Below are 115,343 nucleotides of genomic sequence, written 5' to 3'. Positions count from 1 at the left end.
AGCGAAAAGGTCAGCGGCAGCCGCATATCCAAAATGCCCTTCAAAATCCGGTCGCTCCCCGGCATCCGCTCCGCGTCAACATAGCGCCAACTGTCATAACGACTGGTAAATCCCGTCGGCTCCGCCCCGCCAAACCATTTCAGCTCAACGCCGCGCGCCGCACAACGCGCCAGAACCGCGCCGATCTTCTCCTCGCTCCAATCCAGCAGTAAAAACTGTATCGACGAACCAACGAAATACTCCGGTTCGGGCCGCTCAACCACGCGCAAGCCCGGCGTGCCGCGCAAGCCCGCCTCAACCACACCATAGCGCGCATTCCACGCCTCGCATTGCGCCTGCAACCGCGCCAACTGAGGCCGCAGGATCGCCGCGCGCAGGTTATCCATCCGCCCCGACACATTCGGCGTCACATATTTCACCCGCTCAAACACCTCCGGCCCCGGCGCCGCCAGATGCCGCCCGTAAAGCATATATGACCCCGAGAGCATGATCGCGCGCGCCGCAACCTCCGCATCATCGGTGATCAGAAACCCGCCCTCGCCGGAATTGAGATGCTTATACGTCTGCGTTGAATAACACCCGACCACCCCATCTGTCCCGGACAGTCGCCCGTTCCAACGCGCCCCCATCGTATGCGCACAATCCTCGATCACAACGATCCCGGCGGCGTCACAAATCGCCATCAAACGGTCCATATCCGCCAGATGCCCGCGCATATGACTCAGCATCAAAACCTTCGCGCGCCCTGTCGCCTTGGCCTCCAGATCGTCCAGATCAATGGTCAGCCCCTCATCCACCCCGACAAACACCGGCACCGCCCCGACACTGGCAATCGCCCCTGGCACCGGTGCCAGCGTAAACGCATTGGTCAGCACCTCGTCACCGGGCCGCACCTCTACCGCGCGCAAAGCACAGGCCAGCGCATAGCCTCCCGACGCCACCGCAAGGCAATATTTCGCCCCCATCGCCTCGGCGAATTCCTGCTCCAAAAGGGCAACCTCACCGGTCTCCCCCTCTGCCACGTTATAGCGGTGCAAACGTCCGCCCCTCATCACGTCCAAAGCCGCCTTGATCGCCTCATCGGGGATCGGTTCTTGCTGGGTGAAACTGCCGTTGAATTTTTCCATGAACATTTAATGCGCCGCCCAATCGCGCGCGTCAATGTCGCTCCCCACCCCACCGAATGACGCAAATGACAAAGGCACACGCCCCCGCACGGCCCAAACTGATCCCATGGACAACCCCGATCCCATCACCTTCATCCACACCCTGCAATGGCACGCCCTGCCGCCCCGCGCGCAATTGATGGCCCGCCTCTCGCTGCTTGATCTGATCGCCGTCGCCGCCGCCGCCCAAACCACCCGCGTGTCGCAGATAATCGCCGATCACGCCGCAACCCAGTTCGCAGGCTCCCACCCCATGCTGTTTGACGCGCGCACCGCCTCGCCCACCGGCGTCGCCCTCGCCGCTGGCATGCGCATCGACAGCCTTGATGGCCATGATGGCTTTAATCCGGCCAAGGGCCATATCGGTTGCCCTCTGCTCCCCGCGCTCCTCGCCCTTGCGCCCGAAAGCCTTGCGGGCAGCGAATTTCTCGCCACCCTCGCTATGGGATATGAGTTTGGCGCGCGCGCTTCGGTCGCCCAACACGCCACGACGCTTGAGTATCACACCTCCGGCTCATGGGGCGCTGTCACCGCCGCCGCCGCTGGCGCACGCCTTCTCAAACTCGATCATGAAACAACCCGCCACGCCCTCGGTATCGCCGAATACCACGGGCCCCGCAGCCAGATGATGCGCTGCATTGATCATCCCACAATGGTCAAAGACGGCTCTGGCTGGGGCGCGATGGCAGGCACCTCCGCCGCGCTGCTGGCCCGCTCCGGCTTCACCGGTGCGCCCTCAATCATCACTGAAAAATCCCCCGAGCACTGGGCCGACCTTGGCCAGACCTGGCAGGTCGCCGCGCAATATTACAAACCCTGGCCGGTCTGCCGCTGGGCCCAGGGCCCGGTCGAAGGCATCCTCGCCCTCAAAAAGGCCCACAACCTCGCCGCCGCCGATGTCGCCAAAATCGAGATTGAAACCTTCCACGAAGCCGTCCGCCTCGCCATGGCAGAGCCCAAACTCACAGACGAGGCACAATATTCCACATCCTTCCCCTGCGCCCTCGCCCTTGTGCACGGCGATATCCGCCCCGAACACCTGGCCGACGATGCCCTCAAAGACCCGGAAACCCTGCGCCTCTCGCGCGCCACAAAACTGCGCGAACACGACCACGCCAACACCCGTTTCCCGCATCAGCGTTTCGCGCGCACCACCCTCACCCTCACCAATGGCACAAGGTTCCAAACCGACTGGATAGAACCCCGCTGGGGCCCCAAAAACCCACCCACCGAATCCGATCTTCGCGCCAAATACCGCGCCTACGCCACGCCCATCCTCGGCCCCACCCGAACAGCCCAGATCGAAGACACCATCAACACACTCGAAACCCGCCCCTTTACCGACCTCGCAGCCCTGCTCATGGCCCCCGCCTGACGCGCCCGCCCCTTCATCTTGCCGAAAATATCCCGGGGTCCGGGGCAGCGCCCCGGTTCTTCGCGCCACTCACACCGCCATCAAACATCCGCCAAAAGGCGCGTCACCATCTCCGGCAAATCCTCGAACCGCTCAAGCAGCCCTTCTGGGTTAAGCGCCACCATATCCTCACCCGACGGCCCAAAGGTCACCAACACCGATGGCACTCCCGCCGCCGCCGCCGTATTGCGGTCGGTATCACTGTCGCCCACCAACAGGCACAGTGCCGGATCGCCCCCCGCGCGCCGCGCCGCTTCAAACAACGGCTCGGGATCCGGCTTGCGCACCGCCAGCGTATCGGCCCCAACTAGCGAGGCAAAAGCGTCACGAATACCCAAACTCACCAGCAACTGCTCGGCCAGCGCCTCGGGCTTGTTGGTGCAAATCCCCACGCCAAACCCCGCGCGCCCCAAAGCCTCCACAGCCTCCATCGCACCGGGATACAGCACCGTATGGCGGTCAATCCCTTGCGCATAAGCATCCAGCAAGAACGGATACCACCGCTCAATCGCGTCCTCCTCCACGTTGCCCAGCCGCGTCATCCCCAGCCGCAACATCGCCTTGCCGCCGCGCAGCGCCGTGCCCGCATCGCGCCCCATATCCAGCACATCGCCCGCGCCCATCTCGCGAAAACACGCATTCGCCGCCGCAATCAAATCGCCGCTGGTATCCGCCAACGTCCCGTCGAGATCGAAAATAACCGTTTTCATCTTTGCCCTTTCCGGCGCTCATTCTGGCGCATACCCACCCCACAAGTCACACAGGCCCGCCCTAAACAGTCACGCCCCTTGCCTCGCCCTGCCAACCGGATAAAACGGGGCACAGTCAAAATAACAAGAGAAACCTTGATGAGCACCGCATTGATCATCCTCGCCGCCGGACAAGGCACGCGAATGAACTCCGATCTTCCGAAGGTGCTGCATCAGATTGCAGGCGCCCCGCTTCTGGTCCACGCCATGAAATCAGGCGCGGGCTTTAGCCCCGAACGCACTGTTATCGTCGCCGGTCACGGCGCTGATGCGGTCACCGCCGCCGCCCGCGATTATGACGACACCGCCGAAGTGGTTCTTCAAGCCGAGCAAAACGGCACAGGCCACGCGGTCCAGATGGCGCAAGCCGCGCTCAAAGGCTTCACCGGCGATGTCATCGTGCTCTATGGCGACACCCCCTTTATTCGCCCTGAAACGCTCGAAACCATGGCCGAGGCACGCGCCACCCATGACGTCGTCGTGCTCGGCTTTACCGCTGCCGATCCGGGCCGCTATGGCCGCTTGGTGATGTCTGGCGATACCCTTGAAAAGATCGTCGAATTCAAGGATGCGTCACCCGAAGAACGCGCCATAAACCTATGTAACTCTGGCGTAATCATGGCCAACGCCGAAACGCTCTTCTCCCTTCTCTCTGACGTCACAAACGACAACGCCAGCGAAGAATACTACCTCACCGATATCGTCGGCCTCGCCAACGCGCGCGGCCTCTGTGCCACCGCTGTTACCTGTGACGAGGCCGAAACCATGGGCGTTAACTCCCGTGCCCAACTGGCCGAAGCCGAGGCCGCCTTCCAAGCGCGCGCCCGCGCCGAAGCGCTGGAAAACGGCGTCACGCTACACGCCCCCGAAACGGTCTTTTTTGCCCATGACACCATCATCGGGCGCGACACAATTGTTGAGCCAAACGTGGTCTTCGGCCCTGACGTGACCATCGAATCCGGCGCTCACATTCGCGCATTTTCGCATCTCGAAGGCTGCCACGTTTCGCGCGGCGCCATCGTCGGCCCCTACGCACGCCTGCGCCCCGGCGCTGAACTGGCCGAAGATGTGCATGTCGGCAATTTTGTCGAGATCAAGAACGCCACCCTCGAAGCGGGTGCCAAGGCCAATCACCTTAGCTATATCGGCGACGCCAGCGTCGGCGAAGGCACAAATATCGGCGCGGGCACCATCACCTGCAACTATGACGGCGTGATGAAACATCGCACGACTATCGGCGCGCGCGCCTTCATCGGCTCCAACACCATGTTCGTCGCCCCGGTCAGCGTGGGCGACGAGGCCATGACAGCCACCGCCACAACCGTCACCCAAAACGTGCCTGCGGGCGCTCTGGCCATCGGTCGCGCCGTGCAGGAAAACAAACCCGGCATGGCCCAAAAGCTGATGCAAGCCCTGCGCGCCAAGAAGGCCAAGCGCGACGCAGAGCCTGACGAAAACACGCCCTGATCGCGCGCCGCGCCACCTGCTCAACTCAGCCCAAACCATGACGGGGAACGAATGACCGATCTCTCGCTTGATGACGCCCTTGCCGCCCTCAAAACCCTCATAGAACCGGGCCGCGCGGAAGGTCAGGCAAAATATCACAAACAAAGCCGCGGGGTGTTGGGTATCCCCAACCCCGCCCTCAACGATCTGACCAAAGAATGGCGTCAGAGCCTCAGTGTCGAAAACCGCGTCACCCTCGCCGACCAACTCTGGCAGACCGATATATTCGAGGCGCGGCTCAGTGCTGCCAAACTGCTCACCCAATCGCGCATCCGCCCAGACGAAGCCGCGTGGGAGCTGATCCAATCCTGGGTTCCCGACTTTGATAGCTGGGCAATCGCAGATCACGCCTGCATGGCCGGTCAAAAGCGCCTTACCGCCGATCCCTCGCGTATCGACACTGTCGAGACCTGGACCACTTCGGATCACTTGTGGACCCGGCGCGCCGCGCTGGTCATCACCCTGCCCTGGACCAAACAGAACCATCCCAAACCCGATGATCTCGCCATCCGCGACCGCGTGCTCGGCTGGGCCGCCACTTATGTCGATGACCATGCATGGTTCATCCAGAAAGCCGTGGCATGGTGGCTGCGCGAGCTCTCAAAACACGACTCCGCCCGCACCATCGCATTCCTCGCCACCTATGGTGAGCGGATGAAGCCTTTCGCGCGCAAGGAAGCCGCGCGTCTCCTTCCCAAAGGTTAAAGCACTGTCGCGTCTCCGCGCGCCGCATTAACCCATTTCCTAACAAACCCTTTCGCATCCCCCGGCAGCCGGGCAGCAGCCACAAGTCAGACGCGAGTCACCCCCCCAAAGCCGGGGCAGCCCCGCAGTTAACCACACGGGGCGCTGCCTTCATTCGGAATAAACTTCTACTTCCGGCAGATCGGTCAACGGCGCCTCGATCGCGCGCAGCGCGGCCAGCGACATGCGGCTTCCACCCGTGGCCTCCCCCTCAATCGGGATAAGATCAAGCTGCACCGCCTTGCCATTCGCCGGATAGACCACACGCCCCTTGGAAGGCGTTGAAACCAAAGGCGTTTTAATCCAGATTCCCGGATCGGTCGGATCGCCAAGAGACGCCACCGTACGCCCCAAAAGCTTGCCCTTGCCGCTTTTTTGCGACTCCTCGGCGGCCTTCTTGGCGGCCGTTTTTTCCGCCGCAGAGGTCGTATCAAACTGATCCACGGTGCGCGCCGACGCGGGTGGCCTCATTGCGGCTCCACCCTCGGGGCGCGCCATCGGTCGAACCTGCCCTGATTCTGGCGTATCCATTTGATTTTGCGGCGAAAGCTGCGCACAGCCCACCACAAGAAAACCCGCAAGGAAAGCACTGATTATATGTTTCATGCCTTTACCCTATGCGCATCTGTGTCGCGCATCAATCTCTCCTGATCGCCCTTGCGCAGCCCTCCGCCCAGGCCTACCGTCGGCGTATGACAACGCCCCTGATTGACCCGTTTCAACGCCCGATCTCGTATCTTCGCCTGTCCGTGACAGACCGTTGCGATTTCCGTTGTACCTATTGCATGTCCGAAAACATGACCTTCCTGCCCAAGCGCGACCTGCTGACGCTGGAAGAGCTTGACCGGATCAGCACGGCGTTCATCCGCCTTGGGGTCGAAAAACTGCGCATCACCGGCGGTGAGCCTTTGGTGCGCCGCGATATCCTGACCTATTTCCGCGCCATGTCGCGCCACCTTGACTCCGGCGCTCTGAGAGAGCTGACGCTGACCACCAATGGCTCGCAATTACACCGCTTTGCCAAAGACTTGGCCGATGCGGGTGTGCGCCGCGTGAACATCTCGCTCGACACGCTCGATCCCAAGAAATTCGCCCAGATCACCCGCTGGGGCAAACTCGACAATGTCATTCGCGGTATCGACGCCGCACAAGAGGCAGGCTTGCGCGTCAAGATCAACGCCGTCGCGCTCAAGGGCTTTAATGAGAGCGAGTTGATTTCGCTGACCGAATGGTGCGCCTCGCGCGACATGGATCTCACCTGGATCGAGGTCATGCCGATGGGCGATATCGGCAACGAAGACCGGCTCGACCAATATTGGCCGCTCAAAGATCTGCGCGCCACGCTGGCGAATCACTACACCCTCCAAGACCTCGCCGAGAGCACGGGCGGCCCTGCCCGCTACGTTAAGATCGAGGAAACCGGCCAGAAGATAGGCTTCATCACGCCGCTGACGCATAATTTCTGCGAAAGCTGCAACCGCGTCCGCCTCACCTGCACCGGTGAGCTTTTCATGTGTCTTGGTCAAGAAGACCGGGCCGACCTGCGCGCGCCCTTGCGTGCCTCAACCGAAGATGCCGTTCTCGAAGATGCAATCCGCGCCGCCATCGCCCTCAAACCCAAGGGCCATGATTTCGACTATTCCCGCCAAGACGTGGCGGGAAGAATGACCCGCCACATGAGCCACACTGGCGGTTGACCAAAGGGCGGGCAAACTGCCCCCCCTTTTCTTTCAATCACTTACGCTGCAGGCATCCGCTTTTCGACAACCTCTGCGAACCACGAGCATCCCGCCGGAATCGCCTCATCGTTGAAGTTGTATTCCGGGTGATGCACCATCGCCGTATCGCCATTACCCATCAGGATGTAGGCCCCTGGCCGCTCTTCCAGCATAAAGGCGAAATCTTCGCCCCCCATGATCAATGGCGCCTCATCACACCCGCCAGAAACTGACTTGGCCACCTCAACGGCAAATTCCGTCTGTTCGCTGTGGTTCGCCATCACCGGATAGCCTCGATGATAATCAACCACAACGGTTCCTCCGAAGGTCGCCGCAACCCCCTGACAAATCTCATTTATCCGTTTTTCGGCCAGATCACGAACCGCACCGCTCAGGGTCCGCACAGTCCCCTTGAGATGCACCTTTTGCGGGATAACATTATACGCCTGAGACGAGGTCTCAAACGACGTGACCGAAACAACAATCTGTTCAACCGGGTCCGCGCTGCGACTGGCAATCGTCTGCAGCGCCAACACGGCCTGCGACGCCATCACAGTGGTGTCTATGGTCTCATTTGGCTTGGCGGCATGACCGCCCTTGCCCTCAAAATGGATGTCGAATTGATCTGCTGCTGCAAAAAACGCGCCCTCGCGGATTGAGAATGCACCCACCGGCATACCGGGCCAATTGTGCATCCCATAGACTTCGTGAATGCCGAATTGCTTCATCATTCCGTCGTCACACATTTCCTTGCCACCGCCGCCGCCTTCTTCCGCCGGCTGAAAGATCACGATCGCTGTGCCGTCAAAATTCCGCGTCTCTGCCAGATACTTGGCCGCCCCCAACAACATCGCGGTATGACCATCGTGGCCACAGGCATGCATCGCCCCCGGCGTCTTGCTGGCATAGTCTACTCCGGTCTGCTCATGAATAGGCAGCGCGTCCATATCCGCGCGCAAGCCCACAACCTTACCAGACTTATTCGTTGCGCCCTTGATCACCCCGACAACCCCGGTACGCCCAATGCCCGTCACCACCTCGTCACAGCCAAATTCCCGAAGCTTTTCAGCAACCAAGGCGCTGGTGCGATGCGTCTCAAACAGGATCTCGGGATTCTCGTGAATATCGCGCCGCCATGCAGTGATCTCGTCGTGCAACTCGGCCAAACGGTTTTTAACAGCCATAGTATGTCCTCTCGCTCAAGGGTTTCACGTGACGGTTTCCGCGTTCCGCCATAGGCCGGATCATGCAGAGCGACGCCATTTCCAAGTGCCACCAAACAGCGAAGCGCCCGGGCGTGCAACCCGCATTTCATCAAATGCCCAGCCCCAGAAAGCGCTGAGAGCAGTGCGCCCAATTATTCGCCTAACCTTCTCTAAGCCGCTCCAGCAAGCGCTGCATAAAGCGATGCCCGGCGTCGAATTGCGCGATGCTGATGAATTCGTCGGGCTGATGCGCCTGCTCAATATTGCCCGGCCCACAGATCACAGCGGAATAGCCCGCCTCCTGAAACTGCCCGGCCTCGGTGCCATAGCTGACGACGTGGCTGGCGTTGTCGCCGGTAATCGCGCGCACCAAGGCCTCGGCCTCGCCGTTTTCCTCGGGTTTCAGCCCCGGAACACTGAACAGGTCTTCTACCTCGATTTTTGCTTGCGGATGCACCGCCTGCATCTCGGCTTCGATCCGGCGCACCTCAGTCAAATAACGCGCGCGCCACATCTCGGCGCTTTCGCTCGGAACCATTCGGAATCCCATGACAAATTCGCACATCTTGGCGGTGATGTTGTTGGCCGTTCCACCATGCACTGTGCCGACATGGGCATTCGTCCAGGGTGGCTCGAACATTGCCGCCATCGCATCAGGCTTGGCCGCACGGTTCTCCGCGTTCACTCGGTTGCCCCAGTCAATCAGACGCGCGGCCTCCATCACGGCGCTCACCCCGGTATGGGCAAGGCTCGAATGAACCTCGAACCCGAACACACGTGTGGTCAGCCCGATTCCGCCCTTGTGGCCGGTCACCGCCTGCATCGTCGACGGTTCCCCCACGATCACGGCACTGGCGCGCGGCACGCGGCCTTGCATGGCTTCAATCATCGGCGGCGCACCGGTACAGCCAACCTCTTCATCATAACTCAGCGCGATTTGAAGCGGGCGCTTGATGTCCCCATGCTGCGCCTCAACAAGCGTCCACAGCGCCAGCGCATCGAACCCCTTCATGTCACAGGTGCCGCGCCCGAAATATTTGCCATCCCGCTCGACCACCTTAAAGGGGTCATCGGCCCAGGGTTGACCATCCACCGGCACAACATCGGTATGCCCCGAGAGAATCACCCCGCCATCCACCTCTGGTCCGACATGGGCGAAAAGCGCGGCCTGCTGGTTATCTTCCCGGTAATGTCTGTGGCATTTAATGCCGTGGCTGCTCAGATAATCCTCCACCCAATCCACCAGCGGCAAATTGCTGTCGCGCGAGACAGTCGGGAAAGACACCAGCTTCGTCATCAACTCCAATGGAGACAATCGTTTGGTCACACTCAATACCCGCTATCAGTTGTTAAAATGAAATGGCCCGGTGTGACCTCTCGGTAAGCCGACGCCTCTGGAACATAATCCGCCGAATGAATTGGAGACGGTATCGGTTTGAAATTCAAGTCTTTTTCCGACTTTCTCTTGTTCGGATCCGCAATCGGAACAGCCTTCATAAGTGCCTGCGTATAAGGGTGCTGCGGATCTTCGAAAACCGCGCGTCGCGGCCCAATTTCCACAATCCGCCCGAGATACATCACCCCCACGTCATGAGACACCCGCTCTACAACGGCCATGTCATGGCTGATAAAAAGATAGCTCAGCCCCAACTCTGCCTGCAATTCCATCATCAGGTTCAGGACCTGCGCCTGCACACTCACATCCAGCGCCGAAACCGCCTCATCCGCCACGATCAGCTTGGGGTTCAATGCCAGCGCCCGCGCAATCGCCACCCTTTGACGCTGCCCCCCCGAAAGCTCATGTGGAAAGCGCCGCAGGAATGAGCGCGGCAATTCCACCCGATCAAACAATTTGGTGACCCGTTCCGACAATTCCTTTGACGAAGTGATACCGAAATTGCGCAATGGCTCGGCCACCTGATCCATCAACTGCATCTGCGGGTTAAGGCTGGCAAACGGGTCTTGAAACACCATCTGCATATCGGCCCGCGCGCGCCGCAATTCCTGGTGGTCCAACGACATGATATCCACACCATCCAGGGTCACATGCCCTGACACCGGCTCGACCAGCCGCATCAGCGAACGGCCAACCGTAGATTTTCCACAGCCCGATTCCCCGACAAGACCCAGCGTCCTGCCCTTCTTGAGCGTGAAGGAAATATCCTCGACGGCATGCACATTCGCCACCGTGCGGCGGAGAAATCCGCCCTGCACCGGAAAGCGCGTGACCAGGTTCCTGACCTCCAGAAGGGTCTCTTCGCTGCCGGGAATCGGCTCACTCAGATGTCCTTCCACCCCCAAGAGCTTCATCGGCGCAGGCAGATCGGTTCCCGCCATCTCGCCCAGCCGCGGCACCGCCGAAAGAAGCGCCTTGGTATACTCATGCTGCGGGTTGGCGAAGATCTCCTGCACCGTCCCTTCTTCGACTTTCCTGCCGCGAAACATCACCACCACGCGGTCGGCCATCTGCGCCACCACCGCCATGTCATGCGTGATGAACATCACCGCCGTGCCGGTCTCGCGTTTCAGCCGGTCGATCAGCGCCAAAATCTCGGCCTGAATCGTCACATCCAGAGCGGTTGTCGGTTCATCCGCGATCAGCAGACGCGGCTCACAGGCCAACGCCATGGCGATCACCACCCGCTGACGCATACCGCCGGAAAGTTCGTGGGGATATTGGTTCAGCCGCCGCTCTGCCTCGGGAATGCGCACCTGCCTGAGCAGTTCCAGCGCGCGCGCCTCCGCCTGCTTTTTCGTCATGCCCAAATGTAGCCGCAGCCCCTCGGTCAATTGGCGACCGACAGTAAAGACCGGGTTCAAAGCCGTCATCGGCTCCTGAAAGATCATCCCGATTTCGTTGCCGCGAATCGTGCGCATCAGGCCCTGCTCGGTCTTGGCCAAGTCGATCTCATCGCCCCCGCCGCGATCAAACAACAGCTTCCCACCCGTAACTTCGCCGCCGCCATATTCCACTAGTCGCATCAGAGACAACGACGAAACCGACTTGCCAGAACCCGACTCGCCCACGACACAAACGGTTTCACCGGGGTTGATCGTAAACGACACATCCTCGACCCCGACGACCGGGCCATCTTTGGTCTGAAACTCGACACGCAGGTTTTCGATTCTCGCAATTGGCTGGTCGAGCATGCTTTCCCCCGGAACAACAGTAGGTAAGGTCAGACGCTAACGACAGCGGCCCGGAACTGTCAATTGAATGGTCGAGGTGTAAAAATTCCACATTCCTCGAAGGCAAAGCTTGCATTTTTTTTCCACTCGGACTGTGATGTTACGCAATCACTGGGGGGTCACAGTGGCCGGTTTCGCGTTCGACAACTCGGGCGCATGCGTTTTCCGAATATTGCAGGCCCCTCCCATGCCGTTTGGCATGGCAATAATGCAGGGCACAAAGCCCTGTCCAACAAGGAGCGAAAAATGAAGACGAAAACCCTGCTACTCGGCGCTGCCGCCTCGTTCGTTATGGCCCCGGCGGCCATGGCCGAGCGTGGCTCAGACGGACAAGTCAATGTCATCTACTGGCAAGCCCCATCGATCATGAACCCATATCTTTCCAGCGGAACCAAGGACATAGAAGCCGCAAGCCTGACAATTGAACCCCTCGGTCGCTATGATCAAGACGGCGCACTTGTTCCCTATCTGGCCGAGGAAATCCCGACCGTTGAAAACGGCGGTGTCAGCGAAGACCTGACGATGATCACGTGGAAACTGAAGCCCGGCCTCAAGTGGTCCGACGGTTCGCCCGTCACATCGGCAGACGTGAAATTCACCGGCGATTACTGCATGCACCCCGAAGGTGGCTGTGCCCAACTGGCGAAATTCGAAGGTGTCACCAACATCGAGGCGATCGATGATTTGACCGTCAAAGTGACTTTCGCCGAACCCAAGCCCAACCCCTATGGGCCATTCATGGGCGCGCAATCGCCTATTATTCAGGCAGCACAATTCGCCGATTGCCTCGGCTCCAAAGCCCCGGAATGCACCTCGGCCAACTTTAGCCCCATCGGCACCGGCCCGTTTGTCGTGGACGAGTTCAAGCCAAATGACGTGATTACCATGTCGGCTAACCCGAACTATCGCGATCCGGCCAAACCAGCCTTTGCCACACTGACCCTGAAAGGCGGCGGCGATGCCACGGCGGCGGGTCGTGCCGTTCTGGAAACCGGTGAATTCGACTATGCGTGGAACTTGCAACTCGCACCCGATGTTATCGCCAAGATGGCCGAAGGCGGCAAGGGCAAGACCGTGGCGGCCTTTGGTTCGCTGGTCGAGCGGATCGAAATGAACATGACCGATCCGTCGCCCGACCTTCCCGAAGGTGAGCGTGCGACTGCCAAACACCCCCACCCGATCCTCAGCGACATTCGTGTGCGCAAGGCGCTGTCAATGGCGATCGACCGTGATCTTCTGGTCGAAGTGGGCTATGGTCAGGCGGGACGCGCAACCTGTAATCTGGTGCCCGCACCGGCAATCTATGCCTCCGACAACACCGACTGCTTGACCCAGGACATCGAAGGCGCAAAGGCGCTTCTCGAAGAAGCGGGTTGGACCGACAGCGATGGCGATGGTGTCCGCGACAAGGACGGCAAAAAGCTCGCCCTGCTCTATCAAACCTCGACCAACGCCGTGCGTCAGGATTTTCAGGCCCTGATCAAGCAGTGGTGGCAAGAAATCGGTGTCGAAACCGAACTGCGTAATATCAACGCTTCAGTGTTCTTCGGTGGTGACCCGGGCTCGCCCGACACCTTCCAGAAGTTCTATGCCGACGTCGAAATGTATGCCAATAACTTCGATGGCACAGACCCGGAAAGCTATCTGTCTCAGCATACCTGCGACAAAGCCCCCAAGCCAGAAGCGCAATGGCAGGGCGAGAACATCAACCGTTTCTGCGATCCGGCCTATGATGAAATGGTCGCCGAACTCGGCCGCACCGGCTCGCTGGAAGAGCGTGGCAGAATCGCGCGTAAACTCAACGAGATGCTGACCAAAGACAGCTACGTCGTTGTGCCGCTGGTTGATCGTGGCCGTGTATCGGCCCATTCCAACTCGCTGGGTGGTGTTGTTCTCAACACATGGGACAGCGAATTGTGGAACGTTGCCGATTGGTATCGTGTCAAGTAAGCCACTACGGCGCAGCCCCGGACAGCTTCCGGGGCTGCGCCGCTTTCGGCCATAAACGCCCAAGAACCTTAATCAAAGGCGCCGCCATATGCTGACCTTCACGATCCGCCGGCTGGTTCTTGCCGTGCCGACGCTTCTATTTATCTCTCTGGTCATATTCCTTCTGCTGCAGCTCGCCCCCGGCGATCCGATGGCTCAGGTGCCGCTCACCGTGCCGCCGGAAGTGAAGCAGAAAATGCGCGAAGCGCTTGGCCTCGGGCAACCGATCCACATCCAATACCTCAAATGGCTGCAACAATTCTTCTGGGTCGAGCCACAGGTCTTCGTCGACTACCTGTTCGGCACTGATTTCTCTGAAGGCAAACTGCGCGCGATTTCCTGGCAAACCCGTTCGCCGGTGATGGACATCGTGGTTCAGCGCCTGCCCCAGACCCTCACCGTGGTCGGCCTCTCCTATATCGTCGGCATCCTGATCGCCATTCCGATCGGCATTTATTCCGCCTATCGCCAATATTCCGTGTTCGACCAGATGGGCACGTTCATCACTATGGTCGGCTTCTCCATCCCGCCGTTCTTCACCGGTCCCCTCCTGATCGTGGTGTTTTCCGTCGGCCTCGGCTGGTTTCCCTCGATTTATGACACCACCCACCGGGTGACAGATTGGGACAGCTTCCTTTACCAGGTGCGCCAGATGATCATGCCGGTGATGGTGCTGGCACTACAGACGACGGCGCAGATTTCGCGCTTCATGCGCGCCGCGATGCTCGACAACCTCAATCAGGATTACGTGCGCACCGCGCGGGCCAAAGGGCTTTCCGAGGCGGTCGTGGTCATGGTCCACGTCCTGCGCAATTCGATGATCCCGGTGGTCACCGTCATTGCGCTCGGCGTGCCCGGCATCTTCGGCGGCGCCATCATCACCGAGGTGGTGTTCAAGGTGAACGGCATCGGCGCTTATCTCATTGACGCGCTCTTTGCCAACGATCTGCCCACCGTACTGACGATCTCGTTCATCTTCGCCATCCTGATCGTGCTGTTCAACCTGATCGCCGATGTTCTCTACGGTGTGCTCGACCCGAGGATCCGCTATGACTAATCCGTCAAACGCTCCCTTGAACGCGCTGCAAGAGCCAGAAATCACCCGCCCGCCGCGCTCGCGCTGGCGCGATGTCTGGGATCAGTTCAGCCATCACAAGGGCGCTTTGATGGGCGGAGGCTTTCTGATCTTCATCACCCTCGGCGTGCTCTTTGGTGATCTGATCTGGCAGCTCGACCCGAAAAAGCTCGACATCCGCAACAAGGATATCCGCCCGATCGTCACCGCGATTTGGGACTCCTCGGCCAAGGTCAGCTGGGCGCACCCCCTCGGATCAGACAACCTCGGGCGTGATCATCTGGCCCAGATCATCGCGGGCGGACGCACTTCGATGGCAGTGGGCTGGGCCGCAATGATCCTGACAATGCTCATCGGCACCTCGATCGGGGTGCTGTCGGGCTATTTCAAACGCCTCGACGGCATCCTCATGCGCTTCACCGACTTGGTGCTTTCCCTTCCGATCCTGCCACTATTGCTGGTCGCCGTGACGCTGTTCCGCCAACCACTGCGCGCCAATTTCGGCCCTGAAACCGGCATGTTCATCCTCATCGTCGGGGTCATCGGCGTCACTTCCTGGATGCAGACCGCCCGCATCGTGCGCGGCGAAATCCTGGCCCTCAAGGAACGCGAATTCGTTCTCGCTGCCCGCGCCGCCGGCACCACCTCGCGCGGCATCATCCTGCGCCACCTTCTGCCCAACGTGCTCTCACCGATCATGGTTTCTGCCACGCTTGGTCTTGCCACCGCCATCATCACCGAAAGCGCTCTGTCCTTCCTCGGCGTCGGTTTCCCGTCCGACTTCCCCACTTGGGGCAAGATGCTGGCCGATGCCGTGCCGAGGATGCAGGAATTCCCCGAACGCGTGATGCTGCCCGGCATCGCGATCTCCTTGACGGTGCTGTCGGTGAATTATCTCGGTGACGGCCTGCGCGACGCACTCGATCCTCGCATCCGGGGGCGCTGATATGGGGTGGGCAATCTGCCCACCTTCTTTCTTTACACCTTCAATGCTTCTTGCGAATGCTGCGCACCACCCACCACACGATCAACAGCACCACGGGTGTCGCCGCTGCCGTCAGCATGGTCTTGTCGATCCCGGCGGCCTTGGCCAACGGATAAAACCCATAGCTCACAAGATTGATCGCGTAGTATGAGATCGCCACCACCGACAACCCCTCGACCGTGCGTTGCAACCTGAGTTGCAAATCGGCCCGCCGGTCCATGCTTTCCAACAGCGCCTGATTCTGCGCGCTACGCTCCACATCCACCCGCGTACGCAACAAGTCACCCGCCCGCACGGCGCGCTTTCCCATTTCCTTCAACCGCGCCTCGGTGGCGCGCACCGTGCGCACCGCCGGATCAAAGCGACGCGTCATGAATTCGGCAAAGGTCTGGCGCCCTTCAAATCTCGTCTCGCGCAACACCCTGACCCGCTCATGCACCAGCGTCTCATAGGCTGCCGTAGCGCTGAACCGAAACGAAGTCTGCGCCGCGAGATGTTCCAACTCACCGGAACTGCGCAACAACTGATCCAGCGTTTCTGCAGCCGGGCGCGCGCCCCCGCCCATCTCCTCGACCAACCGGCTCAGACGGCCATCCAGCGCCGACAACTCAGGCGACAGCGCCCTTGCCCGCACGAACCCGAGCAGAGACAGCGCCTTGTAAATCTCGATCTCACAGAGCCGTTGGGCAATCCGCCCCACCCGGCGCGGCCCCACCCCCTCGCGCACGAAGATCGCAAAGCGCAGATGTCCCGCCGGATCAATCCTGAAATCCCCGGCAATTATCGCCGCATCATCCAGCACCTGGCTCGCCGCCACGCTCTCTGGCACGAACCAGTCGGCAATATCGCGCGCCATCTCGCTGTTGCTACCCATCCGCTCTATTCTCAATAACGCCGACGTCAGCCGCTGTCCTGGCAGCGCGGCCAGCCATTCTTCGGGGAATACCTCGTAATCCACCGCATCAAAGGCCTGCTGCCCCCGCCCCTCAAGAAAAACGGTATAGGTCACGACCTCGGTGTGGCTTTCCCATTTCAACAGATGTTCACCGATGCGCCCGAAATAATGCGTCGCATCCGGCGCCGGGTGTGGCGCCCCGTGCCGGTCCAGCAGATCAACAAGTTGCGCCCAATCCGCCGCACGATCTCGTCGCGCCGAATCCTCGCCCGCCTTGATCGCCAGAAACACGGCCCTGCTCGGCACCTCCAGCGCCATGAAAGGACGCGCGTGCATCTCCCCTGCCAACTCATACCTCAGCGGATGGTCATCCATGACGCGCTACCCCTGCTTGCTCTGATCCACGATATCCCCCACAGAGCGTCCCGCAATTGCCAAATTCGCGCAAGCAATAGAAAAGGCGCCTCAAAGGACGCCTCTCCAACACCAGACAGAGCCGCTTTCAGCCGTAATCAGGCAGCCGCTTTTGCGCCATCGCTGCCACGCTCTCGGCAAACTCCGGAGCCTGAAGCTGGGCGGCAAACAGCTTGCCTTCGGCCGCCATATGCGCCGCAACCGCCTCGCGCTGATGGCGTATCAACCCCTTGGAAAGCTGCAACGATTGCGGCGCCGAACGGGCCACACCAATGGCAATCTTGCGCACTTCGCCCTGCAAATCCGCATCCGGGAAAACCCGCGCCACAAGGCCAAACCGCTCTGCTTCCGCCGCGCTCAAAATCCGCCCGGCGAGCAATATATCATTGGCCACGGCCATTCCCACACTGGCTGGCAGCAGCATCGACGATGCGGCCTCCGGCACCAGCCCCAGCTTCACAAACGGCGCCCCAAGCGACGCGCTTTCCCCGGCATAGACCAGGTCGCAATGCAACAACAGCGTCAGCCCGATTCCGATCCCCGGCCCGTTCACCGCAGCGATCACAGGTTTGGGACAGCTGGAAAGCGCCCCCAGAAAACGCCACACCGGCGGCACCTTTTCCTCGCGATCACCCTTGGCAAAATCGCCGAGGTCATTGCCCGCTGTAAACATCTCGCCCGCCCCGGTGATCACCAGCGCACGATCCTCGTCACTGGCACCGTAGGCCTCCAGCGCATCAGCCATCGCGCCATACATCTCCTGCGTCAGCGCGTTCTTCTTGTCCTGCCGATCAATGGTCAGGGTCACAACCCGCTCTTCCCGGGAAATCTTGATATGCTCACTCATGTCGCGGTCCTTCCTGTCGGTTCGCGTCAGTCCTACCCATAGGCCGCTCCAAGTCAAAGACAACGTCACGGAAATCCACCGGCGCCCCGGCTTCCTCTGACCAAGGTCTCCGCCCGTTTCCAGGAAGCCTGTTCACTCCCCGCCGGAGGCTCCCACATTGCCCCCGCACCACCCCACTAAAAGAAAAGGCGCCCCGAAAGGCGCCTTTTCCAATCCTCACACGATACACAGGTATTAGTCGATCATGGTCAGCAGGGTATCAAGGCTGGCCTTCGCATCGCCATAGAACATCCGTGTATTCTCCTTGTAAAACAGCGGATTCTCGATCCCGGAATACCCTGTGCCTTGCCCGCGTTTTGAAACAAACACCTGCTTGGCCTTCCAGCATTCCAGAACTGGCATCCCGGCAATCGGGCTGTTGGGGTCTTCCTGCGCTGCCGGATTCACGATGTCGTTGGAGCCGATTACGATGGCCACATCGGTGTTGGGGAAATCATCGTTGATCTCGTCCATTTCCATAACGATATCATATGGCACCTTGGCCTCGGCCAAAAGCACGTTCATATGCCCCGGCAAACGCCCCGCGACCGGGTGAATGGCAAACCGCACGTTCTTGCCCTTGGCGCGTAACCGCCGGGTCAACTCGGCAACGTTTTGCTGTGCCTGCGCCACGGCCATGCCATAGCCCGGAATGATGATGACGCTGTCGGCCTCTTCCAAGGCCGCCGCAACACCATCCGCTTCAATCGCGATCTGCTCGCCTTCGACCTCCATCGCCGGGCCGGACGTGCCGCCAAAGCCGCCAAGGATCACGCTGATGAACGACCGATTCATCGCTTTGCACATGATGTAAGACAGGATTGCACCGCTCGAGCCGACCAGCGCGCCAACAACGATCAACAGATCATTGCCGAGGCTGAAACCAATCGCCGCCGCAGCCCAACCCGAATAGGAGTTCAGCATCGACACAACCACTGGCATGTCGGCCCCGCCGATCCCCATGATCAGATGATAGCCAATAAACAATGCCGCCAGCGTCATCACGAACAGCGGGAAGAACCCACCGGTGTTGAAATACCAGATCAGGCAGATCGCAGACAAAGCCGCCGCACCCGCATTCAGCATATGACCACCCGGCAGCTTGATCGCCGCCGTGTTCATCTTGCCCGCCAGCTTGCCATAAGCCACGATTGAGCCGGTAAACGTCACCGCCCCGATAAACACGCCAAGGAACAGCTCAACCCTCAGGATATTCTGCTCGACCCCGGTTTTATGAGCCAGCAGCGCTCGGAAACCTTCCAGCGTCTCGCGTTGTTCCGGTCCCATGGCCAGAACATTGCCCAACGCGATATGCGCGTTATAGCCGACAAAGACCGCTGCCAGACCAACCAGCGAATGCATCGCGGCGACAAGCTGCGGCATCTCGGTCATCTGGACCTTCTGCGCCACGTAGGTGCCAATGATACCGCCACCCGCAATCAACAAGAGCGACAAAAGCCACAGCCCCGAGCCGGGCCCAATCAACGTCGCCACCACGGCCAAGGCCATGCCGACAATGCCATACCATACAGCGCGTTTTGCGCTTTCCTGGCCGCTCAGGCCACCAAGCGAAAGGATGAAAAGAACAGCGGCAACCACATAGGCCGCAGTTGTGAAACCGAATTCCATTATCGCGGCCCCCTTAAGATTTCTGGAACATGGCAAGCATGCGCCGTGTGACGAGGAAACCGCCGAAAATGTTGATTCCGGCCATGAAGATCGAGAGCGCCGCCAGCAGAACCACCAGCCAGCTGCCCGATCCGATCTGCATCAACGCGCCCAGAATGATGATCGACGAAATTGCGTTCGTCACCGCCATCAAAGGTGTGTGCAGGCTGTGGCTGACGTTCCATATCACCTGGAAGCCAACAAACACTGACAGCACAAAGACGATAAAGTGCTGCATGAAGCTCGCCGGTGCATAAAGCCCGACCAGCAGGATCAACGCCGCACCAATGCCCAGCATGGTGACTTGCTGTTTGGTCTGCACCTTGAATGCTGCCGCTTCCGCCGCAAGCTTTTCTTCGCGCGTCGGCACTTTGACTTCCGTCTTGGGCTTCGCCGCAATCGCCTGAATTTTCGGCGGTGGTGGCGGGAAGGTGATTTCGCCATCAAAGGTCACCGTCGCGCCCCGGATCACATCGTCTTCCATGTTGTGATTGACCTTGCCGTCCTTCTCGGGCGTCAGGTCCGTCAGCATGTGGCGGATGTTGGTCGCATAGAGCGTCGAGGCCTGGCTCGCCATCCGGCTGGGGAAATCGGTATAACCGATGATGGTCACGCCATTGTCGGTCACGATCTTTTCGTCCGGCACGGTGCCTTCGGCGTTGCCGCCCTTCTCCGCCGCAAGGTCCACGATTACCGAACCGCGTTTCATCGACTTGATCATGTCCTCAAGCCAAAGCTTGGGCGCCTCGCGGTTCGGAATCAGCGCGGTGGTGATGACAATATCCATCTCCGGCGCCAATTCGCGGAACTTGGCAAGCTGTGCTTCGCGGAATTCCGGTGAAGAGACTGAAGCATAGCCACCCGTGGCTGCCCCGTCTTGCTGTTCTTCCTTGAAATCAAGATAGACGAACTCAGCGCCCATCGATTCCACCTGTTCGGCCACTTCCGGGCGCACATCGAACGCATAGACAATCGCGCCCAATGACACTGCCGCGCCAACCGCAGCAAGGCCCGCAACACCGGCGCCGACCACCAGAACCTTCGCCGGGGGCACCTTGCCCGCCGCCGTGATCTGTCCGGTAAAGAATCGGCCATAATTGTTGCCCGCCTCGATCACCGCGCGATAGCCCGCGATATTGGCCATCGAGGAAAGCGCGTCCATCTTCTGCGCGCGGCTGATGCGTGGCACCATTTCCATAGCGATCACATTTGCGCCCTTGGCCTTGGCAGCCGCCATGCCTTCTTCATTCCCGCCGGGATTGAAGAAGGAAATCAACGTCTTGCCCTTGGCAAGCCGTTTTAACTCGGTGGCGTTGGGCTGGCGCACCTTGGCGATGATATCGGCCTCTTTCCAAAGGCTCGCCGCGCTCTTGATCACCTTGACCCCGGCGTCCTTATAGGCCGCATCCTCAAACCCGGCCAAAGCGCCGGCACCTGACTCAATCAGACATTCATAGCCCAGCTTCTGCAATTGCAGCGCCGAGTCCGGAGTCATCGCAACCCGCGCTTCCCCCTCGAAGATTTCCTTTGGCGTTCCGATTTTCACTTTGTCACATCCCTTTCAACATAGTTTCCCCGCGCCTGTGAAAAGGCCCGGACAGATCGCGATCCGCATTGTTGGCCGTCTCTATGCCACATCCCGGCCCCATCTTCTATTCCCAGAATGTTGCAATTCACCAATTTACACGCAACGGAAATCATACCCGAGACATCAGCGCAGGCATGGCGCGCCAGAAATCAAACCCAACGCCGTGTCTTTTCACAATAGCGGGCGAAATCGGCCCGGAACTTGCGGCGCAGCCGGTCCTCTTCGGCAATGATAAAATGCCGCTCGATCCACCACAGGAAAATCGGCACCAGAGGCAGGGCCAAGACAGCATCCCATTTCAGGATCAACCCGGCCAGAATCAGGACATCGCCTAGGTAGATCGGGTTGCGCGTGCGCGAAAAAATACCGCTCTGCACCATCCGGTCGGCGTCGCGGTGCGGAACGATCGTTGTGTGATGACGCCTCATCTCATAAACCGCCAGCGCCATCAGAACCAGCCCGGCGCCAACCAGCAAACCGCCCAGCAAATCCGCCACCGGCCATACCCCAAAGCTCAGGCCAAAGGTAAACAACGACGATTGCACCCAGGCAATCGCAAGGAAAAGCACCAGCCAGACGGGTGGTATATCTATCCATTTCAACATCTTGCTCGGCCTTTCCAGTCCATCACAAACAGGGTCGCTGCGGCGTGCATCAGCACGCGCGTCGCTATGGCACGTCACAAGGCAAATGTCGATCTGACGGAACGGCATAGCTTGCGCGTCACGTCACTTGGGCTAATCTGCCTGCAATCCAAAGTGTTTCGAGAAAAACTTGAGTTGCGAGTTTTTCTCGAAACGATCACGACATTGAATAATTGCGCAGCGTTTCCACCTAACCCTGTGTCAGGTTTAAGTAGAAACGCTTTAGGGAGGAACCACCAATGATGCTTTCAGGAAAACACGCGCTAGTCACAGGCGGCGGCACCGGGATCGGCCTCGCCATCGCGCGCGCGCTGGCCTCCGAGGGCGCACAGGTTACCATTACCGGGCGGCGCCTTGATGTGCTCGAAGACGTGGCGGAGGCGGGCATGTTCCCCGCTGCAATGAACGTGGCCAACGAAGACCTGACCGCCGCTGTGATCGACAAGGCCGTCGCCGAGCGTGGCCCGATCCAGATCTGCGTCGCCAATGCCGGCATCGCCGAAGGGCGCAAACTGCACAAGACCGACACGGAAATGTGGCGCCGGATCATGGCGATCAATCTCGACGGCTGTTTCTTCACAATCCGCGAATCCCTGCGTTCAATGCTGACAACCGATTGGGGGCGGGTGATCGCTGTGTCCTCGATCGCCGGTCTGCGCGGCGCGCCCGGCGCGGGCGCCTACGCCGCCTCCAAACATGGCGTAATCGGCATGATCCGAAGCTTTTCCGAAGATTTCATGGGCGAGCCCTATACCTTTAATTCGATCTGCCCCGGCTATGTCGACACCCCGATCGTGACCCGCAACACCGATGCTATCGCCGCGCGCACCGGCGCGTCAGCCGACGAGGCACGCGACATCATGGTTCAGCAAAACCGCCACAAAAAGCTGATCACCCCGAAAGAGGTTGCCGCCGCCGCGCTCTGGCTGTGCAACCCTCTGTCGGAAAGCACCAATGGCACAGAAGTGCGCATCGCTGGCGGTCAGGTGTAGGATGTCCCAACCCGACAGAGGTGGCTCATGACTCGCGATGAATTCAACATCTATTGCGCATCGCTGCCCGTCACTACCCACGTGGTGCAATGGGGCAATGCGGATGTCTGGAAAGTCGGCGGTAAGGTTTTTGCCATCGGCGGCTGGGAGGAGGAGGCCCCCGCCTTCACCTTCAAATGCTCCGAGATCGCTTTTGAGGTGCTGCAAGAGTCCCCCGGCATCCGCCCCGCGCCCTATCTGGCCTCGCGCGGTATGAAATGGCTGCAACATTACAAACCGCCCGGCCTGTCTGACAGCGAATTAAAGGCGCATATAAAAATGTCCTATGACATGATGGCCGCCGCCCTGCCGCGCAAGAAACGTGCCGAACTGGGCTTGCCGCCGCCCAAGGCGTCCTGATTGCGCTCCGTTCCGGCTTGTCTGGCGACCCATCTACGAGCCTCTTTCGGCATTAACACCGGACGCGCAAACGGCCCGTATCCTTTGGCACCCGTGCGCATCAATCCGGGCAGGCAGGTCAGGATTTCCAGCCGCTGAAACGGGCTCAGCACCGCCAACGCCATCGGCCCCGGATAGAGACTCTCAACGGCTGCGCCCTCAGCAAAAATGATTTCGTGCCGCTCAAACAGCAACGTCACGTAAGTGATCTCTCGCCTGCCGGACATCCGGCGCGCTCCCTTCAGGCCCTCAAGACAATGCGCCGCTGCCAGTTTCTGCCCCCCGCTGATCAGGATGCGATGCTGTGGCGACACCACCAGCCGCCGCCGCGGCTCGCCCGCTGCCAAGGTTCCGGGTTTGAATTCCACCGGCTTCTGTGTCTCGGGCGAAGCGGGAAAGCGCAATCGCCGCGCCCCGGTCCAGCGCAACGGCTGCGGCCCGTGATCCAGCGTCTCAACCAGATCTCCAACCTGCAGATCCTCCACCCGTGTCTCGCCCTGTGGCACCCTGATCCTTGTGCCGTTCGCAAAGCAAACAAACTGCACCGCGTCAAAGTCGGTCTGGTAGATGCCCGCATAGTTATCGCCATAAACACTGTGCAGCGTCAGGCTCTCGATCCCTTGCGTGCCAAGGATGGCGAACCCGTCCCAGGGAATCGCAAACACGTCGCCATCCGTGGTCTGGATGACATCAAGCTCCAGCGTGGTCGTGGTGCCATCCACAAAACTAACCGTGGTTTTGTAGAGCACGATGCAATCAAAGCCGCTGGTCACCGACCCTGCGCCGACATCATAGGTAAACGTGCCGTGGCCGCCATAATAGTGATCCACATCCATCGCATTCCTGCCGCTATCCGTATCAAGCGTGACAATATCCTTATAGAGCGGGTTTGATGCCGAACCGTACACGCCCAGTAAATTACTTGCATTTTCAACGCTGTAGTTGCTCTCATTGGTGTCCATATCGGCCATTTTGCCGAGATAGATCGCAGAGAAATTGACGTTGTAGGCCATAAACATCCCCTCCGCTTTGGCTGGCGCATCGCCACAAGGGTGCGCGCAACACACCACAGAAGGTTTTAAATCCGGTGAATCCGTCTTGCTCTGCCCCGGCATGAACGGCAGAGGCAAAAACACGGCACAAAAACGATCGAGCCTGCCGCCCCAGCCGCTGGCCCGATTCATGGCCAGATCAAGGCATCCGTTTAACTTGCACCTAATTCGGACAAAATCTGGCACGAATTCACCTAAAACGCCCCTCAATACTGCCGCATCGGCTTTGTATCCATTTGCGAAACAACCGCCCCAAATCCGGGGCTCAGGCCGACCGGCAGCAAGACTGGCAAGCCAATTCAAGGATGCGGAGCAGCACAATGGCAACGATGGTAACCGGGCTGGGGGGACCTGCGGGATACGGCGAGAATGTCTTCTCTACTTCGTCCAAGGACGCAGGCAGCAATGATGACGGCTCGATCGCTGTCGATATCACCTCTGTCTTTGGCGGCGACGGCATTGAATTTTACGGCAATTCCTACTCAGAAATCTACGTCAACTCCAACGGCAACATCTCGTTTGGCTCCTCCAACACCGCTTGGTCTCCCAACCTCGGCGGCACAACCACACCGGTGATCGCGCCCTTCTGGGCCGATGTGAACATCAACGCGGGTGGCGAAATCTACTGGGATCTTGACCCTGCCAATGGCACCGTGACCATCACGTGGGATGGCGTCGCCCCCTATGGCAGCTCCGGCGCCAACTCGTTCCAACTGGTGCTCACGTCGACGGGCGATGGCGGTTTTGAGGCCGAATTCATCTACGAAGACATTCAATGGACCTCAAGCACCGGTGGCGCGGCCAATACCGGCTTTACCGATGGTGGTGCCAACGACACCTTCTTCGAGGGTTCGGGCAACAATACCTCGCTGGCCAATTACGAAAATAATGATTTCGACAATGGCGACCCCAACGGCGCCTACTCGATCGGTTTCAGCGATGGCGCGCCGTTCAATGGCGACGATACGGTCAGCGGCACCGGCAGCGCCGACTCGATCGGCCCGGGCTATAGCGATGGCGATGGCGACGCCGTCGATGATGGCGTCGGCACCGGCACGCATGGCTATGGCGACAGCATCGAAGGCGGCGGCGGCAACGATACCATTACCGCAGGCACCGGCAACGACACCGTGCTGGGTGAGAATGGCAATGACCTGATTTATGGCGATTACAGCGGCGCCGACAGCGGACCGGGGGCAGAAGAACATCTCGATTGGAGCCTCCAAGGCAATGACGGCGCCAATATCGCTTCTGGCTTCACCCAGACCACGGGCGAACTTGATGTCAGCGTAGCTTTCAGCAACGATGGCAACAACAACCCCACCTTCAACGTCGAATCCAGCGACGCGATCTACACCGCCACGGGCGAGCCATTCGACCCCAACACCTCGGCCTATCTTTATGGCAATGGCGATGGTGCCACCTCGACCACCTCGATCTCCTTTGACTCAGCCTCCGGCAGCATCGGCACCGGCGAGGCCGAAAACGTCTCGTTTCGGATTAGTGATATCGACTGGGGCTCGGGCAATCACCGCGATATCGTGACGATCAACGCTTATGATTCCGATGGCAACCCGGTCACCGTCAACATCACACCAGGCTCCAACGACTCTGTCTCGGGCAATACCATCACCGCTGGCAATGTCGGCGAAAACCAGGATGCAGCGGGCGGTTCTGCGCTGATCGAAATTGCTGGCCCCGTTACGGAAATCGAAATCTCCTATTCCAACGGATTGGGCGGAACCCAGGCGATTTGGGTTTCCAACCTGCATTTCAACCCCACAATCGCCGCACCGGGTGACGATTCGCTTGATGGCGGCGAAGGCAATGACACCATTTATGGCGAAGCAGGCAACGATACGCTGCTCGGCGGGCTCGGCAATGACAGTCTGATTGGCGGCGAAGGCGACGACACGTTCTACCTTGCACAGGGCGACATCGCACAAGGCGGCGAAGGCGAAGACCTGTTCATCATCAACGACTTGGGAGAAGCAGGCAGCGCAAACATCACGATCGACGGCGGCACCACCGGAGAGCCGGGCGGTGACACACTTGATCTCAACGGCCTTGCTGACCGCTCCACCCTGACCTTTGCACCCTCTGTCGGAGACCCGGATGCCTTTGATGGCTCGGTCACGCTGCTCGATGGTTCTGTGGTCACATTCTCCAACATCGAAAACATCATCTGTTTCACCCCTGGCACGCAGATTGCCACGCCCTCGGGCCTGCGCACGGTCGAAAGCCTGCGCCCCGGCGATTTGGTTCTCACGCTTGATGATGGCCCCCAGCCGCTTGCCTGGATAGGCAACAGCACTGTGCCGGGTATCGGTGATCATGCTCCGATCCGAATCGCACCAGAACTGCTTGACGGCACCGAGCGCGCACTCACCGTTTCGCCCCAGCACCGTCTGCTGATAGACGACTGGCGCGCCGAGTTGCTGTTCGGCGACCCTCAGGTCTTCGTCACCGCCAAGCAAATGCTCGGCCTGCCCGGTGTTTCAACCTGCCCGCCTGCCCCGGTCACCTATATCCATCTGATGTTGGACAGCCACCAGATCATCTTCGCCAATGGCGCCGCCACGGAAAGCCTGCACGCCGCCGAGGAAAGCCTCAAGGCGCTCTGCCCTCAGGCTCGCGACGAATTGTTCATCTGTATGCCCGGTTTGCGCGCCGGTCTCGGCGAGCACGGCCCCACCGCCCGTCGCTGCCTCAAGACCTGGGAAGCTCAAGCGCTGCTGTCACGGCTCCACGTCCCTTACCGCCACGACACGCAACTCGCCGCATAAAGTGGGGCTTCAAGCCCCTCTTCCCTCATCTGGCAATTGTCACGCCGTGCGCAATACCGGTGTCTCCCGCCGCTTCCCAGCCCAATCATGCACCGCTCTGCCGAACGCCTCAAAAAGTGGCCTTGAAACGGGGTCACTGGCGGCATTCCATTCCGGGTGCCATTGCACCGACAGGGTAAAGCCCGGTGCATCCTTGATAAAGATCGCCTCGGGCGTGCCATCGGGCGCAAAACCGTCAATCACGATCCGCTCACCCGCATGTCGGATCCCCTGCCCATGCAGCGTGTTGGTCATCACCTCCTGCGCCCCCATCAGCCGATGGAACACGCCGTTTTCCGAGAATTTCACCGTATGGCGCAACGCGAATTTCTCCTCCAATGTGCCATCAGGAGGCATCCGGTGATTGTCACGCCCCGGCAGATCACGAATTTCCGGGTCCAGCGTCGAGCCAAACGCGACCGCCACCTCCTGAAACCCGCGGCAAATGCCAAAGAACGGCTGTCCGCTCTCAACGCAGGCCCGCACCAGCGGCAGCGTGATCGCATCGCGGCAGCGGTCAAAATCGCCATGCGCAGGGGTTGCGTGCTCGCCATATTCCTCGGGGTGCACATTGGGGCGTCCGCCGGTCAAAACGAAGCCGTCGCAGACCTCCAGTAACTCATCGACCCCAACAAGACGCGGGTCCGACGGAATCAACAGCGGCAGACAATTAGAGACATTCGCCACCGCATCGGAATTCATCGCGCCACCGGCATGCACCTCATAGGTGTCGTTAATCATGTGCTGATTGCCGATAATGCCAACAACTGGGCGAGTCATATGAACCTCATACGCGCGAAAATTATGCGCCTTTGATAGTATGACACCGCCCTTAAGGAAACACCAAAGCACGCGCGCACCCCCTGCATCAGCGCACACATCCCACAATCTGCACCATAAGCAGACGCCCGCTTCTATTCGTCCTCTGCGTCACGCACCACCACGATGACAAGTGCGCCTTCCGACCCCGCAGCACGATAACTATGCTCGAACCCGGCCTCAAAATAGATCGAATCTCCGGTCTCCAACCGCTCCTCTCGCCCATGAATATGCAGTTCCAGCGCCCCACAGATCACATAGATCAATTCAACGCCGTGATGCGCATGCGGCTTGCTTGCCTCTGCATCGCCCGCAAACTCGGCCAAATACGACTCAAGCTTGCGATCCGGCACCGGGAAATCGAGGCTTTCGAAGAAGAATACGGCGTCGCCCTTTGGCGGGTTGGGCAAGCGTAGCCTGTCGCGCGACCGCACCACCTCCAAAATCGGCTTTTGCGCCCCTCCCGCAAAGAAATGCTCAAGCCCGACCCCGAATACCAGTGCAATGCGCAAGAGCGTCGGAAGCGTCGGAAACACCTGCCCGCGTTCAAGCTTGGAAAGCATCCCCGCTGAAAGTCCGGTGTGTTCGCTCAATTGCGCCAGCCCAAGCCCCTTGGCGCGGCGCAACGTGCGAATCTTCTGGCCGATGCGATAGTTTTCCAGACCTTCACTCAATGTGTCCGACACCATGATCCGCGTCCTTTCGCCAAAACGTTTGCATATGAGGAAACATTTCACAGCAAGTTTTTCATGACAAGAACTTATCTGTAACATCACGCAAATGTGCATTGCATGACAATATATTGCACCACATTTAAAATCACGGGCACTGAGAAACAGCCCCGTAACACCTGAAGATAACCCAAGGAGACTGCACATGACCTTCCCCTCAAACAGCCTCAAACGCATTGCCCTGATCGCAGGCCTCGCGCTTGCCCCATTTGCTGCAATGGCCGGTGACAGGGCCGATATCGTCGACACCGCCGTAAACGCGGGCAATTTCAACACCCTCGCCGCAGCGCTAACCGCAGCCGATCTGGTCGACACGCTCAAAGGCGAAGGCCCCTTCACCGTTTTCGCGCCCACCGACGCCGCCTTTGCCGCATTGCCCGAAGGCACGGTTGAAACCCTACTAAAGCCCGAAAACAAGGATCAACTTGTCGCCGTGCTCACCTACCACGTGTTGCCGGGCAAAGTGATGGCCACCGATCTGGTTGACGACATGAAAGCCGCCACCGTTCAGGGCGGCGAGGTCACAATCGACCTCGACAATGGCGCGATGGTCAATGATGCCAAAGTAACAACGGCCGATATCGCTGCCTCTAACGGCGTGATCCATGTGATCGACAAGGTCATCTTGCCACCTGCAAGCTGATCACGCCCGGCGCGGCGTCGCTCCCCTCACGCCGCGCCACCCTATTTTCCAACCCCACTCAACAAACGGAGACTTCCAATGCCAGCTCTCAACATCCTCACCCTCGTTCTTCTCATCGTCGGCGGCCTAAACTGGGGTCTCCTCGGCGCGATGAACTTCGATCTCGTCGCAGCAATCTTTGGCGATGGCTCAGCCCTCGCGCGCATCGTTTACGGTCTTGTCGGCCTTTCAGCGATCTATCAGATCGTCACCGCGCGCCAGAACATGGCCGCCATCACCAACTAATCTGCGCACAAACCCATCAGAAAGCGGGCGGCGCGCCCGAATGCCGCCGCCGCCCGCTTGCCCCCATTGCGGCTGACCGCATGCCTCCCTAATGTCGCGCCAACCGTGCAACACATCTGGGGGCACCAAAATGACCGACGCCGCGCCGCAAACCATCTATCTCAAAGACTACACACCCTTCGGCTACACCGTCGAAAGCGTCTCGCTAACCTTCCGGCTCAACCCCACCGCCACGCGGGTGCTCTCAACCATCCGCTTTGTGCCCAACCCCGACACTGACAACCGCCGCTTTTTCCTGCACGGCGAAGACCTTAAACGCATTTCCACCAAGATCGACGACCAAGACATCACCCCCCGCGATGTCCCCGGCGGCATCGAAATTGAAGCCCCCGACGCCCCCTTCACCTTCGAGGCCGAAGTGGAAATCAGCCCCGCCACCAATACCGCCCTCGAAGGGCTCTATATGTCGAACGGCATGTATTGCACCCAATGCGAGGCCGAAGGTTTCCGCAAGATAACCTATTACCCCGACCGCCCTGATGTCATGGCCCCCTTCACCGTGCGCGTTGAGGGGGATGAACCGGTCAAGCTCTCCAACGGCAATCCCACTGGCGCGGGCGAAGGCTTTGCCGAATGGACCGATCCATGGCCCAAACCCGCCTATCTCTTTGCCCTCGTCGCAGGCGATCTCATCGCCCACCCCGACAGCTTCACTACGATGTCGGGCAAGGCCGTCACGCTCAACATCTGGGTGCGCCCCGGGGATGAAGACAAATGCGCCTTCGGTATGGAAGCGCTCAAAAAATCAATGACATGGGACGAAGACGTATACGGGCGCGAATATGATCTCGACATTTTCAACATCGTCGCGGTCGATGATTTCAACATGGGCGCAATGGAAAACAAAGGGCTGAACGTCTTCAACTCATCCTGCGTTCTGGCCTCGCCCGAAACCTCAACCGATATGAACTTCGAACGCATTGAGGCAATCATCGCGCATGAATATTTTCACAACTGGACCGGCAACCGGATCACCTGCCGCGACTGGTTCCAGCTTTGCTTGAAAGAAGGCCTGACAGTCTACCGCGACAGCCAGTTCACCTCCGACATGCGCTCGGCCCCCGTGAAACGTATTGAAGACGTGATTGCGCTGCGCGCGCGCCAGTTCCGCGAAGACAACGGCCCATTGGCCCACCCCGTGCGCCCCGAGAACTTTGTCGAGATCAACAATTTCTACACCGCCACCGTCTACGAGAAAGGCGCCGAGGTGATCGGCATGCTGAAATCCCTCGTCGGCGACGAAGATTACTACAAAGCGGTTGATCGTTATTTCGTGCGCCACGATGGCGACGCCGCCACCATCGAAGACTGGCTGCAAGTTTTCGAGGATACCACGGGGCGTGATCTCAAACGCTTCAAACGCTGGTATTCCGAGGCTGGAACCCCGCGCCTCAAGGTGAAGGAAAGCTTCAACAACGGCACCTACAAACTCACCTTCAAACAACAAACGCCGCCCACCCCCGGCCAGCCGCAAAAAAAACCGCGCGTCATCCCGATCAAAGTCGGCCTGCTCAATCCCAATGGTGACGAAGTCCTGCCAACCACCACGCTCGAGATGACGAAAAAGCAGCAGAGCTTCAAATTCGAGAACCTCGCGACAAAACCAATCCCCTCAATCCTGCGCGAATTCTCCGCGCCGGTGATCCTCGAACATGAAATCGACACCGATACTCGTGCCTTCCTGCTGGCCCATGACACCGATCCGTTCAATCGTTGGCAGGCCGGGCGCGATCTGGCCCGTGACACGGCGCTGGACATGATCCGCACCGGTGCCGCCCCGGATACCGCTTATCTCGACGCGCTGCACACGCTGCTGCGCGACGATGCCCAAGACCCGGCCTTTCGCGCCCTCGCCCTCGGCCTGCCCTCGCAAGACGACCTGGCCCAGGCCCTGTTTGATACGGGTGAAACACCCGATCCCCAAGCCATCTGGGAGGCATTGGAGACCCTCAGACAGACCCGCGCCGAAGCCTATCAAGACACGGCGACACGGCTTTACGCGCAGTATCAGGTGAGCGATCCCTACCAACCCAGCGCCGAACAATCCGGCGCCCGCAGCCTCGCCAACGCAGCCCTCGGCCTGATCAACCGCCTCGACGGCGGCGCGCTGGCCCAGCGCCAATATGACAGCTCCGATAACATGACCGGGCAGCTTGCCGCGCTCAGCGCGCTCTTGTCGGCGGGAAAAGGCGATGCTGCGACACAGGTATTTTATGAGCAATGGCGGCACGACCGCCTGGTGATCGACAAATGGTTCACGGTCCAGATCGTCAATGCCCGCCCCGAGGACACCGCCACCAAGGCCAAAGAACTCACGCAACACCCCGATTTCACAATGAAAAACCCCAACAGGTTCCGCGCTAGCCTAGGCGCGTTGACCATGAACCCCGCAGGCTTTCATCACGCCTCGGGCGCAGGCTACGATCTGCTGGCCGATTGGCTGATCCGGCTCGACCCGCTCAACCCCCAAACGACCGCCCGGATGAGCACGGCGTTTGAGACATGGCGACGCTACGACAGCACGCGCCAGGACAAGATCAAAGCCCAGCTCAAACGCATCCTCTCCACCGACGGGCTGTCACGCGACACGACCGAAATGCTGACGCGCATCCTGGGCTGAAAACCAACGGCGCGCCACACCCCCGCGGCCTCTCGCCCACCGGGAACTTGTCTAATGCCGTCCACTGCGACCAATCAATCCACAATGAAAGCTCCGGCATGAGTCTCAAATGAGCCCCTATCGCTTCGAAAACCGCGGCCGTTCACGACGCGCATGTGTTGCGCTCCTGCTGATCTGGGCGCTGCTTCTTGTGCTGATCAAATTCATCGCCCTATCCCACTGGATCGCCGCACCAATTGCACTCTTCACCCTGCCTGCCGCATGGGAGTTCCTCACCGACCCCCACTCGCAGTTGACCCTCGATGACTCCAAACTTGCCTGGCAAAGCACGCACAGCGCCGATCAACTCCCCCTTTCAATGATCCGAAAGGTGCGTTTTGATACCCGTCTCGACCTCTCAGTGCGCGTCACCCTGCAACTTGCAGATCATCGCAACATCCGCCTCCCCCATGCCTGCTCCCCGCCACATCGTCAGTTTGAAAAAGAGTTGAAATCCCGCGCAATCGCCACCGAAAGATACCACTTTTCACTGATCGGATAAGTCTTCAACACAGAGGTTGCGCAGCGCGTCACCCGTGGCCTCGCTTCGCTCGGCAGCTCCAAACCCTCAGTTCACCGCCCAATTTCAGAACGCGCGCGCCGCCCCGTTTGACGCGTGGGGTGGGCCAGCCTGACGCTTGCATTACACGGCAGCGGTTGAAAGGGTGGGAACGCGTCGAACGGGGCGGCGGTCTACACAGCCACCAGCTTGCCATTTTCCATCCGCAAGCCCCGGTCCATCCGATCCGCCAACGCCATGTTATGTGTGGCGATCAGAGCGGAAAGCCCGGTGTCTCGCGCCAGTTCGATCAAGGTTTCAAACACCCTGTCCGACGTGGCCGGGTCAAGATTCCCCGTTGGCTCATCAGCCAACAAGAGCCGCGGCTGGTTGGCCAGCGCCCGACAGAACGCCACCCTCTGCTGCTCGCCCCCCGACATCGCGGCAGGGCGATGGCCTGCCCGTTCGCTGACACCGACACGCGCCAGCAAGTCCTGCGCATGTCGCTCGGCCTCGGCCCGCCCGACACCATTGGCCAGTTGCGGCAGCACCACGTTTTCCAGCGCGGTGAACTCCGCCAGCAGATGGTGGAACTGATAGATGAAACCCACATCTTGTCGCCGCACTACCGTGCGCCGTCGATCACCGAGCCCTGCCATATCCTGCCCGCCGATGCGCACCGCGCCACCATCGGCGGTATCGAGCAGCCCGGCGATGTGCAACAACGTCGACTTGCCCGTTCCCGACGGTGCCACCAACGCAACGATCTCGCCTTCCGCCACCCGCAGATCAACCCCGGCCAACACTTCGACAGCAGTCGGCTTGCCCCGGTTATAGGTCTTGGTGACCCCGCTCAGCTCCAACACCGGATCACTCATAGCGCAACGCCTCCACCGGGTTCATCCGCGCCGCCCGGCGCGCCGGGAAAATCGTCACGATGAACGACAACCCAAGGCTCAACCCCACAGCCGACATCACATCATTCACCTGTAATTTCGCGGGCAGATAATAGATCCCACGGATCGACGGATCCCAGGCCTGCCCACCCGACATCCAGTTCACGAAGCCGAAAACCTGGTCGATATAGATCGCAAACAGACAGCCCAACCCCACGCCCAGCGCCGTACCAATGATCCCGGTAAACGCACCACAGATGAAGAACACCCGCAGCACCGACCCTTCGGTCAGCCCGACAGTGCGCAAAATCCCGATGTCGCGCCCCTTGTTCTTGACCAGCATGATCAGGCCCGACACGATGTTCATCGTTGCGATCAACACAAGTACGCTGAGGATCACGAACATCACGTTATCCTCGATATCAAGCGCCCGCAGGAACGACCCACTTGCGTCGCGCCAGGTCCACAAGAGCGCACGCTCTCCTCCCGCCCGCAGGATATCAAGCGACAGCGCGTCGACATTTTCGGGCGTCGCGACCATCACTTCCAACTCGTCGGCCACGCCTTCACGGTTAAAGAAAATTTGCGCCTCGCCAAACGGCATATAAACCCGTGTGCGATCAATGTCATAGCGCCCGGCAGTGAACACATAGACCACCTCATAGGCCTTCACCCGCGGCGAGGTACCAAAGGCGGTCTTCACGCCATTCGGGCTGATGATCTTGACCCTGTCGCCCACCGCCACGCCCAACTCGCGCGCCACGCCCGAGCCGATGGCAATCCCTTGGTCAAAACGCCCGATGTCGCCCTGCGCCTCCTTGGGGTCGGCGACTCGCGGAATGGTCCTGAGATCGTCAAGAGCGATGCCAAAGACCTCGATCCCGGCGTTGCGCCCCTGAGCATTCGCCATCACCTGGCCCTTGATAAGGGGGGCCGCCCGGACCACACCCGGCACGGCGCGTACCCGCTCGGCCATGCCTTCGTAATCGGCAATCGTGCGGTCGATCCGCCCGCTCACGGGGTCAGCTTCTCCTGCGTTATAGAGAGTCACATGCGCATTTGCGCCAAGGATCGTATCAACCAGTTCAGCGCGAAACCCGGCCCTGACCGAAAGCGTCGCGATCAATGCCGCTACTGCCAGGGTAATCCCGATCAGAGAGATCCAGGTCATCACGCTGACACCACCCTCGGCGCGCCGCGCGCGCAGGTAACGCCAGGCGATCATGAATTCGAACGCCGCGAAGGGGGGGGTCTTGCCTGCCATGCCTGCTCCGATGGTCTTGGTTGCGCGCAATCTGCGCCGGGGGGTGCCTCAGGTCAAGCCGATGGCGCTGCCATAGGCGATTTACGCCACCCGAACAGCCCACGCAGCAACGCCAGAATTGCACCGGTCGCTGTTATACCTGCAATCAGTCCAATTCCGGCAAAAACCGCCCCCTCAAATGTGATCGGCAAAGCCGGTTTGAAAGCCGCCCAAGCCTTCACCGCAATCTCTCTGTCATGCGAGCGTGCCGTCAGATAGGCCTGCGTAAATGGCCCCGCCGTTTCAAGCGTGGTCAAATTAGCATTCAGACGCTCATAGCGCGACAACGTCGCGCCCATGGTTTCAGCCCGTTTTTGTCCCATCGCCCCGCCTTGCGCCAAATCGTCAAGCGCCGCCGCCCGCGACAGGCCCACCTCGGCCGCATCGCCGTCAAACTCGGCGACGAAGCGGTTCAGCTCATCCACAGCCCCGCCCAATCGCTGCACATATTGTTGCGAATACTCGGGGAACTGCGACATCCCAACCGCCCCGGCAAACCCGCCGGCCAGTGTTATTGCTCTGAGAAGCATGTGCTCTGCCTCGTGCCTCTTTTGTTAGTGGCACAATATCAGAAGAGAGCGCTTCCGAATAGCGTCGGAGCGCTCCGCGGGGATATTTTTTAGCAAGATGAAGCGGAAACGCGGCTCAAATCCCGCGCACCATGTGCTCTTCATAGATCTTCACCAGCCGCGCCACAGCCTCTTGCGGCTCTATTTCTTCGCTTTCGCCCGTGCGCCGACTTGTCAATTCGACCACGCCGTTTTTCAAGCCGCGCGGCCCCACCGTGATGCGCCAGGGCAGCCCAATCAGATCCATCGTGGCGAATTTGCCCCCCGCGCGCTCATTGCGGTCGTCATACAATGGCTCCAGCCCTACAGCCTGCAGCGCGCCATAAAGCTTGTCACAGGCGACATCAGCCTCAGCGTCGCCCTGTTTGACGTTCACGATCCCGACATGAAACGGTGTCACGCCCTCGGGCCAGATGATGCCGTTGTCGTCATGGCTGGCTTCGATGATCGCCCCCAACAGGCGACTCACGCCGATCCCGTGAGACCCCATGTGCACCGTCACGGGCTTGCCGTCCGGGCCCTGCACCGTGGCGCCCATGGCGTCGGAATACTTGGTGCCGAAATAGAAGATCTGGCCGACTTCAATACCCCGCGCCACGCGGCGGCGATCCTCGGGAACCTCGTTGAACGTTGCCGCATCATGGGTTTCATCGGTGCGCGCGTAAAGCGAGGTGAACTCTTCCATCACCGCGCGGCATTGCGCGACATTGTCATAGTCAATCTCGCGCAGTCCGAGACGGATATCCGTCACTGCACTGTCATAGAAAACCTCGCTCTCGCCAGTCTCGGCCAGCACCAGAAATTCATGCGTGTCATCGCCTCCAATCGGGCCGCTATCGGCGCGCATCGGGATCGCCTGAAGCCCCATGCGCTCATAGGTTCTGAGATAGCTCACCAAGTGGCGATTATAGGCGTGCAGCGCGTCTTCCTTGGTCAAATCGAAGTTATAACCATCCTTCATCAGGAATTCACGCCCCCGCATCACCCCAAAGCGCGGCCGGATCTCGTCGCGGAACTTCCATTGGATATGATAGAGCGTCATCGGCAAGTCCTTGTAGGAGTTGACGTTGCTGCGGAAAATATCCGTGATCAGTTCCTCATTCGTCGGACCATATAGCATGTCGCGTTTATGCCGGTCGGTGATGCGCAGCATCTCTTCGCCGTAATCGTCATAGCGCCCGCTCTCGCGCCACAGATCGGCGCTTTGCAGCGTCGGCATCAACATCGGGATATGGCCTGCGCGCATCTGCTCCTCATGCACGATATTCTCAATCTTGCGCAGCACCTTGAAACCCAGCGGCAACCACGAATATATCCCCGCGCTGGCCTGCTTGATCATGCCGGCACGCAGCATCAGCCGATGGCTCACAATCTGCGCCTCGGCGGGGTTTTCCTTTAGAACGGGCAGAAAATAACGGGTGAGGCGCATCATGATTTCCTTGTCAGAACGGTGTTGGGAATTGCCTAAGGCTTGTGATGCCCAAGAGCAAGTGCCGCCAGCGCACGCAAGTCTGTCGCCCGGCCAGCCCAACGCAAAAGCGAGCGTTCGTGCTATTCGCAATCGCACTCACTTCGGCTGTGCCGGGAGATCGAGCACCATCGCCCAGGCCCGCACATTCTGTCGTCACAACCACCAGCCTTCTGTGTGCAGTTCAGAGTCAAACGCGACCCACCCCTTGAAACCGGGGCGCGAATGGTCAATGTGAAGTATCAACACAAGGAAGCAGCATGGCATTGCCGGTTCAGCAACAACTCAAATACTGGGGCATCGCCGCAATCCTGCTAGGTGTTATCCTGTGGTTCCTGGGCGATGTGATCCTGCCTTTCGTACTCGGCGGGGCGGTCGCCTATTTCCTCGACCCCTTCGCCGACCGGATCGAACGGATGGGCGCCACGCGCGTCGTCGCTACCGGGGTGATTACTCTGCTGGCGCTCCTGATCTTCGTCATAATGGCCCTTTTGGTGGTTCCGGCGCTGGTCGAACAGGCCATCGCTCTGTTCAACATCGCGCCGCAACTGGCCAAGGATCTGCAAAGCTTCCTGACCGAGCGGTTTCCCTCCCTGATGGATGCCGACAGCACTCTGCGCACCTCGCTTCTCACCATCGGCGAAAAGGTCCAGGAACGCGGTGGCGAGCTGCTTGATGCCGTGCTCAGCTCGGCCTATTCGATCATCAACATCGTCCTACTGTTCGTTATCGTGCCCGTGGTCGCGGTCTACCTGCTTTATGATTGGGACCGCATGATCGAGCGCATTGATGACCTCTTGCCGCGCGATCACGCACCGATGATCCGCCGTCTTGCGGGCGAAATCGACGTCACGCTGGCCGCGTTCATCCGCGGCATGGGCACGGTTTGCCTGATCCTTGGCACCTACTACGCCGTAGCGCTGATGCTGGTAGGGCTGCAATTCGGCCTTGTCGTTGGCTTTGTCGCTGGCGCGCTCACCTTCATTCCTTACGTTGGCGCCATCATCGGCGGTGTGCTTGCCATCGGGCTGGCGCTGTTCCAGTTTTGGGGCGAATGGGTCTCACTCGGGCTGGTCGCCGGGATCTTCGTGCTCGGTCAGGTCATCGAAGGCAACGTGCTGACCCCCAAGCTTGTCGGCGACAGCGTCGGGCTACACCCGGTCTGGCTGATCTTCGCGCTATCGGTGTTCGGCTCGCTGTTTGGCTTCGTCGGCATGCTGGTGGCGGTGCCTTTGGCCGCGGCTCTTGGCGTGATAACGCGATTCCTCTCCACGCAATATCGCCACAGCCTGCTCTATCGGGGCACTTCCGATTTCGGGGCCGCCCTGCCCGACGATGATGCCACCCGGAACCCCAGGGGCGCCGCTGAGTAATGCCGCAACAACTGTCCTTCGATCTGCCCGCCCGAACGGCGCTGGGGCGTGAAGATTTCTTCGTCACGCGAGCCAACGCCAACGCCGTTGCGATGGTCGAGAACTGGACCGCCTGGCCCGGTCGCAAGCTGGCGCTGGTCGGGCCATCGGGCGCGGGCAAGACGCATCTCGCCCACGTCTGGGCCAAGGCCGCCAATGCGCGCATCGTTTCCGTCTCTGACCTGCTCCGGCTTGATATCCCGAATCTGGCCAGCGGCAATATCGCACTCGAAGATGTCCCGATGATCGCGGGCAATGCCCAGGCCGAAGTGGCGCTGTTTCATCTGCACAACCTGACGCTGGCCGAGGGGCATTCGATCCTATTCACCGCACATCTGCCGCCGGTCCGCTGGGGTCTGATCCTGCCTGATCTGAAAAGCCGCATGGACGGCACCGTCTCGGTTCTGGTCGAAAGCCCGGATGACGCGCTGCTCTCTGCCGTGCTGATGAAGCTCTTTAGCGACCGTCAGCTTTCCCCCACCCCCGATACCATCCCCTACCTGCTGCGCCGGATCGACCGCAGCTTTGACATGGCGCGCCGCGTCGTCGCTTCGCTGGATGATGCCGCCCTGACCGAGGGCCGCGAGATCAATCGCAAGCTGGCCGCCGAAGTGCTCGACGCACATTCCTGACACCACATCGCGCCACTCAGGCACTGCGCAGAAAGCAGCCATTTTGCTCGTTTCCGCCGCGCAGAAAACCACGCACTGCCCCCTCGCTCGTCAAAAACCGTCGCGCCGTATTGCCATACGCGGATTGAATCATCCGACGCCCGGCATCAGCCCCGACATCCGTCCCAAACACCCGCGCGAAATCCGCCCGCGCCGCCCCTGTCAGCATTCCGAGCGCCATCGGACCAGGATAAAAACTCTCGCTCGCACAGCCTTCAGCAAAGACGATCTGATGCGTCTCAAACCCCAGATGAACATAGCTGACCTGACATTTGCCATGAGCAATGCGCACGCCCCGCGCAGTGCGCGCAAGGTGGGTTGCGCGCACCAGATGCTCGTGCCCGATCAACATTCCATGTTGGCGCGATACCAAGAGATCGCGCGCCGCCCCCAACACCCCCTTTCTGATCAGCACCGGGCGCAGCCGCTCGTTGCGCAATAGCTCTTCGCGCCCGACATACCGCCGCCCGATCCAGGCAATCGGTTGTGGGCCGTTGTCCATCGTGCAAACCAGATCGCCAACCCTGAGATCGTCAATCCGCGCCTCGCCCCCAGGCGTGCGGATCGCGGTGCCCGATGTAAAACAGGTGACGCCGGTGTTCTCAGTCTTGAAACTGGTTGCCTCGGCACCAGTTAACGTCAGCGACCCATCGCCAAATTGAGCGCGATTGCCCCAGTCGATCGCGTTGTCATCAAGATCGGTGGCGTTCGATTGATTCAGCACGCCATCATCAAGAAAATCCGCGCGCAGTTCGCTCAGGCTTTGATAGTAATCTGACAGATCGATGAAATCGTTATTTCTGCTATCGCCGTCATTCAGCGTGCCACTATTACCCGCATTGAAATCGGTAATCGTGTCGTGGCCGTCGCCGGGCTGATACTCGAACGTATCGTTGCCCGCCCCACCGCTCAGAAGGTCGTCGCCCTCCCCGCCAATCAAAAGATCCTCGCCCGCGCCACCGATCAGAGTGTCATCACCGGCTTCCGCCTCAACCACGCTCGCCGGGTCATCGAAATAAATGTCGGTGATCGTCACCGTCCATTCATTGACACTGGTATAATCCATCTCGATCCGCGCCACCGGACCAGGGATCTGGATCAGAAGCGAGCCCTGATGATCATCATCATCATACTCGCCGCCCTTGCCCTCGAACGTGTCCAGCCCGGCGACACTATCGTTGTCGGCCCCGGTGACATTTGATCCCAATGCAGTGTCATAAGCGACCTGATTGCCGTTCGCATCATAGGCGCGAATGACCAGATGCTCGTTATAGGCATCGAAGTTATTGACCCGGAAATGAACATTCTCAACTGCTTCTGAAAACGCGATCTCGGCTGTCCCCGTATCATAGAGATCAAGCGCGCTTTCGTCGTTGATTGACCTGGCACCGTCGTCAATCCCGCTGACATACTGCTCATCGTCCTCAAACTGGCCTATATCATGGCTCACCTCGTAGCTGACCACGACGCCGTTGACCGTCTGGCTACCCTCTTCGATCTCATCGCCACCATCAATGCTGCCGCCATTGTCGGGATCGGGGATATTGTCCCAGCGAAAAACCACGCGGTCGGCCGTGCGCACGCCGCCGTCGCCACCATAAAGCGTGTCGTCACCGCTGCCGCCGACAATAGAATCGTCTCCCGTTCCACCGTCCAGAGAATCCGCTCCAATGCCGCCAAACAAGCTGTCGTCACCGCCCCCCCCGGTGATCGTGTCGTCCCCCGCCTGCCCAAAAATGGAATCGGGATCATCTGAGCCCGCGAGGGTATCATCCCCCGAATTGCCATTGATTGTGGCCATATCGCCCTCCAACGCCGAAAGCCGGATAGAATCCAAAACCTCATGAGCAGACTTGCCACCCAAACCAATCGGAACGGTTAAGACAGGGCATCTCTTTGCTTAGAATTTTAGCAATTTCGCCAAACGCGGCTTTGCACCGCGTGAAGATGTTCTGGGCTTTGGTGCTGGCCGCTCGCCGGAACGTCCGGCGCAAATTGCGCGTAAACGCGAGCAATTTTATAAAGTTGTCACATTGCCATGCCAAAATAGAAAAATGCCGCGTGAAGACGCGACCCGCTCCCCCGAACCCGACGCAGGAAGCCCCCTCCATGCCCCCGCTCCTCCTCACTGCACTTCCCGCGCCACGCCGCCCGCTGGACATCTCCCCGCATCAGGCGCAATATCTTCTTTCGCATTCCACCATCCCCATTAGACCGCCCCATAAGGCTCCCATGACAAACGCAAATTTTCTCGAAACGCCGTTTCCTGATCCGGTCGATCTGCCCGAATTCGACCCCACCAGCCCGGCCCGCTTCTACAATCGCGAACTCAGTTGGCTGGGCTTCAACTGGCGCGTTCTGGAAGAGGCCGAAAATCCCCGCGTGCCGCTGCTCGAACGGCTGCGGTTTCTCTCGATCTCGGCCACCAATCTCGATGAATTCTATACCGTGCGCGTTGCCGGGCTACGCGAATTGGCCCGCGAAGGCGTCACCACCCCTGCCGCCGACGGTCTAAGCCCGGCCGAACAGCTGGTGCTGATTCATGCCGAAGCGCGCCGCCTAATGGCCCATCAACAGGCCGCCTTCGACACCCTCATCTCGCAAATGCAGGACGCCGGAATCTCGCTTTGCACGCGCGACTCCCTGACCGAAGTCGACCGCAGCCATCTGCGCGACACCTTCCTGACCCAGGTCTTTCCCGTACTTTCGCCGCTGGCAATCGACCCGGCGCATCCCTTCCCGTTCATCCCCAACACCGGCTTCTCGCTGGCGCTGCAACTCGAACGCAAGGCCGACAAGCGCAAGCTTCAGGCGCTGCTGCCGATCCCGCACCAGATCGACCGCTTCGTGCCCCTGCCCGCACCCGAAGGCACGCATCGTTTCTTGCCACTCGAAGACCTGCTGCTCGAACATATCCACTCGCTTTTTCCGGGCTATGCACTCAAAGGGCATTGCTCGTTCCGGGTGCTGCGCGATAGCGATCTCGAGGTCGAGGACGAGGCCGAAGACCTTGTGCGCGAGTTTGAAACCGCCCTCAAACGCCGTCGTCGCGGCGAGGTGGTGCGCATGAAGCTTTCGGCGGCCCCCCCCAAGGCCCTGCTCGAAATGATCAAACGCGAACTGCACGTTACCGATGACGAAATTGTCGAAGTCGACGGCCTCATCGGCATGTCCAATCTCAATGAAATGGTTGTTGATGACCGGCCCGATCTGCTTTGGCCGCTGTTCAGCCCGCGCATCCCCGAACGGGTACAGGACTTTGACGGCGACATGTTCGCCGCAATCAAGCAGAAAGACATGCTGCTGCACCATCCTTATGAGACCTTCGATATGGTGGTGCGCTTCCTCAATCAGGCCGCCAATGACCCCAACGTCGTGGCGATCAAACAGACCCTCTATCGCACCTCACGCGACAGCCCGATTGTCTCGGCCCTCTGCGAAGCCGCTGAGGATGGCAAATCCGTCACCGCCCTCGTTGAACTCAAGGCCCGCTTTGACGAAGCCGCCAACATCCGCCAGTCCCGCCGCCTCGAACGCGCCGGCGCACATGTCGTCTATGGCTTCCTCAATCTCAAGACCCATGCCAAAATCTCGACCGTGGTGCGTCGCGAGGATGATCGCCTCGTCACCTATACCCATTTTGGCACCGGCAATTACCACCCGATCACGGCGCGGGTTTATACTGACCTCTCGCTCTTCACCTGCGACGCCGATCTCGGGCGCGACGCCACCAAGGTATTCAATTACCTCTCCGGCTATGCCCACCCCGAGGCGCTCGATAACCTCGCCATCTCACCGCTGACGCTCAAGCCCAAGCTGCTTGGAATGATCGCCGACGAAATCAACCATGCCAAAGCCGGTCGCCCGGCCGAAATCTGGGCCAAGATGAACGCGCTGATCGACAGTGAAGTGATCGACGCGCTCTATACGGCCTCGCAGGCAGGGGTGAAAATCTCGCTGGTAATTCGTGGCATCTGTGGCTTACGCCCCGGCATCAAGGGGCTTAGCGAAAACATCCGCGTTAAATCCATCGTCGGGCGTTTCTTGGAACATTCCCGCATCGTCTGCTTTGGCGCAGGCAAAGGCCTGCCGCACAAAAAGGCGCGTGTTTTTATCTCGTCGGCCGATTGGATGGGGCGCAACCTCAACCGCCGCGTCGAAACCCTGATCGAGATCCTGAACGCGACCGTCAAAGCCCAGATCACCGATCAGATCATGGCCGCCAACATGGCCGATCAGGCGCAAAGCTGGGTCATGTCCCCCGATGGCAGCTTTCAGCGCGCCACGGTCCCCGAGGGCGAGTTCTCCTTCAACTGCCACCGCTTTTTCATGGAAAACCCTTCGCTCTCGGGCCGCGGCAAGGCGGGCGCCTCGGACGTGCCGCAACTCACCCACGACGAAGACTGAGGCGCCCGACCCACATATCACGAGCGTCGTCAGTTCTCGCGCGGTTGCGGTCAGTCAGCCTCCCGAGGAGGCGTTGAGCAGGAACGTCACCTGATGAAAGAGCGTTTCGAGATAAACCTGAATTACAGTTTTGGTTTGAGACACCCACAACATTGATGTGTTGCGCTGCGTTTCCACTCAACCCTGTCTCAGGGTTAAGTAGAGTCGCGCCGCTAAACGCCGAACCCTTCCCACGGAATGTAGGTCACGGAGTCGCCCGGTGATATCTCAAGCTCCCCGTCGGGAAGTTCGACCAGACCATCTGCCCAGCTCAGCCCGCTGATTCGCCCCGAACCTTCGGATTTGAAAACCTCTGCCTGGCCGTCGATCAGGCGGGCGCGCAGATATTCACGCCGCCCTGGCTTCTTGCGTTTGGCAAAAGCCGCGGGGACGGTAAACCGACGTGGCTCGCGCCAGCCACGCCCGGCAAGAAGGCCCAGCGCAGGCAGACCAAATACACAGGTCGTGACCATGGCTGCCACCGGATTGCCCGGCAGGCAAAACACCGGCACGCCCTGCCAGAGCCCCAAGCCAAGCGGCCTGCCCGGTTTGATCGCAATGCGCCACATCGCCATTGCACCGGCCTCGTTGAGCAGGGCTGAGACATGGTCTTCATCACCTGCCGAGGCCCCGCCCGAGGTCAGAATCGCGTCTGCACCCGCAGCCGCCGCACTCAGCCGCGCGCGCATCGCAGCACGTTCATCTGCGACCCGGCCCATATCAACCGGCACATGGCCTGCGCGCTTTAGCAATGCCAATAGCATCGGGCGGTTGGCATCAAAAATCTGCCCTGCGCTCACCGTCTCACCCGGTTCGGCCAACTCGTCGCCGGTCGAAATGACCGCGACCCTCAATGGTTTGCGCACAGACAGCATGCTTTCGCCCACAGCCGCGACCAGGGCCAGATCGGAGGCCGTGATGACCCGCCCGACCGGCAGTATCGTTTGCCCTTCCTGCACATCCTCGCCCGCGTGCCTTGTATTTGCGCCAGGTTTGATGCCTGCGCGAAAGGCGATTTCGCCCGCTCCGAGACGAACATCTTCTTGCAGCACCACCGTATCGACGCCGTCAGGCAAGGCCGCCCCGGTCAGAATACGGATCGCATGGCCGGGCGGCACGGCGCCTTCAAAGCGCAAACCCGCCGCCGCACGCCCCGCGACAAGCGGCAGCAGCGGCGCCCCGGACGACAGACTGGCGTGGGCGAAGCCATAGCCATCGACCGCGGAATTGGGCAACGGTGGATTGGCGCGTTTGGCTACCACAGGTGCCGCCAGGGTGCGCCCCAACGCGTCAGCCAACGGGGTAATTTCGGTTTCGGTCACAGGCCCTAGCCGATCCCGAAGGAGCGCCAGCGCCTCATCGACCGGCGCCCAATCGACACCGGCAGGCAAGGAAAAGCAATCATCGCGCAATCGCGGCGGTGACAGTTGCGAGATCCTGCGGGCGGCGGCGTTCAGGGCGTCTTCATTGCCAAGTCCGAAGATCCAACCTTCCTGGCTGGCCTCGGCAGGAAAATCGTCCAGCATTTGGCCAAGTTGAGCCGGATCAAGCGCGGCGATTGTTCCGGCCAGAACCCGCACTTGTGCAGCATCGCGTGTCTCAGCTTCGCGCTGCGCCGCCTTGACGGCCTGTGCGATCAGCGAAGGCCAGACCTCGACCAGGGCCAGTGGCACTTCGTTCAACGACTCAAAGGGCCAGGCGGCGCCCCCAAACCGCGCCCGCAAGCGGTTCAGCACCGGCAGTCCCATCATCACCTGACCGCCCACCGATCCGGCACCGGCCATTTGCCAGCAGGAAAACGCCCCTTTTGCACGGTGTTCTGCCTCGCGCCATTCCGGCAGCGCATCGCAATCTCTTTCCCGACCTGTGCGCGGCAGATTCGCGATATCACGCTTTAGCCCATTGCCCCAAAACGGGCCAATACCGTCAAACAACTGATTTATCCGCCCTGCGACATCGAATCTGTTGTTGGCGTCGGGCGCATCCTCGATCTGATCAACGAACCATTGCCAGAGCATCAGGGGGTCGTCGGCGCCCACAAGCGCGCGCGCCAAACCGCGCGGATAACCGAAAGGGAAATCGAACCCGGCAAGAACGCGGCGGCCCGTGGCGATCTCGTCGTCAATGCGTTTAGTGAGCCATGTTTCGGCATCCTGCCGATTGCGATGATAGAGCGGCGCTTCACCGGCCACACAGGTCCAGATTGCATCAGCTTTGGGTGTCGCGCCGCGATCATTGCCGCCCGACCAATCAACCATAATGAACGTATCGAATGCCGCCATTTCACGCCACCGTAGACAAGATGAAATCAGCAATCGCCCCGGTATCGTCCAAGTCAAAGACCGGACGATCAAGCGTCAGGGTCACATCGCTAGCAACCGCACGCACGCTGCTATCCCCCGGCGCGATCAGCGGTTGGCCGGTCTCGGCCCGATGCGCCTCGATCTTGGCATGGTCCTCGCGTTTATAGCCCTCGACCAGCACGAGATCGCAGGGATCGAGCTTTTCTATCAACGCGGCGAGCGGCGGTTCGGGCGCTTCGCCCAGCTCGCTCATCAATGCCCAACGGCACGACGAGGCGAGCAACACCTGCGCGGCACCAGCTGCACGGTGGCGCGCACTATCGGTGCCTTGGTGGTCGACGTCAAAGGTATGATGAGCGTGTTTGATCGTCGCAATCCGCAACCCCCGCGCGGTGAATTCGCGCACCAGACGCTCCATCAGTCCAGTCTTGCCCGAGTTCTTCCAACCAACCACGCCATAGAGTTTCACCGTGCCGCCTCCTTAAACCGTTCGGCGGCGACAAGATCGTCCGGCGTGTTGATGTTGAAGAAAGGATCAGGATTTGTGCCGGGGAAATGCGCCTTGGTCGCGCCATGCGCGTCGGTCCACATCACCACTTTGCGTAAACCATCCTGCAATGCCGCACGCAGGTCATCGCGCAGGTCGACAGGCCAGAGGCCAAACGTGGGGTGGCGGCCTTCATCGCTGGCGGCCAATGCAAGCGGGTTCGTCATTCCATCAGCGGCCAAGATCAGGCGCGGCACAAGATCACAGGGAAAGAACGGCGTATCCGCCGCAACGGTGACGATGGTTTCGGCCCCTTTCTCGGCCGCCCATTCCATCCCGGCCAGAACACCGGCCAACGGGCCGGGAAATCCGCCGATCGTGTCCGGCAGCACTGGCAGCGCGAACTCGGCAAAGCGCGCTCCGTCGCCATTGGCATTTAGCGCCAATTGCGCGACCTGCGGCATCAACCTGTCGATCACATGACTCAGAAGCGTTCCCTGCCCCAAAGGCAGCAGGGCCTTGTCACCGCCGCCCATCCGACTCGCAAGTCCCCCGGCAAGGATAACCCCCAAAGGCTGTTTCATGCACTCCCTCCTGTGCGCGCCCGATCAGGAAACCCCGGACTTTCGCGGCGATTTTCCTTGAAGGGAACCGACTCTTTCTGCTGCGTCATTCTCTTTGTGCCCCCTTGCGCCGGTGTTTGCTGTCTTCTTCCGACACGTTTGCCAGATCGGCGTCGCGCACCAGTCGCTCGTCGCCACTCAGGCAAACAAACCGTTGCCCTTTGAGGCGTCCGATCAAAGTCAGACCGACCTGCTGGGCGATCTCGACGCCCCAGGCGGTAAACCCTGAGCGCGATGCAAGTGCCGGAATTCCCATGAGCGCGGTCTTGATCACCATCTCCGACGTCAGCCTGCCGGTGGTATATAGAAGCTTGTCACCCGCCGCCTCGCCTTCGGAAAATAGCCAACCGGCAATCTTGTCTACTGCATTGTGGCGACCCACGTCCTCCATATAGACCAACGGACGCGCGCCCCTGCAGAGCACCGTGCCGTGGATGGCCCCCGCTTCGAGATAGAGTGACGGCGTGCGGTTGATACGGTTGGAAAGCGCATAGAGATCAGAAGTTTTCAGCTGGGTTTGCGGCAACACCACCTGGTCGAGTCCCTCCATCATATCGCCGAACACGGTGCCCACCGCACATCCCGAGGTACGCGTCTTGCGCTGTAATTTATCCTCGTAGAACGTCTCGGTTGCGGTGCGCACCACAATGGTTTCCAACTCACCATCGTAATCGACAGATGTGACCACCTCGTGTGCGCCCAGCATGCCCTGATTGCGCAAGAACCCCAGCGCCAAGTATTCTGGATAGTCGCCGATGGTCATCGCCGTGACGATTTCCTGCCGGTTGAGAAAGATCGTCAACGGGCGTTCTTCGATCACCCTAGTCTCGATCGGGTTGCCAAGATGGTCGATACCCGCCACGGTTCGGGTCAGTCGTTGGTTTTCGGGATCGGGGGCGATCAGATAGTCGCCAGAATCGTTGAGCTTTGCCAATTGCAACTTCCAGTTCTGAGCTTTAGGCCGGAGTTTCATTCAATCTAAGGCCAAGACATGTCCTCCACCACACCAAAATCCGCCTTTTGGCGCGGCTTTCGCGATGGCGCGCCATTCGTGATGGTGATCATTCCCTTTGCCGCGCTGTTCGGTGTCGTGGCAACAGAAGCCGGACTCAACATTCTGGAAACATTCCTGTTTTCCGTGGTGGTGATCGCCGGTGCAGCCCAATTCACTGCCTTGCAACTGATGCAGGAGCACGCTCCGACCCTGATCGTGATCGTCTCGGCACTGACGGTAAATCTGCGCATGGCAATGTATTCTGCCTCGCTTACCCCACATCTCGGCGCGGCACCGCTTTGGAAGCGGGCCTGTGTCGCTTATATGATCGTCGATCAGAGTTACGCCTGCGCCATCTCGGCCTATGAGCGCAATCCGGGTTGGGGTTTGCCACAGAAACTTGGCTATTTCTTTGGCGCTTGCACGCCAGTGATCCCGATGTGGTTCATCGCGTCGTTGGGCGGGGCCTGGGTCGGACAGTCTATCCCGCCAGAATTCGCGCTGGACTTTGCGGTACCGATCACTTTCCTTGCTCTGCTTACGCCGATGCTGCGCACTCTGGCGCATTTGGCGGCGGCGCTGGTGGCGGTTGTGCTGGCCCTTAGTTTCACATGGATGCCCTACAACCTCGGACTGATTGCAGCCGCCATGGGTGGAATGCTCGCCGGGGCCCAGAGCGAACTCTGGCTTGAAAAACGAAAGAATGCGGGATGATCGACCTCTCGAACCTCTGGATCGTAATCATTTCGCTGGGCATCGGCAGCTTTGGCCTGCGCTTCCTGTTTTTGGGGCTGATCGGCAATCGTGTTCTGCCGCCGTTCGTGTTGCGCCACCTGCGCTATACCGCCGTTGCGGTGCTGCCGGCACTTGTGACGCCGCTGGTGCTGTGGCCGCAAGCCACCGGCGGGGAGCCTGACCCGGCGCGTATGGCGGCGGCGCTGGCCACTCTGGCGGTCGGCGTTCTTACACGCAGCGTGATCGGCGCCATCCTGACCGGGGGCGTGGTGCTCTATGGGATGCTTTATCTGTTGGGATAGATGCCCCGTCCTTATAGCGTTTTCTTCTGGCTCTGCACGAAACGTTCGGGATCCCAATTGTCCAGAACTTTGGAATTATCATCGCTGTCATACTCATGCAGCGTCCGTTCACGCACACTTGGAAGCTGGCGGAACTGTTCGGCGAGTTTCACCGGATACATGCCCTGCCGAATCGTTTCGAACCCCGGCAGTTTGCGCAAAATTCCAGAGGTCGAATGTGCACAAAACGCATTCGGCACTGCCCCATTTTCCTGCGCCAGTTTCAGCGCCAGTTCGGCGACTTGCGGGGTGACATCGATTTCCTGAACCACAACGTGCCAGGTTTCGCGCGCATGGTAGCGCGTATAGACATCAGCCACCTGCGGCGTGATGCCGAACAGAACATCGTTGCGCTCAGGAATTCTTTCATGATGAAAGCTGCCCGAAGGGTCAAAAATCACCCGCTGCGACCCATTGATCATCAGCGAAGTATGACCTCCCGAGCCTGTATCATTGCTTATCATCGTGAACAATGTCAGCCGCGGTGGGCCGGGATGGCGGTACTGAACCGCGCGCACCGCTTCTTCTGGTGCCCAGACCGGATCAGCAGCGCAGCCCGCAAGACTCAATACCGCAAGAATAGCGAGGAATGCCCTACGCATAGCGTCTCCCAGGGTGATTTGCGCCGCCGGAAAGCGGTCGATCCTATCAGGCGCCGACAGCTGCCATAAACAGCAGTGTCACGATGATCGCAACCACCGACCAGGTCAGGAATTTTATAAACCCCTCAAAGGTTTTTTCCTGATCGTGGATATCCATTTCGCCATGTTTGAAATCGGCCATATTTGCGCTCCCAAGTCTCTTGTTAGGATAATTCATTAATGCATTTCAACGGGGCTGTCACCCTGCCCCGGCAAAGAGATGAGGCAAGCGTGCGCGCCTTGTGTCAAACGCGTCTCAACTCTCTTTTTCAAGGTCCAGGGCCAAACGAAACCCGATGCGTCTAGGCGCTTCGGCAGGTATTTCTTTTGGCAAGGCGCGCAGAATCACCGAGAGCTGGCTGACGTGCTCGATTAGCTGTGTCTTGATGCCGTTGTCATCCGAGCCGTAGAAAGTAACGATATCCGGATCAAAGAACCCCATACCTTCGATTCGGATCACCCCGGCATTTCCCCCGGCAAATCCCATCGCCACTTCGTGCTCGTTATCAAGCTGTTCCTCGAAGTTTTGGATGTAGAGGATCAGCCGTTCATAGGCCCATTCGGCTGGGCTTTTCTGATCCACCGACTTTTGCCTCACCTTTTCGGGAACATCAGTGCACGGCGTTACACTGGGATCGGCGTGCACTTCATGGCGGCGCGGAATGGCTGTGGCCTCATGCGCCTCTGCTGCAGTTTCAATCTTGTCGTCCATACGCGCACTCCTTGGTTCACGAACGCCAAATCACAAGGGAAGCGCCGTGGTTTCCTTGATCTCCTCCATAACGAAACTGGCCGAAATATCCGAGAGCGGAATCTGTGCGATCACACGTTTGTAAAACGCGTCGTACGCCGGCACATCAGCAACACGCACGCGCAGGAGGTAATCAAGTTCGCCGGTCATGCGGTAGGCTCCAATCACTTCGGGCATGGCACGCACGATTTTCTGAAATGTCTCCATCCAGCCCGCATCATGCGCTGAAGTGCGCACCAGAATGATCACTTCAAGCGGGCATCCAACCTTGCCCGGATCGGCAAGAACCACACGGCCCCGGATCACTCCTGCCCGCTCCATTTCACGGATACGCCGCCAACAGGCGTTTCGAGACAGCCCGACACGGTCGGAAATCTCGTCGATGCTCAGGCTGGCGTCGCGTTGCAGTTGGCCAAGGATGCGGCGGTCTGTTTCATCCAATTCTTTACCCATTTGTGAGACAGTATCCCAAAAAATTAGAAATTAGCAGGTCTATTTGAGACAAAGTATGGCCATCTCGCCGCTATTCTGTCCGCAGCGCAACAGGAGAACAAGATGATCGAAACACCCGATAGCACAACCGCCCCGGCGCGCAGCACCTTGGTCCATCTGTTTCTCGATCATCCGGCCTCGGTTGGGGAAAGCTATTTCGAGCACATGCGCTTTGCGCTTGGGTTTGCTTTCTGGTTGGGGCTTGGCGCACTGGCGGCGCTGCTCCACGCGATATTCCCCTTTGCCTGTGAAACCACAGGCAGCCGGATCATCCGCAAACTACATGGCAGGATCGGAAACCGCGGCGAAACGCAATAAGCGACGCGCCCAGGCTACGCTACTTCGCTACTTCGACGCGCGCCATAGCCAGGCACCATCGTCGCGCCACTGTCTCGTGGCGCGACCGGTCTGGTGCAAGTGGTTCAAATGGGCAATCGTCTCAACCAGCGCCAAGCCGAAAATCCCTTCATCCACCCTGCGCTTGAAAAGCGGCGCAAAACAGTCGGCGGCGACGCGCTCTCTGTCGAGATGTGCCACCAGACGTTCCAAAGCCGAATGGTGATTGTCGGCTAGTTGGTACATGCGGTGTGGCAAGCCGGTGAAGGGCAGTTTGTGGCCAGAAAACACGAGATGATCAGGCCGCGCCAACTTGCCCAACCGTTCGCAGCTTTCCAACCAATCCGCCAGAGGGTCGGCCTCGGGCTCGTTCGGGAAAACACCGATATTGGGGCTGATCGAACTGATGATCTGATCGCCTGCTATAACCAGATGATCGTCTTGACTCCAAAGCGTCAGATGTTCGGGCGCATGGCCGTTGCCAATGTGGATGTCCCAGTTGCGACCGGCCGCATTCAGCATATCGCCCTGTTGCAGCCGCGTATAGCCGACGGGGATCGGGGCGCAGATATCGGCAAAATTAAACGGCCGCTCGCTCATGCGTTTTTGAAGATGATCCGCATCCATGCCAGCCGCGCGCCAGAAGATTTCCGACTGACGGGTCGGGCGCTCCTCAAGATCGAGGATAAGCATCCGTGCCATCAAATAGGCGGTGCGCGTCATCAAAAGCTCTGCACCGCGCTCAATCAGCCATCCTGCCATGCCGATGTGATCGGGATGGTGGTGGGTCAGCAAAACGCGGCCAACCGGTTTGCCCTTCAGTGGCCCGACAAGCAGTTTTTCCCAAATCGCGACTGAGCGGTCGCTGTAGACTCCGGTGTCCACGATGGTCCAACTGTCGCCATCATCCAGCGCATAGATGTTCACGTGATCCAACGCCATCGGCAACGGCAGGCGGATCCAGAGCACACCTTCCGCGACGCGGATCGCCTCCCCCTCAGCCGGAAGGGTTTCCCAAGGGTAGGTCAACGGGCTGGGCTGAGCATCCATCATTGTGCAAGATCTTCCTGAGACAGGGCATAGAGATCATTGGCGCCAGCCATTGCATGGGCAAGGTTCGCCGCATGATCCGGCAAGAGCCGTGTAATATAGGACCGCGCCAATCGGGTGCGTCGTCCGTCTCCCTCCTCGGCACATGCGGCCTTGAGATGGTAATGCGCGCCCAGAACACGCCCATACGCCATCAGGAACGGCACCGACCCAGCGAAACGTTCGTTCATGTCCTTTTGCGCCACCATCCATTCGGTGGCTTCACGTAGCGTTTCCGTGGCGTTCCACACCGCTTCGGCCATACGCGGGTGTTGGCTGCGCACCGATTCGGCATGGGTTTCAACCTCGTCCAGAAGCGCAGCAGCTGCCTCGCCGCCATCCATCAGCTTGCGGCCAACAAGATCCATCGATTGAATGCCATTGGTCCCCTCATAGATCGCCGTCACCCGCACATCGCGGGCATATTGCGCCGCGCCGGTTTCCTCAATGAAGCCCATGCCGCCATGCACCTGCACCCCCATCTCGGCCACGCGGATGCCGGTTTCTGTGCCAAAGGCCTTGGCAATCGGCGTGAGAAACGCCGCCCGCGCCAACCAATCCTTTTCGCCGGTGACATTGCTCATATCAATGGCCACTGCGCAGGAAAGCGCGATGGCGCGCGCGGCGAAAACCTCGGCCTTCATGGTAATCAGCATGCGGCGAACGTCTGCGTGATCAATGATCGTGCCACTACCCCCGTCTACCGGGGTGCGGCCCTGTTTGCGCTCCTGAGCATAGGCCAATGCGTGTTGATAGGAACCTTCAGCCACGCCGACGCCCTGAACGCCAACACCCAGGCGTGCATTGTTCATCATCGTGAACATAGCGGCCATACCGCCATGCTCGGGGCCAACCAGCCAACCGGTGGCACCGTCAAATTCCATCACTGCCGTGGGGCTGCCATGCAGGCCCAGCTTGTGCTCCAGGCTGACCACTCGCAGGCTGTTGGCTTTGCCGGGATTGCCGTTCTCGTCCGGAATGAACTTGGGCACCAGAAAGAGACTGATCCCCTTGGTGCCTGGCACCCCGTCGGGAAGCCGGGCCAAGACCAGATGACAGATGTTTTCGGAAAAATCGTTATCGCCCCAAGAAATGAAGATTTTCTGGCCTGAAACGGCGAAAGATCCGTCACCATTGGGGACCGCCTTGGAGCGCAACGCGCCTACGTCCGATCCAGCCTGCGGCTCGGTCAGGTTCATCGTGCCACACCATTCGCCGGTCATCAGCTTGGGCAAGTATAACGCCTTGAGTTGATCAGACGCATGATGCTCCAGCGCCTCAATCTGGCCCTGGGTCATCAGCGGGTTGAGTTGCAGCGACAGGCACGCGCCGCTCATCATGTCGTTGACGGCGGTGGTGATCGTCATCGGCAGACCCATTCCGCCTTGCTCGGGCGAGCCTGAGATCGAGACCCAACCGCCTTCTTTGATCGCGCGATAGCCATCGGCAAATCCGGGGCTGGTGCGCACCACACCGTTTTCAAGGCGGGCCGGATGCAGATCGCCAATGCGTTGCAGCGGGGCCAGTACCTCATCACAGAGCCGCCCGGCTTCGCCCAGAATCGCCTGCACCATGTCGGAGCCGGCTTCTGCAAATCGTTCGGTCTTTGAAACTTGGGAAAAGCCGACCACATTGTCCAGAAGGTAGGTGACATCTGAGACGGGCGCACGATAGGGCATGGGATTCTCCGAAAGACGGGACGTTTGGCTTTGAAACAACACGCTCTTATGCAGCTTCACGTCTCATCTTAATGCAACAACACCGATCCAGCCTATGAAAACGCCGCGTCACGCGCTATGGCCCACGCCATGTTGACCAAACGCCTCTCTCCGACAGCCGAGGGCATTTCCGCCGCCGCCGCAGGCTTGCGCGCGGGCTGCCTTGTGGCGTTCCCGACCGAAACGGTCTATGGCCTTGGCGCCGATGCCTGTGATGACCGCGCGGTGGCGCGGATTTTCGAAGCCAAGGGGCGTCCCCGGTTCAACCCGCTTATCGTTCACGTTGCCAATATCGACGCAGCGCGCTGCCTGGTGAAATGGAACGACGCAGCCGAGACGCTGGCGTCACAATTCTGGCCCGGTCCGTTGACACTGGTGCTGCCGATCAGAGACGATACCGGAGTGTCGCCACTTGTCAGCGCAGGCCAGCCCAGCCTCGCGTTGCGGGTACCGGCGCATCCGCTGGCCCATGCCCTTCTGGCGGCATTTGACGGACCGGTCGCCGCCCCCTCTGCCAACCCTTCGGGCCGGATAAGTCCGACCACGGCCGACCATGTACAGGCCGGTCTTGCGGGGCGGATTGAGACCATCCTTGATGGTGGCCCCTGTGGCGTAGGGGTGGAAAGCACGATTTTGGGGCTAACCGGCCTGCCGACGCTGCTGCGTCCTGGCGGGCTGGCCCAGGAAGAAATCGAAGCCGCACTCGGCGTTTCGCTGGTTGCACATTCGGGCGGCATAACATCGCCGGGACAGCTTGCTTCGCATTATGCACCGGGTGCAACGGTGCGTCTGAACGCGACGGCAAAGCATTCAGGAGAAAAACTTCTCGGCTTCGGCCAGGCGCAGGACGCCGACCTCAACCTCTCGCCTTCAGGCGATCTTGTGGAAGCGGCGGCCAATCTTTTTAGCATGCTGCATACAATTGATGACGGCCAGACGCCAATCGCGGTTTCTGCGGTGCCCGAGTCCGGGCTTGGGAGAGCCATCAACGACCGTTTGCGCCGTGCCGCCGCGCCGCGCGAAGGATAGTCGCCTTGTCGGGCAAGGCGTTGCGCCGCGCGCCTCTGGGGTGGCCTCGTTCCGCTCGGCCAGAGCGTCTGATCGTCGAATCCGGCTTTCAGATGCCGCGCCATGACGAAACGGTGTGCAATGAGTATTTCAGGAAAGATGAAACAGAGCCGCACGCGCCACTTGCCGCGTCAGGCGTGACCAGCGGCAGCCGAAAGGCTTATCGGATCGACACCGAGAGTTTTCAGCGCGGCGCCCCATTTGGCCGCATCCGCCTCATCAAAGACGAGTGACAGGCTTGCATCGCAAGTGAGCCAGCCGTTGGATAGTATCTCGTTTTCGAGTTGTCCCGGCCCCCAGCCGGCATAGCCCAGTGCCATGATCGCGCGCTCTGGACCGGTACCAGCGGCCAGTTCTTCCAGCACATCCAGCGTGGCGGTCATGCCGAAATCATCGCCTACGAAAAGAGTTGATATTTCTGAGGTGTAATCACCCGAGTGCAGCACAAACCCACGCCCTGGCTCAACCGGCCCTCCAAAATGCACGCCGCGATCGCGCGCGCAGGCGCCATCGCCGATCTCAAGTTGCGCCACCAGATCCTTGAGCCTCAGATCTCCGGTCGGTTTGTTCACGATCAACCCCATCGCGCCTTCGGGGGAATGCGCGCACATGAAGATCACGCTTTTGTCAAAACGGGGGTCGCCCATGCCGGGCATGGCGATCAAAATCTGACCTGTGAGGTCAATATCGGCAGGGTCAAATGCACGTGTCATTGGCCAAACATGCGCGCAGATCGGAGCAGATTCAAGCGGCTGTTTGCTGCGGCCCGGCAAAGGCTCGCCCATTTGTGAATTGGCATTTCAAGCAAGACGCGCCATCTGTGAGGAATGATAACACGTCTCATTCTGTTCGCGACCGTCCTGCTGATACCTGTTTTGCCCGTTCTGGCGCAAACCGGCAGCAATCCCTATGCCCAGATGATCGAAACCCGCATCCTGCCCGGTTGGCAAGCTGCCGATGGCACCCACATGGCGGGAATCGAGATTCGCCTTGCGCCGGGGTGGAAGACCTATTGGCGCGCGCCAGGCGATGCCGGAATTCCGCCGCTATTTGATTGGTCCGCCTCGCGAAATCTGGATAATGCAACGGTCAACTGGCCGACACCCGAGGTTTTCCTGCTCAGCGGCACGCGCACGATTGGCTACGAAAATCGCGTAGTTTTACCGATTTCCGTAGCGCCACGGCGCGTTGGCCAACCGGTGCATCTGTCAGGGACGATAAACCTCGGAATCTGCCGGGATGTCTGTGTTCCGGTGCAGGTCGAAATTGGAGAAATCCTGAAATCTGGCAAGTCGTCACCTGATCCGGTAATTGCCGCCGCATTGGCCGACCGCCCCTTTTCGGCGCGCGAAGCCGGTTTGGAAAGGATGACCTGCACGATTGCGCCCACAAAGGACGGGATAACGCTCAGCGCTGAGTTCACCTTGCCCACAGCCGGTGGGCGCGAGTTAGCCGTGGTGGAAACCGGCGACCCGATGATCTGGGCGTCGGAACCGAAGATCAACCGCAAGGGCGGGCGTCTCTTTGCCGAGTTCGACCTTATGCATGCGTCGGGCGGGCCATTCGCGCTTGATCGCTCCGCACTGCGGTTCACAATTCTCGGGCGCAGCCATGCAGTGGACATTCAAGGCTGTAGCAACTGAGCGCCGGGTTCAAACACAGAAAATTCGTGTGTTTTGAGGCAGCCAAACTGGCGTGAGAGGTATTGCTTAGCGCCGAAGCTCTGAACAGGGGCCCGGCGCTTCAAGGCTGAGGAGGACGATCCATCAGGGCGAAGACCTGAACTGTCGCAAATGGATCGTGCCGTGTTGTGTCACACAGCGATCAGACCTCCTGCACCTCGACCACACCGGGCAGGCTCTTGATTGCGCCCTTGATCTGCGGCGAAACAGGAAACTCTGCACCGGCATCAATCTCGACCTCTCCGGGCAGATCATGGTCCATCAGGCAGAATAATATCGGGCCGCGCCCGCCAGTCTTGACCTTCTCGGCCGCGTCCGCAAGCACATCGGCAACCGATTGCACCGCCTCCGCATCTTCGAGAAATATCTTCAAACCCACACCGCCGACATCGGCGACGACCGTGTCGATCGGCGCAACGGAGCGGCCCAGTAGCTTGAGTTGATCGGATTCCATCGTCGCCTCGACCGTGACGACAACTTTCGATCCGGTTTCGAGAAACTCGCGGGCTTTCTCGAGCGTTTCCGAGAACACCGTGACTTCAAATGCGCCGGTCGTGTCGGAGAGTTGTACGAAGGCAAAGCGGTTGCCGCGCGCCGATTTACGCTCTTGCCGCCCGGCTACGACCCCTGCCATCTTGGCAATCAGCGGCCCTTGTTCGGCCTTGGCGATCACCTGATCGAGCGTAATCACCTCCTTGCGTTTCAGAGGTAGCATATAGTCATCAAGCGGATGACCGGACAGATAGAAGCCCACCGCCTTGAACTCCTCGCCCAGCCGCTCGGCTGGCAGCCAGTCGGCCACTGGTGCCAGACGCGGCTCGGGCAAATCCTCGCCGGCTTCGCCGAACAGTGACACCTGATTGGAGGCGCGCTGTTCATGCACCGCCGCCGAATAGTTCATCAGACTCTCCAGCGCATCAAACACCCGGCGGCGGTTACTGTCGAGTTGATCAAATGCCCCGGCGCGCGCCAACATCTCCAGCGGCCGCTTGCCCACCCGCTTCAAGTCAACCCGGCGGGAGAGATCGAACAGCGTCGCAAAGGGTTTGTCAACGCCATCGACCTTGCGCCCCTCAGTGACCAGCTTCATCGCCTCGACACCGACGTTCTTCAATGCCCCCAACGCATAATGCAGCACCTGGTCCTTCACCGTGAACGTCGCCTCGGAGCGATTCACACATGGCGGCAACCAATCGAGTTCCAACCCCTTGCGCACTTCCTCGAAATAGGTGGCAAGCTTGTCAGTCAGGTGGATATCACAGTTCATCACACCGGCCATGAATTCGACCGGATGATTGGCCTTGAGCCAGGCTGTCTGATAGCTGACCACGGCATAAGCGGCGGCGTGCGACTTGTTGAAGCCGTAATTGGCGAATTTCTCGAGCAGGTCGAACACTTCGCTGGCTTTTTTCTTGTCGACGCCGTTTTCCAGCGCACCCTTCTCGAACTTCGGGCGTTCCTTGGCCATTTCTTCGGCGATCTTCTTGCCCATCGCCCGGCGCAGCAGGTCGGCACCGCCGAGACTATAGCCCGCCATCTCTTGTGCGATCTGCATCACCTGTTCCTGATAGACGATAATGCCCTGAGTTTCCTCAAGAATATGGTCGATCGATGGATGAACCGACTCGCGCTCCTTGATGCCGTTCTTGACCTCGCAATAGGTCGGGATATTCTCCATCGGGCCGGGGCGATAGAGCGCCACGAGCGCCACGATATCCTCGATGCAGGTCGGTTTCATCCGCTTCAGGGCATCCATCATGCCCGAGCTTTCTACCTGGAACACCGCGACTGTCTTGGCAGCAGCATACAGCTTGTAAGTGCGTTCATCATCAAGCGGGATGGCGTTGATCTGGTTCTCGACGCCCTCGGCGGGCACATAGAGCTCGGTCCCATCGGCGCTTACATGCAAAGGCCGCCCCTCGGCCAATATCAAATCAACCGCATTCTGAATCACAGTCAGCGTTTTCAGCCCGAGAAAATCGAACTTCACCAACCCCGCCTGCTCAACCCATTTCATGTTGAATTGGGTTGCGGGCATGTCCGAGCGCGGATCGCGATAGAGCGGCACCAGTTCGTCCAAAGGCCGGTCGCCGATCACCACACCGGCGGCATGTGTCGAAGCGTTTCTCAGCAAGCCCTCGACCTGCATGCCATACTTCAAAAGCCGGTCGACAACCTCTTCGTTGCGCGCCTCCTCGCGCAGGCGATCCTCTTGCGCCAGCGCCTGCTCAATCGACACGGGCTTGACCCCTTCGACCGGAATCATCTTCGACAACCGGTCAACCTGCCCGTAGGGCATCTGCAACACCCGCCCGACATCGCGCACCGCCGCCTTGGAAAGCAGCGCACCGAAGGTTATGATCTGACCCACCTTGTCGCGGCCGTATTTATCCTGAACATAGCGGATCACGTCTTCGCGCCGGTCCATGCAGAAGTCGATGTCGAAATCCGGCATCGAGACCCGCTCGGGGTTCAGGAACCGCTCGAACAGCAAAGAATAGCGCAGCGGATCAAGGTCGGTGATGGTGAGCGCATAGGCCACCAGGCTGCCAGCGCCCGAGCCCCGCCCCGGCCCGACCGGAATGTCATGGTCCTTGGCCCATTTGATGAAATCGGCCACGATCAGAAAATAGCCCGGGAACCCCATACCCTCGATGATGTCGAGCTCGAAATCCAGCCTCGCCTGATACTCCTCTGGACTGACCGCATGCGGGATCACAGCAAGCCGGGCCTGCAAACCTTCGTTGGCCTGACGGCGCAGCTCGACCACTTCGTCATCGGCGAATTTCGGCAGGATTGGCGCGCGTTTGTAGGTCGCAAAGGCACAGCGTCGGGCGATCTCAACCGTGTTTTCAATGGCCTCCGGCAGGTCGGCAAACAAGACCGCCATCTCTTGCGGGCTTTTGAAATAGTGCTGCGGAGTCAGGCGACGGCGGTTCTCCTGCTGATCGACATAGGCCCCTTCAGAGATACAGATCAGCGCATCATGTGCCTCATACATCTCCTCACCGGGGAAATAGACGTCGTTGGTCGCTACCAGCGGAAGGCCCATGGCATAGGCCATTTCCACATTCCCGCGCTCCGAGAGACGCTCAGCCTCGGGCAAGCTGGCATCATCGCGCGGGTGGCGCTGCAACTCGACATAGAGCCGATCGCCGTAAATGGCCGCCAGCCGTTCCATCAGTGCCTGTGCCGCCGGGCGTTGCGCGTTCTGCAACAACCGCCCGATCGGCCCCGTCGGGCCGCCCGTAAGACAAATGACACCCTGATGATACCGGCCCAAATCGTCCAGCGTAACATGCGGCAACTGTCCGTCGCCGCGCAAATAGAGGCTGGAATTGAGCTTCATCAGGTTTTCATAACCCTGCTCATTCTGCGCAAGCAGCACCACCGGCGCGGGCGGCGCCGGGTTTTCCCCGGGCGGCGTCTCCAGATAGGCCAGATCAACCTGACACCCAACAATTGGCTGCACGCCTGCCGCCTGTGCTGCGATGGAAAATTCCAGCGCCGCGAACATGTTGTTGGTATCGGTCACGGCAACCGCCGGCATGTTCAGCTTCTTGCACAGATCCGGCAACTTTTTCAGCCGCATGGCCCCCTCGAGAAGGGAATATTCGGTGTGCGTGCGAAGATGGATGAATCGGGCCGGGTTGCTCATCCTCGCACTCTAGCTTTTCGCCCAGCCGCGGGAAAGCACCAACCTGTTCGGCCCGGGCACAGAATTAGCTGACTTATCAAAATCCATTTTGACAGAAGGCGTATCCATCCAAATGCTTGGCCATATGACTAACCAAATTAGGCGCGATCGCCTTTATCAAGCCATGTCCGATGCCGCCCGCCGCGCCGCAGTGGCCCGCCTCACAATCGCAGAACTTCTTGCCCGCTTTCACCCGCCGCGGGGCGCTTACCGGCGTGAAATCACCCAACGTTCCATTATGATCCACGCGCCATGATCCACTCGCCGTGAAGGCGCCTGCGCTTCTTCTCTAATTCTCAATGTCCACAAAGAGCTGATTAATTGCGCATTTTTTCAACAAGCTGGCATATTTAGAGATTATCTCGCTTTTTATGAAGGACTTTCTTTCGCTCTACAGGAATCCACTCTTGCCAGATCGGGGGCAACCCCGTTCTTATAGCTTCAACGGGGGGGCTTATTGCCCGCAACAAGAAAAACAAACATCCGCGGTGCCGCATGGCACCGGAAAGGACATCTGTGTGACGGGACCATTGCTTGAAATAGAAAGGTTGACCAAGGCCTATCCCGGTGTGGTCGCCAATGATTCAGTGTCTTTCGAGATCGGAAAGGGCGAAATTCACGCTCTGCTCGGCGAAAATGGTGCTGGAAAATCCACGCTGGTGAAAATGATCTACGGGCTTGTGAAGCCCGACAGCGGCGCGATGCGGATGAATGGCAAAGCCTTCACCCCCGCCGAGCCGCGCGCCGCGCGCGCTGCTGGCGTCGCAATGGTGTTTCAGCATTTTTCACTCTTCAACGCGCTCAACGTTGCCGAAAACATCGCACTAGGCATGGAAAACCCGCCGGCCCTGCGCGATCTGGCTACCCGTATCCGCAAGGTGAGTGAAGAATACGGCTTGCCGCTTGATCCGTTCCGCACGGTGGGTGATCTCTCGGCGGGCGAACGCCAGCGCGTCGAAATTATTCGCTGCCTTCTGCAAGACCCCAAGCTATTGATAATGGACGAACCGACAAGCGTCCTGACCCCGCAGGAAGTGCAGATTCTGTTCCAGACACTCTACAAATTACGCACGGAAGGCACCTCGATACTGTACATATCGCACAAGCTCGAAGAAATCAGAACGCTTTGCGATGCCGCGACAATCCTGCGGCTTGGCAAGAATGTCGGTAGCTGCGTGCCGCGCGACACCACGGCGCGGGAAATGGCCGAGTTGATGGTGGGTAGCGAGTTGCAAACTCCAAAATCCGCTGGTGCCAAGCTGGGAGATGTGGCGCTCGACGTGTCTGGGCTCTCCATGCCCTCGCCGGGACAGTTCGGAACGGCACTCAAGAACATCCATTTCGAATTGCGCCGGGGTGAGATCCTCGGCATCGGCGGAGTGGCGGGCAACGGCCAGGATGAATTGCTGCTCGCGCTCTCGGGCGAGATCACTGTCGAACCCGATGCGATCAAGCTGGGAAATCGCCCGATCGGGGCGATCGGACCCAACCGGCGGCGCGAAGCCGGGTTGCTCTGCGCTCCGGAAGAACGTCTCGGTCATGCCGCAGCGCCGGACATGAGCCTGACGGAAAACGCGATGCTAACTGGCGCGGTGCGCCGTGACCTGTCCAGCAACGGCTTCCTGCGATGGCGCCAAGCCCGAGTATTCGCTGAAGAGATCATCAAGACGTTCGATGTGCGCACGCCGGGGCCGGAAAACGCCGCGCGCTCGCTCTCGGGCGGCAATCTGCAAAAATTCGTGATCGGGCGCGAAGTGTTGCAAAAGCCCTATGTGTTGGTCGTCAACCAGCCGACCTGGGGGGTTGATGCCTCTGCCGCCGCCGCCATTCGCCAGGCCCTGCTCGATCTTGCCGCCGGCGGTGCCGGGGTCATCGTGGTGTCCCAGGATCTCGACGAGCTGATGGAAGTTTCCGATCATTTCGCCGCACTTAACGAAGGTCGGCTCACTGAAAAACGCGTGACTTCGGAACTCAACGTCGAAGAAATCGGCCTGATGATGGGCGGCGCTCACGGCATGGAGGTCGCGCATGTTTAAACCTCTGGAATTTGAGTTTTTTGGAAAGATGAAACATGGGGGTGCATGCCATGTTGAAGCTTGAGAAACGGCCGCAACCAAGCAAGGCTTTTGCCTATCTCACACCGCTGTTTGCAGTGTTTGCAACGATGATTGCAGGCGGCCTGCTGTTTGCTGCGCTGGGCAAGAACCCGATCGAGGCGATTCGCACAATCTTCTATGATCCGCTGTTTGGTGAATTCGCCTTCTACTACCGACCGCAATTGCTGGTCAAAGCCGCGCCACTGATCCTGATCGCCATAGGCCTCTCGCTCGGCTTTCGCGCCGGCATCTGGAACATCGGCGCCGAAGGGCAATACATCATGGGCGCGATTTTCGGCGCCGGAGCGGGGCTGGCATTTTTTCCGACCGACGCCTGGTATATCTTCCCGCTGATGATTGTCGCGGGCGCGTTCGGCGGTTGGGTCTGGGCAATGATCCCGGCGCTCTTGAAGGTAAAATTTGGCACCAACGAGATTCTTGTCTCGCTCATGCTGGTCTATGTCGCCGAACAGCTGCTCGCTTCGATGTCACTTGGACTGTTGAAGAACCCCGAAGGCCATGGCTTTCCAGGCTCGCGCAATCTCAAGGATTATCCGGCGGCTTTCAATGACGAATTGATCACCGGAAGCGGTATGCACTGGGGCGTGTTGACCGCGTTTCTGGCGGTGATTTTCGCCTATATCCTGCTCAACCGCCACATGCTCGGGTTTTCCATCCGGCTTACCGGCGAAGCCCCGCGCGCGGCCCGTTTCGCAGGGGTGAAGCCCAACCGGCTGATCGTCTTCTGTCTCGGTATGTCGGGGCTTCTGGCGGGGTTGGCGGGCATGTTCGAGGTGTCGGGTCCCTCTGGCCAGATCAGCATCGATTTCAATACCGGCTATGGCTTTACCGCGATCATCGTGGCGTTTCTGGGCCGATTGCATCCGGTCGGCATACTGCTGGCCGGGCTGTTGATGGCGCTGACCTATATCGGCGGCGAAATCGCGCAGGGCAACCTGGGCCTCCCGGCGGCTGCGATCCAGCTGTTTCAGGGTATGCTGCTGTTCTTCCTCTTGGCGGTGGACCTTCTGACAAACTATCGCATCCGACTGGTGAAACGCGAGGTAGCGCAATGAATTTTTCAGCAATCGATCCGGCCCTGCTCTTGGCCTCGCTGATGGTGGCGGCGACACCGATTCTGTTGGCGGCGATCGGCGAGTTGGTGGTTGAACGCGCAGGTGTGCTGAACCTCGGAGTCGAAGGGATGATGATCACCGGCGCGATCTTCGGCTTCGCAGTGACAGTGGAAAGTGGCTCTCCAACGGTAGGATTCTTGGCTGCTGCGGTGGGCGGCGCGCTGTTGTCGGTGTTGTTTGCACTGCTGACGCAGCTCGCTTTGGCTAATCAGGTGGCCTCGGGGTTGGCGCTGACATTGTTCGGGCTTGGTTTGAGCTCATTGATGGGGCAAGGCTATGTCGGGGTCAAACCGCCGCGCACCCAGGCCCTCGACATCCCGATCCTGAGCGACATTCCGTTTCTGGGCACTGTGCTGTTCAGTCATGATCTGCTGGTCTACTTCGCACTGGCGTTGGTCGCGGCGACATGGGCAGTACTGAAATTCAGCCGCATCGGCCTGGTGCTGCGCGCCGTGGGCGAAAACCATGATGCAGCCCATGCGCTAGGTTACAAGGTGGTGCGGATCCGGGTGCTGGCGATCATGTTCGGCGGAGCCTGCGCCGGGCTTGGCGGCGCTTACATTTCGCTGATCCGGGTGCCGCAATGGACCGAAGGCATGACTGCGGGCGCAGGTTGGATTGCTCTTGCACTGGTGGTCTTCGCCTCGTGGAAGCCATGGCGGGTGTTGTTTGGTGCCTGGCTTTTTGGCGGAGTCACCGTGCTTCAGTTGAATTTACAAGCCGCAGGGCTTGCCATTCCGGCGGAATACCTTTCCATGTCGCCATACCTGATTACCATCCTCGTACTGGTCATCATGTCCGCTGACCGCTCGCGTGCTCCGGCATCGCTCGGTCGCATTTTTCACGCTTCGGGCTGAACCTCGGGGTGACTGCCACTTGAACTAAACAGGGAGTTATCACTCATGAAACTTACAAATCTGCTTGCCAGCGCCGCCGTCGCGCTCGGTCTGGCCACCGCTGCGGTGGCTCAGGACAAGACCAAGGTCGGCTTCATCTATGTCGGCCCCGTCGGTGACGGCGGCTGGACCTATGAACACGACAAAGCCCGTCAGGCTGTGGAAGCGCATTTCGGCGACAAGGTCGAAACAGTCTATCAGGAAAGCGTGCCGGAAGGCGCCGATGCCGAACGCGCGATCACCCAGATGGCTCTGCAAGGCGCCAATCTGATCTTCACCACCTCGTTCGGCTACATGGACCCGACGATTAACGTCGCCAAGAAATTCCCCAACGTGAAATTCGAACATGCCACCGGTTACAAGACAGCCGACAACGTGTCAGTTTATTCGGCACGTTTCTATGAAGGCCGCGCTGTACAGGGCACCATTGCTGGCCGCATGACCAAATCCAACATCGTCGGTTATATCGGCTCGTTCCCGATCCCCGAAGTTATCCGGGGCATCAACAGCGCCTATATCCACGCCAAGAAAGTGAACCCCGACGTTCAGTTCAAGATCGTCTGGGCCTTCACTTGGTTCGATCCGGCGAAAGAGGCCGACGCAGCCAAGGTTCTGATCGAACAGGGCGCTGACGTGATCCTACAGCACACCGATTCGACCGCACCGCACGCCGCCGCTCAGGCTGCCGGCAACGTCATCGCCTTCGGCCAAGCATCGGACATGGCCGAATACGCTCCTATGCCACGGGTCTCCTCGATTATTGACGATTGGGCACCCTATTACATCGCCCGCACCCAGGCGGTGATGGATGGCACCTGGGCAAGCATGAGCACTTGGGACGGAATCGGCCCCGGCATGGTCGGCATCGGCGAGATTTCTGATGCCGTTCCTGCAGATGTAAAAGCCGAGGCACTGGCGATGAAAGACGCAATCGCATCGGGGGCCTATCACCCGTTCACCGGCCCACTCAAGAAGCAGGACGGTTCGGATTGGCTGGCTGACGGTGAAGTTGCCGATGATGGCACGCTGGCAGGCATGAACTTCTATGTTGAAGGCATCGAAGGCAACATTCCGCAATAAGCGCTTACATCTCAAGGTTGCGCCATCGGCGTAGCCCCTTGAAAGGCCCGGAGCTTCACCGGGCCTTTTTTATTGGCGCTTCAGTTCGCTTTCAACCAAACGTCGGCCATTTCCCGCCAGGGTCAGGTATTCCAGACCTTCGCCCACTTCAATCACAAGGCGAATTTGACAACATTGCTACGCGGATACCATTTTTCCGCAATTTTGTTTCAACAAAAGAAGAATTTATCCAATGGCACGTTTTGTAATCGACCTCGGTGATGTAAAGCTCAGCCGCGACGCCGAGCAGGATCTGGCCGCGGAGCTTCAGAGTGTGGCTCTGGGCAAGGTGGAGGTGACAGGCGCGGGCAAAATCCTCGAACAACTTTTCGCCATCCGGTTCCCGCGCGAGTGGCTCGGTCTTATCCTGCGTGAGCGGTTCGAAGACGTTCTCCAGATAGAAAAACAGATAGGTGAGGTAATGGGAAAGCTACGGTGAAATCCGGCCTGCACGACCTGACCTGCCCTTCGGCACCTTGTGCGCGGGGAGCCACCATTCTGGGCGCAATGGGCGAGACGGGCGAGTTGAGCTATCTGCTTACTGAGATGCATGTGGATAAGGGTTTTGTCGAAACTGCACAGGCCCAAGCCACGCCGCCCGAAGCGCGTATGCCTCTTGCTGCGCCCTGCCAAAAGACCGGCTGCGCACAGTGGACCGGCGAAGGCTGCGGCGTAGTGCTTAGAGTGCTGTCTGCAATAGACGCCCAAGGCGGTTTGCCCGATCCGCCGCTGCAGCCATGCGTGATCCGCGCGACGTGTCGATGGTTTGAGGAACGCGGCTCCGCAGCTTGCGGGGCGTGCAAATACATGATCACCGATCAGCCGGCCTTTCACGTCAGCGAATAAGACACGACTGGAGAGGCGGGTGCGCCTCTCCTTACTTACGACAGGGCATGCGCGTTTCGCTTGAAGCCAACGACAGCCCGTGCGAATTTTCCGGCAGGAATGCCTTGAGGATCCGCGCCATGCCCCGCCGCCTGAACCTGCCAGACACCGCGTCGATCGCCCATTCTACTGACGGCGGGCGATTGCATGCGCCCTCAGCCGCACGCAACACGCAAGCCATCCGCGAATTGGTCAAGGCGCACGCGCCTGAACATGGCAAAGCACTCGAAATTGCGTCGGGCACAGGACAGCATGTCGTTGCATTGGCGCACGCTCTACCTGGGGTCGATTGGCAACCCACTGATATTGATGATGCTCGCCGCGCGTCGGTCGATGCCTGGGCGCAAGAGGCCGGGTTGGCGAACATCGCGCCAGCAGCCGAACTTGATGCCACTACACCGGGATGGGCAACGGCTCATCCCGACCGGGATCTGATCCTAGTGGTCAACCTTTTGCACCTGATCTCGGAATCTGAAGCCAGGGTGCTGCTCCACGAGGCGGCGCAAGCCCTCGCGCCGGGCGGCCGTTTCATCCTTTACGGCCCCTTCTTGCGCGACGGAGAGGCGACATCAGAAGGCGACGCCGGCTTTCACACCAGCTTGCAGGCACAAGACCCGGACATAGGCTATAAGAGCGATTGGGATGTCATCGACTGGCTACACGCAGGTTTTCTTGAACTGGTTGAGGTGGTTGAAATGCCTGCCAACAACCTCGCCTTTGTCGCACGCCGGTCGGAATAGACGCAAAGCTTACGCTTGGCTTGATCCCGATCAAGGCCGGAGGCATTTCATCGTGATCAATCAGGGGCAACCTGAGTAAACCTGATCACAAGGACGCCCGAAATGACTTGGACCGATAAGATTGAATCCACACGTAACCAGTTGCGCACCCTCAACAAAGCGATTCCTGAAGCCTCCAAAGGGTTCGCCACGCTATCAAAAAGCGTCAAGGAAAGCGGTGTTCTGGAATTCAAACATAAGGAATACGTTGCTCTCGGTATCGCCGTGGCCACACGCTGCGAAGCTTGCATCGCCTTTCATGTCGACGCCTTGGTGCGCGCCGGTGCAACCCGCGAAGAGGTCTCCGACGTCCTGGCGATGTGCATTCAGATGGGCGGCGGCCCAGCGCTGATGTATGCTGGCAAGGCGCTTGAGTGTTACGACGAACTCGCAGGTTGAAGCCAAGGCTAGTGACCGCTAATTCCGCTCTCGGGGGTTGAAAGCCTGTGCTGTCACCGGGCAGACTGCTCGTAGAACCGTACAACTCCGGAGAGACACATGCCTCACCCCAGCCGCCGTGTCTTCGGGCTTTCGCTGTCTGCCTTCGCGCTTACAGGCTGCGGCGGCGGGCAGACCACAACGATCAACACGCAAGCAACCGCAGGGCGACCCGGCGCCCTGTCTGCCCCTTCGGTGATCCGCCCGAATTTCGGCGATAGTCATCCGATTGATTTCAAAGGGCGTCACCCTGCGCGCTATCCCGTTCACGGAATCGATGCGGCGCGATTTCAAGCTTCCTCCAATTGGAAGGCAGCGCGGGCCAGTGGGGTGAATTTCGCTTGGATAAAGGCCACCGAAGGTGGCGATCTTCTTGACCCGATGTTTCACGAACATTGGCGCGGTGCCAGCCACGCCGGGATCCCCACAGGGGCTTATCATTTCTTTTATTTCTGCACCTCAGCAGAGACGCAGGCCCGTTGGTTCATAAAAAACGTGCGCAAAAGGTCAGGCATGCTCCCGCCGGTGCTCGACATGGAATGGAATCCGTTTTCCCCGACCTGCACCAAACGTCCTCCCGACGATCTGGTCCGGCGCGAAGCGCGCATCTTCCTTGCCGCGCTCGAGGCGCATTACGGCCAGCGCCCGGTGGTTTACACCACGCCGGAATTCTTCAAGGACAACGATCTTGGCCGTTTGCGCAGCGTTGAATTCTGGCTTCGCAGCACCGCCAAAAGCCCAGCCGAAGCCTATCCCGGCCAGCGTTGGCGCTTCTGGCAATATTCCGGCACCGGAATCGTGCCCGGCTTTGAAGGTGATACCGATCTCAACCTGTTCAACGGCTCCGCCACCGATTGGGCCGCCTGGCTGGCTGCACGGCGGGTGTGACCACGCGAGCCGGGCCGAAGCCCGGCCGGCCTACTTACCCATCCACCCGGATATTGGCATTGGACGGATCATATGGGCTGTCTTCCACGATCTCGGCATCCCATAGTTGGTCAAGCATCTTCACCTTCACCTTCTGCCCTATTGTCGCCAATTCCGGCGCGACATAGCCCATACCGATGGATTTTCCAAACACCACCGAATAGCCACCCGAAGTGAGCCGCCCGACCTTGCGGTCGCCATCATAAAGTGCCTCGCGACCCCAAGGATCGGTGTCGTCCGGCCCATCGATCAGCAGGGTGACACATTTGCTGCGGATGCCCTTTTCCTGCATCTCCGCCTTGCCATGAAAATCCTTGGAAAGATCGATAAACCGCGGCAGATCGGCCTCCAACGGCGTTGCATCCCGGCCCAGTTCGGTGCCAAAGGCGCGATAGCTCTTCTCCTGCCTGAGCCAGTTCTGTGCACGTGCGCCGACCAGCTTCATGCCGTGCTTTTCGCCCGCCCCTAGCAGCAGATCCCAAAGGTAATTCTGCATCTCGATCGGATGATGCAGCTCCCAGCCCAACTCACCGGTATAGGCCACACGGATCGCATTGATCGGGCACATGCCAAGCTCGATCTTGCGCGCGGTGAGCCAGGGAAACCTCTTGTTCGAGAGCACACTCGCAGGGTCGGCATCTTTGATAACCTCGCGCAATACATCGCGCGATTTTGGCCCTGCAATGGCAAAGACCCCCCATTGCGTCGTCACGTCCTGAATCTCGATATAGCCGAATTCATCGGCCTTGTCCGCCGCTGCCTTGCGCAGGAAATCGGCGTCATATTCACTCCAGGCCCCGGCGCTGACCAGATAGTAGTCATTCTCGCCATTGCGTACGATGGTGTATTCGGTGCGTGTGGTACCGGCCCCGGTCAGCGCATAGGTCAGGTTGATCCGGCCTACTTTCGGCAGCTTGTTGCAGGTGAACCAATCGAGGAACTGGGTCGCGCCCGGCCCTTTCACCACATGTTTGGTAAAGGCCGTCGCGTCAATCAGCCCGACGCCGTTACGGATCGCCTCAGCTTCGGCCTTGGCATATTGCCACCATCCACCACGCCGGAAACTGCGCGCGTCATGATCGAAACTGTCGGGGGCATCCAAGGGACCATAATAGTTGGGTCGCTCCCAGCCGTTGACGAAGCCAAACTGCGCGCCCAGCGCCTTTTGCCGGTCATAGGCCGGTGCTGTGCGCAACGGGCGGCATGCCGGGCGCTCTTCGTCCGGGTAATGCATGATATAGACGTGATCGTAGCATTCCTCGTTCTTGCGCGCGGCAAATTCGGTGGTCATCCAGTTCTGCGAATAGCGTTTCGGATCGAGGCTCGCCATGTCGATCTCGGCCTCGCCATCGACCATCAGCTGCGCAAGGTAATAGCCGGTGCCGCCTGCCGCTGTGATACCAAACGAAAACCCTTCCGCCAGCCACATGTTGTGCAGCCCCGGCGCAGGCCCGACCAGCGGGTTTCCATCAGGGGTATAGCAGATCGGACCGTTGAAATCATCCTTGAGCCCGCTTTCCTCGCACGTCGGAATGCGGTGAATCATTGCCAGATATTGTTCCTCGATCCGCTCCAGATCGAGCTGAAACAGGTCGGCGCGGAAACTGTCGGGCACGCCATATTCAAACCGCGCCGGCGCACCCTTCTCATAGACGCCCAGGATCCATCCGCCCCGCTCTTCGCGCACGTAAGATTGCGCATCGGCATCGCGCACCACCGGATGCTCTGCGCCGCCATTCTTGCGATACTCGACCAGCGCCGGGTCTTGATCCATCACGATGAATTGATGCTCGACCGGGATCGCGGGCATCTTGATACCCAGCATCTTTGCCGTGCGCTGTGCGTGGTTTCCGCTGGCTGTGACGACATGCTCGGCGGTGATCACCACCTGCTCGTCGCTGGGCACCAGGTTGCCACCTTTCTCTACCATCTTAGTAGCGGTCACTTCCCAAGCCGCACCGTTCCAGTGGAACGCATCAGCCTGCCATTTGCGCTCGATCATCACGCCACGCTGGCGTGCACCTTTGGCCATCGCCATCGTCACATCGGCGGGGTTAATATAGCCATCAGTGTTGTGATACAGCGCACCTTTCAGATCATCGGTGCGAATGAGCGGCCATTTCTGCTTGATTTCGTCGGGCGTCAACCAGACATAAGGCACACCGCAGGTTTCTGCGGTCGAGGCATAGAGCATGAATTCGTCCATGCGTTCCTGGGTCTGGGCCATACGCAGGTTGCCGACCACGGCAAACCCGGCGTTCAGGCCGGTTTCCGCCTCGAGTGACTTGTAAAATTCGACCGAGTATTTGTGGATATGCGTGGTCGCAAAGGACATATTGAAAAGCGGCAACAGACCCGCCGCGTGCCAAGTCGAGCCAGATGTCAGTTCATCACGCTCCAGCAACATCACATCATTCCAGCCGGCGCGGGCCAGATGATAGGCAATAGACGTGCCAACGGCACCGCCGCCAACGACCAGAGCTTTGACTTGGGTTTTCATGGGCCACAACCTTCCGGGCAAGTGCATTCCCCTCCGGTTTTAGCGCACGCGAAAATTTCCGCACAGCCCAGCCGACACTTGGAGGTGCGAATCCGACGCGCAGTGCCAAGATCGGCACCGCGCACCGCATTCAACTCTACGTTTGAGGCTCAGATCTATTGATCAGCCTTGCAGAACTTGCCGGCACCACAACCGCTGCTTTTGTTCCGGGTCTTGCCAGTGGACATACGGGTGACCTTCACGGTCTGATCGCTATCGACTTCGGCGGCGTCAGCCAAGAGGCGTTGCCGCTCTTTACGTACAGCGTCAGCGTTCTTGTTGCACGCGACTTTGCCGTTGTCATGGCGCACCAAACAAGCCCCCGGCGGCAGCCCGCGATCCAGTTCCATCAGGCGCGCAGCCTGTTGTGCTGGTCCATCACCCTTTTGCCTGGCCACCTTCTGAGTATGCTTGAAATAAACCACCTGTTCGGTCGAGAGTTCATTCGGCATTTTCACTGTCGTAAACGCCTTGCTGCTGGAGTAATCCACCTCACCATCCGTCATGGCAAAATCGGTTTCCGCATCGTCCGGGCTTTCAACCTCCCCGCGTCGTTGCGCGGGTGCAATGCCGCCCATTAGCTCCTCGCGCAGGCCGTCGTTCATCTCACCCTTGGGCGTGACGCGCTCTGCTTCAGGGCGCTCCACCATCATCGCCTTAATGCGCTGATACTCGCCCTCCGAAGGCTTACCCGCGATCAGATCACGGATTTCCTTGCGAAAGCCCATATCTATCAACTGACCCAGATCGGGTATCGTTCCGGACGAAATGTCATAGTTTCCATCGGCATATTGGTTGAACAAAAGCATTGCCGCATTGCTGCTTGCCACCTTGAAATCGGCCGCCCTCTCTCTCAACTCGTTGAACAGGTTGCGCTGGCGCATCATTTGAACGGCGATTTGCTGATGGTCTGTCGTCTCGGGAAGAATAACGTCATTTCCGACCATCGCCATTGGCGTTTTGAGCATGCTGTTAATTCCGTCCCAATCAACGGCATTGAGAATTTCGAGCGTCGATTCAAGCGGCGCATTGGCGTGAACCGCGACAATGACCTCCTGATTGAAGCCGACCGTGCCGACCAGACGGCGGAAATGGGCACGATCGAACCCGCCAAGTTTACTGTTTCCATCGTTGTCTTGCAAAACCGCCATCGGGCCGGAAGTTTGTTGTGGCAATTCCACAAAGCCCACTCCGCCGACCACCTGATAACCACGCACCGAATGGTGACTGACCGAGCTCATAGCGCCCATGGCCATTCCAATCATGCCGCTGATCGAGTTTTCCTTAATCGCCTCCTTGGTCCGCAGAGAAACAAGCACTGCCTCATCGCCGCGTTCATATACCCACGAGACCGCGTCCTGAGCGAGCGCCTTTCTGTGTGCTTTCTCCGATTTGATGCTTTCCGCGACCGAGACGGCCGTGCCGTTCTTGGCCATCTCCTCATAGTAGGTGACGCTGTCGGGCATGATTGCCGTGTTTATGTCTTCGGAGTATTTACGACGGGTCCAGCCTTCCGGCGCTTCGGGCAAAAAGGCGATGCCACCAGAGCGCCAGTCGCTCTGGCGTTGTTGTTCACGCTCTTCGGCACGCTTGGCGGCTTTTGCCCCTAGAAACCGCGCCTCGTAGGTATCTACATACTGTTGAACCGACATCTGGCCGAGCGAAAGACCCGACTTGGCCGATTGCTGCTGATAGTCAACGCCAACCCCGACAAGACCCAGCACCCCGACAAATCCGACAGCATAGAAATTCATTGCACTACTCCGTTTCACACTCGCTCACCTTGCTACATTGGTGGCTGCGCTGACTGCTTCCTGCCCGTTGCCCGCATTATTTCTGTCTCGGGCTTGTGGCTATCGTTCCCGCAATTCTTCGCAGGATTGTGGCACTAATTTGGACGCCAGCGGGCTATTGTGGGTCCGTAATCCAGTCGTTCAGATCGTGCCTGCCAGTGAGGTCCAGCTTCTCGGGCCAGGTTTCCGGAAGGTGATGCAGTACCAGCCCAAGTTCACCATCGATCGCCGGGCTGTCCTCGGGCAGCTGCGCCTTCAATGCGACACCGTCGATCCGGGCCAACAGGTTTTCCACGTCGATCTGCGGTGCATTCGAAATGACATCAATGGTCAGTTCATGCCCGATCCGTGCGATATAGCGATCATAGCCAATACCCGCACCGTCCGGTCCCTCGACCAAGCGCCGTTCAAAGGCGAGCCCCTGAACAATCGCAACAATGCTGCCGTCGTAAAGCCCTGCGATCTTCGCCGCCCAATCCGCCGAAGTATAAGCACTTTTTTCAAGCCAAGGCGGCATCTTCATCGCGCCACGCATGAGCCCGATGGCAATCCGGTCATTGCCATTCACATAGACGGCGACGGCGCCATTGATACCTACCTTGTCGTAGAGCATGAATTGCTCAAGATCTTCACCCATGGCCAGCCGCGCCTCGATCCCGTTACCGCGCGCGTCCGCAGTGATCTTTTCGCCATCAGAAGGTAAATAGGCGCGCTTGTGCCACCCCGGCATGCTCTTGGGCAAATGACTTGATAATGCTTGACGCCCCAATGCATCAACTCTGTCGCCGCCGCCAAAGACTTTACCAAATCCGCCGAAGCTCAACGCCATCACCAGCAGCAACTGGAATGCAAAAAACAGGATCCATAACACCAGAATGCTGGTACTCCCGCGCGCTGCACCTATCGGATTAAACATTCCCAGCATTTGAACCGCCCCGCAAACCTGTCTCTTGTTGTTGACAGTTTCTCTGCTGCGCTGGGCAGATTTGTGAGCGCAATCGGGCAATTTTCCGGCATTTTTTCGCAGATCCCGACAAGAGCCCTAAACCAAATGCGTTTTACCAGCATTCAGGACACCTTCGATGGTGCGACGCGCAGCTATCTCTGCCGAATCCCGCCGGTTTGCGGTTCGCTCTATTGCCCGAGCGCAACACCTTCACGGCGCGGATCGGCTCCGCCAGTGAGAGCCCCCCCAGCAGCGTCACGGCTGCCGATACCAATCGCATGCAGGCCCGAGTTCAACCCCCGCAGATTGACCTCAAATCCCATCTCGGCCAGCGGGGCCTGCAAGCGCGTTGCCGCCGTTGCTTCCTCAATCTCGTAGGTGCCAAAGCGATTGACCAGATGCGGCAGGCTCACCGCAGCCTGCACATTCATCCCCCAATCGAGATGCGCAATGATGGTCTTGGCAACGTAGCCAATGATACGGCTGCCCCCCGGAGAACCCAGAACCAGCACAGGCTTGCCATCTTTCAGCACAATTGTTGGCGCCATCGAAGAGCGCGGCCGCTTGCCGGGTGCAACCCGGTTGGCCACAGGCACGCCGTTTTGATGCGAGCGAAAGGAAAAATCTGTCAGCTCATTGTTAAGTAGAAAGCCCCGCACCATCAGCCGCGAGCCAAACGCGTTTTCAATCGTTGTGGTCATCGACAACGCGTTGCCCTCGCGGTCGACAATCGAGATATGCGAGGTCGAAGGAAATTCGATGGCATCGTCATCGGCAAAATGCAGCGCGTGATCGAATTCGGGCGTGCCCGGTGCAACCTCGCCCAGCGCCTGGCCCGTTTCAAGCAACGCCCCGCGCTGTTGCAAATACCCAGCGTCCAGCATCCCCTTGATCGGCACCGGCACATAGTCACTGTCGGCGATGTAGCGACCACGATCGGCAAAGGCCAGACGGCTGGCATCACCGATCAACCGCCACGCCTCTGTGCTGTCGGGGCCCAGCGCTGCCAGGTCATACCCCTCCAGCATCCCCAGGGATTGTCCCACACTTATCCCGCCCGACGAGGGCGGCCCCATACCGCAAACGTCATGCAGGCGATATCGCACGCAAACGGCGGCCCGCTCACGCACCTGATAGAGGCTCATGTCAATCTCGCTTAGCAGGCCGGGATTCTGTTCGACACCACGCACCTTTGCAACGATATCCTTGGCAATCTTACCGCTGTAAAACTGCCCCGTGCCCTGCCCGGCCAGCGCCCGCAGCGTTTCTGCATACTCAGGGTTCTTGAGGATCTGCCCCTCTTCCAGAGGGAAACCACCGGGAAGGAAATAATCCCGCGTCGCCTGATCGACCGACAGCCGTTCGCCGTCCGCCTCAACCATCGCAGCCAGCCGGGCAGAGACCTCAAAGCCCTCATCGGCCAGACGGATCGCATCACTGTAGAGCCCAGCCCATTCCTTGCGACCCCACTTTGCGTGCGCGGTTTGCAGCAAGGCTGGTGTGCCCGGAACGCCAACAGATCTCCCCCCCACCACCGCATCAAAAAACTTCAGCGGCTGGCCGACATCATCAAGAAAAAGCTTCGGCCCCGAGGCGAGTGGTGCGGTTTCACGCCCATCCAGCGTGGTGATCGCGCCGTTTTTCGCATCATACCAGATCAGGAAGGCGCCGCCGCCAAGGCCCGAACTTTGCGGCTCAACCAGTCCCAGCACCGCCTGCACGGCAACCATTGCATCCGCCGCACTGCCGCCGTCCGCCAAAACCCTGGCCCCCGCCGCCACCGCATGTGGGTTGGCCGCGGCGATCATCCACTCCTGCGCGACAACCGGGCGCCCTTCTGCTTTGGCCGCCTGTGCCTCCCGTATTGCCTCCGTGGCTGCATCCATGCTCAAGGCCGTCGGAGCTTCGGGCGCAACGCTGTCGGCGGCGTCCTGCGCCACTGTCACACCCGTCGTCAAACAGATGGCAACCGCCAGGATTGTCTTATGCAGCCACGCCATGTCGCCTCTCCTTGTCGGGCTCGACACCCCGCCCGACTTGCGGTTCATTCAAATTCCCGGTTACGATCGTTCCCTACGCACCAAACCGGTAGAGATTGTCTATAAAAGTCAAACCGCTTTACTATTCGCTGACCTGCGTCACCCTTTGTTCGAGTTCTGACTCTACACTACCTCAAGGATGGGGCTTTCGCCCCTTCAGCCACAACCTGGTACCGCCCAAGGGGCTTTGCGTTTACAGCATAGACGGCAAGACCTGATCTGGCGGGCGATGACCGTCATGGAACGTCTTAATGTTGATGATCACCTTCTCACCCATTTCGACACGCCCCTCATAGGTAGCGCTGCCCATATGCGGGCTCAGAACCACATTGGGCATTTCGCGCAGTTTGGCATTGATCTCAGCGCCATGTTCAAACACATCAAGACCCGCACCGCCGATTTCACCGGCTTCCAGCTGCCTCACCAGAGCGTTTTCATCAATCACCTCGCCACGTGAAGTATTGACGATCACGGCATCAGGCTTGAGCAATTTCAAGCGCCGCGCATTCATTAGATGGAAAGTCGAAGGAGTATGGGGGCAACAAATGCTGATCAGGTCCATCCGCGCCACCATCTGATCCAGACTCTCCCACCAGGTCGCTTCATACTTGGCTTCAATCTCGTCACGCAGCTTTCGCCGATTATGATAATGGATCTGCATACCGAACGCCTGCGCGCGCCGCGCTACCGCCTGCCCGATCTGCCCCATGCCCAGAATCCCCAGCCGCTTGCCATGCACCCGCGTGCCCAGAAGCGCTGTGGGCGCCCAACCGGCCCAATTTCCTGCCTTCATGCGCGCCAACCCCTCGGGAATGCGCCGCGTTACCGCCAGCATCAAAGCCATCGCCATATCAGCAGTATCATCGGCCGACACGCCGGGCGTGTTGGACACCAAAACGCCCCGCTGTCGTGCCGTCTCGACGTCGATGTGGTCCACACCCGAACCATAATTCGCGATCAGTCTCAGCTGTGTGCCCGCATGCGCCAGCAAGCCCGCATCGATCTGGTCGGTGATCGTGGGTACCAAGACATCCGCTGTTTTCACCGCATGCATCAGCTCTGATTTGCTCATCGGCGAGTCGTCATCGCGCAACCTGACGTCGAATAACTCTTTCAATCGAGTCTCGACAACGTCAGGCAAGCGTCGCGTAACAACAACACTCAGGCGTTTCGTGGGCATGCGGTCCCTCCATAGCTTCCATCAGGCTTATCTTGCTGGCAAAGTGACGGATAGTCGGGCGAGGCACAAGAACCTCGTGCAAATTCATTCAGGCAGTTGAGGCAGGACGCGGTGAAAAGCTTCCTTTCGTTCCTATTTTTGGTGCTTTCCCTGACGCAGAGCGTGGCTGCGGCAGATCGTGGCAGCGTGACCAACCTGCCGATCCCGCGCTATGTCTCGATCAAGACCGACGAAGTCAACGTGCGGCGCGGTCCCTCGCTCACTCATCGCATCGACTGGGTGTTCCAGCGCAAGGGCATGCCCCTCGAGGTGACTGCCGAGTATGGCCATTGGCGCCGAGTACGCGACCGTGACGGTGCGGGAGGATGGGTGCATTATTCGCTCCTCTCCGGTGTACGCACGGTGATCTCCGAAAGTGATATGCTCGAACTGCATCTGGGGCCGGACGAAAGCACGCCAATCGCTGCCCGGCTTGAATTGGGCGTGGTCGCGCGCCTTGGCGAATGCAACGCTGACTGGTGTCGCCTGACCGCTGGCGGCTATCGCGGCTGGGCCCGCAAATCACTGCTTTGGGGCGTGAACCCCGACGAGATCCGCGACTAGGATAAGCTTGCGCACAGCCAAGTCCAAAAAGCCACAACAGCCAGAGATTGGAAGTGCGTACGGTCAAACCGGCGTCTCCCCCCTTTTCGCCGCGTCACTTCGCGGCTAACCTCGGGAGCATATAACAAATCATATAACGAATTTCACATGACCCGCTTTATTTTCAGCTTCTTTGTTGCCGTCTGCCTCAACATTACTCCCCTCACCGCCCAATCACCGACACAGCCCAGCGGCACGATTGACGTCGAAGACAGCCGCACCAAGGACGCCGCAATCGCAGTGCGCATTCGTAGCATCCTTGCCGAATTGGGCGGTTACAGTGATGTTACTGTCACCGTCAGTTCCGGCATCGTGACTCTGCGCGGAACGACAATTGACGGCCCTACCGCCGCCCGGCTCAACGAAATCGCCGGGCGTGTCGCCGGTGTCGTCGCGATAGAAAACAAGGTGGTTGAGACGACTGACGTCGTTAGACGTCTGAACCCCGCATTCGAACGGTTCTGGGTTCGTTTGAAGCAATTCACCGCCTATCTACCGCTGCTCGCAATCGCGGTATTGGCTTTTTCTCTCGTCGTGTTGTTTGGGTTTTTCGTGGCCCGCAGACGTCAGCCTTGGGACAAGATTGCGCCCAATGCCTTCATCGCTGATATCTATCGTCAATTAATACGCCTCGCCGCGCTCGTGGCAGGCCTGGTGGTGGCGCTCGACATTCTTGGCGCAACCGCCCTTCTTTCAACCATCCTTGGCGCTGCCGGGATCATCGGTCTGGCCATCGGCTTTGCCGTGCGCGACACAGTCGAGAATTTCATCGCTTCTATCATGCTTTCTATCCGGCAACCTTTCCGCCCCAACGATTCGATCGAGATCGGCGGCGATGAAGGCAAGGTGATCCGCCTGACCTCGCGTGCGACGATCATGATCAATTGGGACGGCAACCATGTGCGCATTCCCAATTCCACAGTATTCAAAAGCCGCATCCTGAACTATTCGCGCAATGCCGAGCGTCGCTTTACCTTCGACATTTCCGTGGCTTATGGCACTGATCTGGCTCTCGCACTTCAACTGGCACATGACACCGTCGCAGCATTGCCTTTCGTTCTGGACAGCCCGGCAGTGAACACCTGGATCGTTGAGCTCGCTGGCAGCGATATCGAACTGAGTATCGTTGGCTGGATCAACCAAAGGGAAACCTCAATTCTCACCGCACGCTCCGAAGCAATCCGTCAAACTCTGCTTGCATTCGAGCATGCTGGCATCGAAATGCCCGAACCCACCTATCGCGTGCTCACCGGTTCTATCGGCGAAGCGCCACAAGAAAAACCGGCCCAACCTGCGTCGGTTCAGGCACCAAACGTCGCCTCTGACCCTGGATCGGTGCTCAATGTCGAGGCCACCGAAGAACAGGAACTCGAACAGATTGTGGCGGAGGAACGCCTGGCTACGAAAGAAGATGATCTGCTGAACCGCGAGGGAGCCGTATCGGAATGAAAAATTTTCTATCTGAGGTCTTGCAAGCCGCCGCATCCTTGCTTAATTAGCGCCTCACCGTTGGGGTGTAGCCAAGTGGTAAGGCAACGCTTTTTGGTAGCGTGTACCGTAGGTTCGAATCCTACCACCCCAGCCAGCCACTTCCGTCCGAACTTTGCATGAGTGCCCCGCGGCGGGCTTCCTCCGAAATGCCCCGGTTAGTGCCCCGGTCCCGCGAACGCTCCGGAGAGGCCCCCGAAGCGCCGAAAGAGACGCCCCGGGGGTGCCGAGGGTGCCGGGATCGATCGGTCGCGACAGGACCATCCCACGGGGCTCTCAGAGGTAGTCGAAGTCGATCCCGTAGGCCCCGCGCTCCCAATCATCGTGCTTGTTGTCCGCCGCTGACCCGGTAATCCCCCCATTTTTAATGGGGTCCAGCCGTAGAATTCAGGCGGCTGCTTTCAGTTTCATAGCGGGTGTAATGCCGCCAATGCCCATGTTGGGTCGCTCGTAGTTGTAAGTCCAGAGCCATTCCGTCGCCTGATCCTGTGCCTCCTCGATGGTTTCAAAGATGTATTGGCTCAACCATTCGCCGCGAACGGTGCGGTTGTAACGCTCGATGTAGGCGTTCTGCTGGGGCTTGCCGGGCTGGATGTGTTCCAGCCTGACGCCCTGTTTCTCGGCCCATTCCATCAACCGTCCACTGATGTATTCGGGGCCATTATCAACGCGAATGGTGTTTGGCTTCCCGCGCCATTCGATGATCTGGTTTAGGCTGCGAACGACGCGCTCGGCTGGCAACGAGAAGTCAACTTCTATGCACAGACCTTCGCGATTGAAGTCATCAAGCACATTTAATGTCCGGATCGATCGGCCGTCTGCCAACTGATCCGCCATAAAATCCATCGACCACGTGTCGTTTGGCAGGTCTGGGACCGCCAGCGGCTCAGGTTTATCACGCTTCAGCCGCTTCTTGGGTTTGATCCGCAGGTTCAGCTCCAGTTCGCAGTAGATCCGATACACCCGTTTGTGGTTCCAACCATAGCCTTGAACGTTGCGCAGATACAGAAAGCACAAGCCAAAGCCCCAGGAACGCTTGTTTGCCGTCAGGCGTTCAAGCCAGTCTGCAATCTCTTCGTTCTCATCGTTCAGCACAGGCCTATAACGATAACAGGTCTCGCTGATCTCAAAAGCACGACAGGCCAACGCAATGCTGACCCCATGCCGTGCGACCGCATTCATGGCCATCTCTCGTCGCAGAGACGGCCTTAACGCTTTTTTCCTAAGGCTTCCTTCAGCAGATCATTCTGCATACTCATCTCAGCATACATCTTCTTGAGACGCCGGTTCTGTTCCGCCATGTCCTTCATCTCTGTGATGAGGGAGGCATCCATGCCGCCAAATTTAGCCCGCCATTTGTAAAAACTGGCGCTGCTCATCCCGTGCTCGCGACACAGCTCAGACACGGGCACACCACCCTCTGCCTGCTTCAAGATGCCCATGATCTGTGCGTCGCTATATCGTGCTGTCTTCATCGTAAATCTCCTCAGATATCTTGCCGAGAAAATTCTACTTTTGAACACCACTAATTTTAGGGGGGATTACCCTTTGAACAAATACAGATGACCCAAGCGGCATGAAACCTAACCAAAATGCATCTTAGCTAAGCCGCAAGCCTGTCCGAAAAAGCAGGACCACTTCACTACATCACGGTGAGGGATTTCGCGGGGGGCAGGTCACGCATAACCCTGTCGGTCAATGGATGCATTGTGTAAAACTACTTGGCAGCGCCTCTCGGCGCGCGACCTCGATCGTCAGGTTACAGAGAACCAAATCCGCGCCGCGATCCTAAACGGCTTCACTGCTCTTGGCATACCCCGTACCGAGGCCATGGGTTTAATCCGTCCGGGGTAAGGGGAAGCCCGTCCTCAAGCGGGTTTGTGCAACAAAGCCTTCTCGAAATACCGATCTCGCTGGTTCGTACCTGTAAAGGTCACGTCAAGGGCTTGCTCTGGCAAGTCCATTGGTACGGTAAACCAAAATGTAGTTCCCCGTTCTGGAGAACTGTCAAAGTCGATCGCACCGCCAGAATCTTCAACGATGCGTTTCACGATACTTAGTCCCAAGCCGGTGCCTCCCCTACTGCGCGTCGCCGAGTTTTCTGCTTGCAAGAATGGCTCAAAAAGTTGGTTGCGAAATTCCTCAGGAATACTTGGACCCTGATTTTTTATTGATACCTTTATATGCCGGTGGACTTCCTCAATATTTACTTCGATCATACTCCCTGGATCGGCAAATTTCGCGGCATTTGACAACAGGTTCGTCATCACTTGGTTGAACCGTTTGGGTTCGGTGACTCCAGTAAGGGTTCGATCCTTGCACTCAATACTGCACTGCACATCAAATTTCTCTGCATAGGTCTCATTGACCATGACCGCTTGCTCGACCAGCTGAAGAATTTGAACCTTTCTTAAATCGAATTGAATCGCTCCAGAAGAAAATTTCTCGAAATCCAAAATGTCGCTAATGAGTTCATTGAGTTGGCGACCGTTTTTCTGTGCAATATCAATAAGGCGCAACGCCAGATCCGAAAAATTGTCAGACTTACTCGCACCCAGCAGGCCGAGCGCCCCAAGGATTGATGTCAAGGGTGTTCGCAATTCATGGCTAATTGTGGCCACGAATTCACTCTTCAGTTCCGCAAGTCGGTGCTGCTCGGTAACATCAACGATTTGTGATATGGCATGGTCTGGCTGCCCGTCCGGCTTGTAGAAAAGTGAGACACTTAACAGCCCCCAAACGATCGCACCATCTTTCCGGATATATCGTTTTTCCATTGAGTAGGATGGGATCTTGCCGCCAACCAATTCATTGAGAAACTCGAGATCTGCATTTAGGTCATCGGGATGCGTTAGAGACTGAAAATCACTCTTGAGAAGTTGCGATTGCGGGTACCCCAGAAATTCACAAAGTGCTGAATTGACTCTTAAAAATGAACCGTCCAGACCAACGAGCGCCATACCGATCGAGGCATTCTCAAATGCTGACTGGAACTGTCCGTGGAAGCGCTGATTGTTGATTTCAACATTCTTGCTATCGGTCACATCAGTCGCCGCCCCTGTAACTTTTATAACCTCTCCCAAATGGTCTCGTTCAGCGATCGAAATTGTAAAGCGCATCCAACGCCATTTCTTGCTAGCCTTACTCAAATACCGAAAATCGTAGTTTGCCAGGCCGCTCTCACTTGTTTGGCAACTGTAGAACGAAGCGAGAGCAGCGTCGAGGTCGTCGGGATGGACACGGGAACGCCACTCTTGCAGGAGTTCAGCAGAGTCTTCTTCACCTATTTCCATCAACTCGCGCCACATTCGCGAAACTATGACTTCACTGGTCTTAAGGCAGAATTCGAATGTACCTATCCGGACGCCTCGCAGTAAATTTTCGGACAAATGCAAGTCTTCCAGTAGTTTCTTCTCAACCTCCAATTCATCAGAAATATCTCTGAAGACCACTGAGACAATTTTCTGATTTTCGTCATCACTTGACAGGGTAATGTGAAGGGAGAGCGTAATCGAACGGCCCGATATATGCCTGCCCATGATGCTCCGTATGGAACCATCTTTCGCTGGCGACTCCACAAGGGCAAGCAAACTGGAGATGGGTGTGTCAGGCAAGAGGCCTTCAATATCCCTCCCTGCAATTTGCGCAGGCTCCAATCCAAAAATTCGTGCTGCTGCGCCTGTGCTGAATGCGACCTTTCCATCTTGCTGGAGTATCATCATAGCGATGCCGCTATTGAGGAAGATTTGCGCGAAACGAATATCCCCTAACTGGAGAGGGTGCTCGTGCTCGGTCATAATCAGTGTCTGCTCCATCCTTGGTTTGGCGCGATTTCAAAAGCCCCATACAACTTAATCTTTAAGGCATTTTCACCTAGAAGTCTCTAGATTGTGTAGTCGGCTAGGAAAAAACGATATCGAAGGTGCGACAGACGCCCGCCATCAGACAGAAACACCCCCAATTTGCGACAGATGCCCCAACACCTCGGAAAGCCCCTCACCGGACTTCAGAGAGCAGAAAAGGGTTGGCAGCGCAGGCCTCATTCGTGCGCTATCGCGGACCATCACATCAAGCGATGCACCCACATGGGGCGCCAAATCGGTCTTGTTGATCACCAGGATATCGGACTTTGTAATCGCAGGGCCGCCTTTGCGCGGGATTTCCTCGCCTGCAGCGACGTCGATCACGTAGAGGGTCACATCTGCCAGTTCAGGGCTGAAGGTCGCGGACAGATTGTCGCCGCCACTTTCAATAAACACGATCTCAAGCTCCGGATGCCGCGACACCATTTCCGCCACCGCAGCCAGATTAATTGATGCGTCTTCGCGGATTGCGGTATGGGGGCAGCCGCCGGTCTCTACGCCAATGATGCGGTCCTGCGGCAAAACCTGCATGCGCATCAGCGCTTCGGCGTCTTCCTGAGTATAGATGTCGTTGGTGATCACGGCGATCGACAACTTGTCGCGCAGGGCTTTGCACAGGGCCGCGGTAAGCGTTGTTTTGCCCGCCCCGACGGGGCCGCCGATGCCCACTCGGAGTGGGCCGTTTCTACCTGTCATGTGCGAAAAATCCTCGAATACTGGGTTTCGTGTTTCATGGATGCGATGTCGCTTAGGAAAGCGGTGGAGGAGAGATCCTCCAATGAACCATCCATGGCCCTGTCAGCAACGTCGATGCATGTCGCGGCGAGGGTCTTGATCACGATCTGCCCGTCGGTCTGGCCCAAGGGGATAAGCCGCATTCCCGCTGCAGCCAGATTTGAAATGAAGGCATGCAGGAAGACCTGCAACGTCTGATCAAGGGGTAAGCCGTGCTCCCGCGCGGCGTGTCCGATGGCGACCGGATAGGCCATCGCGGGCATGTCGCCCCCCCAGACATCACGGGTGGCGCGACAGAAGGCCTCGCCTTGCAGGACCGTCTCTCGCAAACGTTCTGCGGAGGGGGCGAAGGCGCGGGCAATGGCATCAACCTCGGTGGCGTCCTCAGCCCGGTACGAGGCACATAGGAACAAGGCGTCGGACTGGCACGCGCCGTGCCGCAGGACGGTTTCCAACCATGCCTTCAGCGTTTCGCGGTCCGTGACCTGCCGCGCATCGACAGCCCATTCCAACCCGTGACTATAGGAAAATGCCCCAACCGGATAAGAGGGAGAGAGCCATTGGACCAGTGTGAGAAGCTGATCAGTGTGCATGATCGTGAACGTGGCCATGGTCGTGGCCATGCGTGCGCCCATGACCATAAGCACCGCCCTCGGGTCGGAAGGGTGCTTTGATTTCGCGAACCTCGGCACCGATCAGTTTGAGCATGTTGCGGATCACATGATCGCGCTGGATCAACAGTCGGTCAGCCTCGATTTGACAGGGGGTGTGACGGTTGCCCACATGCCACGCAATCCGGACCAGATCGGTGCCCGTGACCTCCAGCAGATATTCATCCGCCGCGACAACCTCAACAAGGCGACCATCCTCCAGTTCAAACGCGTCGCCGTGATCCAGTGAGGTCGTATGCGCCAAATCAACAAGAATGCGGGTGCCTCGCGTCGCCGTCAGCACTTTGCGCCGCAGGAAACGGCCATCGTAGGTCAGCTCGATCGTATCGACGGCATCAGACCAGTCGGAGGCACGGCGAATATGCTGGCTTGGGATAGGGGGCATGGGATCTCTCAAAACAGGAAGTAACGTTGGGCCATGGGCAGAACCGACGCGGGTTCGCAGGTCAGCAACTCACCGTCGGCACGCACCTCATAGGTCTCGGGGTTCACGTCGATCTTCGGGGTGGCCGTATTAAGCAACAGGTCCTTCTTGCCGATGTCGCGGGTGTTGCGTACGGCGACGGTTTGCTTGGCAAGACCGAGGCTTTTGCCAATCCCGTCGGCCTGAGCCGCCTCGCTGACGAAAACCACTGCCGAGTTCTCCACTGATCGCCCGAAAGCCCCGAACATCGGACGGGAATAGACTGGCTGTGGCGTCGGGATTGACGCGTTGGGGTCGCCCATCTGCGCCATGACAATGCTGCCCCCCAGCAGGACCATTTCAGGTTTGACACCGAAAAAGGCGGGATTCCACAGCACCAGATCGGCGCGTTTGCCCTCTTCAATGCTGCCAATCTCGCGCGAGATGCCGTGGGCAATGGCGGGGTTGATGGTGTATTTCGCGATATAGCGGCGGACGCGGAAATTATCATTATCGCCAGTTTCCTCGGCCAGGCGTCCGCGCTGTTTCTTCATCTTGTCGGCGGTTTGCCATGTCCTGATCAGCACCTCGCCGACGCGGCCCATGGCCTGACTGTCGGATGCGATGATGCTGAACGCGCCCATGTCGTGCAGAATATCCTCGGCGGCGATGGTTTCACGCCGGATTCGGCTTTCGGCAAAAGCCACATCCTCGGGGATGGATTTATCAAGGTGGTGACAGACCATCAGCATATCGAGATGCTCTTCAAGGGTGTTGACGGTGAACGGGCGTGTCGGATTGGTGGAGGAAGGCAGAACATGCTCTTCGCCACAGATTTTGATGATGTCGGGCGCATGGCCACCGCCAGCGCCTTCGGTGTGAAAGGCATGGATCGTACGGCCCTTCATCGCCGCGACCGTGTGTTCGACAAAGCCGGATTCGTTGAGCGTGTCTGTGTGGATCATCACTTGCACGTCCATCGCATCGGCCACGGAAAGACAGCAATCGATGGCCGCAGGGGTGGTGCCCCAGTCTTCGTGCAATTTCAACGCGCAAGCCCCCGCCTTCACTTGCTCCTCAAGCGCGGCTGGAAGTGAAGCGTTGCCTTTTCCGGCAAAGGCGAGGTTCATCGGAAAGGCATCGGCGGCCTGAAGCATGCGTCCGATATGCCAGCCGCCGGGGGTGCAGGTTGTGGCAAGCGTGCCATGGGCGGGGCCGGTGCCCCCGCCGAGCATGGTGGTCAGGCCCGAATGCAAAGCGTCCTCGATCTGCTGCGGACAGATAAAATGGATATGGCTGTCAAAACCGCCCGCAGTGAGTATCCGGCCCTCCCCGGCGATGATCTCCGTCCCCGGCCCGATGATGATGTCCACGCCCGGTTGGGTATCGGGGTTACCGGCCTTGCCGATCTTGGCAATCCGTCCGTCCTTGAGGCCGACATCGGCCTTGTAGATGCCTGAATGGTCCACGATCAGCGCATTGGTAATCACTGTATCGACGGCGCCACTTGCGCGGGTTACCTGAGACTGCCCCATCCCATCGCGGATTACTTTGCCGCCGCCAAACTTAACCTCTTCGCCGTAGCTGAGCGCATTGCCTCCCACCCGTTCTGCGGTCAGATCCCGCTCAACCTCGATGATGAGATCGGTATCAGCAAGGCGTACTCTGTCACCCGTCGTGGGACCGAACATGGCGGCATAGTCGCCGCGTTTGATGGTTGTTGGCATCAGAGATCCCCCATTACGGCCTGATTGAAGCCGAATACCCGACGCATGCCCGCGATCGGGATCAGCAGCACCTCGCGGCGCTGGCCAGGTTCAAACCGGATGGCGGTGCCCGCCGCGATGTCGAGACGGCAGCCACGGGCCGCGTCACGATCAAACGCCAGTGCCGGATTGCATTCGGCAAAATGATAGTGGCTGCCGACCTGCACCGGACGGTCTCCGGTATTGGCGACCATGAGAGTGATCGCCTCCCGGTCAGGGTTCAGCGTAAGGTTACCTTCGGCGGGAAACACCTCGCCCGGGATCATGATCGCGAGACCGCTTTGCGGTAGCGCAGGACGGCAAGTGTTACCACGCTTGCGGTGGCCAATGACGCAGCAAGCCAGTTGAACTCATCCGGATGGACATGGACCGATTGGTCGACATGCGCCATTGCGGGCGCGGCCATGACGGCTGCAAAAGCGGCATAAACAAAAACCTGTAAACGGATCATTGTGGGCGGTCCTTATCTGATGGGGTTGTGAACGGTGACGAGTTTTGTCCCGTCGGGGAACGTGGCTTCTACCTGCACTTCCGGGATCATCTCGGCGATGCCTTCCATACATTGCGCCCGCGTAACGACATGCGCACCTGCCTGCATCATATCCGCGACGCTGCGGCCATCGCGCGCGCCTTCAACGACTGCATCGGTGATCAGCGCTATCGCTTCGGGGTGGTTCAGCTTGACCCCCCGCGCAAGGCGCTTGCGGGCCACTTCGGCCGCCATCGAAATCAGCAGTTTGTCTCGTTCACGAGGAGTTAGTTGCATGTCAGGTCATCCATGATCGGGGAAGCGCGTCGGCGCTGAGTTGACGCAAGATCGGCATGAGCGATCGACGCAATTCAAAGCTGTCTTGCGCAAGGATACGGGCCACCAGAAGGTCGGAGCCAAGCAGGCTGGCTCCCCCAGAGGCGGGCAAGAGCGCGCGCAATTTAGGCAAATGCGCTTCGGCATCGGGTGCGACATAGACGATTGTCGCCAATGCCCCCGCCCCCGCCGCGATATTCGCAGAGGCAAGATGCGCCGTCACATCGCCCTGCAAGCTGATGGCGTCGAGGTAGAGGGGTTGCCCGGCGCGCCGGATTTCGATGCGGTCTTTGAAATTGATACCCGCAAGCACTTCACCCATCGCGGCGCGGCCAAACACCAATGGCTCGACCAGCAGCAGCGAAGCACCATCGTCGAGATCAACCGACAACCGCCGCTGCAACGCGCAGGCTTCATAGAGGATGGTCTCTTGCGGCAGCCAGTGCAGCGTAGCACCCCGTTTCACCATAACCCGGTTGCGGATCTTCGCGACCTGACCGGGCTGCGCCCGGTAACCGCGTTCGGCGGCCTGGGTGGTCAGGGACAGAAAAGCATCGTCGTCGGCGCAAGCGTTCAGGGAAAAGCTATCGCCCCCCGTCACCCCGCCAGCCGTGTTGACGACGATGGCCTGCAAGGCGGCGCTGTCAGGTCTAGGGAACAGCAATTTCATCGCACCGGATTGGCGCAGATCGGCAATCGCCGAACGATCAGATAACCGCTTTGCCCGCACCATGACGGCCCCGATGGCACGCGGTTGCGCCGCGGCACAGGTGGGCGTGGGTATGATCGCCGCGCGTGTAATTGGGAACGCTCCGTAGATGGATTGGGTCAGCCCGTTCCCACCATAGGCCGTGTGTCGTGTCATCGATTAGAGGCGTTTGCGCCCGCAAACCACTTATGGCGCTTAATTTTTAGGCACAAATTTAGCGAGCTGAACAAAGATTAAGCACAGGGCAACGAAGTTACCCCCGGTCACCGCAGGACGCTTGCCAGTCTCGCTGCGACGCAGAAACGATCCCCTCACCATCCCGGCCGCTCACTGTGTCGGAAAAGGTGTGTGGTGACCGGACGAAATGAAGCCCGACCCGGCCACCACACGGATTGCAACAATTAGGTTGCGGGATTGACGTAGGACACTCGGCGCTGTCGCGCAAGATCGCCTGAGATCATCCCGTGAGGAGAATATCATGAAGACCATTAATTCCTTACTGGCTGGCACGCTTGCCTGCTCCACTCTGGCGGCACCTGCCTTTGCCGCCGATTGCCCGATCAAGGTCGGCGTCCTTCACTCGCTGTCCGGCACTATGGCGATTTCCGAGACCACGCTGAAAGACACCATTGTGATGTTGGTCGAACAGCAGAACGCCAAGGGTGGCCTGCTCGGCTGCGAACTTGAAGCGGTGGTGGTCGATCCGGCCTCGGACTGGCCCCTGTTTGCTGAAAAGGCGCGCGAGTTGTTGTCGGTTCACGACGTTGACGTGATTTTTGGCAACTGGACGTCCGTCAGCCGCAAGTCGGTGCTGCCAGTGATTGAGGAACTTAACGGCCTGCTGTTTTATCCGGTGCAATACGAGGGCGAGGAAAGCTCGAAAAACGTCTTCTACACTGGGGCGGCCCCGAACCAACAGGCGATCCCGGCCACCGATTATTTCCTCGAAGAGCTCGGCGTCGAAAAGTTTGCGCTGCTGGGGACCGACTATGTCTATCCGCGCACAACGAATAACATCCTTGAAAGCTATTTGAAGTCCAAGGGCATCGCTGCCGACGATATTTTTGTGAACTACACACCGTTCGGCCATTCTGACTGGTCCAAGATCGTGGCCGATGTTGTGGCCCTGGGCGCGGATGGCAAGAAAGTCGGGGTAATCTCGACCATCAATGGTGACGCGAATATCGGGTTTTACAAGGAACTGGCTGCGGCAGGTATCTCCGCCGACGACATCCCCGTCATCGCCTTCTCGGTGGGCGAAGAAGAACTCTCGGGTCTTGATACCGCCAACCTCGTCGGCCACCTCGCCGCGTGGAACTACTTCCAGTCGGCAGACTCCGAAGCAAACACCAGCTTTATTGAAGCGTGGAAGGCCAAAATGGGCGACACGCGCGTGACGAACGACCCGATGGAGGCACACTACATTGGCTTCAACATGTGGGTGAACGCGGCCACAGCGGCGGAGTCAACAGAGGTCGACGCCGTGCGTGCGCAGATGTACGGGCAGGAATTTCCCAACCTGACCGGCGGCACCGCCGTGATGCTGCCCAACCATCACCTCACCAAGCCAGTGCTGATCGGAGAGATTCAGGGCGACGGGCAGTTCGATATCGTCAGCCAGACAGCCGAAGTCCCCGGCGACGCATGGACAGATTTCCTGCCCGAAAGCGCCGTGCTCACCTCTGACTGGAAGGATCTGAACTGCGGTATGTATAACACCGAAACCAAGACCTGTGTTCAGACCTTGTCCAACTACTGAACACTGAAACCGGGCAACGGAAGGGGCGCTTCGTCCCTTCCGAACCTTGCGGGAAATTTACATGAAAAACCTATTGATTGCGGCCCTCGCTCTGGCGATGACCTGCTCACTTGCGCGGGCCCAAGAGGCACCCATGCAGGCGATCCTGCAGGCGCAGGCGGCATTGATCGTGGAAAATTCGCGCAAGACTATCGCCCCGGCCATCGCTGCCGTGTCCGACAGCGGATTGCCACAGGCGCAGGACGTCTTGCAGGCCTGGCAGGGCAAGAACCTTTGGCAGCGCACCTCCGACGGGTTGTTCTTTCGTGCTGAAAAGGCCGAGGGCGGCGAGTACTTACTGTATGATTTTGACACCCGCGAGACCATCGGCACGGCTCCGTCCTCTGATTTGAAACAGTTCAAACCCAATAGCGGCATCCGCGCTCTGATCGGCTCGGCGCTGGTGCGGTTTCAATTACAAGATCCTGATCCCAAACGGCGGCTTGCCGCGTTGACGTCGGTGCAGCGCAATCCCAGCGCGGATGTGCTGACACCACTCAGAGAGTCGATCGCCGCAGAGAGTGATCCGACGATCCGTGCCATCAAAGTCAGATCCGAACGCCTGCTGACTATCGCCTATGATACAGATGAGGCACAGCGGATCACGGCCATTTCCGAGATGTCGGGCGATCTGGGGGTTGATGTTCGGGCCACGCTCAACCCGCTGCTGGCAACCCGCACGGCCTTTTTCCCGGGCACGCCACCTGAGACACTAAACATCGCCAGAACGCTGGAGCCGGGGACCACTATCGAGATGGCGCAGGCCTACGACATGCTGGTCGCTGAAAACCTGGCCCCAGCCAGGGTGAGCCCCGCGCAACAGCGCACCGCACTGGTGGAGCATGCCAAGGGCGGCAGCGTCGGGGGCATCCCGATCCACCAACTGGACAACCAGGACATGCGGCAGCGTGCTTATGATGCGCTGGCCGCAGAGGGCAGCGTGCCCCCTGCCCCAGACGGCGCGCAGATCGCACAGACGCTGGACGCATATAGTTTTGTCGAGATCTATTTCGAACCCTCGCGGACAGTGACTGACGCCGTTTCCGAGGCGCTGGATACCATCGCGCTGAAAGTTGGTGTGAACCAGACGCTTGACCTTATCCTTGATGGCCTGTCGCTCACGTCGATCTACTTTCTCGCGGCCATCGGGCTCGCCATTACCTTCGGCGTCATGGGGGTAATCAATATGGCGCATGGCGAATTCATCATGATGGGTGCTTATACCGGTTATGTGGTGCAGCAGATTATCCCGAACCACACCGCCAGTATTCTCGTGGCAATCCCGATGGCTTTTGCAGTGACCTTCGCGGCAGGTGTGGTGTTGGAACGGCTGGTGATCCGCTGGCTCTACAATCGCCCGTTGGAGACTTTGCTGGCGACTTTTGGCGTCTCCATCGCGTTACAGCAACTGGCCAAGAACATCTTTGGCACGCAGGCGCGCCCGCTGACCTCTCCCGCGTGGCTGGATGGGGCTTGGGTGATCAATGACGTGGTGGCGATAAGCTATATCCGCATCGCGATCTTCGTGCTGGCCGCGTTTTTCCTGGGTGTTTACCTTTTCATCATGCGGCGCACACGGTTGGGTTTGGAGACCCGCGCCGTGACGCAGAACCCGCGCATGGCCTCATCGATGGGCATTAACCTCAACAAAGTGAACATGCTGACCTTCGGCCTTGGCTCGGGCATTGCCGGGGTTGCCGGTGTCGCCATCGGACTCTTTGCCAAGGTCACCTCCGAGTTGGGCAGCGATTATATCGTGCAGAGCTTCATGACAGTGGTTGTCGGCGGTGTCGGTAACATCTGGGGTACCTTGGCGGGGGCCGCGATGATCGGTTTTCTGCAAAAGGGCATCGAATGGTTCAACCCGTCCAACACGTTGGCGGCGCAGACCTTCATGATCGTGTTCATCATCATATTCATTCAGTTCCGGCCAAGGGGCATCATCGCCCTCAAAGGCCGCGCGGCGGGGGATTGACGCCATGCAACACGCTCTTCACTGGCGCGGCAACTCAACAATGATCTTTCTCGCGGTGCTGGTGGCATTTACCATCATCGTGACGCTCTTGTCCGAAGGTATGGGCATTGGGGTGATCTCCACCAGTTTTGTCAAAACGCTGGGCAAGACCCTCTGCCTCGCCCTGGTTGCCATCTCGATGGATCTTGTCTGGGGCTATGCGGGGATTTTGAGCCTTGGGCATTTCGCCTTTTTCGGGCTGGGCGGCTATATGATCGGCATGTGGCTAATGTACGAGCGTACCCGCGAGATCGTCGTCACCTCGCTGGCCGACGCGCCTATTCCACCCACGCCACAAGAGGTGTCCGACGCCATCGCCAATCAGATTTTCGGCGTGGTGGGAAGTGCGGATTTTCCTGTGATCTGGGCGTTTGCGGACAGTCTGCTGGCACAGCTTTTGCTGGTGGTTCTGGTGCCGGGCGTGTTGGCCGGGGTGTTTGGTTGGCTGGCATTTCGCAGCCGTGTCGCCGGTGTCTATCTCTCGATCCTGACGCAGGCGATGACGCTGGCGCTCTCACTTTACCTGTTCCAGAATGACAACGGGTTGCGCGGCAACAATGGCCTTTCCGGTTTGCAGAACCTGCCGGGGATGGCTGATGTGCCCCAAGCCTTGGTGTCGGTCTGGTTCCTCTGGGGCGCAGCGCTGGCGTTGGGGTTGGGCTATTTGCTGGCCGTCTGGATCGTATCCGGCAAGTTCGGCTCAGTCCTGCGCGGCATCAGGGACGACGAGGCACGGGTGCGTTTCCTCGGCTACCCGGTAGAGACCTACAAGCTGGTGCTTTTCACCGGTACCGCCTGCATGGCTGGCATCGCAGGGGCGCTCTATTATCCCCAGGCCGGCATTATCAACCCCGCAGAGATGGCGCCCATCGCCTCGATCTATCTTGCTGTCTGGGTCGCAATTGGCGGGCGCGGGCGGCTTTATGGCGCGGTGATCGGGGCGGCTTTTGTCAGCCTTGTGTCGTCGTGGTTCACCGGCGGGCAGGCACCGGACGTTCCGTTGGGGTTTTACACTGTCAAATGGGTCGACTGGTGGCTGGTGGTGCTCGGGCTGTCGTTTGTTCTGGTCACGCTTTTCGCCCCGAAAGGGATCGGCGGTCTGTTCGACCTGCTGGAACGGCGCACCTCTCCTGACCGGCACGGCGCCGATCTGGGCCCCGATCAAGGCGCGCTGCGCGAAAAGGAGGCAAGCGAATGAGCACGTTGCTCGAAGTCTACGACGTCTCGGTCAGCTTTGACGGGTTTCGCGCGATCAATAATCTGTCGTTCCACATCGGCCCGGCAGAGATGCGCGCGATCATTGGGCCGAACGGCGCTGGCAAGACCACCTTCATGGACATCGTGACCGGCAAAACCAAGCCTGATAAGGGACGGGTAATCTGGGGCGCGCACCGTCTGTCGTTGCTGGGCCTGTCCGAGGCCCGTATCGCCAGAGAAGGCATCGGGCGCAAGTTTCAAAAGCCGACTGTCTTTGAAGACCAGAGCGTGGAAGAAAACCTGCTCATGGCGCTGCAAAACCGGCGCGGGCCGCTGTCGGTACTGTTCTACCGCCCGTTGGCCGCACATCTGGAACGGGTCGCGGCACTGGCCGACGAAATTCGGCTAGCAGATCATCTTCAGCGCAAATCGGGCGAATTGAGCCATGGCCAGAAGCAATGGCTGGAAATCGGCATGCTGCTCGCGCAGGAACCGAAATTGCTCCTGGTTGATGAACCCGCCGCCGGGATGACCCCGGCAGAGCGCGAACATACCACAAATATTCTGGTCGAAGCGGCCAAAACGCGTGCCGTTGTCGTGGTGGAACACGACATGGAATTTGTCCGCCGCCTTGGCTGCAAGGTCACGGTTCTGCACGAGGGCTCTGTATTGGCCGAAGGCAGTCTCGATCACGTTACGGCCAACAAGGAGGTCATTGATGTCTATCTCGGGCGCTAAACCATGCTGAGCGTGCAGGACCTGACCCTGCATTACGGCCGCTCTCAGATCCTCAACGGTATCAGCCTTGAGGCGGCACAGGGCGAAGTCACCTGTGTGATGGGCACCAATGGCGTGGGCAAGACCAGCCTGATCAAGGCGATCTGCGGGACGCACGCGAGATCTGGCGGCACAGTCTCGCTTGATGGCGAGGCGCTGCCTATACTGCCACCACACCTGCTTGCCCGGCGCGGTATCGCCAGCGTGCCGCAGGGGCGAGAGATTTTCTCGCTGTTGACGGTGAAAGAGAACCTCGAGACCGGGTTTGGCTGCCTGCCGATCGCTGAGCGACGGATACCTGACGAGATATTTGAACTGTTCCCGGTCTTGAACGAAATGAAATCACGTCGCGGTGGCGACCTGTCCGGCGGCCAGCAACAGCAGTTGGCCATCGCCCGCGCCTTGATCACCCGGCCCAAACTGTTGCTGCTGGATGAGCCGACGGAAGGCATTCAACCCAACATCATTCAGCAGATTGGACGCGTGATCAGCCAACTTCGCGCGGAGGGCCAGATGGCGATCGTTCTGGTCGAGCAGTATTTCGAGTTCGCATATGATCTGGCCGACAGCTTCGTCGCGTTGCGGCGTGGGGAAGTGATCCTCTCAGGCAGGAAAGGTGATTTCTCGAAGGATGATCTGCTGTCTAAAGTTTCGATTTAGTATCAGGTGGTTAGAGACCTGCAGCATATTCTCTGAATTTGCCGGAACGCAATCGTTCATTCGCTGGAAAAACCTTTGCTACGGTCGCATGTTCTCACTCGTCCATGTCGCCATGAACCGACCTTGGAGATAGATATGAGTAATGAGCAAATGAGGGGCACAGCCCCCCACCAAAATTGCAGTGAAGCGTTACTCTGCCAGTTCAGGCTTTGAGGACAGTTCTTCTGGTGACTTGACCGACATGCCCAAGGCCTTCGCAACACCTTCCCCGTAAGCAGGGTCGCATCGCGTGCAGTTATCGATGTGACGCTGCTTTATGAAATCCGGAGCATCCCCCATATTTCGTCCGGTGTTGTCGAATAGAATCTCCTGTTGCGCCGGTGTCATCAGTTGAAAAAGCTTGCGGGGCTGGCTGTAATAGTCGTCGTCATCCTCGCGAAAGTCGAACATGGCGGCATTGCCATCTATCCTGAGCGGCGGTTCGGCGTATTCGGGCTGCTGAAGCCATTGGCCAAAGCTGTTGGGTTGATAGTGCGGCAGGCCGCCAAAATTGCCATCCACCCGCCCAATCCCGTCACGGTGATTGCTCATAACCGGGCATTTGGCTGCATTGACCGGCACCTGCTGGTAATTCACACCCAGTCGGTAGCGCTGCGAATCCGGGTAATTGATCAGCCGCGTCTGAAGCATCTTGTCAGGTGAGACGCTGATACCAGGCACTAGGTTCGCTGGCGAGAAAGCGGCCTGCTCAACATCCGCATGATAGTTTTCCGGATTGCGGTTCAGTTCGAATTCGCCAACCTCGATCAACGGGTAATCACCCTTATACCAAACCTTGGTCAGATCGAACGGATGAACGTGATAGGTTTCCGCCTCGGCCTCGGGCATGATCTGAACATACATCTTCCAGCGCGGGAAATCACCACGTTCAATCGCATCAAACAGGTCGCGCTGATGGCTTTCGCGGTCACCTGCCACAACCGCGCCCGCTTCTGCATCGGACAGGTTCTCGATGCCTTGCTGCGTCCTGAAGTGCATCTTTACCCAGAACCGCTCACCCGCTTCGTTCCAGAAGCTGTAGGTGTGGCTGCTGAAACCATGCATGTGTCGGTAACTTTTGGGAATGCCGCGATCGGACATTACCACCGTAACCTGATGCAGCGCCTCCGGTAGGAGCGTCCAGAAATCCCAGTTGTTCGTGGGCGAGCGCATGTTGGTGCGCGGGTCGCGTTTCACGGCTTTGTTGAGATCAGGGAATTTCTTGGCATCGCGCAAGAAGAACACAGGGGTATTGTTGCCCACCATGTCCCAATTGCCTTCTTCGGTGTAAAACTTGAGCGCAAAGCCGCGAATGTCACGCTCGGCATCCGCCGCACCGCGTTCGCCTGCCACCGTGCTGAAGCGGGCAAACATTTCGGTTTTCTTGCCCACTTCGCTGAAAACCTTGGCGCGCGTGTAGCGCGTGATATCGTTGGTCACGGTGAACGTGCCAAACGCACCAGACCCCTTGGCGTGCATGCGACGCTCCGGGATGACTTCGCGCACGAAATTGGCAAGCTTTTCATTGAGCCAGATATCCTGCACCAGCACCGGCCCGCGCTTGCCAGCGGTCATCGAGTTCTGATTGTCGACCACCGGAGCACCAAACGCCGTTGTCAGGTGGGACACCGGACACTTACCTTTGTTTAAGACATCATCTGACATAGCCGATCTCCCTCAAATAAATTGAATTACCGGGGTACTCTAGAATAGGCTTTGGAGTTAATAAAGCGGCGGTGGCAGATCAACGTATCAACGGCGACGTAAGAACTTGCCACTGAGGAAAAGCAAGAAACGGCCACGCGCTCATCGCTGGCCTCGATCAACTAATGAACCAGCAATGCTGAAGTACCAAAGCTTATGGGTTCGCAGATGATAAGCGACCCCGCAGTCAAGCCGCCGATTCATGCTCGACAATCACCGAAAGTATCTTATCGCCCAATGTCAGCGGATCAAACGGCTTCACGATAACAGCAATGCCGCCGGCCATCTTCAACGCGGCAACTTCGCTGTCATGCGCCCGCGCAGTCATGAATATTGCAGGGGTCTTGGCATAGTGAGGCAGCTCTCGCAGCTTCGCGAGCAGGCTGTCACCAGTCATTTCGGGCATCATCACATCGAGCAACAGGATATCAGCGCGAAACTCGGCTGCTACGCCAAGCGCTTCCGAGGCGCCCAGACATTGCTTCAATTCGAATTGGTCCGACAATTGCAACGCAATCTTGGCGATTTCCTGCACGTCCTTGTCGTCTTCAACGTGAAGTATTTTTAGCTTTTCCTGCATTTCGAACAACACCCTATTACTGTTCACACATTGGCTAATATCTTGGGTTTGATGGCCCATAGACACTTCTTGACTATTCTGTCTCTACGAAGGCTGCCCAGAGCCAGGGAGAGGTCGACCAGATCATCCGCGACTTCACCATCCTCTTTCGAGAGGCTGACGATGGCAACATGCGGATACTTCTCTCTCAAGTGGCACAACAGCGCATCGCTTTCCACGCCCGCCGCACCCCGGTTCAAGATCAACGCATCGAAGTCGTCGTGTCCCAGTTTGGCGAGTGCACTCACAACCGACCCCACATTGGTTACCTCACAAGCGCTACCGAGCCAGCCTTCAAGCAACCCGGCAAAAATCTTGTCGCTCTGTACATGCAGTACTCTTACAGGAGCAGCGCTATCTGACATTACGGAAACTTGCCCGTTTGGCAAGCACACCCAGAATTCCGTGCCGCGGCCTTCGGCGCTTTCGAAATCGATTTTTCCACCCATCGTTTCAACAAGTGACTTGGCAATACTGAGCCCCAGCCCGGTACCGCCCTTTTCTCTCGTCGCCGAACTGTCGGCTTGTGAGAAGGGTTGAAAAACCTTGTCATGGTAGCTCGCGGGAATGCCCGGCCCGCAATCCTTGACCGAGATGGACGCATTACCATCCCGCTCCTGAAGCGATACAGTTACCGCCTGCCCCGCATCCGAGTATTTCACGGCATTGGAGAGAAGGTTGAACAGGACTTGCTCCAACCGTTGCGCATCAATCCATGCATAGAGTCCGTCAGGGGGCAACTTGGTTTCAAACCTGACGTTGGCGGTTTCCGCAATCGGAGTGGCGGCATTGACCGCCTCGGTCACGATATCGGCGATGTTGTGAACCGCGTAGTTGAACTGCATCCTGTCGGTCGAAACTTTCTCCAGATCAAGCAGATCGTTCAGCAATTTCGCCAATCTCTCGCTGTTGCCCTGTGCGATGTTCAGCAAACCCCGCACATTTTCCGGCAATTGCGAGCTGGCGGTACCCATCACCAGATCAATTGCGCCTTTGACGGATGTCAGAGGGGTGCGCAATTCATGGCTCATGTTGGCAAAGAATTCACGGTTGTTCTTTTCCGTTTCCTTGCGTTGGCTGATATCAACGAACTGAGCAATGAAAACGCCGCCGTCTACCGTGTAGTCCCTGACGCGTGAAACGCTCAACAACATCCAGATCACCCGACCTGACTTGTCGATGCAGCGGGTCTCGACCTTGAGAAGGTCAAGATCCTCGGTTCTCATCCGCGTAAGCGCTCGCAAAATATCTTTAAGGTCTTCATCGTAGATCAACGTCTGAAAGTTTCTGCCCACCAAATCCTTTTCCAAATAGCCGGCCAATTTAGTCAGCGCCTGATTTACACGGACAAAAAAGCCATCCTCATCCAGCATTGCGAGCGGCACAGGAGAGTTTTCCAAAACTTCCTTAAACTGATGTCTGCTCGTGCGGAGCCGTTCATTTGCAACGTGCAACTCGGTAAAATCGATTTGCGATCCGATCAGACGATTCGGCACGCCATTTTCATCGACCCCGGCAACACTCGTGCTGGATTTGAACCATCTCCATTCGCCCGGCGTTGTTTGCACCCGGTACTCACACTCTGCCCGCTCTTCGACACCGTCAATACATCGCTGATGCGACTCCAAAATCGGTGCAACATCATCAGGATGGACACGCGCAAAGAATTCATCCTGAGGGTTGTCCGCCATTGTTTCCCGGTCCAGACACATCAGCTCTACCCATGAATCCGAAACAACGGACTGACCGGTCCCGAGATCAATATCAAAGACACCAATGCCCGAAGTGCTCAATGCGAGACTCATACGGTGCTCGGCTTCGCGCAGATCGTCGGTTATCGCCTGCTCCTTCGTGACATCATCAAACATCACGACGTAACGGTTCCGACCCGACTTGTTCTGAAACTTGTTGACCTGAACCTTCAGGTTCAAAACACTGCCCGAGTTCGTCCGACTTGTGACGAAAATCGTGCCCTCCCAGGTTTTTGTCGGAAAGTCCGGAATAAGGTCGCGAAGCAAACACCCGGTCAAGACAGGTTCATCAATTTCGAACATCTGAAGAAACGCGGGATTGACCGACAAGATTTTCGCTTCCGAATCCAGAAATGCAAACCCGATAATGGCATTGTCGATGATTGCCTTCGTCTGACCCACTGTGGCCTGCAACTCGCGCGTCTGATCTTCGATCGCCTGCTCGGTTTTTTGCGTTCTACGCGCATGAGTAAACGTACTGATGCCAATTAACGCAGCGAGAACCGCCCCGACCAAGCCCAGGATGTAGGGTAGGAACGATTTCTGCAACATTGCGAAATCCGGGGTGCTGTCCCAGATAAACCTTAAGTCCTGCCCGTAGAATTGAACTGTCCTGGTTTCGTTGAAATCGGGATCAGATATCGCGGAATTGGACGAAAACACCAAGGAGTCACCTGCCTCCTCCGCCCCAGAATAGACCGTCAGCTCGAAATCGCGCCCATGCTCCAAAGAAAGTTTCGAAAACACGCTGTTTGCCAGAAATGGCACCGTGACCCAACCTGCCATATAGGTTTGCGAGATCGAACCGGTTTCACCTGCTACATCGTCGAACAAGGGGCGAGCTATGATGAGAGCGATATTAGCCGCATCGTCCTGAACCAACACCAATGGCTTGGAAAGTGCGACCTGTCCGGTTTCACGCGCCCTGACCAGCGTCTCGCGCCGGTTCTGATCAAAGGTCAGATCCAGCCCGATGGCGACCGAATTCGCACCGTCAGGTGCCATATACTGAATAACAAACGCCTGATTTGCATCAGATGGCGGATGAATCGAAAACCCTCTTTTCTCAAGTCGATTAGACAGGTCTTCATAGGACCCATCGTCCTTCTTGACCTGCGCAATCCACCCGATGCCCTCGACTTTCGGCAGCGTTCGATCAGCCTGAATCGTGGCAACATAGTCAGACCATTCTCGTGCAGAAACGGTCCGGGATGCACGGATAAGTCCGGCCCCCCCGTCAAGAACCGACTCGATACGGTGAAACCGCGTTTCGATCTCCTCAAGGCTCTCCTGTGCAACTGTCGCAAACAACGCGGCGCTTCGGCGTGTTTGGAACTCATAAACCACGAACACTGAAAACACGGTCGCAATCAAACACAGCGAAACCATGATAACGCGAACGACAATGAATGATTTGTTTTCAGGAGTTACATTCATCAAGTCCGCTCATGATACCTGTTGCTGATCGCAGCGGAATTACCGATGCGCTCTTGCGAATATGTCCAACAGATCTCAATTACTCCAGTATGTAAATTCACAAGACTTCACACTGCGGCTTATTTGCGCTCCGGTCATCCGGCAAGCAGCGAAAGCCCTGACCGGTTCAGAACCGTCTCGCGTTGTTCCATACGTGCCATCGCTGCTTTGACTGCCCGCTTGAAGTTCAGTTTCGCCATGGTTGAAAGGTGGAGCGGCGATCCGACAATGATTGCCGGGCGGGCTTCTGTGCGACACACTTGGGGCAGTTCGCCGCTCTCCAAGGTGTCCAATATCCCTGCCTCTGCAATATCTGCATCGAATTCTTCAAATCCACGTGTTGCACATAAGAAGATGCCATTGCCCGCATGCGCCATGAACGCCTTCTCGGGCTTCAGCTCGTGTTGCATCGCATTTGCCGCAGATTTCAGAAACTCGACGAATTCCATGGCTTCTGTTTGCGCAAATATCTGGTCAATATTCGCAATCTTCATGACCACTAGATTGATATTGCACTCATCGTTGCGCGTGACGCGTTCCAGGTAGTTCTGAAAAACTGAAAAGGGCAGCAGATCTTCGCCCGTCACCTGAAACTGCTCTGCCGGCATGGCGGTCTCGGGCTTGCGCGCGACCTGCTTCCCAACACGCTCCTGCTTGCGGCTCGCAAGGTTTTGGACCGCAATATAGCTGTCGATCGCAGCCTGTCGTTCCTGCACCAGCCGTTCTGCAACCCTGATGCGGGTCAGAACTTCAAAAAACTCAAACGGCTTGGTGATATAGTCCGTCGCGCCATTCGCAAAGGCCTTTTCAACAGCTGCATGTTTTTTATGCTTTGTAATCATTAGGATAGGAGTGTTGCGATAGCGCGCTATTTTGCGTATATCCGCGCAAAGCTGGATGCCGTTTCTTTCCGGCATTTCAACATCGAGAAGAATGCAATCGTAGGCAACTTGAGCGTTATTGATCGCTTTCAACGCCTCCAAGGGCGAGGACATCAGCGTCAAATCCTCATATCCGCCCCCAGTGAGGCAAAACTTCAGCAAATCTAGTGAAATACCATCATCATCGACAGCTATGATTTTCATGGTTTTCTTGCTCCTTTTATACAGAGTTCTGAACCGAAGGCGCCTGACGGCCTGCTCGACCACGCACCAATACGGCACATCCCTAGGTAGTAGGCACAAATTTTGTTCAAATTATGGAGACCGAAAACAGGGTCAAAATGTGGGCAGAATTCCGCCGAACTACTTCTAGAATCGCACCGAATGCATGTTGCCGACTGCTACTGTTTCCATATCAGCTCCGTCATTATTGCGCCAAATTCTCGTCATTCTTGTAAAAGAATTTAAATTTTCCGTGCAAAATCAACGGTTAGAAAAAAGTTAACTCTGTCATACTCAATGCGCTGACTGTCCTGAAAATGCCATCTTCCTTGGATATTCAATCTAAAGGATAGCCGTTTGGATTATCAAAATGATACGGAGACCGTCGAAATGCGCATTTTGCTGGTAGATGACGACACAATTTTTACCGACTTGATTTCCTCTAAGCTGGCGGAATTGGGCCTTGACGACATCACGATCGCACATTCGGCTGAAGACGCCCTGAGTGTCGTCGAAAACCAGCGGGTACCCTTTGATTGTTACCTTCTCGACATCATGCTGGGCGAGATGGACGGTATCGAGCTTTGTCAGCATCTGCGCAGCCGCCGCGATTGCCGGGTTGCGCCGATCATAATGATCACATCGAGCAACGAAGCACATCTCATGGATCGCGCCTTCAAGGCTGGTGCAACCGATTTCTTGAGAAAACCGCTTGATCACGCCGAGATGGTCGGCCGAATCCAAACCGCCATGTTGCTTGTCAAAACGACACGAAATGAAACAAGAGGGCGGCACGCCTTGCGCGCGCTCATTTCCTTCGCTTCGGATTTCAACCTGATCGACCTGTCCGAGCGCGCGTGTTTTCCAGACGTGAACGGCATGGTAGACTACTATCAAATTGAAAACCGCCTCCTGAAAATGGAGGATGGCCTGTATCAGATGCATCTCTTCCGCATTCGCGTGCGAAATTTCGCAACCCTGAACAAGCGGACGGAACGTGCGAACGTCATGCAACAACTGCATGCCATCAGCGCCGCAATTTCTCAGACGGTCACAGCTCGCCGATTCCAGCTGGCATACATTGGGCAAGGCATTTTCGTTTGCTGTATCATCGGGCGCCATGTCATGGTCCCCGACCTGTTCCAGGCCCGGTTGCGCAACAACGCACAAGAGGCGCTGCAACAACTGCCTGACGCGTCGGCGGAAAAAGCCATGGAAGTCAAACTCGACGTTTCCGAAATCTCATCGAAACGAATCCTGTCGCGAAACGTAGCGTTGTCCCTGCTGACCAAAGAACTTGAATCAGCCGCGTCCCCGCAGACCTCCACCCTACCCGAAGTCGAAATGATCGAGCACAAGATCTTCTCGATGATAGAAGAGGAAGAGCAAAAACTGCTGGTTAACCGCTAACTATTCCGCTGTTAGTCATTCGTTCAAAACGGCAAATTCTAGGCCCCATCTTTATAGGGATTGACCACATTCATCAGGGCCGCCTGCGTTCGATCGCCATCAATATTCTGCGCAGGGCCAACCGGAGTGGCGTTCATACGAATGCGCTTCATCCATCGGCTGAATACCGCAGGCACGATTCCGATAATGGCACTACACCCCAATTCCCGCGCAGAAGCGGCCATATGTTCAAGCAATATCGTCTGAATGGCCAGGCGCCGCTTGGAAGAAACCGATGCCGCGACAAAAAGTCGTGTCGCTTCCCATATGTCTGGCCGCACCGGTGCTTCGAAAAAAAGAACATCTTGCGGTATATTTTCGAGTAATCCGCGCTGTGCGTCCCGCAACATATAGGAATATTGCCCGCATCTTGCCGTGGTCGGCGTCAGACGCATACCTGCCAAGACCCGACCATACTCATGCACAACGATCCAGCGGCTAAGTGGAGTATCATATTGATCGAATTCCATCCCGTCAGTCTGAGGCAGATCCCAACCCTTGATATCGATAAAGACTTCACGGCGCGCCTTGAGATAATTGGCAAGCAACAATCCATGGCGATGCATGTTTCCGAACGACAGGGTTGTCGCCTGTACTTCCGCCGTCAGTTCCGGCGAAAGTCTTGTGAACTGGTTTTCCGCATGCTCGATTTCTTCGGCCCGCAACACAGGCGTCAGATACCGCTGCGGAGCGAGTTCCGGAAACGCTTCGACCGACCAATACGGGCGTTCTTCTTCTTTGAGTAACCCCATCCGACTCCCCGTTCGCAACTTGGCCCCATTAAATCATAGGTTGCAAACTTAAACCATAGTTCTGCCACTATTTCATGTTGCAATAGCGAAGAATATCCAGTGGTTTCAGGACACCTCAATATGTTGCCAAATTGGCTCAAGCCTCATCGCATTCCCGATATGCGCCAGAGGAAAAACAATCTAGGGTGATGCAAATGACAGGTGGGCTATGAAAAACAGACCTTTCTACCGCATCGACTTCCGCAATCCGCGCAACATCTTTCTTCTGAACGCCCAGATGAAGGATTACGCACGTGTTGGGGTCGAGCTTTTCGCCCAAAGAGTGGTGATCTATGCGGCTGCATTCGTTCTGGCAGCGGTCTATTACAGCTGGCAGCTCGCAGCAATCTCCCTATCCGTACTGATTATCTCCGAAACATTCGATTTCATGACGTTTCGCAGAACGCTCAAACTGGGCAATCGCAGCGTCGCCGAAACACGCACCTGTTTGCGGATGTTGCAGTTCGGCACGCTTCTGAGTGCTGGCAACATCAGCGGCTTTGCTCTTTCGATTGCCTTGTTGCAAGGGCATACAACACATTTCATGCCGCTATTTTTCCTCTTCGCAGCAGCATTATTTGCCGCGATGAACAACCATCAGATCACCTCAATTCTTCAACTGCGGCTGGCGATCTATTTCGCAACGTTTCTCTTTATCCCGCTTTATGACATCGTCGTTACCGGCGCGCCGCTTACGTCCGAGCTCTGGGCGCAGTTCTTTACCAGCCTCTTTGTGCTATTTTTCATTGCCGACTCCTCACGGGTTTCGACCCTGCTCTATCGAAAGACTCTCGAGCAGATGGAGAGCATCAGACAAGAGCATGAAAAGACCAAAGCTGCGCTGACTGCTAAATCGGAATTTCTGGCGACTGTAAGCCACGAATTGCGCACACCTTTGACCTCTATCAAGGGCTCACTTGATCTGGTCGGGCACGGCGCACTTGGCGAGATGCCCGAGAGAATGGAAAAGGTTCTTTCGATTGCGCAACGAAATGTCACGCGATTGAATGCCTTGATTAACGACCTTCTGGATCTTCAGAAGATGGAGGCCGGTCGTATGAGCTTCCAGTTTGATACCATTAATCTTGCATCATTGCTGGCACAGTCCGTTGCTTCCAACCAACCATTCGCGCGCAACCTGGACACCAATATCGTGCTCGAAAATATCGAGACTGATCTCTATGTCAGCGCCGATTCCACACGGCTCGAACAGGTTATGTCGAATATGCTGTCCAACGCCGCGAAATTTTCGGACCCCGGTGAAACAGTCACAGTTCGCGCAATACCCAAGGGCGACAAGGTCCGGATCGAGGTCATTGATCGCGGAATCGGTTTGGCCGAAAAACATCGCAGTAAGGTGTTCGAAGAGTTCAGCCAGTTGGACTCCTCTGACCGTAGAAAGGTCGGCGGAACCGGGCTGGGCCTGAATATTTCCAAGCGTATCATGGACGCCCATGCCGGTGTGCTGGACTACGCCAAGAATGAAGGCGCCGGCACGACGTTCTATATTGATCTCTCGTTGGTCAGCAACGTCAGCGACGACACCAAGGCGGACACTCTGACCGAGAATGAGGCGATAGCGCTCAGCGCCTGACGCAAAATCGTGGAAGGTGTCAGGAACTTGACATCAGTCTTCAGAAAAAATGAACACGCTCGCCAAGTACGATGCATAAACCCCTGTTTTTTAAGCGCTTAACACATCAGTAACCTTTGTTAGAGTTTTGTTAGTTTTTGTGGATATGTCATAGTTTCGCCTAGTTTTTTGGCGAAACTGAATACACGCATTACGAGAAAACTCACCTCGTATGCGTCTGGCGCGAACACAAAGGAGAAACGTAACATGAAGATCCTTGCAGTCGATGATGATCCGATCATCCTCGAGCTTCTTTCAGAGGTGTTGCGTGTAGTAGGTTTCACTAATTTAACTCTTTGCGAATCGGCGTATGAGGCACTCGAGTTGATCGAGGATGCCGCCGTACCGTTCGACTGCTTTCTGCTCGATATCCAAATGCCCAAAATGGATGGTATCGAGCTGACATCGGCCATTCGCAAGCTGCCGCAGCACGCCAAGACTCCGATCTTGATGATCACTGCGATGTCCGACCGCAGCTATATTGACGGCGCTTTTGCCGCAGGGGCCAGCGACTATATCACCAAACCATTCGAAGTTGGCGAGGTGCACGCACGGCTGCGTCTGATCGAATCCCTGGTTCTGGAGCGCAAGCAAAAGGACGATCGCAATCCCGTCGACACACCGAGCAACCCGTCATCGACTGTAACGCCCAGCGACCTGGAAAGACGCCTGTCGCTTCCGGGTATTGATGGCTTCATCGAATATCTCGCACTGGAAAACTATCTGATGCAGGTTTCGCGGGTTTCGCTTATCGGCATGTCGGCCTTCGGTGTCGTGGTGCCAAATCTCGAGCGCGTCTTCCAGTCAAGCAGCCTCTATGAATTCGAGGCAGTGGTTACCGATTTTGCCGAAGCGATTTCGGACACCCTGAAACCCGAGCAGTTCTTCGCCGCCCATGCCGGCGGGGGTGAGTTCATCTGCGTTCTGACGGGCGGCCCCCATTTTGACGCCAGCGCCTTTGAAGACCTGTTGAACGACAAGATTGCGGAAATGGATCTGCACTTCTGTGACGGGCGCCCAATGACCCTCAAGCCGGTAGTCGGAGACGCGTTTCCCTTACAGATGAAATCATCGCGCGGCATAGCCAGCACGCTCGTGCGCGCGCTTTCCGAGGCGGAAGTAGCATCAAGAACACCGCGCTCCAAGGCCCCCGAAACCTCCTCAAGCCCGCTTAAGGCTCTGTTCGGTTTTTGATCCTGTTGGAGCAAGTAGATATGCAAGCGACGAATGACATCAACCTGTCAGTTGGCCTTTCGCGAGTACGCGCGCGCTTTGTCGACGAGTTGAAGAACCGCTATTCGCGGTTGCTGCAACTGCGGTCTCAGCTGAGCAATGATGCAACCTCCACGGATGCCCTGATTGAAATTGGCCAGATCAGTCACAAGATCGCGGGCACGGCGGCAACTCTCGGGTTTCCCCAACTCGGAGCGGAAGCGGCCGAGATCGACGATTTCATCACCAGAAATGAAGTTACAGCCGACACCCTGTCGAGCGGCATCGTTCCGCAGATCGATCACATGAATGAGACGATAAACGCCGTCATTCAAGCTGACTGAACAGGGTTTGACATAAGCCTGCGGGTTACCCACCAATGGCCGTGTCTATAGCAGTTCGCAATTCTTCAGCAATAAAAGTGATCTGATCATCCGTCACGTTATAAGGCGGTGCCAACAGCACATGATCGCCCACCTGGCCATCCACCGTTCCAGAGCCGGGATAAACCATAAGACCCCGCGCAGCGGCTTCGGCCCCGATCTGTTGGGCCAGTTTGCGGGCGGACGGAAATGGCGCGCCCGTCTCACGCGACTGCACAAGCTCCACCGCCCAGAGCAGCCCTCGCCCCCGGATATCACCCACATGGGCGTGCTGGCCCAAGCGCTCATGCAATGCTGCCTGCAACACAGCACCCTGTTTCACAACATTCTGCGCCAGCCCGTCCGCCTCGATGATATCCTGCACCGCCAACGCGGCGGCACAGCAAACTGGATGCGCCATATAGGTGTGCCCATGGACAAACCCACCCGAGCCGTTTGCGAAACTATCATGCACCGCCTGCGAACACGCCACCGCACCAATCGGTAAATACCCCCCGCCCAGCCCCTTGGCCAACGTCACGATATCCGGCGCGATTCCCTCATCCTCACAGGCAAGGAACGGGCCGGTGCGATACACACCACACATCACTTCATCCAGGATCAACAGAACGCCGTGGCGGTCGCAAATCTCGCGAATGCGGGCAAAATAACCGGGCGCCGCCGCCACTGCACCGGTGGTGGCCCCCACCACGGTTTCGGCCATAAAGGCAGCCACGTTTTGCGCCCCCAGCCGCTGAATTTCCGCCTCCAGCGTATCTGCGGCGCGGCGGCCATATTCTTGCGGCGTCTCACCGGGCCGCGCATAGCGAAAATGAAAACAGGCATCAATCTGCGTGCGCTCGGGCAGCATCGGCGCATAGAGTGTGCGTCGCCCTTCATTGCCCGAACGCGCCAGCGCCCCAAGCGTGTTGCCGTGATAGCTCTGTCGGCGCGAAATCACGATATGGCGATCCGGCTGGCCGCGCTCCACCTGACACTGCCGGGCCATCTTCACGGCAGTTTCGACCGCTTCCGAGCCGGAACCGACGAAGTAAACCCGCTCCATACCCAGCCCGGCCCTGTCACAGATCCGCGCGGCCAGACGCTCTGCCGGGTCAGAGGTGAAGGCGCCGCTATGGGCATAATCCAGTTTCGCCATCTGATCGGCCACGGCGGCAACAACACGCGGGTCGCCATGGCCGATGCATGACACCGCCGCGCCCCCCGCCGCATCGAGATATCGCCGCCCTTGGGCGTCAAAGAGATATGCCCCCTCTGCCCGCACAGCCATCGGCGGGGTGGAATGGGCGCTGCGGTGGAAAACGTGACTCATTTCATGCATCCCTTTTATTGAGGCTGACATAGGTGCCGCTGTCATAGAGCGCCTGTTCGATTTGACCGATCCGCGCGGTTGCCTCGGGGCCAAGCTCGCTCAGAACCGCGGCAATCAATGCCTCAACCAGCGCCTGCGCCGCAGCGATAGAGGGAAAGAATGACGGCCCATCGACCGGAAAGATCAACGTTTCCGCCGCCAGCCGCGTCAGCGCGGTGGCGCGACTGTCCGACAGGCAGATCAAAGTTGCCCCCGTTGCCTCGATCGCGCGCGCGATCTGTTCAATCTCATGCCCGTAGGGGTCGAAATTGATCGACAGAACGGTATCGCTGCGTCTGAGCAACGCCAGATCAACCCCCAGCGCCGTGGCCTCGGCCCCCAGAAGAGTCACGTTATTGCGCAGCATCCGACACAGATAGGCGAAGGTCATACCCGGCCCCCGACAACTCATGAAAGCCGAGATGAACACGCGCTCGGCCCCGACCAGATGCTTGGCGGCGCGGGCGAACACTTCGGGCGGATTGGCCCATTCCGTATGATCGAGGTTGGCGCGATAGGCCCTGAAACTCTCGGCCACCAGCGCCTCGGCCCCGTTACGCGACAGCGCACGGGTGGCGCGCTCGGTATAAGGCACCGGCGTCTGGCGCAGGTGGCTGACGTGCAATTCGCGCAAATCAGCCCAACTGCTGAATCCCAACATCTGGCTAAAGCGCAAAAGCGTCGCCGGCGACACCCCCGCCCGTGCAGCAAGATCACGCATCGAGATCAGCGGCACGTCATCGGGATGATCCACCACATAGCGCGCCGCAAGCGCCACCTGCTTGGGCAAATCCGGCACGCTGGCCACGATACGGGCATGAAGCTCTGCAAGGGTCATGGGCGCTCTTTCCTGGCCGTCCGCTGCATCTCAACCTACCAGTTTCAGACGTTCTGGCGGAATGCGGCGGAACGGCAGTTGCGTTGTATCGGCCATTGCCGGGCCCGGTGTTTCAACCTGTGCAAAGGCGTCAAAACTGTTCCCGAATGACGCGCGGATATGGTTTTTGGCCTTGGCCAGCAACAGCGGAATCTGCGTCGCTTCGATCCCGTGGACATGAAAATATCCCGGATCATTGGGCGAATAAACACGGCTCGTAACGATGATACGCATGCGTCCCACCCGGATAAGCGCGGTCAGCCCAAGATCGATCGGGATGCCATGTTCCATTGGGCCGGAATTGATGAATTTCCCATCGGTCAGCCTTTCTACCACGCCCTGAACAGTGACCGGGCCGCCAAATCTAACATCGCGCTTGCCGCCAAGCGCCAGCGTCAGGGCCGCACCCTCCCCCGCCTGATGCGCCGCCTTGACCGCCTCTTGATCGGCGATGAAGGCAAAAACCGTGCCCTCGGGCAGATCAGCCTCAAGCGCGGCAGCCAAAAGTCCGGTTGTATCGCCATTACCACCAGACATCGGATTGTCGGACGGCTCAAGGATCGCCCAGCGCCGACCATCACGCCAAGGCACCTCCTTAAGCAGCGTCTCGGCGGCCGCTAACTCAGGCCGAAACCGGGGCGCACGCGCGCGCATCTCTGCCACCATACGATCAGCAGCGCTTTGCGCCGCCTCAACCGCTGCAGAAATCTCGGCGCGGGTAGTGCTGACCATCACGCCGGAATTGGCAGCAGGGACATCGGCATAGGCAAAGCTACCATAAGGATAGATCGCCAGCGGCTGACCTGCGCCAATCTGCTCCGCTTCCATTTGGCACGCCAAATCCTCGATCTCGGTCATCGGCCCGGGTTCGTCAGTACGCATGTTGAAACTGGGCAGGATCAGATCGCAGCACGCCAAAACAACCTTTCCACGCCCCCCTCGCGTGATCAGGTCAGCCAGCAGATCCAACGCGCAAATAGCCGCCTCTGGCATGTCTGTATGCGGATACTTGCGATAAACCGTGGCCCCGTCCAGCGCGGCGCACATCTCTGCCGTGGGGATGCAATGCATGTCAAAAGACGCCGTGATCGGCAGGTCGGGAAAACGCGCCCGCATCCGCTGCACAAGCGTGGTCTCTGGCGAAGCATCCTGCGTTCCAATGCACGAGCCATGCATCGAAAGATAAATCCCGTCGACACCCTCAAAAACCGGATCGTTCACAATTTCATCGGTCAGCCGGTCCAGCAAATCCTGCTCCACCGGCCCACCGGGAGCCGAGGCCGCAAGCCGCGAAAACACCAATTCCGCACCGGTTCTGTCCGCCCACTCAAACGCCCCACCGGTTTCCACCGTGGTGCCGCGAAACTGCTGTGCCGCCTGCGTGCCATACGCATATTCACGGCCCTCAAAATGGTCCAACCCAACTGTAGTGGCGGTAAAGGAATTGGCCTCGTGCCAAAGCCGCGCAACCCCGATCTTCATAATGTTCTCCATACTTATTGCACGCGCCTCAAAGCGCGTCAGCCACGCTATCCAAACAGCCGGTCAGAATCGTGGTTAGCTCGTCAATTTGCGCCTCGGTGATGATCAATGGTGGCGAAAACACCAACCCTTCGCGCACCGCACGGGTGGCAAGCCCGCGCTCAAAACACAGGTTGCGAACGCGCGTAGCTACCGACCCCAGCGGCTCAAACGGCGCACGCGTGGCCTTGTTTGAGGTCAGTTCAAGCGCCCACATGCCACCAACGCCGCGCACCTCGCCCACCAACGGATGCGCCGCCAGCCGACCCAGCCTGTCACCCATGCAAGGACCGACCGTGTCGCGCACATGCGCGACGATCCCCTCACGCTCGATGATGTCGATGTTTTCCAGCGCCACAGCGGCGGCAACGGGATGCCCCGAATAGGTGAACCCATGCGGCAAAACACCCCCCTGCCCACGCAATGCCCCGGCAACACGCGCGCCCACGCCCACTGCCGAAATCGGCTGATACCCACTGCTCAACCCCTTGGCCATGCACATGATATCTGGCGCGATGTCATAGGTTTGCGACCCAAACCAGTTGCCCGTTCGCCCAAACCCACAGATCACCTCATCAACGATCAGCAGGATATCGTATTTGCGACAAATCTCCTGCACGCGCGCCCAATAGCCCGGCGGCGGGGTGATGACACCGCCCGCACCCATCACCGGCTCCCCGATGAAAGCAGCCACATTATCTGCGCCAACCTCAAGTATCTTGGCTTCCACCCTATCGGCGGCCTCAACCCCATAGGCCGCGTCCGTATTGTCGCGCCCCGCCTTCCAGGCATAGGGCGCATCGGCATGCACAATGCCCGGTATCGGCAACCCCGGCAGATCGTGCATAGACGGCAGCCCGCACAGGCTTGCCCCCGCAATGGTCGAGCCATGATAGGCAAATTCTCGACTGATGATAATCTGACGTTCCGGCTTGCCCTGCGCCGCCCAATAGCCCCGCACCAACCGCAGCGCTGTGTCGTTCGCCTCAGACCCGGAATTGGCAAAGAAGAAATCTTCAACGCCCTCGGGCGTTAACCCGGCCAGCCGCTCAGACAGCTCGATCACCGGCTCATGCGAGGTCTTGAAGAAGGTGTTATAAAAGGCAAGTTGATCCATCTGCCGATGCGCCACTTCGCCCAGTTCCTTGCGCCCATACCCGATATTGACGCACCAAAGCCCGCCCATCCCATCCAGCAAACGGCGCCCTTCCGTGTCCCAAAGATACACTCCCTCACCATGGGTCATGACACGCGGCCCGCCCTCTTCGGCAAGCGCACGATGATCGGTGAACGGGTGCAAGTGATGCGCCAGATCAGCAGCCCTGAGCGCCTCTCCAGAGCGGTTGTGCAATACGGTATCGTTCATGAAATCCACTCCGTTGATCGGGATGCGCGCACCGTCATGCGCGTGCCCGTGTAACATCCATTTTCCATTCCAAAAGGTGGATGACCTGGCTCATGGCAAAGGTCAGCACCAGATAAATCACCGCTGCCATCGTATAGATCTCGATTGGCATATAGGTTTCCGCAGCAAGCGTGCGCGCAACCCCGGTGATATCCATCAACGTCACGGTTGACGCCAGCGAACTGGCCTTCACCATCAAAATCATCTCATTGCCATAAGCGGGCAACGCCTGGCGGATCGTCAGCGGCCAGGTGATGCGCCGAAACGCGGTAGCGGGCGACATGCCAACCGCGCGCGCGGCCTCAATCTGGTTGTGGGGCACCGACAGAATGCCACCGCGCAACACCTCGGCCGTATAGGCCCCGGTGTTGAGCGCCAGCGCAATCAGCGTGCACCAGAACGGCTCGCGCAGGACCACCCAGAAGACACTGTCACGAATACCCTCGAACTGCGACAACCCATAATAAATTAGGAATATCTGCACCAGAAGCGGCGTGCCGCGAAAGAAGAACACATAGGCCCCCGCCATCCACCGCAACGCGGCAAACCGGCTCAACCGCGCCAGCGCCGTCGGCAGCGCAATGGCAAATCCCAGAACCAGCGCCAATGCCACAAGTCCCAACGTCAACCAAAGCCCGCCGATCAGGTCAGGAAGCGCCTCTATCATTACATTGAAATTCATGACGCAGCCCGCCCGGCCACGCCGCGATTGGCCCGTTTCTCAAGCCCCTGCTGCACCAACATGACCACCGCAGTCATCGCCAGATAGATCAACGCCGCAAACAGAAAGAAGGTAAACGGCTCCTTGGTATAGCCGACCGCCATATCGGTCTTGCGCATCAACTCTTCCAAACCGATCACCGACACCAGCGCGGTTTCCTTCAGAATGATCAGGAACGTATTTCCCAACCCCGGCAGCGCAAAGCGCCATATCTGCGGCAGCAAAATCCGCCTGAAGGTGGTGGCGGGCGACATGCCAATCGCGCGCGCCGCCTCAAGCTGATTGTTTGGCACCGCCCGAATAGCGGCGCGAAATATCTCGGTCGCATAGGCCCCAAAGGTTAGCGACAACGCCGCCACCCCGGCACCAAAGGCCGATATGTCGATATAACCCTCATGTCCCAGTTGACGCGCGAACTGGTTGAGCAAGATCACTCCGCCGTAATAGATGAACAAGATCACCATCAGCTCCGGGATGCCCCGGATCAGCGCGGTATAAATACCGGCAAGCACCCGCAGCAGCCAATACCGCGACAGCTTCATCGTCGCCCCGATCAGCCCAAAGACCAGACCAAAAAGCAGCGACACAAGCGCAAGCTGAATAGTCATCAGCGTGCCCTGAAACAAAAGATGACCAAAGCCTTCAAGATCGAACACGAGGGGCGCTTCCTGTCAGTCAGAAGCGCCGCACCCCACAAAGGAGCGCGGCGCAATGGGCATTATTCAGCGCTGATCGAGAACGGGAAGTATTTCGCGTTGATCTCGGCGTAAGTGCCATTCTGCTGGATCGTGTCGAGCGCACCGTTCAAGCGGCCAAGCAGTTCGGAATTGCCTTTGTCCACCGCAATCCCGGCACCCGATCCGATGTATTCCACGTCCTTCACAGGATCACCCTTGAATTCAAACGCGTCGCCGCCTTCCTTTTCAAGCCAGTTAAACATCAACACCTGCTGCGCCACGACGCCATCCAGACGGCCCGCTTGCAAATCAAGGTTGTGGTTTTCCACCGTGTCATAAGTTTTCAGCGTCGCACCGGGAAACTTCTTTTCCATCAGAGTGGCATAGGTGGTTGCGCGCTGTACACCGATGGTTTTCCCGTTCAGCCCCTCGGGCGTATAGGTAATGTCACTGCCCTTGGGCGCAATCAACGCGGCGCCGGCGGCATAATAGGGGTCGGTGAAATCCACCGCCTTCTTGCGCTTCTCGGTGATCGACATAGAGGCAACGATGGCGTCATATTTGCCCGCCTTCAGCCCCGGAATAATGCCGTCCCAGGCCTGCGTGACGATCTCGCAATCGGCCTTCATCTCAGCACAAAGTGCCTTGGCGATCTCCACGTCAAAGCCCTGAACCACGCCGCTTTCGTCAACAAAGTTGAACGGCGGGTAAGCGCCTTCTGTCGCAATACGGATTGAATCAGCTGCAGCCCCTTGAGCAAGAAATGCAGCAAGCGCGGCGGCAAGAATATGTTTGGGTGTCATGAAATAGTCCTCCAGTCGGTTGAGTTGTTTTCAATTGTTATGGTTGGTTTTGGCCGCCGTCAGATCCCCGAAAGAAACTGTCGGCAGCGGTCGGATTTTGTGTGTTCAAAGACCTCCTCGGGCGTGCCTTCCTCCTCCACCAGACCCTGATGGAAATACATCACCTTCGAGGACACATTGCGCGCGAACTGCATTTCATGCGTCACCACAATCATCGTGCGTCCTTCATCGGCCAAAAGCTGCATGACGCGCAGCACCTCGCCCACCAGTTCGGGGTCGAGTGCCGATGTCGGCTCATCAAACAAAAGCGCCTGTGGCTCCATCGCCAACGCGCGCGCAATCGCTGCGCGCTGTTGTTGCCCGCCCGACATATGCGCCGGATAGGCATCGCGTTTTTCCGATAGCCCCACCTTTTCAAGCAAAGCTTCGCCCCGATCACGCGCCTCACTGCGGCCAAGGCCCAGAACACGCAGCGGCCCTTCGGTGATGTTTTCCAAAACCGTCAAATGGCTCCAGAGCGCAAAATCCTGAAACACCATCCCCAGTTCCGAGCGGATACGCTGCAATTGGCGCCGGTCGGTCGGTTCAAGCCCATCCTTGCCCTGGCGGGTCTTGATTTCCTCACCCGCCACGCGGATCGTTCCGGCCGAGGGCATTTCCAGCATGTTGATGCAGCGCAGAAAGGTCGATTTACCTGACCCCGACGCGCCGATGATCGACACCACGTCGCCCCGTTCAGCGGTCAGATCAATCCCGCGCAAGACCTTGACCTTGCCAAAGCTTTTTTCAAGCCCTTCGATTTTCAGTGCCGGTGCGGACGGGGTGACAGACATAAGTGTTCAGAGTCTTTCAATGTTGCAAATCGCACCATGAAACAAATGTGCGCTTTATAGATTTTATAAAACACTCATTTCATCACCGCTTGTCAAGACTCTCATGCGCATCAGAAATTCATGCGCGAAAACCG

General features: G+C 58.4%; 101 protein-coding genes, 1 tRNA gene and 5 pseudogenes (1 of these 107 only partly in view). 46 read left to right on the top strand and 61 right to left on the bottom strand.

Annotated elements, in window-relative coordinates:
• Positions 1 to 1,133, bottom strand: partial view of a DegT/DnrJ/EryC1/StrS family aminotransferase gene (locus LZG00_18690; GenBank protein ID MCF3596013.1) — the 5' portion only. Its footprint begins 67 nt before the window's first position; 1,133 of the gene's 1,200 nt are visible here — the first part of the coding sequence; it begins with the start codon at positions 1,131 to 1,133; its stop codon lies beyond the left edge, outside the window.
• Between the two features lie 28 nt (positions 1,134 to 1,161).
• Between LZG00_18690 and LZG00_18685 the strand changes: the two genes are divergently transcribed.
• Entirely contained in the window at positions 1,162 to 2,541 is a 1,380-nt protein-coding gene (locus tag LZG00_18685) for an MmgE/PrpD family protein (protein MCF3596012.1), read from the top strand.
• Positions 2,542 to 2,621: 80 nt separating this feature from the next.
• On the opposite strand, the gene LZG00_18680 is transcribed toward LZG00_18685, so the two are convergent.
• Positions 2,622 to 3,290: an HAD-IA family hydrolase gene (locus LZG00_18680; protein ID MCF3596011.1), complete on the bottom strand. Its 669-nt coding sequence runs from the start codon at positions 3,288 to 3,290 to the stop codon at positions 2,622 to 2,624.
• A gap of 138 nt (positions 3,291 to 3,428) precedes the next feature.
• On the opposite strand from LZG00_18680, the gene glmU reads away from it, so the two are divergent.
• Together glmU and LZG00_18670 are read left to right on the top strand one after the other, a co-directional pair.
• Positions 3,429 to 4,796, top strand: coding sequence for a bifunctional UDP-N-acetylglucosamine diphosphorylase/glucosamine-1-phosphate N-acetyltransferase GlmU (glmU, locus tag LZG00_18675; GenBank protein MCF3596010.1), 1,368 nt, complete (start codon positions 3,429 to 3,431; stop codon positions 4,794 to 4,796).
• A gap of 51 nt (positions 4,797 to 4,847) precedes the next feature.
• The gene (locus LZG00_18670; protein ID MCF3596009.1) at positions 4,848 to 5,540 is read left to right on the top strand and encodes a DNA alkylation repair protein; all 693 of its coding nucleotides are present in this window, start codon (positions 4,848 to 4,850) and stop codon (positions 5,538 to 5,540) included.
• A gap of 150 nt (positions 5,541 to 5,690) precedes the next feature.
• On the opposite strand, the gene LZG00_18665 is transcribed toward LZG00_18670, so the two are convergent.
• Positions 5,691 to 6,185, bottom strand: coding sequence for a hypothetical protein (locus LZG00_18665; protein ID MCF3596008.1), 495 nt, complete (start codon positions 6,183 to 6,185; stop codon positions 5,691 to 5,693).
• An 86-nt stretch (positions 6,186 to 6,271) separates the two neighbouring features.
• Between LZG00_18665 and moaA the strand changes: the two genes are divergently transcribed.
• The gene (gene moaA, locus LZG00_18660; GenBank protein ID MCF3596007.1) at positions 6,272 to 7,276 is read left to right on the top strand and encodes a GTP 3',8-cyclase MoaA; all 1,005 of its coding nucleotides are present in this window, start codon (positions 6,272 to 6,274) and stop codon (positions 7,274 to 7,276) included.
• 41 nt (positions 7,277 to 7,317) lie between these two features.
• On the opposite strand, the gene LZG00_18655 is transcribed toward moaA, so the two are convergent.
• The 3 genes from LZG00_18655 to LZG00_18645 form a co-directional block, all read right to left on the bottom strand.
• Positions 7,318 to 8,481 (bottom strand): M20 family metallopeptidase, encoded by a 1,164-nt coding sequence (locus tag LZG00_18655; protein ID MCF3596006.1) that lies wholly within the window; start codon positions 8,479 to 8,481, stop codon positions 7,318 to 7,320.
• Positions 8,482 to 8,662: 181 nt separating this feature from the next.
• Positions 8,663 to 9,829, bottom strand: a complete 1,167-nt coding sequence (gene argE / locus LZG00_18650) for an acetylornithine deacetylase (GenBank protein ID MCF3596005.1) — start codon at positions 9,827 to 9,829, stop codon at positions 8,663 to 8,665.
• Positions 9,830 to 9,831: 2 nt separating this feature from the next.
• Entirely contained in the window at positions 9,832 to 11,652 is a 1,821-nt protein-coding gene (locus tag LZG00_18645) for an ABC transporter ATP-binding protein (protein ID MCF3596004.1), read from the bottom strand.
• A gap of 285 nt (positions 11,653 to 11,937) precedes the next feature.
• Here LZG00_18645 and LZG00_18640 point away from each other — a divergent pair, with 285 nt between their 5' ends.
• The 3 genes from LZG00_18640 to LZG00_18630 all read left to right on the top strand — a co-directional run bounded on the left by LZG00_18640 (position 11,938) and on the right by LZG00_18630 (position 15,701).
• A complete protein-coding gene (locus LZG00_18640; protein ID MCF3596003.1) occupies positions 11,938 to 13,641 on the top strand; it encodes a peptide ABC transporter substrate-binding protein in 1,704 nt (567 codons plus the stop codon).
• 88 nt (positions 13,642 to 13,729) lie between these two features.
• Positions 13,730 to 14,737 carry an ABC transporter permease gene (locus tag LZG00_18635; protein MCF3596002.1) on the top strand — a complete coding sequence of 336 codons (1,008 nt, stop codon included), beginning with the start codon at positions 13,730 to 13,732 and terminating at the stop codon, positions 14,735 to 14,737.
• Entirely contained in the window at positions 14,730 to 15,701 is a 972-nt protein-coding gene (locus LZG00_18630; GenBank protein MCF3596001.1) for an ABC transporter permease, read from the top strand. Before LZG00_18635 ends, LZG00_18630 begins: the two co-directional genes overlap by 8 nt.
• 40 nt (positions 15,702 to 15,741) lie before the next feature.
• Here the strand turns inward: LZG00_18630 and LZG00_18625 are convergent, their stop codons facing one another.
• From LZG00_18625 to LZG00_18605, 5 genes are all read right to left on the bottom strand, one after another.
• Complete coding sequence (locus LZG00_18625; protein MCF3596000.1) at positions 15,742 to 17,010, bottom strand: DUF3422 domain-containing protein; 1,269 nt, start codon at positions 17,008 to 17,010, stop codon at positions 15,742 to 15,744.
• A 127-nt stretch (positions 17,011 to 17,137) separates the two neighbouring features.
• Entirely contained in the window at positions 17,138 to 17,896 is a 759-nt protein-coding gene (locus LZG00_18620) for an enoyl-CoA hydratase (protein ID MCF3595999.1), read from the bottom strand.
• 234 nt (positions 17,897 to 18,130) lie between these two features.
• Complete coding sequence (locus LZG00_18615) at positions 18,131 to 19,564, bottom strand: NAD(P)(+) transhydrogenase (Re/Si-specific) subunit beta (protein ID MCF3595998.1); 1,434 nt, start codon at positions 19,562 to 19,564, stop codon at positions 18,131 to 18,133.
• Positions 19,565 to 19,577: 13 nt separating this feature from the next.
• Positions 19,578 to 21,149, bottom strand: coding sequence for a Re/Si-specific NAD(P)(+) transhydrogenase subunit alpha (locus LZG00_18610; GenBank protein MCF3595997.1), 1,572 nt, complete (start codon positions 21,147 to 21,149; stop codon positions 19,578 to 19,580).
• A 191-nt stretch (positions 21,150 to 21,340) separates the two neighbouring features.
• Positions 21,341 to 21,793, bottom strand: a complete 453-nt coding sequence (locus LZG00_18605; protein MCF3595996.1) for an isoprenylcysteine carboxylmethyltransferase family protein — start codon at positions 21,791 to 21,793, stop codon at positions 21,341 to 21,343.
• A 281-nt stretch (positions 21,794 to 22,074) separates the two neighbouring features.
• Between LZG00_18605 and LZG00_18600 the strand changes: the two genes are divergently transcribed.
• Both LZG00_18600 and LZG00_18595 read left to right on the top strand, forming a co-directional pair.
• Positions 22,075 to 22,827, top strand: a complete 753-nt coding sequence (locus LZG00_18600; protein MCF3595995.1) for an SDR family NAD(P)-dependent oxidoreductase — start codon at positions 22,075 to 22,077, stop codon at positions 22,825 to 22,827.
• A 27-nt stretch (positions 22,828 to 22,854) separates the two neighbouring features.
• Positions 22,855 to 23,226 carry an MmcQ/YjbR family DNA-binding protein gene (locus LZG00_18595; protein MCF3595994.1) on the top strand — a complete coding sequence of 124 codons (372 nt, stop codon included), beginning with the start codon at positions 22,855 to 22,857 and terminating at the stop codon, positions 23,224 to 23,226.
• On the opposite strand, the gene LZG00_18590 is transcribed toward LZG00_18595, so the two are convergent.
• The gene (locus LZG00_18590) at positions 23,151 to 24,278 is read right to left on the bottom strand and encodes a Hint domain-containing protein (GenBank protein ID MCF3595993.1); all 1,128 of its coding nucleotides are present in this window, start codon (positions 24,276 to 24,278) and stop codon (positions 23,151 to 23,153) included. The two genes, LZG00_18595 and LZG00_18590, sit on opposite strands and share 76 nt — an antisense overlap.
• A gap of 368 nt (positions 24,279 to 24,646) precedes the next feature.
• Between LZG00_18590 and LZG00_18585 the strand changes: the two are divergent.
• From LZG00_18585 to LZG00_18575, 3 genes and pseudogenes are all read left to right on the top strand, one after another.
• A pseudogene (locus tag LZG00_18585) lies at positions 24,647 to 25,435 on the top strand (calcium-binding protein).
• Between the two features lie 678 nt (positions 25,436 to 26,113).
• Positions 26,114 to 26,230: pseudogene (locus LZG00_18580) on the top strand (calcium-binding protein).
• A gap of 240 nt (positions 26,231 to 26,470) precedes the next feature.
• Entirely contained in the window at positions 26,471 to 27,103 is a 633-nt protein-coding gene (locus LZG00_18575) for a Hint domain-containing protein (protein MCF3595992.1), read from the top strand.
• A 39-nt stretch (positions 27,104 to 27,142) separates the two neighbouring features.
• Here the strand turns inward: LZG00_18575 and LZG00_18570 are convergent, their stop codons facing one another.
• Together LZG00_18570 and LZG00_18565 are read right to left on the bottom strand one after the other, a co-directional pair.
• Positions 27,143 to 27,922 carry a gamma-glutamyl-gamma-aminobutyrate hydrolase family protein gene (locus LZG00_18570; GenBank protein ID MCF3595991.1) on the bottom strand — a complete coding sequence of 260 codons (780 nt, stop codon included), beginning with the start codon at positions 27,920 to 27,922 and terminating at the stop codon, positions 27,143 to 27,145.
• Positions 27,923 to 28,056: 134 nt separating this feature from the next.
• Complete coding sequence (locus LZG00_18565) at positions 28,057 to 28,650, bottom strand: XRE family transcriptional regulator (protein ID MCF3595990.1); 594 nt, start codon at positions 28,648 to 28,650, stop codon at positions 28,057 to 28,059.
• 259 nt (positions 28,651 to 28,909) lie between these two features.
• Here LZG00_18565 and LZG00_18560 point away from each other — a divergent pair, with 259 nt between their 5' ends.
• The 4 genes from LZG00_18560 (at position 28,910) to LZG00_18545 (ending at position 32,841) form a co-directional block, all read left to right on the top strand.
• Positions 28,910 to 29,335 (top strand): fasciclin domain-containing protein, encoded by a 426-nt coding sequence (locus LZG00_18560; protein ID MCF3595989.1) that lies wholly within the window; start codon positions 28,910 to 28,912, stop codon positions 29,333 to 29,335.
• Positions 29,336 to 29,413: 78 nt separating this feature from the next.
• Positions 29,414 to 29,620: a DUF378 domain-containing protein gene (locus LZG00_18555; GenBank protein MCF3595988.1), complete on the top strand. Its 207-nt coding sequence runs from the start codon at positions 29,414 to 29,416 to the stop codon at positions 29,618 to 29,620.
• 130 nt (positions 29,621 to 29,750) lie between these two features.
• Positions 29,751 to 32,300, top strand: a complete 2,550-nt coding sequence (gene pepN / locus LZG00_18550) for an aminopeptidase N (protein MCF3595987.1) — start codon at positions 29,751 to 29,753, stop codon at positions 32,298 to 32,300.
• Between the two features lie 109 nt (positions 32,301 to 32,409).
• On the top strand, positions 32,410 to 32,841 hold the full coding sequence (locus LZG00_18545; protein ID MCF3595986.1) for a hypothetical protein: 432 nt from the start codon (positions 32,410 to 32,412) through the stop codon (positions 32,839 to 32,841).
• A gap of 191 nt (positions 32,842 to 33,032) precedes the next feature.
• On the opposite strand, the gene LZG00_18540 is transcribed toward LZG00_18545, so the two are convergent.
• The 4 genes from LZG00_18540 to LZG00_18525 form a co-directional block, all read right to left on the bottom strand.
• A complete protein-coding gene (locus LZG00_18540; GenBank protein MCF3595985.1) occupies positions 33,033 to 33,716 on the bottom strand; it encodes an ABC transporter ATP-binding protein in 684 nt (227 codons plus the stop codon).
• Positions 33,709 to 34,998 carry a lipoprotein-releasing ABC transporter permease subunit gene (locus LZG00_18535; GenBank protein ID MCF3595984.1) on the bottom strand — a complete coding sequence of 430 codons (1,290 nt, stop codon included), beginning with the start codon at positions 34,996 to 34,998 and terminating at the stop codon, positions 33,709 to 33,711. The genes LZG00_18540 and LZG00_18535 overlap by 8 nt, the downstream gene beginning before the upstream one ends.
• Positions 34,999 to 35,051: 53 nt before the next feature.
• Positions 35,052 to 35,567 (bottom strand): DUF2937 family protein, encoded by a 516-nt coding sequence (locus tag LZG00_18530; protein ID MCF3595983.1) that lies wholly within the window; start codon positions 35,565 to 35,567, stop codon positions 35,052 to 35,054.
• A 115-nt stretch (positions 35,568 to 35,682) separates the two neighbouring features.
• On the bottom strand, positions 35,683 to 37,035 hold the full coding sequence (locus LZG00_18525; protein ID MCF3595982.1) for a proline--tRNA ligase: 1,353 nt from the start codon (positions 37,033 to 37,035) through the stop codon (positions 35,683 to 35,685).
• A gap of 299 nt (positions 37,036 to 37,334) precedes the next feature.
• On the opposite strand from LZG00_18525, the gene LZG00_18520 reads away from it, so the two are divergent.
• Both LZG00_18520 and LZG00_18515 read left to right on the top strand, forming a co-directional pair.
• Positions 37,335 to 38,447: an AI-2E family transporter gene (locus LZG00_18520; GenBank protein ID MCF3595981.1), complete on the top strand. Its 1,113-nt coding sequence runs from the start codon at positions 37,335 to 37,337 to the stop codon at positions 38,445 to 38,447.
• The gene (locus LZG00_18515) at positions 38,447 to 39,118 is read left to right on the top strand and encodes a DnaA/Hda family protein (protein MCF3595980.1); all 672 of its coding nucleotides are present in this window, start codon (positions 38,447 to 38,449) and stop codon (positions 39,116 to 39,118) included. Before LZG00_18520 ends, LZG00_18515 begins: the two co-directional genes overlap by 1 nt.
• Positions 39,119 to 39,134: 16 nt before the next feature.
• Here the strand turns inward: LZG00_18515 and LZG00_18510 are convergent, their stop codons facing one another.
• The 3 genes and pseudogenes from LZG00_18510 to LZG00_18500 all read right to left on the bottom strand — a co-directional run bounded on the left by LZG00_18510 (position 39,135) and on the right by LZG00_18500 (position 40,958).
• A complete protein-coding gene (locus LZG00_18510) occupies positions 39,135 to 39,881 on the bottom strand; it encodes a Hint domain-containing protein (protein ID MCF3595979.1) in 747 nt (248 codons plus the stop codon).
• Positions 39,882 to 40,016: 135 nt separating this feature from the next.
• A pseudogene (locus tag LZG00_18505) lies at positions 40,017 to 40,136 on the bottom strand (calcium-binding protein).
• 651 nt (positions 40,137 to 40,787) lie between these two features.
• Positions 40,788 to 40,958, bottom strand: a pseudogene (locus LZG00_18500) (calcium-binding protein).
• A 431-nt stretch (positions 40,959 to 41,389) separates the two neighbouring features.
• Here LZG00_18500 and LZG00_18495 point away from each other — a divergent pair.
• The gene (locus LZG00_18495) at positions 41,390 to 43,564 is read left to right on the top strand and encodes an RNA degradosome polyphosphate kinase (GenBank protein ID MCF3595978.1); all 2,175 of its coding nucleotides are present in this window, start codon (positions 41,390 to 41,392) and stop codon (positions 43,562 to 43,564) included.
• Between the two features lie 212 nt (positions 43,565 to 43,776).
• Here LZG00_18495 and LZG00_18490 read toward each other — a convergent pair whose 3' ends face one another.
• The 4 genes from LZG00_18490 to LZG00_18475 form a co-directional block, all read right to left on the bottom strand.
• Positions 43,777 to 45,885 (bottom strand): molybdopterin-binding protein, encoded by a 2,109-nt coding sequence (locus LZG00_18490; protein MCF3595977.1) that lies wholly within the window; start codon positions 45,883 to 45,885, stop codon positions 43,777 to 43,779.
• Position 45,886: 1 nt separating this feature from the next.
• The gene (gene mobB, locus LZG00_18485) at positions 45,887 to 46,375 is read right to left on the bottom strand and encodes a molybdopterin-guanine dinucleotide biosynthesis protein B (GenBank protein ID MCF3595976.1); all 489 of its coding nucleotides are present in this window, start codon (positions 46,373 to 46,375) and stop codon (positions 45,887 to 45,889) included.
• The gene (gene mobA, locus LZG00_18480; protein ID MCF3595975.1) at positions 46,372 to 46,977 is read right to left on the bottom strand and encodes a molybdenum cofactor guanylyltransferase MobA; all 606 of its coding nucleotides are present in this window, start codon (positions 46,975 to 46,977) and stop codon (positions 46,372 to 46,374) included. The genes mobB and mobA overlap by 4 nt, the downstream gene beginning before the upstream one ends.
• A gap of 85 nt (positions 46,978 to 47,062) precedes the next feature.
• Positions 47,063 to 47,950, bottom strand: coding sequence for a formate dehydrogenase accessory sulfurtransferase FdhD (locus LZG00_18475; GenBank protein ID MCF3595974.1), 888 nt, complete (start codon positions 47,948 to 47,950; stop codon positions 47,063 to 47,065).
• Between the two features lie 57 nt (positions 47,951 to 48,007).
• Here LZG00_18475 and LZG00_18470 point away from each other — a divergent pair, with 57 nt between their 5' ends.
• Together LZG00_18470 and LZG00_18465 are read left to right on the top strand one after the other, a co-directional pair.
• Positions 48,008 to 48,724, top strand: a complete 717-nt coding sequence (locus LZG00_18470) for an AzlC family ABC transporter permease (protein ID MCF3595973.1) — start codon at positions 48,008 to 48,010, stop codon at positions 48,722 to 48,724.
• Positions 48,721 to 49,047 (top strand): AzlD domain-containing protein, encoded by a 327-nt coding sequence (locus LZG00_18465; protein ID MCF3595972.1) that lies wholly within the window; start codon positions 48,721 to 48,723, stop codon positions 49,045 to 49,047. The genes LZG00_18470 and LZG00_18465 overlap by 4 nt, the downstream gene beginning before the upstream one ends.
• An 11-nt stretch (positions 49,048 to 49,058) precedes the next feature.
• Here the strand turns inward: LZG00_18465 and LZG00_18460 are convergent, their stop codons facing one another.
• From LZG00_18460 to LZG00_18445, 4 genes are all read right to left on the bottom strand, one after another.
• A complete protein-coding gene (locus LZG00_18460) occupies positions 49,059 to 49,688 on the bottom strand; it encodes a hypothetical protein (protein ID MCF3595971.1) in 630 nt (209 codons plus the stop codon).
• 46 nt (positions 49,689 to 49,734) lie between these two features.
• A complete protein-coding gene (locus tag LZG00_18455) occupies positions 49,735 to 49,869 on the bottom strand; it encodes an aa3-type cytochrome c oxidase subunit IV (protein MCF3595970.1) in 135 nt (44 codons plus the stop codon).
• A gap of 114 nt (positions 49,870 to 49,983) precedes the next feature.
• Positions 49,984 to 50,439, bottom strand: a complete 456-nt coding sequence (locus LZG00_18450; GenBank protein ID MCF3595969.1) for a DUF6173 family protein — start codon at positions 50,437 to 50,439, stop codon at positions 49,984 to 49,986.
• Between the two features lie 30 nt (positions 50,440 to 50,469).
• Complete coding sequence (locus LZG00_18445) at positions 50,470 to 50,931, bottom strand: Lrp/AsnC family transcriptional regulator (protein ID MCF3595968.1); 462 nt, start codon at positions 50,929 to 50,931, stop codon at positions 50,470 to 50,472.
• Between the two features lie 102 nt (positions 50,932 to 51,033).
• Between LZG00_18445 and LZG00_18440 the strand changes: the two genes are divergently transcribed.
• Positions 51,034 to 51,288 (top strand): DUF6356 family protein, encoded by a 255-nt coding sequence (locus tag LZG00_18440; GenBank protein MCF3595967.1) that lies wholly within the window; start codon positions 51,034 to 51,036, stop codon positions 51,286 to 51,288.
• A gap of 27 nt (positions 51,289 to 51,315) precedes the next feature.
• Here LZG00_18440 and LZG00_18435 read toward each other — a convergent pair whose 3' ends face one another.
• Together LZG00_18435 and LZG00_18430 are read right to left on the bottom strand one after the other, a co-directional pair.
• Complete coding sequence (locus LZG00_18435) at positions 51,316 to 52,356, bottom strand: MBL fold metallo-hydrolase (protein MCF3595966.1); 1,041 nt, start codon at positions 52,354 to 52,356, stop codon at positions 51,316 to 51,318.
• On the bottom strand, positions 52,356 to 54,074 hold the full coding sequence (locus LZG00_18430; GenBank protein ID MCF3595965.1) for an acyl-CoA dehydrogenase: 1,719 nt from the start codon (positions 54,072 to 54,074) through the stop codon (positions 52,356 to 52,358). The genes LZG00_18435 and LZG00_18430 overlap by 1 nt, the downstream gene beginning before the upstream one ends.
• Before the next feature lie 129 nt (positions 54,075 to 54,203).
• Here LZG00_18430 and LZG00_18425 point away from each other — a divergent pair, with 129 nt between their 5' ends.
• Complete coding sequence (locus LZG00_18425; GenBank protein MCF3595964.1) at positions 54,204 to 55,142, top strand: threonylcarbamoyl-AMP synthase; 939 nt, start codon at positions 54,204 to 54,206, stop codon at positions 55,140 to 55,142.
• 170 nt (positions 55,143 to 55,312) lie between these two features.
• Here LZG00_18425 and LZG00_18420 read toward each other — a convergent pair whose 3' ends face one another.
• A complete protein-coding gene (locus LZG00_18420) occupies positions 55,313 to 55,894 on the bottom strand; it encodes a YqgE/AlgH family protein (protein ID MCF3595963.1) in 582 nt (193 codons plus the stop codon).
• A 114-nt stretch (positions 55,895 to 56,008) separates the two neighbouring features.
• Here LZG00_18420 and LZG00_18415 point away from each other — a divergent pair, with 114 nt between their 5' ends.
• A complete protein-coding gene (locus LZG00_18415) occupies positions 56,009 to 56,824 on the top strand; it encodes a hypothetical protein (protein MCF3595962.1) in 816 nt (271 codons plus the stop codon).
• 181 nt (positions 56,825 to 57,005) lie between these two features.
• On the opposite strand, the gene dnaE is transcribed toward LZG00_18415, so the two are convergent.
• Positions 57,006 to 60,521 (bottom strand): DNA polymerase III subunit alpha, encoded by a 3,516-nt coding sequence (gene dnaE, locus LZG00_18410; GenBank protein ID MCF3595961.1) that lies wholly within the window; start codon positions 60,519 to 60,521, stop codon positions 57,006 to 57,008.
• Positions 60,522 to 61,078: 557 nt separating this feature from the next.
• Between dnaE and LZG00_18405 the strand changes: the two genes are divergently transcribed.
• From LZG00_18405 to LZG00_18365, 9 genes are all read left to right on the top strand, one after another.
• Positions 61,079 to 62,596 (top strand): ABC transporter ATP-binding protein, encoded by a 1,518-nt coding sequence (locus LZG00_18405; protein MCF3595960.1) that lies wholly within the window; start codon positions 61,079 to 61,081, stop codon positions 62,594 to 62,596.
• A gap of 50 nt (positions 62,597 to 62,646) precedes the next feature.
• Positions 62,647 to 63,732 (top strand): ABC transporter permease, encoded by a 1,086-nt coding sequence (locus LZG00_18400; protein MCF3595959.1) that lies wholly within the window; start codon positions 62,647 to 62,649, stop codon positions 63,730 to 63,732.
• Positions 63,729 to 64,649, top strand: a complete 921-nt coding sequence (locus LZG00_18395) for an ABC transporter permease (GenBank protein ID MCF3595958.1) — start codon at positions 63,729 to 63,731, stop codon at positions 64,647 to 64,649. Before LZG00_18400 ends, LZG00_18395 begins: the two co-directional genes overlap by 4 nt.
• Before the next feature lie 45 nt (positions 64,650 to 64,694).
• The gene (locus LZG00_18390) at positions 64,695 to 65,768 is read left to right on the top strand and encodes a BMP family ABC transporter substrate-binding protein (GenBank protein MCF3595957.1); all 1,074 of its coding nucleotides are present in this window, start codon (positions 64,695 to 64,697) and stop codon (positions 65,766 to 65,768) included.
• A 232-nt stretch (positions 65,769 to 66,000) separates the two neighbouring features.
• Positions 66,001 to 66,246, top strand: a complete 246-nt coding sequence (locus LZG00_18385) for a hypothetical protein (protein MCF3595956.1) — start codon at positions 66,001 to 66,003, stop codon at positions 66,244 to 66,246.
• A complete protein-coding gene (locus LZG00_18380) occupies positions 66,243 to 66,653 on the top strand; it encodes a hypothetical protein (GenBank protein MCF3595955.1) in 411 nt (136 codons plus the stop codon). Before LZG00_18385 ends, LZG00_18380 begins: the two co-directional genes overlap by 4 nt.
• Before the next feature lie 119 nt (positions 66,654 to 66,772).
• Positions 66,773 to 67,432 (top strand): class I SAM-dependent methyltransferase, encoded by a 660-nt coding sequence (locus LZG00_18375; GenBank protein MCF3595954.1) that lies wholly within the window; start codon positions 66,773 to 66,775, stop codon positions 67,430 to 67,432.
• A gap of 102 nt (positions 67,433 to 67,534) precedes the next feature.
• Positions 67,535 to 67,870 carry a carboxymuconolactone decarboxylase family protein gene (locus LZG00_18370; protein MCF3595953.1) on the top strand — a complete coding sequence of 112 codons (336 nt, stop codon included), beginning with the start codon at positions 67,535 to 67,537 and terminating at the stop codon, positions 67,868 to 67,870.
• Positions 67,871 to 67,969: 99 nt separating this feature from the next.
• A complete protein-coding gene (locus LZG00_18365; GenBank protein MCF3595952.1) occupies positions 67,970 to 68,797 on the top strand; it encodes a glycoside hydrolase family 25 protein in 828 nt (275 codons plus the stop codon).
• Between the two features lie 34 nt (positions 68,798 to 68,831).
• Here LZG00_18365 and LZG00_18360 read toward each other — a convergent pair whose 3' ends face one another.
• From LZG00_18360 to LZG00_18340, 5 genes are all read right to left on the bottom strand, one after another.
• A complete protein-coding gene (locus tag LZG00_18360) occupies positions 68,832 to 71,336 on the bottom strand; it encodes an FAD-dependent oxidoreductase (protein ID MCF3595951.1) in 2,505 nt (834 codons plus the stop codon).
• A 155-nt stretch (positions 71,337 to 71,491) separates the two neighbouring features.
• Positions 71,492 to 73,129, bottom strand: coding sequence for a hypothetical protein (locus LZG00_18355; protein MCF3595950.1), 1,638 nt, complete (start codon positions 73,127 to 73,129; stop codon positions 71,492 to 71,494).
• 154 nt (positions 73,130 to 73,283) lie between these two features.
• On the bottom strand, positions 73,284 to 74,093 hold the full coding sequence (locus tag LZG00_18350) for a hypothetical protein (protein MCF3595949.1): 810 nt from the start codon (positions 74,091 to 74,093) through the stop codon (positions 73,284 to 73,286).
• A gap of 209 nt (positions 74,094 to 74,302) precedes the next feature.
• Positions 74,303 to 76,114, bottom strand: a complete 1,812-nt coding sequence (gene ggt, locus LZG00_18345) for a gamma-glutamyltransferase (GenBank protein MCF3595948.1) — start codon at positions 76,112 to 76,114, stop codon at positions 74,303 to 74,305.
• 232 nt (positions 76,115 to 76,346) lie between these two features.
• Positions 76,347 to 77,333 carry a D-glycerate dehydrogenase gene (locus tag LZG00_18340; protein ID MCF3595947.1) on the bottom strand — a complete coding sequence of 329 codons (987 nt, stop codon included), beginning with the start codon at positions 77,331 to 77,333 and terminating at the stop codon, positions 76,347 to 76,349.
• A 138-nt stretch (positions 77,334 to 77,471) separates the two neighbouring features.
• On the opposite strand from LZG00_18340, the gene LZG00_18335 reads away from it, so the two are divergent.
• From LZG00_18335 to LZG00_18325, 3 genes are all read left to right on the top strand, one after another.
• Positions 77,472 to 77,936: an aspartyl-trna synthetase gene (locus LZG00_18335; GenBank protein ID MCF3595946.1), complete on the top strand. Its 465-nt coding sequence runs from the start codon at positions 77,472 to 77,474 to the stop codon at positions 77,934 to 77,936.
• 147 nt (positions 77,937 to 78,083) lie between these two features.
• Positions 78,084 to 79,424 (top strand): mechanosensitive ion channel, encoded by a 1,341-nt coding sequence (locus LZG00_18330; protein ID MCF3595945.1) that lies wholly within the window; start codon positions 78,084 to 78,086, stop codon positions 79,422 to 79,424.
• A gap of 61 nt (positions 79,425 to 79,485) precedes the next feature.
• Positions 79,486 to 79,560, top strand: a tRNA-Gln gene (locus tag LZG00_18325).
• Positions 79,561 to 79,850: 290 nt separating this feature from the next.
• Here LZG00_18325 and LZG00_18320 read toward each other — a convergent pair.
• Positions 79,851 to 80,938, bottom strand: a protein-coding gene (locus tag LZG00_18320) for an IS3 family transposase (protein MCF3595944.1) whose coding sequence is annotated in 2 segments (ribosomal slippage) — positions 79,851 to 80,677 and positions 80,677 to 80,938 — 1,089 coding nt in all. Because the reading frame shifts where the segments join, the coding sequence is not laid out codon by codon here.
• A gap of 227 nt (positions 80,939 to 81,165) precedes the next feature.
• On the opposite strand from LZG00_18320, the pseudogene LZG00_18315 reads away from it, so the two are divergent.
• A pseudogene (locus tag LZG00_18315) lies at positions 81,166 to 81,317 on the top strand (IS5/IS1182 family transposase).
• A gap of 14 nt (positions 81,318 to 81,331) precedes the next feature.
• On the opposite strand, the gene LZG00_18310 reads toward LZG00_18315, so the two are convergent.
• The 9 genes from LZG00_18310 to LZG00_18270 all read right to left on the bottom strand — a co-directional run bounded on the left by LZG00_18310 (position 81,332) and on the right by LZG00_18270 (position 88,571).
• The gene (locus LZG00_18310) at positions 81,332 to 83,260 is read right to left on the bottom strand and encodes a PAS domain S-box protein (GenBank protein MCF3595943.1); all 1,929 of its coding nucleotides are present in this window, start codon (positions 83,258 to 83,260) and stop codon (positions 81,332 to 81,334) included.
• Between the two features lie 144 nt (positions 83,261 to 83,404).
• On the bottom strand, positions 83,405 to 84,022 hold the full coding sequence (gene ureG, locus LZG00_18305) for an urease accessory protein UreG (GenBank protein ID MCF3595942.1): 618 nt from the start codon (positions 84,020 to 84,022) through the stop codon (positions 83,405 to 83,407).
• The gene (locus LZG00_18300) at positions 84,019 to 84,654 is read right to left on the bottom strand and encodes an urease accessory protein UreF (protein MCF3595941.1); all 636 of its coding nucleotides are present in this window, start codon (positions 84,652 to 84,654) and stop codon (positions 84,019 to 84,021) included. The genes ureG and LZG00_18300 overlap by 4 nt, the downstream gene beginning before the upstream one ends.
• Positions 84,644 to 85,117, bottom strand: a complete 474-nt coding sequence (ureE, locus tag LZG00_18295) for an urease accessory protein UreE (protein ID MCF3595940.1) — start codon at positions 85,115 to 85,117, stop codon at positions 84,644 to 84,646. The genes LZG00_18300 and ureE overlap by 11 nt, the downstream gene beginning before the upstream one ends.
• A gap of 8 nt (positions 85,118 to 85,125) precedes the next feature.
• Positions 85,126 to 86,862: an urease subunit alpha gene (gene ureC, locus LZG00_18290; GenBank protein MCF3595939.1), complete on the bottom strand. Its 1,737-nt coding sequence runs from the start codon at positions 86,860 to 86,862 to the stop codon at positions 85,126 to 85,128.
• The gene (locus LZG00_18285; GenBank protein ID MCF3595938.1) at positions 86,862 to 87,167 is read right to left on the bottom strand and encodes an urease subunit beta; all 306 of its coding nucleotides are present in this window, start codon (positions 87,165 to 87,167) and stop codon (positions 86,862 to 86,864) included. The genes ureC and LZG00_18285 overlap by 1 nt, the downstream gene beginning before the upstream one ends.
• Positions 87,164 to 87,352 carry a hypothetical protein gene (locus LZG00_18280; GenBank protein MCF3595937.1) on the bottom strand — a complete coding sequence of 63 codons (189 nt, stop codon included), beginning with the start codon at positions 87,350 to 87,352 and terminating at the stop codon, positions 87,164 to 87,166. Before LZG00_18280 ends, LZG00_18285 begins: the two co-directional genes overlap by 4 nt.
• Positions 87,353 to 87,364: 12 nt before the next feature.
• Positions 87,365 to 87,667, bottom strand: a complete 303-nt coding sequence (locus tag LZG00_18275) for an urease subunit gamma (protein ID MCF3595936.1) — start codon at positions 87,665 to 87,667, stop codon at positions 87,365 to 87,367.
• Position 87,668: 1 nt separating this feature from the next.
• On the bottom strand, positions 87,669 to 88,571 hold the full coding sequence (locus tag LZG00_18270) for an urease accessory protein UreD (GenBank protein MCF3595935.1): 903 nt from the start codon (positions 88,569 to 88,571) through the stop codon (positions 87,669 to 87,671).
• 322 nt (positions 88,572 to 88,893) lie between these two features.
• Here LZG00_18270 and urtA point away from each other — a divergent pair, with 322 nt between their 5' ends.
• From urtA to urtE, 5 genes are all read left to right on the top strand, one after another.
• On the top strand, positions 88,894 to 90,174 hold the full coding sequence (urtA, locus tag LZG00_18265) for an urea ABC transporter substrate-binding protein (protein ID MCF3595934.1): 1,281 nt from the start codon (positions 88,894 to 88,896) through the stop codon (positions 90,172 to 90,174).
• Positions 90,175 to 90,235: 61 nt separating this feature from the next.
• Complete coding sequence (gene urtB, locus LZG00_18260) at positions 90,236 to 92,188, top strand: urea ABC transporter permease subunit UrtB (protein ID MCF3595933.1); 1,953 nt, start codon at positions 90,236 to 90,238, stop codon at positions 92,186 to 92,188.
• A 4-nt stretch (positions 92,189 to 92,192) separates the two neighbouring features.
• Positions 92,193 to 93,425, top strand: coding sequence for an urea ABC transporter permease subunit UrtC (gene urtC / locus LZG00_18255; protein MCF3595932.1), 1,233 nt, complete (start codon positions 92,193 to 92,195; stop codon positions 93,423 to 93,425).
• Complete coding sequence (gene urtD / locus LZG00_18250) at positions 93,422 to 94,162, top strand: urea ABC transporter ATP-binding protein UrtD (GenBank protein ID MCF3595931.1); 741 nt, start codon at positions 93,422 to 93,424, stop codon at positions 94,160 to 94,162. The genes urtC and urtD overlap by 4 nt, the downstream gene beginning before the upstream one ends.
• 3 nt (positions 94,163 to 94,165) lie before the next feature.
• Positions 94,166 to 94,861, top strand: a complete 696-nt coding sequence (urtE, locus tag LZG00_18245) for an urea ABC transporter ATP-binding subunit UrtE (GenBank protein ID MCF3595930.1) — start codon at positions 94,166 to 94,168, stop codon at positions 94,859 to 94,861.
• Between the two features lie 189 nt (positions 94,862 to 95,050).
• On the opposite strand, the gene LZG00_18240 is transcribed toward urtE, so the two are convergent.
• The 4 genes from LZG00_18240 to LZG00_18225 all read right to left on the bottom strand — a co-directional run bounded on the left by LZG00_18240 (position 95,051) and on the right by LZG00_18225 (position 101,535).
• Entirely contained in the window at positions 95,051 to 96,565 is a 1,515-nt protein-coding gene (locus LZG00_18240; protein ID MCF3595929.1) for a catalase, read from the bottom strand.
• A gap of 226 nt (positions 96,566 to 96,791) precedes the next feature.
• Positions 96,792 to 97,184: a response regulator gene (locus LZG00_18235; GenBank protein ID MCF3595928.1), complete on the bottom strand. Its 393-nt coding sequence runs from the start codon at positions 97,182 to 97,184 to the stop codon at positions 96,792 to 96,794.
• Between the two features lie 23 nt (positions 97,185 to 97,207).
• On the bottom strand, positions 97,208 to 100,363 hold the full coding sequence (locus LZG00_18230) for a PAS domain S-box protein (protein ID MCF3595927.1): 3,156 nt from the start codon (positions 100,361 to 100,363) through the stop codon (positions 97,208 to 97,210).
• 182 nt (positions 100,364 to 100,545) lie between these two features.
• Positions 100,546 to 101,535 (bottom strand): response regulator, encoded by a 990-nt coding sequence (locus tag LZG00_18225; GenBank protein MCF3595926.1) that lies wholly within the window; start codon positions 101,533 to 101,535, stop codon positions 100,546 to 100,548.
• 375 nt (positions 101,536 to 101,910) lie between these two features.
• On the opposite strand from LZG00_18225, the gene LZG00_18220 reads away from it, so the two are divergent.
• Positions 101,911 to 102,963 carry a response regulator gene (locus LZG00_18220; protein ID MCF3595925.1) on the top strand — a complete coding sequence of 351 codons (1,053 nt, stop codon included), beginning with the start codon at positions 101,911 to 101,913 and terminating at the stop codon, positions 102,961 to 102,963.
• Positions 102,964 to 103,001: 38 nt separating this feature from the next.
• Here LZG00_18220 and LZG00_18215 read toward each other — a convergent pair whose 3' ends face one another.
• Complete coding sequence (locus LZG00_18215) at positions 103,002 to 103,667, bottom strand: N-acyl-L-homoserine lactone synthetase (protein ID MCF3595924.1); 666 nt, start codon at positions 103,665 to 103,667, stop codon at positions 103,002 to 103,004.
• A 295-nt stretch (positions 103,668 to 103,962) separates the two neighbouring features.
• Here LZG00_18215 and LZG00_18210 point away from each other — a divergent pair, with 295 nt between their 5' ends.
• From LZG00_18210 to LZG00_18200, 3 genes are all read left to right on the top strand, one after another.
• Positions 103,963 to 105,387 carry a HAMP domain-containing histidine kinase gene (locus LZG00_18210; GenBank protein ID MCF3595923.1) on the top strand — a complete coding sequence of 475 codons (1,425 nt, stop codon included), beginning with the start codon at positions 103,963 to 103,965 and terminating at the stop codon, positions 105,385 to 105,387.
• A 246-nt stretch (positions 105,388 to 105,633) separates the two neighbouring features.
• Positions 105,634 to 106,620 carry a response regulator gene (locus LZG00_18205; GenBank protein ID MCF3595922.1) on the top strand — a complete coding sequence of 329 codons (987 nt, stop codon included), beginning with the start codon at positions 105,634 to 105,636 and terminating at the stop codon, positions 106,618 to 106,620.
• Positions 106,621 to 106,640: 20 nt separating this feature from the next.
• Positions 106,641 to 106,982 (top strand): Hpt domain-containing protein, encoded by a 342-nt coding sequence (locus LZG00_18200; protein ID MCF3595921.1) that lies wholly within the window; start codon positions 106,641 to 106,643, stop codon positions 106,980 to 106,982.
• A 25-nt stretch (positions 106,983 to 107,007) separates the two neighbouring features.
• Here the strand turns inward: LZG00_18200 and LZG00_18195 are convergent, their stop codons facing one another.
• The 8 genes from LZG00_18195 to LZG00_18160 form a co-directional block, all read right to left on the bottom strand.
• A complete protein-coding gene (locus tag LZG00_18195; protein MCF3595920.1) occupies positions 107,008 to 108,333 on the bottom strand; it encodes an aspartate aminotransferase family protein in 1,326 nt (441 codons plus the stop codon).
• 1 nt (position 108,334) lies between these two features.
• Complete coding sequence (locus LZG00_18190; protein ID MCF3595919.1) at positions 108,335 to 109,210, bottom strand: MurR/RpiR family transcriptional regulator; 876 nt, start codon at positions 109,208 to 109,210, stop codon at positions 108,335 to 108,337.
• Positions 109,211 to 109,240: 30 nt separating this feature from the next.
• Complete coding sequence (locus tag LZG00_18185; protein MCF3595918.1) at positions 109,241 to 110,731, bottom strand: M81 family metallopeptidase; 1,491 nt, start codon at positions 110,729 to 110,731, stop codon at positions 109,241 to 109,243.
• A gap of 28 nt (positions 110,732 to 110,759) precedes the next feature.
• Positions 110,760 to 112,193 (bottom strand): aspartate aminotransferase family protein, encoded by a 1,434-nt coding sequence (locus LZG00_18180; protein ID MCF3595917.1) that lies wholly within the window; start codon positions 112,191 to 112,193, stop codon positions 110,760 to 110,762.
• A complete protein-coding gene (locus LZG00_18175) occupies positions 112,171 to 112,857 on the bottom strand; it encodes an ABC transporter permease subunit (protein ID MCF3595916.1) in 687 nt (228 codons plus the stop codon). The genes LZG00_18180 and LZG00_18175 overlap by 23 nt, the downstream gene beginning before the upstream one ends.
• The gene (locus LZG00_18170; protein ID MCF3595915.1) at positions 112,854 to 113,552 is read right to left on the bottom strand and encodes an ABC transporter permease; all 699 of its coding nucleotides are present in this window, start codon (positions 113,550 to 113,552) and stop codon (positions 112,854 to 112,856) included. Before LZG00_18170 ends, LZG00_18175 begins: the two co-directional genes overlap by 4 nt.
• 62 nt (positions 113,553 to 113,614) lie before the next feature.
• Positions 113,615 to 114,376, bottom strand: coding sequence for an ABC transporter substrate-binding protein (locus LZG00_18165; protein MCF3595914.1), 762 nt, complete (start codon positions 114,374 to 114,376; stop codon positions 113,615 to 113,617).
• Between the two features lie 59 nt (positions 114,377 to 114,435).
• Entirely contained in the window at positions 114,436 to 115,209 is a 774-nt protein-coding gene (locus LZG00_18160) for an ATP-binding cassette domain-containing protein (GenBank protein ID MCF3595913.1), read from the bottom strand.
• Positions 115,210 to 115,343: the final 134 nt, after the last annotated feature.

It is taken from the genome of Rhodobacteraceae bacterium LMO-JJ12, assembly GCA_021555075.1.
In the GTDB taxonomy this organism is placed as follows: Bacteria; Pseudomonadota; Alphaproteobacteria; order Rhodobacterales; family Rhodobacteraceae; genus JAKGBX01.
The sequence above is the reverse complement of the archived record's forward strand: the minus strand, read 5'-3'. Positions and strand labels throughout refer to the sequence as shown.

Excerpts from the sequence above, each read along its gene's own strand:
- LZG00_18685 (MCF3596012.1), top strand. The coding sequence starts at position 1,162 with ATGTCGCTCCCCACCCCACCGAATGACGCAAATGACAAAGGCACACGC.
- LZG00_18680 (MCF3596011.1), bottom strand. The coding sequence starts at position 3,290 with ATGAAAACGGTTATTTTCGATCTCGACGGGACGTTGGCGGATACCAGC.
- glmU (MCF3596010.1), top strand. The coding sequence starts at position 3,429 with ATGAGCACCGCATTGATCATCCTCGCCGCCGGACAAGGCACGCGAATG.
- LZG00_18670 (MCF3596009.1), top strand. The coding sequence starts at position 4,848 with ATGACCGATCTCTCGCTTGATGACGCCCTTGCCGCCCTCAAAACCCTC.
- LZG00_18665 (MCF3596008.1), bottom strand. The coding sequence starts at position 6,185 with ATGAAACATATAATCAGTGCTTTCCTTGCGGGTTTTCTTGTGGTGGGC.
- moaA (MCF3596007.1), top strand. The coding sequence starts at position 6,272 with ATGACAACGCCCCTGATTGACCCGTTTCAACGCCCGATCTCGTATCTT.
- LZG00_18655 (MCF3596006.1), bottom strand. The coding sequence starts at position 8,481 with ATGGCTGTTAAAAACCGTTTGGCCGAGTTGCACGACGAGATCACTGCA.
- LZG00_18645 (MCF3596004.1), bottom strand. The coding sequence starts at position 11,652 with ATGCTCGACCAGCCAATTGCGAGAATCGAAAACCTGCGTGTCGAGTTT.
- LZG00_18640 (MCF3596003.1), top strand. The coding sequence starts at position 11,938 with ATGAAGACGAAAACCCTGCTACTCGGCGCTGCCGCCTCGTTCGTTATG.
- LZG00_18635 (MCF3596002.1), top strand. The coding sequence starts at position 13,730 with ATGCTGACCTTCACGATCCGCCGGCTGGTTCTTGCCGTGCCGACGCTT.
- LZG00_18630 (MCF3596001.1), top strand. The coding sequence starts at position 14,730 with ATGACTAATCCGTCAAACGCTCCCTTGAACGCGCTGCAAGAGCCAGAA.
- LZG00_18625 (MCF3596000.1), bottom strand. The coding sequence starts at position 17,010 with ATGGATGACCATCCGCTGAGGTATGAGTTGGCAGGGGAGATGCACGCG.
- LZG00_18620 (MCF3595999.1), bottom strand. The coding sequence starts at position 17,896 with ATGAGTGAGCATATCAAGATTTCCCGGGAAGAGCGGGTTGTGACCCTG.
- LZG00_18615 (MCF3595998.1), bottom strand. The coding sequence starts at position 19,564 with ATGGAATTCGGTTTCACAACTGCGGCCTATGTGGTTGCCGCTGTTCTT.
- LZG00_18600 (MCF3595995.1), top strand. The coding sequence starts at position 22,075 with ATGATGCTTTCAGGAAAACACGCGCTAGTCACAGGCGGCGGCACCGGG.
- LZG00_18595 (MCF3595994.1), top strand. The coding sequence starts at position 22,855 with ATGACTCGCGATGAATTCAACATCTATTGCGCATCGCTGCCCGTCACT.
- LZG00_18590 (MCF3595993.1), bottom strand. The coding sequence starts at position 24,278 with ATGGCCTACAACGTCAATTTCTCTGCGATCTATCTCGGCAAAATGGCC.
- LZG00_18570 (MCF3595991.1), bottom strand. The coding sequence starts at position 27,922 with ATGACTCGCCCAGTTGTTGGCATTATCGGCAATCAGCACATGATTAAC.
- LZG00_18565 (MCF3595990.1), bottom strand. The coding sequence starts at position 28,650 with ATGGTGTCGGACACATTGAGTGAAGGTCTGGAAAACTATCGCATCGGC.
- LZG00_18560 (MCF3595989.1), top strand. The coding sequence starts at position 28,910 with ATGGCCGGTGACAGGGCCGATATCGTCGACACCGCCGTAAACGCGGGC.
- LZG00_18555 (MCF3595988.1), top strand. The coding sequence starts at position 29,414 with ATGCCAGCTCTCAACATCCTCACCCTCGTTCTTCTCATCGTCGGCGGC.
- pepN (MCF3595987.1), top strand. The coding sequence starts at position 29,751 with ATGACCGACGCCGCGCCGCAAACCATCTATCTCAAAGACTACACACCC.
- LZG00_18545 (MCF3595986.1), top strand. The coding sequence starts at position 32,410 with ATGAGCCCCTATCGCTTCGAAAACCGCGGCCGTTCACGACGCGCATGT.
- LZG00_18540 (MCF3595985.1), bottom strand. The coding sequence starts at position 33,716 with ATGAGTGATCCGGTGTTGGAGCTGAGCGGGGTCACCAAGACCTATAAC.
- LZG00_18535 (MCF3595984.1), bottom strand. The coding sequence starts at position 34,998 with ATGGCAGGCAAGACCCCCCCCTTCGCGGCGTTCGAATTCATGATCGCC.
- LZG00_18530 (MCF3595983.1), bottom strand. The coding sequence starts at position 35,567 with ATGCTTCTCAGAGCAATAACACTGGCCGGCGGGTTTGCCGGGGCGGTT.
- LZG00_18525 (MCF3595982.1), bottom strand. The coding sequence starts at position 37,035 with ATGCGCCTCACCCGTTATTTTCTGCCCGTTCTAAAGGAAAACCCCGCC.
- LZG00_18520 (MCF3595981.1), top strand. The coding sequence starts at position 37,335 with ATGGCATTGCCGGTTCAGCAACAACTCAAATACTGGGGCATCGCCGCA.
- LZG00_18515 (MCF3595980.1), top strand. The coding sequence starts at position 38,447 with ATGCCGCAACAACTGTCCTTCGATCTGCCCGCCCGAACGGCGCTGGGG.
- LZG00_18495 (MCF3595978.1), top strand. The coding sequence starts at position 41,390 with ATGACAAACGCAAATTTTCTCGAAACGCCGTTTCCTGATCCGGTCGAT.
- LZG00_18490 (MCF3595977.1), bottom strand. The coding sequence starts at position 45,885 with ATGGCGGCATTCGATACGTTCATTATGGTTGATTGGTCGGGCGGCAAT.
- mobA (MCF3595975.1), bottom strand. The coding sequence starts at position 46,977 with ATGAAACAGCCTTTGGGGGTTATCCTTGCCGGGGGACTTGCGAGTCGG.
- LZG00_18470 (MCF3595973.1), top strand. The coding sequence starts at position 48,008 with ATGTCCTCCACCACACCAAAATCCGCCTTTTGGCGCGGCTTTCGCGAT.
- LZG00_18465 (MCF3595972.1), top strand. The coding sequence starts at position 48,721 with ATGATCGACCTCTCGAACCTCTGGATCGTAATCATTTCGCTGGGCATC.
- LZG00_18460 (MCF3595971.1), bottom strand. The coding sequence starts at position 49,688 with ATGCGTAGGGCATTCCTCGCTATTCTTGCGGTATTGAGTCTTGCGGGC.
- LZG00_18455 (MCF3595970.1), bottom strand. The coding sequence starts at position 49,869 with ATGGCCGATTTCAAACATGGCGAAATGGATATCCACGATCAGGAAAAA.
- LZG00_18450 (MCF3595969.1), bottom strand. The coding sequence starts at position 50,439 with ATGGACGACAAGATTGAAACTGCAGCAGAGGCGCATGAGGCCACAGCC.
- LZG00_18445 (MCF3595968.1), bottom strand. The coding sequence starts at position 50,931 with ATGGGTAAAGAATTGGATGAAACAGACCGCCGCATCCTTGGCCAACTG.
- LZG00_18440 (MCF3595967.1), top strand. The coding sequence starts at position 51,034 with ATGATCGAAACACCCGATAGCACAACCGCCCCGGCGCGCAGCACCTTG.
- LZG00_18435 (MCF3595966.1), bottom strand. The coding sequence starts at position 52,356 with ATGGATGCTCAGCCCAGCCCGTTGACCTACCCTTGGGAAACCCTTCCG.
- LZG00_18430 (MCF3595965.1), bottom strand. The coding sequence starts at position 54,074 with ATGCCCTATCGTGCGCCCGTCTCAGATGTCACCTACCTTCTGGACAAT.
- LZG00_18425 (MCF3595964.1), top strand. The coding sequence starts at position 54,204 with ATGTTGACCAAACGCCTCTCTCCGACAGCCGAGGGCATTTCCGCCGCC.
- LZG00_18420 (MCF3595963.1), bottom strand. The coding sequence starts at position 55,894 with ATGACACGTGCATTTGACCCTGCCGATATTGACCTCACAGGTCAGATT.
- LZG00_18415 (MCF3595962.1), top strand. The coding sequence starts at position 56,009 with ATGATAACACGTCTCATTCTGTTCGCGACCGTCCTGCTGATACCTGTT.
- dnaE (MCF3595961.1), bottom strand. The coding sequence starts at position 60,521 with ATGAGCAACCCGGCCCGATTCATCCATCTTCGCACGCACACCGAATAT.
- LZG00_18400 (MCF3595959.1), top strand. The coding sequence starts at position 62,647 with ATGTTGAAGCTTGAGAAACGGCCGCAACCAAGCAAGGCTTTTGCCTAT.
- LZG00_18395 (MCF3595958.1), top strand. The coding sequence starts at position 63,729 with ATGAATTTTTCAGCAATCGATCCGGCCCTGCTCTTGGCCTCGCTGATG.
- LZG00_18390 (MCF3595957.1), top strand. The coding sequence starts at position 64,695 with ATGAAACTTACAAATCTGCTTGCCAGCGCCGCCGTCGCGCTCGGTCTG.
- LZG00_18385 (MCF3595956.1), top strand. The coding sequence starts at position 66,001 with ATGGCACGTTTTGTAATCGACCTCGGTGATGTAAAGCTCAGCCGCGAC.
- LZG00_18375 (MCF3595954.1), top strand. The coding sequence starts at position 66,773 with ATGCCCCGCCGCCTGAACCTGCCAGACACCGCGTCGATCGCCCATTCT.
- LZG00_18370 (MCF3595953.1), top strand. The coding sequence starts at position 67,535 with ATGACTTGGACCGATAAGATTGAATCCACACGTAACCAGTTGCGCACC.
- LZG00_18365 (MCF3595952.1), top strand. The coding sequence starts at position 67,970 with ATGCCTCACCCCAGCCGCCGTGTCTTCGGGCTTTCGCTGTCTGCCTTC.
- LZG00_18360 (MCF3595951.1), bottom strand. The coding sequence starts at position 71,336 with ATGAAAACCCAAGTCAAAGCTCTGGTCGTTGGCGGCGGTGCCGTTGGC.
- LZG00_18355 (MCF3595950.1), bottom strand. The coding sequence starts at position 73,129 with ATGAATTTCTATGCTGTCGGATTTGTCGGGGTGCTGGGTCTTGTCGGG.
- LZG00_18350 (MCF3595949.1), bottom strand. The coding sequence starts at position 74,093 with ATGCTGGGAATGTTTAATCCGATAGGTGCAGCGCGCGGGAGTACCAGC.
- ggt (MCF3595948.1), bottom strand. The coding sequence starts at position 76,114 with ATGGCGTGGCTGCATAAGACAATCCTGGCGGTTGCCATCTGTTTGACG.
- LZG00_18340 (MCF3595947.1), bottom strand. The coding sequence starts at position 77,333 with ATGCCCACGAAACGCCTGAGTGTTGTTGTTACGCGACGCTTGCCTGAC.
- LZG00_18330 (MCF3595945.1), top strand. The coding sequence starts at position 78,084 with ATGACCCGCTTTATTTTCAGCTTCTTTGTTGCCGTCTGCCTCAACATT.
- LZG00_18310 (MCF3595943.1), bottom strand. The coding sequence starts at position 83,260 with ATGACCGAGCACGAGCACCCTCTCCAGTTAGGGGATATTCGTTTCGCG.
- ureG (MCF3595942.1), bottom strand. The coding sequence starts at position 84,022 with ATGACAGGTAGAAACGGCCCACTCCGAGTGGGCATCGGCGGCCCCGTC.
- LZG00_18300 (MCF3595941.1), bottom strand. The coding sequence starts at position 84,654 with ATGCACACTGATCAGCTTCTCACACTGGTCCAATGGCTCTCTCCCTCT.
- ureE (MCF3595940.1), bottom strand. The coding sequence starts at position 85,117 with ATGCCCCCTATCCCAAGCCAGCATATTCGCCGTGCCTCCGACTGGTCT.
- ureC (MCF3595939.1), bottom strand. The coding sequence starts at position 86,862 with ATGCCAACAACCATCAAACGCGGCGACTATGCCGCCATGTTCGGTCCC.
- LZG00_18285 (MCF3595938.1), bottom strand. The coding sequence starts at position 87,167 with ATGATCCCGGGCGAGGTGTTTCCCGCCGAAGGTAACCTTACGCTGAAC.
- LZG00_18280 (MCF3595937.1), bottom strand. The coding sequence starts at position 87,352 with ATGATCCGTTTACAGGTTTTTGTTTATGCCGCTTTTGCAGCCGTCATG.
- LZG00_18275 (MCF3595936.1), bottom strand. The coding sequence starts at position 87,667 with ATGCAACTAACTCCTCGTGAACGAGACAAACTGCTGATTTCGATGGCG.
- LZG00_18270 (MCF3595935.1), bottom strand. The coding sequence starts at position 88,571 with ATGACACGACACACGGCCTATGGTGGGAACGGGCTGACCCAATCCATC.
- urtA (MCF3595934.1), top strand. The coding sequence starts at position 88,894 with ATGAAGACCATTAATTCCTTACTGGCTGGCACGCTTGCCTGCTCCACT.
- urtB (MCF3595933.1), top strand. The coding sequence starts at position 90,236 with ATGAAAAACCTATTGATTGCGGCCCTCGCTCTGGCGATGACCTGCTCA.
- urtC (MCF3595932.1), top strand. The coding sequence starts at position 92,193 with ATGCAACACGCTCTTCACTGGCGCGGCAACTCAACAATGATCTTTCTC.
- urtD (MCF3595931.1), top strand. The coding sequence starts at position 93,422 with ATGAGCACGTTGCTCGAAGTCTACGACGTCTCGGTCAGCTTTGACGGG.
- urtE (MCF3595930.1), top strand. The coding sequence starts at position 94,166 with ATGCTGAGCGTGCAGGACCTGACCCTGCATTACGGCCGCTCTCAGATC.
- LZG00_18240 (MCF3595929.1), bottom strand. The coding sequence starts at position 96,565 with ATGTCAGATGATGTCTTAAACAAAGGTAAGTGTCCGGTGTCCCACCTG.
- LZG00_18235 (MCF3595928.1), bottom strand. The coding sequence starts at position 97,184 with ATGCAGGAAAAGCTAAAAATACTTCACGTTGAAGACGACAAGGACGTG.
- LZG00_18230 (MCF3595927.1), bottom strand. The coding sequence starts at position 100,363 with ATGGTTTCGCTGTGTTTGATTGCGACCGTGTTTTCAGTGTTCGTGGTT.
- LZG00_18225 (MCF3595926.1), bottom strand. The coding sequence starts at position 101,535 with ATGAAAATCATAGCTGTCGATGATGATGGTATTTCACTAGATTTGCTG.
- LZG00_18210 (MCF3595923.1), top strand. The coding sequence starts at position 103,963 with ATGAAAAACAGACCTTTCTACCGCATCGACTTCCGCAATCCGCGCAAC.
- LZG00_18205 (MCF3595922.1), top strand. The coding sequence starts at position 105,634 with ATGAAGATCCTTGCAGTCGATGATGATCCGATCATCCTCGAGCTTCTT.
- LZG00_18200 (MCF3595921.1), top strand. The coding sequence starts at position 106,641 with ATGCAAGCGACGAATGACATCAACCTGTCAGTTGGCCTTTCGCGAGTA.
- LZG00_18195 (MCF3595920.1), bottom strand. The coding sequence starts at position 108,333 with ATGAGTCACGTTTTCCACCGCAGCGCCCATTCCACCCCGCCGATGGCT.
- LZG00_18190 (MCF3595919.1), bottom strand. The coding sequence starts at position 109,210 with ATGACCCTTGCAGAGCTTCATGCCCGTATCGTGGCCAGCGTGCCGGAT.
- LZG00_18185 (MCF3595918.1), bottom strand. The coding sequence starts at position 110,731 with ATGAAGATCGGGGTTGCGCGGCTTTGGCACGAGGCCAATTCCTTTACC.
- LZG00_18180 (MCF3595917.1), bottom strand. The coding sequence starts at position 112,193 with ATGTTACACGGGCACGCGCATGACGGTGCGCGCATCCCGATCAACGGA.
- LZG00_18175 (MCF3595916.1), bottom strand. The coding sequence starts at position 112,857 with ATGAATTTCAATGTAATGATAGAGGCGCTTCCTGACCTGATCGGCGGG.
- LZG00_18165 (MCF3595914.1), bottom strand. The coding sequence starts at position 114,376 with ATGACACCCAAACATATTCTTGCCGCCGCGCTTGCTGCATTTCTTGCT.
- LZG00_18160 (MCF3595913.1), bottom strand. The coding sequence starts at position 115,209 with ATGTCTGTCACCCCGTCCGCACCGGCACTGAAAATCGAAGGGCTTGAA.